Source organism: Spiroplasma endosymbiont of Polydrusus pterygomalis, assembly GCF_964030825.1.
GTDB lineage: Bacteria > Bacillota_I > Bacilli_A > Mycoplasmatales > VBWQ01 > Spiroplasma_E.
This window is the reverse complement of the sequence record NZ_OZ034964.1, coordinates 980,413-1,095,755: the sequence shown is the minus strand read 5'-3', so window position 1 is coordinate 1,095,755 and position 115,343 is coordinate 980,413. Positions and strand designations below refer to the sequence as shown.

100 protein-coding genes, 3 rRNA genes and 2 pseudogenes (2 of these 105 only partly in view) are annotated in these 115,343 nt (G+C 24.7%); 67 read left to right on the top strand and 38 right to left on the bottom strand.

Annotation, left to right across the window (positions count from 1 at the left end; genetic code table 4):
* The 14 genes from ACQH25_RS05435 to ACQH25_RS05370 all read right to left on the bottom strand — a co-directional run.
* Positions 1-680: the 5' portion of a hypothetical protein gene (locus tag ACQH25_RS05435; RefSeq protein WP_425381005.1), read on the bottom strand. It extends 568 nt beyond the left edge of the window; only the first 680 of its 1,248 coding nucleotides appear in the window; the start codon lies at positions 678-680; the stop codon falls past the left edge of the window.
* Positions 681-696: 16 nt separating this feature from the next.
* A complete protein-coding gene (locus ACQH25_RS05430; protein ID WP_425380902.1) occupies positions 697-819 on the bottom strand; it encodes a hypothetical protein in 123 nt (40 codons plus the stop codon).
* Positions 820-823: 4 nt separating this feature from the next.
* A complete protein-coding gene (locus ACQH25_RS05425) occupies positions 824-3,304 on the bottom strand; it encodes a hypothetical protein (RefSeq protein WP_425381004.1) in 2,481 nt (826 codons plus the stop codon).
* Positions 3,305-3,307: 3 nt separating this feature from the next.
* Positions 3,308-5,005 (bottom strand): hypothetical protein, encoded by a 1,698-nt coding sequence (locus ACQH25_RS05420; protein ID WP_425381003.1) that lies wholly within the window; start codon positions 5,003-5,005, stop codon positions 3,308-3,310.
* 14 nt (positions 5,006-5,019) lie between these two features.
* Positions 5,020-6,201, bottom strand: a complete 1,182-nt coding sequence (locus ACQH25_RS05415; RefSeq protein WP_425381002.1) for a hypothetical protein — start codon at positions 6,199-6,201, stop codon at positions 5,020-5,022.
* 18 nt (positions 6,202-6,219) lie between these two features.
* Complete coding sequence (locus ACQH25_RS05410; protein WP_425380725.1) at positions 6,220-6,597, bottom strand: hypothetical protein; 378 nt, start codon at positions 6,595-6,597, stop codon at positions 6,220-6,222.
* Between the two features lie 13 nt (positions 6,598-6,610).
* Positions 6,611-6,805 (bottom strand): hypothetical protein, encoded by a 195-nt coding sequence (locus tag ACQH25_RS05405; protein ID WP_425380726.1) that lies wholly within the window; start codon positions 6,803-6,805, stop codon positions 6,611-6,613.
* A 17-nt stretch (positions 6,806-6,822) separates the two neighbouring features.
* Positions 6,823-7,638, bottom strand: a complete 816-nt coding sequence (locus ACQH25_RS05400; RefSeq protein WP_425381001.1) for a hypothetical protein — start codon at positions 7,636-7,638, stop codon at positions 6,823-6,825.
* Positions 7,639-7,649: 11 nt separating this feature from the next.
* Positions 7,650-7,886, bottom strand: coding sequence for a hypothetical protein (locus ACQH25_RS05395; protein ID WP_425380728.1), 237 nt, complete (start codon positions 7,884-7,886; stop codon positions 7,650-7,652).
* Positions 7,886-8,140, bottom strand: coding sequence for a hypothetical protein (locus tag ACQH25_RS05390; protein ID WP_425380729.1), 255 nt, complete (start codon positions 8,138-8,140; stop codon positions 7,886-7,888). Before ACQH25_RS05390 ends, ACQH25_RS05395 begins: the two co-directional genes overlap by 1 nt.
* Positions 8,141-8,369: 229 nt before the next feature.
* The gene (locus ACQH25_RS05385) at positions 8,370-8,663 is read right to left on the bottom strand and encodes a hypothetical protein (protein WP_425380730.1); all 294 of its coding nucleotides are present in this window, start codon (positions 8,661-8,663) and stop codon (positions 8,370-8,372) included.
* Positions 8,653-9,090 carry a hypothetical protein gene (locus ACQH25_RS05380; RefSeq protein ID WP_425380731.1) on the bottom strand — a complete coding sequence of 146 codons (438 nt, stop codon included), beginning with the start codon at positions 9,088-9,090 and terminating at the stop codon, positions 8,653-8,655. The genes ACQH25_RS05385 and ACQH25_RS05380 overlap by 11 nt, the downstream gene beginning before the upstream one ends.
* Before the next feature lie 193 nt (positions 9,091-9,283).
* Positions 9,284-9,445: a hypothetical protein gene (locus ACQH25_RS05375; RefSeq protein ID WP_425380732.1), complete on the bottom strand. Its 162-nt coding sequence runs from the start codon at positions 9,443-9,445 to the stop codon at positions 9,284-9,286.
* A gap of 1,064 nt (positions 9,446-10,509) precedes the next feature.
* Positions 10,510-11,664 (bottom strand): Mbov_0401 family ICE element transposase-like protein, encoded by a 1,155-nt coding sequence (locus ACQH25_RS05370; protein ID WP_425381009.1) that lies wholly within the window; start codon positions 11,662-11,664, stop codon positions 10,510-10,512.
* Positions 11,665-11,732: 68 nt separating this feature from the next.
* Here ACQH25_RS05370 and ACQH25_RS05365 point away from each other — a divergent pair, with 68 nt between their 5' ends.
* Positions 11,733-13,439, top strand: a complete 1,707-nt coding sequence (locus ACQH25_RS05365) for a hypothetical protein (protein WP_425381008.1) — start codon at positions 11,733-11,735, stop codon at positions 13,437-13,439.
* 216 nt (positions 13,440-13,655) lie between these two features.
* Positions 13,656-14,144, top strand: a complete 489-nt coding sequence (locus ACQH25_RS05360) for a hypothetical protein (protein ID WP_425381007.1) — start codon at positions 13,656-13,658, stop codon at positions 14,142-14,144.
* Here the strand turns inward: ACQH25_RS05360 and ACQH25_RS05355 are convergent.
* From ACQH25_RS05355 to ACQH25_RS05290, 14 genes are all read right to left on the bottom strand, one after another.
* Positions 14,141-16,171: a hypothetical protein gene (locus tag ACQH25_RS05355; protein ID WP_425381006.1), complete on the bottom strand. Its 2,031-nt coding sequence runs from the start codon at positions 16,169-16,171 to the stop codon at positions 14,141-14,143. The two genes, ACQH25_RS05360 and ACQH25_RS05355, sit on opposite strands and share 4 nt — an antisense overlap.
* Entirely contained in the window at positions 16,116-17,363 is a 1,248-nt protein-coding gene (locus ACQH25_RS05350) for a hypothetical protein (RefSeq protein ID WP_425381005.1), read from the bottom strand. Before ACQH25_RS05350 ends, ACQH25_RS05355 begins: the two co-directional genes overlap by 56 nt.
* Positions 17,364-17,379: 16 nt before the next feature.
* On the bottom strand, positions 17,380-17,502 hold the full coding sequence (locus ACQH25_RS05345) for a hypothetical protein (RefSeq protein ID WP_425380902.1): 123 nt from the start codon (positions 17,500-17,502) through the stop codon (positions 17,380-17,382).
* A gap of 4 nt (positions 17,503-17,506) precedes the next feature.
* On the bottom strand, positions 17,507-19,987 hold the full coding sequence (locus ACQH25_RS05340; protein ID WP_425381004.1) for a hypothetical protein: 2,481 nt from the start codon (positions 19,985-19,987) through the stop codon (positions 17,507-17,509).
* Positions 19,988-19,990: 3 nt separating this feature from the next.
* Entirely contained in the window at positions 19,991-21,688 is a 1,698-nt protein-coding gene (locus ACQH25_RS05335) for a hypothetical protein (protein WP_425381003.1), read from the bottom strand.
* A gap of 14 nt (positions 21,689-21,702) precedes the next feature.
* On the bottom strand, positions 21,703-22,884 hold the full coding sequence (locus ACQH25_RS05330) for a hypothetical protein (protein ID WP_425381002.1): 1,182 nt from the start codon (positions 22,882-22,884) through the stop codon (positions 21,703-21,705).
* 18 nt (positions 22,885-22,902) lie between these two features.
* On the bottom strand, positions 22,903-23,280 hold the full coding sequence (locus tag ACQH25_RS05325) for a hypothetical protein (RefSeq protein WP_425380725.1): 378 nt from the start codon (positions 23,278-23,280) through the stop codon (positions 22,903-22,905).
* A gap of 13 nt (positions 23,281-23,293) precedes the next feature.
* The gene (locus ACQH25_RS05320) at positions 23,294-23,488 is read right to left on the bottom strand and encodes a hypothetical protein (protein ID WP_425380726.1); all 195 of its coding nucleotides are present in this window, start codon (positions 23,486-23,488) and stop codon (positions 23,294-23,296) included.
* A 17-nt stretch (positions 23,489-23,505) separates the two neighbouring features.
* Positions 23,506-24,321 (bottom strand): hypothetical protein, encoded by an 816-nt coding sequence (locus ACQH25_RS05315; RefSeq protein WP_425381001.1) that lies wholly within the window; start codon positions 24,319-24,321, stop codon positions 23,506-23,508.
* An 11-nt stretch (positions 24,322-24,332) separates the two neighbouring features.
* Complete coding sequence (locus tag ACQH25_RS05310) at positions 24,333-24,569, bottom strand: hypothetical protein (protein ID WP_425380728.1); 237 nt, start codon at positions 24,567-24,569, stop codon at positions 24,333-24,335.
* Positions 24,569-24,823, bottom strand: a complete 255-nt coding sequence (locus ACQH25_RS05305) for a hypothetical protein (protein ID WP_425380729.1) — start codon at positions 24,821-24,823, stop codon at positions 24,569-24,571. The genes ACQH25_RS05310 and ACQH25_RS05305 overlap by 1 nt, the downstream gene beginning before the upstream one ends.
* Positions 24,824-25,052: 229 nt before the next feature.
* Positions 25,053-25,346: a hypothetical protein gene (locus ACQH25_RS05300; RefSeq protein WP_425380730.1), complete on the bottom strand. Its 294-nt coding sequence runs from the start codon at positions 25,344-25,346 to the stop codon at positions 25,053-25,055.
* Positions 25,336-25,773, bottom strand: coding sequence for a hypothetical protein (locus ACQH25_RS05295; RefSeq protein ID WP_425380731.1), 438 nt, complete (start codon positions 25,771-25,773; stop codon positions 25,336-25,338). The genes ACQH25_RS05300 and ACQH25_RS05295 overlap by 11 nt, the downstream gene beginning before the upstream one ends.
* 193 nt (positions 25,774-25,966) lie before the next feature.
* Positions 25,967-26,128, bottom strand: coding sequence for a hypothetical protein (locus tag ACQH25_RS05290; protein ID WP_425380732.1), 162 nt, complete (start codon positions 26,126-26,128; stop codon positions 25,967-25,969).
* A gap of 798 nt (positions 26,129-26,926) precedes the next feature.
* On the opposite strand from ACQH25_RS05290, the gene ACQH25_RS05285 reads away from it, so the two are divergent.
* From ACQH25_RS05285 to ACQH25_RS05270, 4 genes are all read left to right on the top strand, one after another.
* On the top strand, positions 26,927-27,526 hold the full coding sequence (locus ACQH25_RS05285) for a hypothetical protein (protein ID WP_425381000.1): 600 nt from the start codon (positions 26,927-26,929) through the stop codon (positions 27,524-27,526).
* A gap of 335 nt (positions 27,527-27,861) precedes the next feature.
* Positions 27,862-28,257, top strand: coding sequence for a Spx/MgsR family RNA polymerase-binding regulatory protein (locus ACQH25_RS05280; RefSeq protein WP_174481244.1), 396 nt, complete (start codon positions 27,862-27,864; stop codon positions 28,255-28,257).
* 23 nt (positions 28,258-28,280) lie between these two features.
* Positions 28,281-29,096 carry an NAD(+)/NADH kinase gene (locus tag ACQH25_RS05275; protein ID WP_425380999.1) on the top strand — a complete coding sequence of 272 codons (816 nt, stop codon included), beginning with the start codon at positions 28,281-28,283 and terminating at the stop codon, positions 29,094-29,096.
* A gap of 37 nt (positions 29,097-29,133) precedes the next feature.
* On the top strand, positions 29,134-29,535 hold the full coding sequence (locus ACQH25_RS05270; protein ID WP_425380998.1) for a hypothetical protein: 402 nt from the start codon (positions 29,134-29,136) through the stop codon (positions 29,533-29,535).
* A 1-nt stretch (position 29,536) separates the two neighbouring features.
* On the opposite strand, the gene ACQH25_RS05265 is transcribed toward ACQH25_RS05270, so the two are convergent.
* The gene (locus ACQH25_RS05265; protein ID WP_425380997.1) at positions 29,537-29,872 is read right to left on the bottom strand and encodes a rhodanese-like domain-containing protein; all 336 of its coding nucleotides are present in this window, start codon (positions 29,870-29,872) and stop codon (positions 29,537-29,539) included.
* Positions 29,873-29,976: 104 nt separating this feature from the next.
* Between ACQH25_RS05265 and ACQH25_RS05260 the strand changes: the two genes are divergently transcribed.
* The 4 genes from ACQH25_RS05260 to uvrC all read left to right on the top strand — a co-directional run bounded on the left by ACQH25_RS05260 (position 29,977) and on the right by uvrC (position 37,506).
* The gene (locus ACQH25_RS05260) at positions 29,977-32,091 is read left to right on the top strand and encodes a polyribonucleotide nucleotidyltransferase (RefSeq protein WP_425380996.1); all 2,115 of its coding nucleotides are present in this window, start codon (positions 29,977-29,979) and stop codon (positions 32,089-32,091) included.
* A gap of 148 nt (positions 32,092-32,239) precedes the next feature.
* The gene (locus ACQH25_RS05255; RefSeq protein ID WP_425380995.1) at positions 32,240-34,006 is read left to right on the top strand and encodes a ribonuclease J; all 1,767 of its coding nucleotides are present in this window, start codon (positions 32,240-32,242) and stop codon (positions 34,004-34,006) included.
* A 555-nt stretch (positions 34,007-34,561) separates the two neighbouring features.
* Positions 34,562-35,650 carry a hypothetical protein gene (locus ACQH25_RS05250; RefSeq protein WP_425380994.1) on the top strand — a complete coding sequence of 363 codons (1,089 nt, stop codon included), beginning with the start codon at positions 34,562-34,564 and terminating at the stop codon, positions 35,648-35,650.
* Positions 35,651-35,736: 86 nt separating this feature from the next.
* Entirely contained in the window at positions 35,737-37,506 is a 1,770-nt protein-coding gene (uvrC, locus tag ACQH25_RS05245) for an excinuclease ABC subunit UvrC (RefSeq protein WP_425380993.1), read from the top strand.
* 34 nt (positions 37,507-37,540) lie between these two features.
* Here uvrC and ACQH25_RS05240 read toward each other — a convergent pair whose 3' ends face one another.
* Positions 37,541-38,215, bottom strand: a complete 675-nt coding sequence (locus ACQH25_RS05240) for a hypothetical protein (protein ID WP_425380992.1) — start codon at positions 38,213-38,215, stop codon at positions 37,541-37,543.
* Positions 38,216-38,464: 249 nt separating this feature from the next.
* Between ACQH25_RS05240 and parE the strand changes: the two genes are divergently transcribed.
* The 19 genes from parE (at position 38,465) to ACQH25_RS05145 (ending at position 60,400) form a co-directional block, all read left to right on the top strand.
* Entirely contained in the window at positions 38,465-40,390 is a 1,926-nt protein-coding gene (parE, locus tag ACQH25_RS05235) for a DNA topoisomerase IV subunit B (RefSeq protein ID WP_425380991.1), read from the top strand.
* A gap of 20 nt (positions 40,391-40,410) precedes the next feature.
* Complete coding sequence (gene parC / locus ACQH25_RS05230; protein WP_425380990.1) at positions 40,411-42,924, top strand: DNA topoisomerase IV subunit A; 2,514 nt, start codon at positions 40,411-40,413, stop codon at positions 42,922-42,924.
* Positions 42,925-43,337: 413 nt separating this feature from the next.
* Positions 43,338-44,660 carry a hypothetical protein gene (locus ACQH25_RS05225; RefSeq protein WP_425380989.1) on the top strand — a complete coding sequence of 441 codons (1,323 nt, stop codon included), beginning with the start codon at positions 43,338-43,340 and terminating at the stop codon, positions 44,658-44,660.
* Positions 44,661-45,599: 939 nt separating this feature from the next.
* Positions 45,600-47,153: a type I restriction-modification system subunit M gene (locus ACQH25_RS05220; RefSeq protein ID WP_425380988.1), complete on the top strand. Its 1,554-nt coding sequence runs from the start codon at positions 45,600-45,602 to the stop codon at positions 47,151-47,153.
* Positions 47,146-48,351 carry a restriction endonuclease subunit S gene (locus ACQH25_RS05215; RefSeq protein WP_425380987.1) on the top strand — a complete coding sequence of 402 codons (1,206 nt, stop codon included), beginning with the start codon at positions 47,146-47,148 and terminating at the stop codon, positions 48,349-48,351. The genes ACQH25_RS05220 and ACQH25_RS05215 overlap by 8 nt, the downstream gene beginning before the upstream one ends.
* A 273-nt stretch (positions 48,352-48,624) precedes the next feature.
* A complete protein-coding gene (locus ACQH25_RS05210; RefSeq protein WP_425380986.1) occupies positions 48,625-50,064 on the top strand; it encodes an NADP-dependent glyceraldehyde-3-phosphate dehydrogenase in 1,440 nt (479 codons plus the stop codon).
* Between the two features lie 151 nt (positions 50,065-50,215).
* Entirely contained in the window at positions 50,216-50,380 is a 165-nt protein-coding gene (locus ACQH25_RS05205) for a hypothetical protein (protein WP_425380985.1), read from the top strand.
* A gap of 399 nt (positions 50,381-50,779) precedes the next feature.
* Positions 50,780-51,214: a hypothetical protein gene (locus ACQH25_RS05200; protein ID WP_425380984.1), complete on the top strand. Its 435-nt coding sequence runs from the start codon at positions 50,780-50,782 to the stop codon at positions 51,212-51,214.
* A 360-nt stretch (positions 51,215-51,574) separates the two neighbouring features.
* Complete coding sequence (locus ACQH25_RS05195) at positions 51,575-52,522, top strand: L-lactate dehydrogenase (RefSeq protein ID WP_425380983.1); 948 nt, start codon at positions 51,575-51,577, stop codon at positions 52,520-52,522.
* Positions 52,523-52,552: 30 nt separating this feature from the next.
* Positions 52,553-53,380 (top strand): formate/nitrite transporter family protein, encoded by an 828-nt coding sequence (locus tag ACQH25_RS05190; protein ID WP_425380982.1) that lies wholly within the window; start codon positions 52,553-52,555, stop codon positions 53,378-53,380.
* Between the two features lie 196 nt (positions 53,381-53,576).
* Positions 53,577-53,726, top strand: a complete 150-nt coding sequence (rpmG, locus tag ACQH25_RS05185) for a 50S ribosomal protein L33 (RefSeq protein ID WP_425380981.1) — start codon at positions 53,577-53,579, stop codon at positions 53,724-53,726.
* An 87-nt stretch (positions 53,727-53,813) separates the two neighbouring features.
* The gene (locus ACQH25_RS05180) at positions 53,814-54,890 is read left to right on the top strand and encodes a M24 family metallopeptidase (RefSeq protein WP_425380980.1); all 1,077 of its coding nucleotides are present in this window, start codon (positions 53,814-53,816) and stop codon (positions 54,888-54,890) included.
* 2 nt (positions 54,891-54,892) lie between these two features.
* Positions 54,893-55,453: an elongation factor P gene (gene efp / locus ACQH25_RS05175; protein WP_425380979.1), complete on the top strand. Its 561-nt coding sequence runs from the start codon at positions 54,893-54,895 to the stop codon at positions 55,451-55,453.
* 14 nt (positions 55,454-55,467) lie between these two features.
* Entirely contained in the window at positions 55,468-55,836 is a 369-nt protein-coding gene (locus tag ACQH25_RS05170) for a hypothetical protein (RefSeq protein ID WP_425380978.1), read from the top strand.
* Entirely contained in the window at positions 55,802-56,206 is a 405-nt protein-coding gene (nusB, locus tag ACQH25_RS05165; RefSeq protein WP_425380977.1) for a transcription antitermination factor NusB, read from the top strand. Before ACQH25_RS05170 ends, nusB begins: the two co-directional genes overlap by 35 nt.
* A gap of 158 nt (positions 56,207-56,364) precedes the next feature.
* Entirely contained in the window at positions 56,365-57,747 is a 1,383-nt protein-coding gene (locus ACQH25_RS05160; RefSeq protein ID WP_425380976.1) for a hypothetical protein, read from the top strand.
* A gap of 424 nt (positions 57,748-58,171) precedes the next feature.
* On the top strand, positions 58,172-58,327 hold the full coding sequence (locus tag ACQH25_RS05155; RefSeq protein ID WP_425380975.1) for a hypothetical protein: 156 nt from the start codon (positions 58,172-58,174) through the stop codon (positions 58,325-58,327).
* Positions 58,328-58,868: 541 nt separating this feature from the next.
* Positions 58,869-59,612: a hypothetical protein gene (locus ACQH25_RS05150; protein WP_425380974.1), complete on the top strand. Its 744-nt coding sequence runs from the start codon at positions 58,869-58,871 to the stop codon at positions 59,610-59,612.
* 14 nt (positions 59,613-59,626) lie between these two features.
* A complete protein-coding gene (locus ACQH25_RS05145; protein ID WP_425380973.1) occupies positions 59,627-60,400 on the top strand; it encodes an alpha/beta hydrolase-fold protein in 774 nt (257 codons plus the stop codon).
* 1 nt (position 60,401) lies between these two features.
* On the opposite strand, the gene ACQH25_RS05140 is transcribed toward ACQH25_RS05145, so the two are convergent.
* Entirely contained in the window at positions 60,402-60,680 is a 279-nt protein-coding gene (locus ACQH25_RS05140; protein WP_425380972.1) for a SemiSWEET family sugar transporter, read from the bottom strand.
* A 539-nt stretch (positions 60,681-61,219) separates the two neighbouring features.
* Between ACQH25_RS05140 and ACQH25_RS05135 the strand changes: the two genes are divergently transcribed.
* Positions 61,220-61,972, top strand: coding sequence for a hypothetical protein (locus ACQH25_RS05135; protein WP_425380971.1), 753 nt, complete (start codon positions 61,220-61,222; stop codon positions 61,970-61,972).
* 78 nt (positions 61,973-62,050) lie between these two features.
* On the opposite strand, the gene ACQH25_RS05130 is transcribed toward ACQH25_RS05135, so the two are convergent.
* A complete protein-coding gene (locus ACQH25_RS05130) occupies positions 62,051-63,673 on the bottom strand; it encodes an ABC transporter ATP-binding protein/permease (protein WP_425380970.1) in 1,623 nt (540 codons plus the stop codon).
* A gap of 785 nt (positions 63,674-64,458) precedes the next feature.
* On the opposite strand from ACQH25_RS05130, the gene ACQH25_RS05125 reads away from it, so the two are divergent.
* Entirely contained in the window at positions 64,459-66,039 is a 1,581-nt protein-coding gene (locus ACQH25_RS05125) for an APC family permease (RefSeq protein WP_425380969.1), read from the top strand.
* Positions 66,040-66,942: 903 nt separating this feature from the next.
* Here the strand turns inward: ACQH25_RS05125 and ACQH25_RS05120 are convergent.
* A complete protein-coding gene (locus tag ACQH25_RS05120; RefSeq protein ID WP_425380968.1) occupies positions 66,943-67,851 on the bottom strand; it encodes an ABC transporter ATP-binding protein in 909 nt (302 codons plus the stop codon).
* A 12-nt stretch (positions 67,852-67,863) separates the two neighbouring features.
* A complete protein-coding gene (locus ACQH25_RS05115; RefSeq protein ID WP_425380967.1) occupies positions 67,864-69,591 on the bottom strand; it encodes a hypothetical protein in 1,728 nt (575 codons plus the stop codon).
* Positions 69,592-69,923: 332 nt separating this feature from the next.
* Here ACQH25_RS05115 and ACQH25_RS05110 point away from each other — a divergent pair, with 332 nt between their 5' ends.
* From ACQH25_RS05110 to ACQH25_RS05080, 7 genes are all read left to right on the top strand, one after another.
* Complete coding sequence (locus tag ACQH25_RS05110) at positions 69,924-70,349, top strand: hypothetical protein (protein WP_425380966.1); 426 nt, start codon at positions 69,924-69,926, stop codon at positions 70,347-70,349.
* Positions 70,350-71,970: 1,621 nt separating this feature from the next.
* Complete coding sequence (locus ACQH25_RS05105) at positions 71,971-73,035, top strand: restriction endonuclease subunit S (protein WP_425380965.1); 1,065 nt, start codon at positions 71,971-71,973, stop codon at positions 73,033-73,035.
* Between the two features lie 367 nt (positions 73,036-73,402).
* A complete protein-coding gene (locus ACQH25_RS05100; protein ID WP_425380964.1) occupies positions 73,403-73,795 on the top strand; it encodes a hypothetical protein in 393 nt (130 codons plus the stop codon).
* A gap of 21 nt (positions 73,796-73,816) precedes the next feature.
* Positions 73,817-74,095, top strand: coding sequence for a hypothetical protein (locus ACQH25_RS05095; RefSeq protein WP_425380963.1), 279 nt, complete (start codon positions 73,817-73,819; stop codon positions 74,093-74,095).
* A 310-nt stretch (positions 74,096-74,405) separates the two neighbouring features.
* Positions 74,406-74,708 (top strand): hypothetical protein, encoded by a 303-nt coding sequence (locus tag ACQH25_RS05090; RefSeq protein ID WP_425380962.1) that lies wholly within the window; start codon positions 74,406-74,408, stop codon positions 74,706-74,708.
* Positions 74,709-74,725: 17 nt separating this feature from the next.
* Positions 74,726-76,024, top strand: a complete 1,299-nt coding sequence (locus ACQH25_RS05085; RefSeq protein ID WP_425380961.1) for a hypothetical protein — start codon at positions 74,726-74,728, stop codon at positions 76,022-76,024.
* Between the two features lie 375 nt (positions 76,025-76,399).
* The gene (locus tag ACQH25_RS05080; RefSeq protein WP_425380960.1) at positions 76,400-77,638 is read left to right on the top strand and encodes a DEAD/DEAH box helicase; all 1,239 of its coding nucleotides are present in this window, start codon (positions 76,400-76,402) and stop codon (positions 77,636-77,638) included.
* Positions 77,639-77,817: 179 nt separating this feature from the next.
* Here ACQH25_RS05080 and ACQH25_RS05075 read toward each other — a convergent pair whose 3' ends face one another.
* Complete coding sequence (locus tag ACQH25_RS05075; protein WP_425380959.1) at positions 77,818-79,899, bottom strand: hypothetical protein; 2,082 nt, start codon at positions 79,897-79,899, stop codon at positions 77,818-77,820.
* Between the two features lie 543 nt (positions 79,900-80,442).
* On the opposite strand from ACQH25_RS05075, the pseudogene ACQH25_RS05070 reads away from it, so the two are divergent.
* The 4 genes and pseudogenes from ACQH25_RS05070 to ACQH25_RS05055 form a co-directional block, all read left to right on the top strand.
* Positions 80,443-81,983 (top strand): annotated as a pseudogene (locus tag ACQH25_RS05070) (type I restriction-modification system subunit M); the annotation flags it as partial.
* Positions 81,984-82,318: 335 nt separating this feature from the next.
* Positions 82,319-82,537 (top strand): annotated as a pseudogene (locus ACQH25_RS05065) (restriction endonuclease subunit S); the annotation flags it as partial.
* A 45-nt stretch (positions 82,538-82,582) separates the two neighbouring features.
* On the top strand, positions 82,583-83,140 hold the full coding sequence (locus ACQH25_RS05060) for a hypothetical protein (protein WP_425380958.1): 558 nt from the start codon (positions 82,583-82,585) through the stop codon (positions 83,138-83,140).
* A gap of 216 nt (positions 83,141-83,356) precedes the next feature.
* Positions 83,357-83,575: a hypothetical protein gene (locus ACQH25_RS05055; protein ID WP_425380957.1), complete on the top strand. Its 219-nt coding sequence runs from the start codon at positions 83,357-83,359 to the stop codon at positions 83,573-83,575.
* Between the two features lie 301 nt (positions 83,576-83,876).
* Here ACQH25_RS05055 and ACQH25_RS05050 read toward each other — a convergent pair whose 3' ends face one another.
* Entirely contained in the window at positions 83,877-84,737 is an 861-nt protein-coding gene (locus ACQH25_RS05050; protein WP_425380956.1) for a hypothetical protein, read from the bottom strand.
* Between the two features lie 130 nt (positions 84,738-84,867).
* Between ACQH25_RS05050 and acpS the strand changes: the two genes are divergently transcribed.
* The 21 genes from acpS (at position 84,868) to ACQH25_RS04945 (ending at position 109,120) form a co-directional block, all read left to right on the top strand.
* The gene (gene acpS, locus ACQH25_RS05045; protein ID WP_425380955.1) at positions 84,868-85,191 is read left to right on the top strand and encodes a holo-ACP synthase; all 324 of its coding nucleotides are present in this window, start codon (positions 84,868-84,870) and stop codon (positions 85,189-85,191) included.
* 31 nt (positions 85,192-85,222) lie between these two features.
* A complete protein-coding gene (locus ACQH25_RS05040; protein ID WP_425380954.1) occupies positions 85,223-86,530 on the top strand; it encodes a thymidine phosphorylase in 1,308 nt (435 codons plus the stop codon).
* A 67-nt stretch (positions 86,531-86,597) separates the two neighbouring features.
* Positions 86,598-87,899, top strand: a complete 1,302-nt coding sequence (locus tag ACQH25_RS05035; protein ID WP_425380953.1) for a hypothetical protein — start codon at positions 86,598-86,600, stop codon at positions 87,897-87,899.
* A gap of 145 nt (positions 87,900-88,044) precedes the next feature.
* Positions 88,045-88,800: a segregation/condensation protein A gene (locus ACQH25_RS05030; RefSeq protein ID WP_425380952.1), complete on the top strand. Its 756-nt coding sequence runs from the start codon at positions 88,045-88,047 to the stop codon at positions 88,798-88,800.
* Positions 88,793-89,374 carry an SMC-Scp complex subunit ScpB gene (gene scpB, locus ACQH25_RS05025; RefSeq protein ID WP_425380951.1) on the top strand — a complete coding sequence of 194 codons (582 nt, stop codon included), beginning with the start codon at positions 88,793-88,795 and terminating at the stop codon, positions 89,372-89,374. The genes ACQH25_RS05030 and scpB overlap by 8 nt, the downstream gene beginning before the upstream one ends.
* Entirely contained in the window at positions 89,367-90,104 is a 738-nt protein-coding gene (locus ACQH25_RS05020; RefSeq protein WP_425380950.1) for a pseudouridine synthase, read from the top strand. Before scpB ends, ACQH25_RS05020 begins: the two co-directional genes overlap by 8 nt.
* A gap of 164 nt (positions 90,105-90,268) precedes the next feature.
* Entirely contained in the window at positions 90,269-90,601 is a 333-nt protein-coding gene (locus ACQH25_RS05015; RefSeq protein WP_425380949.1) for a hypothetical protein, read from the top strand.
* Between the two features lie 300 nt (positions 90,602-90,901).
* Positions 90,902-92,812: a hypothetical protein gene (locus tag ACQH25_RS05010; RefSeq protein ID WP_425380948.1), complete on the top strand. Its 1,911-nt coding sequence runs from the start codon at positions 90,902-90,904 to the stop codon at positions 92,810-92,812.
* Between the two features lie 699 nt (positions 92,813-93,511).
* On the top strand, positions 93,512-93,934 hold the full coding sequence (locus tag ACQH25_RS05005; protein ID WP_425380947.1) for a hypothetical protein: 423 nt from the start codon (positions 93,512-93,514) through the stop codon (positions 93,932-93,934).
* A gap of 1,058 nt (positions 93,935-94,992) precedes the next feature.
* A complete protein-coding gene (locus tag ACQH25_RS05000) occupies positions 94,993-95,715 on the top strand; it encodes an RsmE family RNA methyltransferase (protein WP_425380946.1) in 723 nt (240 codons plus the stop codon).
* An 11-nt stretch (positions 95,716-95,726) separates the two neighbouring features.
* On the top strand, positions 95,727-96,710 hold the full coding sequence (locus ACQH25_RS04995) for a Gfo/Idh/MocA family protein (RefSeq protein WP_425380945.1): 984 nt from the start codon (positions 95,727-95,729) through the stop codon (positions 96,708-96,710).
* A 1-nt stretch (position 96,711) separates the two neighbouring features.
* Entirely contained in the window at positions 96,712-97,377 is a 666-nt protein-coding gene (deoC, locus tag ACQH25_RS04990; RefSeq protein ID WP_425381853.1) for a deoxyribose-phosphate aldolase, read from the top strand.
* 185 nt (positions 97,378-97,562) lie between these two features.
* Positions 97,563-97,715, top strand: a complete 153-nt coding sequence (locus tag ACQH25_RS04985; RefSeq protein ID WP_425380944.1) for a hypothetical protein — start codon at positions 97,563-97,565, stop codon at positions 97,713-97,715.
* Between the two features lie 131 nt (positions 97,716-97,846).
* Positions 97,847-97,984, top strand: coding sequence for a hypothetical protein (locus ACQH25_RS04980; RefSeq protein ID WP_425380943.1), 138 nt, complete (start codon positions 97,847-97,849; stop codon positions 97,982-97,984).
* 54 nt (positions 97,985-98,038) lie between these two features.
* On the top strand, positions 98,039-99,865 hold the full coding sequence (locus ACQH25_RS04975; RefSeq protein ID WP_425380942.1) for a M60 family metallopeptidase: 1,827 nt from the start codon (positions 98,039-98,041) through the stop codon (positions 99,863-99,865).
* Between the two features lie 117 nt (positions 99,866-99,982).
* Positions 99,983-100,192, top strand: coding sequence for a 50S ribosomal protein L32 (gene rpmF / locus ACQH25_RS04970; protein ID WP_425380941.1), 210 nt, complete (start codon positions 99,983-99,985; stop codon positions 100,190-100,192).
* 164 nt (positions 100,193-100,356) lie between these two features.
* Positions 100,357-103,377, top strand: coding sequence for a DEAD/DEAH box helicase family protein (locus ACQH25_RS04965; protein ID WP_425380940.1), 3,021 nt, complete (start codon positions 100,357-100,359; stop codon positions 103,375-103,377).
* A gap of 243 nt (positions 103,378-103,620) precedes the next feature.
* Positions 103,621-105,142, top strand: a 16S ribosomal RNA gene (locus tag ACQH25_RS04960).
* A 192-nt stretch (positions 105,143-105,334) separates the two neighbouring features.
* Positions 105,335-108,275 (top strand): 23S ribosomal RNA (locus ACQH25_RS04955).
* Between the two features lie 82 nt (positions 108,276-108,357).
* A 5S ribosomal RNA gene (gene rrf, locus ACQH25_RS04950) occupies positions 108,358-108,464 on the top strand.
* Together the 16S, 23S and 5S rRNA genes form the textbook arrangement of a ribosomal RNA operon.
* Positions 108,465-108,628: 164 nt before the next feature.
* Positions 108,629-109,120 (top strand): hypothetical protein, encoded by a 492-nt coding sequence (locus ACQH25_RS04945; protein ID WP_425380939.1) that lies wholly within the window; start codon positions 108,629-108,631, stop codon positions 109,118-109,120.
* A 41-nt stretch (positions 109,121-109,161) separates the two neighbouring features.
* Here the strand turns inward: ACQH25_RS04945 and ACQH25_RS04940 are convergent, their stop codons facing one another.
* The gene (locus ACQH25_RS04940; protein WP_425380938.1) at positions 109,162-109,962 is read right to left on the bottom strand and encodes a Pr6Pr family membrane protein; all 801 of its coding nucleotides are present in this window, start codon (positions 109,960-109,962) and stop codon (positions 109,162-109,164) included.
* Between the two features lie 442 nt (positions 109,963-110,404).
* On the opposite strand from ACQH25_RS04940, the gene ACQH25_RS04935 reads away from it, so the two are divergent.
* Positions 110,405-112,024 carry a hypothetical protein gene (locus tag ACQH25_RS04935; protein WP_425380937.1) on the top strand — a complete coding sequence of 540 codons (1,620 nt, stop codon included), beginning with the start codon at positions 110,405-110,407 and terminating at the stop codon, positions 112,022-112,024.
* 403 nt (positions 112,025-112,427) lie between these two features.
* Here ACQH25_RS04935 and ACQH25_RS04930 read toward each other — a convergent pair whose 3' ends face one another.
* Positions 112,428-113,231, bottom strand: a complete 804-nt coding sequence (locus ACQH25_RS04930; RefSeq protein ID WP_425380936.1) for a hypothetical protein — start codon at positions 113,229-113,231, stop codon at positions 112,428-112,430.
* Positions 113,232-113,354: 123 nt separating this feature from the next.
* On the opposite strand from ACQH25_RS04930, the gene tsaB reads away from it, so the two are divergent.
* The 3 genes from tsaB to ACQH25_RS04915 form a co-directional block, all read left to right on the top strand.
* Positions 113,355-113,936, top strand: a complete 582-nt coding sequence (gene tsaB / locus ACQH25_RS04925) for a tRNA (adenosine(37)-N6)-threonylcarbamoyltransferase complex dimerization subunit type 1 TsaB (RefSeq protein WP_425380935.1) — start codon at positions 113,355-113,357, stop codon at positions 113,934-113,936.
* 50 nt (positions 113,937-113,986) lie between these two features.
* Positions 113,987-114,829, top strand: a complete 843-nt coding sequence (locus ACQH25_RS04920) for a MurR/RpiR family transcriptional regulator (protein ID WP_425380934.1) — start codon at positions 113,987-113,989, stop codon at positions 114,827-114,829.
* An 82-nt stretch (positions 114,830-114,911) separates the two neighbouring features.
* Positions 114,912-115,343: the 5' portion of a PTS fructose transporter subunit IIABC gene (locus ACQH25_RS04915; protein WP_425380933.1), read on the top strand. It continues 1,356 nt past the right edge of the window; the window shows 432 of its 1,788 coding nt (coding positions 1-432); its start codon is at positions 114,912-114,914; its stop codon lies off the right edge, out of view.

Genomic DNA, 115,343 nt, shown 5'->3' with positions numbered 1-115,343 from the left:
AATATAACATCTAATGCTTTAATTTTATCCATTACTTTATTACAATCTGCTAATTCATTTGCTTTATTTCGCATAATTGTAATTGGTATATAGTTAATATTTAATGTTTGTTCTTGTGTTAAATTAGGATTATTAATATATGTTTTAAAATCTAATGGAAATTGTTTTTTATTATCACTAATACTATAAATTGCACGATTAATTGTTACTTGTTCATTATTTAATGTATAAACTTCAAATAATCTTACAGTTTGTGAATTTTGTTCATAACTATCATAAAAAATAGTACATTGAATTAATTTACCAGTAATATCATAAACTCTTTGTTGTATATCAACTACTTGAAAATATAAATTATCATTTGCAATATAAATTAAATAACCACTAATTCCTAATTTACTTAATTTAAAAATAGAATTTCAATTTTTTCTATAAAATTCTTGTTGAATTAAATATTGTTTAATAGTTTCATTATTAATATCTAATGGAGCATTATATAAATTAGCGTTATTTTCTGCTACAAAATCAGTAAAATAAGTTTCATGGTTAAAATTATTAAAACCAAAATAACTTAAAATAGAAGCATGAGTACTTTTATTTTTATTAGTTAAAAACTTTAATTTTTCACCTTGATTATCAGTAATATTTGTTTTTTCTTTTCTTTTAAAGAAACTTAACATAATATTCACCACCTTTCTAAAATATTTGATTAATTTTTAACATAATTTTGACAATAATAAATATAACTAAAATTGCTGTTGCTGCTGATAATAATAAACCAATTAAACCTAAAATAATTTTTAAAATTTTAAAAAACATAATCTTATTCCTGTAATTCTTGTAATTTTCATAAATAACCTTGATCAGTTATTAATTTTATTAATTTATTATTTACAATATTAATATATGAAATTCTTTTTAAACTTGGAAGAAAACATACTCAATTTGATGATGTTTGTGGTTGTCAAAATATTTCTATTGTTTGTGTTGGAGTTTTGCCAAATGTACTCGTACTAAAAGGATTCAAATCATAAAATATTTTATAAAATGTATTTGATTTTAATTGATAAGAATGAATAGAATTACCACTTAATGATATTGCTACATCTTTTCATTTTGGATAAGGTGTTGGTGTTGGACTTTCTTTTAAATTTATTTCTCATTCATTTTCTCTAATTTCTTTTGTTAATAAAGTTTTTGAATCAATTTTTATAGGCTTTTCAATATCTATTACTTCTGGTGATTTTATTTCTAATGTATTACTTTTAATTTCATATAAATCCTCTGCTTTTAATTCTTCAAGCCTATATATTGCTCCACCAGTATCGCCACCATCTAATTTTAAAGTTCATTTTGTATTATCATAAATCATATTTAAAACAGCATCACTATTACCTATTTTTCTAGAAGTAATACGATAAGCACCAGTTCCAATTGCTTGTGCAGGTGTAAAAAAGATAACTTCTTTATAACCATTTTGTAAAGGTATACTTGTTTCAGTAATTAAAAATACACGATAAAGAGCATTTAAACTAGGTGAAAAATTACTTCAAGTTCTATCATCAATTCGCTCACCTATTGTTTTTCATACAACAAGTTTTTTAATTAAATCTTTTATTTTTATAATTTCATCATCAACATATTTTTTATCTGGAATATCTTTATCATCTGTTACATTAGGATTATTTCTATAAATTAAAGTTTTACCACCAACATTTGTTTTAATAATTTCATTAACTAATCTTGTAGTACTATCTTTATCATCTTTATTATTGAAGATTCTATTTTCATCAATATTCCCACCATTTGCTTTAATTTCATTAATAGCACCAACAATAGTTTTATCAGTAGTTTCTAAATTAGGATTTTCAGTACCAAGAGCATTTACAGCAAAAGCATATGGAAATTGTTCTACATCCATTTTTTTATCTATATTTACTTTATTTTCATTAATTGCAGGAACAATTTGTTTAGCAACTGTTTGTAAATTATCGTCATTTATATTTTGTTTTTTATCTAATAATTCATTAGTTTCTTGTTTTGTATAATAATCATGTTCTGTACTATCTTCTGCTATAAATTCAGTTGGTGTCCCTTTTCCTATATATTGGTATAATTCAACAGAAATAGGTTGATAATTAGCATCATTAGAAGTTACAGTAATATCATTTCATTCCTGAGTAAATAATAATTGTATTTTAACATTATCATTTACAATTAATTCATCTAATTTAATACTTTTTTGTGTTGTTCTTTGAACTTCTCCACCTAAACTAAATATAGTTTTTTTATTACTATATATATAATTATCAGTTGGATTAGTAGTGGATTGGTAACTATAACCCCATATTGCTAAATATATTTTTCCAAATTCATTACTAGGAATAATAGAAGACATTTTTTTTCATAAAGGACTAGTTGCAATATTAAATCAATTATTTTTAATATCATCAATATTTTGTTTATTAATATCAACTTTATTTTCTAATAATTTAATATTATTTTCATTGGTAGTAATTCTTTTTTGTTGTTTAGCAGAAAAGTCAGCAGTTGCAGCATGAGTAAAATCACCAACTTGTGGATTATTTTGTAATGCTTCTGGTGGTAATGTACCAATTTCATCAGGTCAATCTAAAATCATTGTTTCAGTTTCTTTATCATATTCAGTTGCTACATAACCTTTATTAACAAACTTACTAACAGGACCCCTATATATTTCATTTTCATTATCATCAACTAAATCATCATATAATTTCATTTGCTTTGATAATGTAAATGCTTTTTGTTCTTTAATTAATTCATCAACTTGATTTCTAGTATAGAATGCTTTTAAATCAATTTTTTCAATATCTATTTCATCATTATTATAACTTGAAAATATTTGTTTTAATTCTGTTAATCTTGCTCATATTTTCATTCTACTAGGTGCTAAATCTCAAACATTAATACTAGGAATACTATTTGCACTAAATGATGTACCATTATTAAATTGAATAGTAGCATCAACATTAAACTCAATTGGTGTACGATTAAATACTCAATGTTCAACACAAACATAAACCATATCTCTTAATGTTTCTTTAATTAATTCATCTTTAAAACTATCAAAAGGAAATTTAGATAAAATAAAATTAAGATAAGCATTAATATCATTTTGAGCACGAATAGCAAAAGTTGTAAATCAATCCTTAACATTAGGTCATGTATTTATATATTGTTGTGGTGTTTCTATAATTTTTCCAGTTAATGGATATCAGTTATTATAGTTTTCTAAACTGACATCAGTTCAAAGTTTATTAATCATAATTTATCATTCCTTAAAAAATGCTTTTTTATAATGCTTAGTTTTTGTTTTAGTTTTCCTATGCACTATATGAATAACTTCTTTTTGTAATTTCTTTTTACCTTTTGCTACAACTTGACTATATACAAATTTTTCTAAATGATGTAATAATCCTGTACCAAATAATGTATTAACTGAAAATTTTAAACCAACACTTTTAAATGATTTATTAATATTTTCAATAGGATTATTAATAACATTAACTACTTTATGGTAAGTTCTTACTATTCTAAATATTTCTCTATAAACTTTAAAACTATCTCTAATTACTTGTTGAACAACTGGTGGAGCAAATGCAATTGCTTTTAATCATTTATTACGACTAACTCCATAACCAATGTATCAACCACTATATCAGCGATATCAATGGAATGGATGTATTTGAGTGATAAAAGTTTCTGCTTTAAGAATACTATCAATAACTATAATTGGTTTATATTTAGGATTACGATGATAAATAGTAATTGCACATTTACTTAATGATAAAGGTTGAATTTTGCAACCCATAAATACAGGTGAATTTAATGGGATTAATTGTGCATGTTTAATTGCTTTCTTTTCTGCACTAGTAAATAAATCTGTTGCTTTTTCTTTTAATTTATTAATTTTTTCAAATACTTGTTTTTCTAACTTTTCAAATTTTTCTTGTAATTTATATATACTTTCTCGTAATTTTTCAAAATATGGAGTATCTTTTCAAAATTTATTTAAACCTTTTTTTAAATAAAATCTAATATCAAAATACTTAAAAATTTTATTTGCTTTTAAAACAACCTTATGAATTGAACTCTTTTTAAAATTAAATTTAATAGCATTAGCACGAATTTTTTGTAAATCTAAAATTAAAGATTTACCATATCTATTATCTGTATGTATTGTATGAACTAAATTTAATCAATCATGTTGATTCATTTTTAATACTTCTTTTAAATCAGTATTATATTTTTTTAAAAAATTATTTGCTTTTTCAATATCTTTAATTTTAAACTTTGGAGTTAATTGTGGACTTAATTTTATTAATGTATTTTGTAATAATAAATAATCTTTTAACTCTTGTACTTCTAATTTTTGAAAATTATTTTTATATTGTCTTTCAGCAACATAACCTAAATTTTGGATTATTGTCTCACGATTAGGAGCAAAACTATAATTAAATAAATAACGTTTATTACCAATAATTTTATCTGTTAAAATTTCTTTACCACTTACTTGACTAATAATTTCTTGTAAGTTTTTTGCTTCTTTAATACCAATTTGTTCTAATGTTTTAGTTTTTTGTGCTAATTTAATAAATTTAGTTGTACGATAACCACGACTAATTTTATTAAGTCCAGCAAATGCAGGTAAGATATTAAAAAAAGTATTTAATGGTGTTACATTTCCTTTTAAATAATCATAAACTTGATTAATAGTAAAATCAGTTAAAAACTCTACACCAACAGCACTAATACTAGCAAGTAAATCACTTGCACCTAATCCAAGTGCTATACTTTCACTTAATCCACCAGTAAAAGGAGCAAGTGCTACTGCTATTACTTGTACACCAATCATTTCTAAAATTTCTCATCAAAAACTTTTATTTTCTTGTTGTTTACTTATTCTAGTATGTTTTGGTTTATTGATATTTAAAAGTATTGCTGTACTAGTTGTACCAATTGGCATGATATTAATTTCCTTTATTTAAGAGTTATTTTAATTGGATTTGTTGACCCTTTATAATTTATATCATTAACATTGGCAGTAATAGTTATATACAAGTCACCTACTTTTTGTTTTTGATTACTTACATTAGTTTTTCCTTGGACATCACTAAAATATTTAATATTTGGATTTATTAAATTTGGATTTAATGATTTAAGTTCATTAGTACTTTTTATTTCTGTATCTAATTCATTATTATTTTTATTAACATTTGCAGTAATATTTGTTGTTAAACTTGTAATTTTAGTTTTTAAATCAATTTTATCAGTATTAATAATTCCACATAACATTCAACGTGAAGTTTTTTCTTCATCTGTTATATAAGGTATTGCTTCACCAGTTAATTCTCCACCAACTAAATATCTTCTTCCAACTTTACCATCATTTATGTCTTGTACATATACAACTGTATTTTGTAACATATATCTTTTCATTGCTCTTGGTGTTGCTAAGACAAAAGACATAATTTTAGTTTCATTATTATCAGTAAAAGTCATATAGTCATCCATTACAATTTGACATAATACACCTTTGATATATAAATTTGTTCCATTTAATCTTAATTGTTGTGCTATTTGATTATCAGTAATTAAACCTTTATTATCAGCTAAATAAACTAAACTATCATATAAATTATTAGTAATAAAAAATTGACAATTATTACTATTTCTTAATTGAAATAAAGTATTTCAAGCAGATAACATTGATTTTAAATAGCCTACTGGTGTTGTATCAGTAATATCTAATCTAGTTGCATATTTTGCAATTACAGTTGTATCATTATTTGCTAAATAATCTGCTAAATCATTTGCTACTTCATATTGCATTGTATTTAATAAATTTTGTCCATTTTCAGCGTTTAAATCAACATTAGCAATTATTTCACCTGCAACTGCTTCTTGTTTAATTTCTTTTAAAATTTTAATAGTTTCAGCATAACTAACATCTAATCCTTTACTTTTATCATTTCATTTTAATACTTTAATTTCTGAATTTTTTGGTTTTTTAACTATAAATTCAATTTTTGTAGAATTAACCATTTCAATAGGAAAAAAACTTGCTCATGGTGAATTTGATTGTTTATAAAATTCTATAAACTCTGGTGCTTCTACTAATTTTTCGGTATTATCTAAATTTTGATTGAATGGTACTGACATTTTTTCATTTCCTTTCTGTTATAAATTATTTTTCTTTTTATAATCCAATAAAGTACTTTTTATTGAACTTGGTTGATTTGTTATTATTGTTTGTTGTTTACCACCTGTATTTATTATTTCTTTAAATACTGGTTGTTCTTTAATCATTTTTTTAATAGCTTCTTCTATTTTTGAATTTTCTATATTATTAGTTTTAAATTTTAAATAATCATAAAATTCACTTTTAACTTGATATTTTTTAAATATATTAATTATTTCTTTTTCCTTAATTTCGTTATTTAATTTATTTAACTTATTTTCTGCTTCATTAACTTTATTTTCTATTTCTTGTGAAGAATCATTATTTTTAATTAAAGGTTCAGTTGCTTGTTGAACATTATTTTCATTTTCTAACATTTACAGTACCCCATTATTTAATTTCTTTATTAATTTTTTCATTAAGTTTTGCTAATTTTTTTTGATGTTTTATAATTTTATTATTTGCTCTAACATGTTTTGGAGTTGTAATAAATCTTTTTAATAAAACAATAATTTCTCGACAAATTAATATACCTGTACTTATTCCAATTGTTTCAAGTGCTTTTAAAAATTCTTGCATTTCCATATTTTCCTTTCATTTTTTTATAAAGTAAGATTACTATTACTACGTTGTAAAGCATTATTAGCTGTATCATCTCAATCTAATGAAACATTAGAATTATGACTGCCATATTGACTACTTGTTTCACTATTAATAGTAAATCTATCATCATTAATTAATCTTGTTGTTTCATTTGTAAAGGAAGTTTCTTGCATTTCTATACTATGATTTGTTTCCATAGGTAATAAATTATGAATAATTTCACTTATTCCTGCAATAATAGTAGGTATTGCATAAGCATTATTAAAATCATTATTAATCCCCATCGCAACACCACTACTAATTAAACAACCACCAGTTGCCATATTTGCTATTTTTTGTATCATTGCAAATTTATTAGGTATTAACTCAGTTAAACCATTAATAACATTGGCGATACCATAAGCATTTAATGAAATATAAGTATCTCAATCAATTAATGACTGATTTTCTTGTTTATCTAATAATAATCATGGCGGTCCTTCCGTAGTAGTTGGAATTGGTGTTGTTGGAATAATAGGATTAATATTATTTTCAGTTCATTTACTATAATTTGCTAAACCCATTGTTCCTAATCCTAATAATATTTTTTTACTACTATTAATTAATTTAGTTTTAGTAGTTGGTTTTTGGTTCAAGTTTCAGATATCTAAACCTAATTTTTTACCAAATAATAAAGAATTAATACTTCCTAATATTGGATTTGCTATTACTTGCCCATAATATGCACTTGTACCAATCATTGCACAAATAGGACTAATTCCCGTTCTTATTAATTTAGTTAAAGTATAATTTGAATGATTTTCTATATTTGGCATTTTAATCTCCTTTAATTTTCTAATTTTTTAATTGTTACTTTAATTCAACCTTGATAAACATCATTATCACCAACTATTAATGCAACATCACTTTCAGGGTCAGAAACAATGATGTGTTTTGATTTAACATTAGGATATTGTCTTAAAATAATTGCTCTAATATCATTACTTGTATGAATTGCTTTGGGAAATGGTGATAATATTTCAATTTCATCTTTATCACCAAATAAAGTAGGTAATATAATCATTAATGAAATTCTCCATTTTCTATAAACTCAATTACTTTATAATAAGCAGTAAGTTTACCTGCTTCTTTTAATGAATCACATAAACAAATACTAATTTGTTTATTTAACCAAATAATTAATTTTTCATTATATTTATTGATTACTTTTTGTTTAAACTCTTCTCTTATTTTTTTTATATTATTCAAATGTTCTTCTGTTATCTCTTTATTACGTTTTTTATTATATTCATTAATAATTTTTTGGTCTTTATTCATTATCAAACTCACCACTTCTTATTTTTTGAACTAAAATATCTAATAATAAGTCTATTTATGTATTCTCATATTCTTTTTGTGATTTTTTAATATAGTTAATTAATTTTTCTTTATTCATTATTATTCTCCTTATTTTTAGTTAAATTATTAACTATTTTTTCTAAACATTTCAAACATCAATTTTTACTTAATCAAATTCTTTTATTACAATATTTACATTTCTTCATTTTTACTCTTTTCATTTTTTAAATCATTTAACATTAATTGAACAAAATGCACGATTTTTAGGAATATTTAAAGTATTAAAGATTTGACCACTTACTATAATTTCATCATTTTTGTTTAATAAAATACATCGTTTATAAAATTTTGGGTTATTAAAAATTAAAGTAACATAGTTTAATCCATTTCATTGTCCACGAACACTATAATATAATTCTTTATTACCTTTTTCATAATGTTTTGCTTCAATAGTGTTACTCAGTTTTACTGTTAATTTCACATAATTTGATTTATCTTTCATTTTTAAAATTCCTTAAACAATATTGAATATGTTTATATGCATCTTCTTCATGTTTTGTTAATTTTATATTTCCTTTATAATTTTCTATTTTGTTTTTATTTTTTGGATGGTTTTCTAAATAATCTCAATTCATAACATCTTGTACTAACACCATTAATGCACCAATAATTTTAGGAGTTGCTAATGGATTAGTTAATAATTGTTTTGCACTTAAAAAGAAATTTTCTACAATAACTAATATTTTTTTATTATTAAACTCTTGTTTAATCGTTAAAAAGTATTCTTTAAACAAATTTTTACTTTCTAAAACAGTTTCTGCTTTAAATGTTTCATTAAAAATAATATTATTAGTTTCATTTGAATATATAATAATTCCATTACTACCTATTCCTGCTGGGTCAATACCAATAATTAATTCATATTGCATTATTTTTTATATCCCCTACTTAATCTAATATTTAAAATACAGTCATAACAAATTGCTTTACCGTTTTTATCTCTTAAAAAATATTTTCTTGTTTTAATATCATTAGTATTAAAAAATAGATAATCTAATTTATATTGTTTACATGTTCAACAAAAATATTTTTTCATTATGAATTAAAATATTCTTAGTAATATTATTTTCATACAGTAAATGCAGCAATTAAAAGAGCAACAGTTATCATTAAAACTATTGTAGATATTACAACAATAGTAGTTAAAGCAAATTTATTATTATAAATTTTATCAATAAATTTTTCTTTCTTTATTTCATGAGTTTTAATATTTTTTGTTTTCATAATTAATTTTATCCTTTAAATATGCCCTGTTTGCTTTTAGCATAAATGGCATATATTTTTGTTTTTTTTATTTATTAATACTATTAATATTATTTTTCTTAGAAAAATGGGCTCAAAAATAAATTGTAAAATTTTAAAAAACATTAAGGCATTCGATTCAATATTTATTTAATTTGCGTTTAACAAATTAATATTTTAATTGAACCGGCACCGCTTAATTTTTTTTACAAGTTTTAAATTTATTTTCTCGCCCAAAAAATTTTAAAAAAAATAAAAAATAAAACCAACACTCGCTCACTAGGGGAGTGGCAAGGTTGGTTAAATAAAAAATAGAATTAATATAATAGGTCCCTACAACAGGTCTATATATACTAATTACTAATTCGCTCCCACCCCAAGAATTACCATTTAATGGTTAGTATAATTTATTAGGTATCACTCCACTTTTTATTTATCCATGCAAGTCCACATGTTTTAGCTACTATTTTTAACAACTGTGGTGTAGTTCACTGTTTTAGTTCCCTAACACGTGTTGATAATAGTGTTAAAGAAGGTTATTAATTATTAACTTTCTCCTACTTGGTCACTGCATGTAGTAGATATTTAAAGCGTGTTAATAATAAAAATTTTAAAATTTTACAATTACAAAAAAAGACAAGATTTTTATTCTCGTCTTTTGTCATTTATTTTAATTTAAGGATTTAAAAAGGAAAGGAGATATTTACACAAAAATATTAGTTATAGACATCTTCGCTAAGCTCCCAAAGAGGGAGCATAACGATGTTGTCTATAATATTCATTAATTGTCTTTAAATTATAAAGTTAGACGAGAATAATTTAGACTTTATATGCAATTGTATATTAATCTTAACACTTGTAAAACATAAGTCAACAATAATGCTTAGTTTTATAATTCAAAAATTCTTATTAAAATAATTTTTAATAAGTTTTTAAGTATGTTATAATAAATTAAAGTCCTTTAAGATAAACCGTATACCCTTTGATTACTAAGCGTATGTTAAGTACGTGGTCTCTTAGGCAAATCCCTTTAATTAGGGATTTTTTTATAATAACTGTATTTCTGTATTTATTTGATAGCATTTAAAATTAACCATTTTTGAATACATATCAATATTATAGGTTCTACTTCCAATCATATGTTTTAAAATTTGTTTAATATTAGTTTCAGTAAAACAACCAATATTTTCAACTAATGCTTGATTTAATACGCCATCTTTTGCATTAATGAAATAACCAACTTTTAATTTTGGATATTTTAATATTAATGAATTTAAAAAATCAATTAATTCATAATATTGACCTTTTGAAAATAAATTTTGTGCATATTCATAATGTAGTTTAGCAATTTTATTTTTTCTTCTTCCTGCCATAATTCCAAGAAATAAAACATGAAAAGCATGAAATTTATCTAAAATAAATTTAGCATTTAAAATTTCAGCAGTTTTTCTAATTCATTTTGCACTATCACCACAAATTATTAAATTTGCTTGGTCAAAATTTTCATAATATAATCTACCATATTTTTGAATTAATTGTGCAGTTTTATATGCACCAATTTTTGTTTTTGATAATCTTATTTTACATGCAGCTCTTTTATTAATTAATTTGCCATTTTTCTTTTTACCAATGCAAAATATTATTAATCTCATAGAACATTTTTTACATTTTTTACTATTATGGTTATCATTAAACTTAAATTTTCTATGTCCATCATCAATATTTATATATAAAGTTTGGTTTGGTTTTAATTTGATTTTAGGAATTTTTATTTTTTGTAATTGAAATTTTTGATATGTTCTAAAAACAGCACTATTACTTATTAAGTCTTCTATAAAAGTATCACAAACATCACGATACCTTTTTCCGTCAGTAAAATATTTTAAAATTTGTTTAATAACATCGGGTGCTAATTTACTATACTTTTTAACACCAAGATATATATCTAGTAATGACACATATTCAATTTTTTGTATTTTTTTGTTATAATATGTACAAATACGTCGCTTATAAGTTAATAGGCCTTTTTTTGTTTTTAATTTTCTTTTTCTAAATTTACATGGTTTATATATAGATTTATCACATTCATTTCATAATTTATCATCTATTTGTTTAAACAATTCTTGTGTTTGTTTTAAATTTAATTCATCTTGATTAAAATAATGTTGTTCTCAATTAAAATGATTTTGAAAAAATAACATTCTTTATTTCCTTTCTAAATTTATTAATAATTAAATTTTAACTTATATATGTTAACTAAGGAGTAAATATGCCATTCATTAGTAGTTATGCACAATTAAATAAAAAATATGACCTTAATTTTAGTGATAATAATTATGGTTTTAGTTGAGATATTTTTAAAGCATTTGTTGGTGATGAATGAGCAGAATATTTTACTACTAATTGTTTTTATCGTTTTATACCAACAGCACGGGGAACAAGAAAAACTTGAAACTGTTTAGCATTTGATTTATTTATATGCTGTAATTTTAATGATAGTAGTGTACAAGAAGTAAGACGATATGAAAATACTCATAGTGAAACCACTATTGGTGCTTTAATGAATGTTTGTCAAGTTTTATTAGATATATATGATATTAATTTATTACCTAATAATTCCCATGATATTAAATGAAAAATTACTAAGGATGGTGGGTGTATTATTTTTCCTAATAATCAACAAATTGATTTTATTGGTTATGCTAATGGTAATAAAATTTTTGGAAAAGAAGCAGGTGGGTCAAGTTTTTTAGGTTCACGTACAGATGAAATAATTATGGCAGAAGAAAAAGAAACGTTGACAGAAAAGCAATTAACATATCGCTATGAACGCTTACAAAATTCTATGTTTAGAAGTAATCGTATTAAAGTATCAAATGAACCAATTAAAGAATGAAGTTGAACATTTATTGATAAAAATATATATAGTTCTACTTTTGGACAAAAGATTACTCGTTATTTTTATAAAAGTTTTTTTATTACTTTTACATGTAATCCATACGATAAATATCACCCATTTTATTTAAAGTACTGTACACCATTTTTACCATTAAATGATAAAACTATGGATAATCTTAAAAAAGTTGGTAAAGTTTATTATGAAAATAAAGAAGTGTTTAGTGGTTTAGGTTTATTTATTTTAAGATTTACTATTCAACCGTTTTGAAATAAATTACCAGAAATTCAAAAAAGAACATTAATAGAAATGAAAAAAAGTAATCCCGATGAATTTAATACTGTTTTTTATGGTTTTGAATTTTTAGATAGTGATGCTACAATTTTCCCATTTCAAAAAACATTAAAATATTGACAAACATATGATTTAAAACAATTTTATAATCAAGAAAAAGATATATATAAATTTGATTTTTATAGTATTGGTATTGATTGAGCAACTGGTCATAAAGACCATACTGTATTTATGGTAGTTGGATTTAAAGAATATAATAATACTGGTTATTATGACGCTTATATTATTTGTGAATTAGTAGTTACACCAAATGACTTTATTAATGAAAATGAAAAGATTAATGCTTATGCTAATGAAATTTTAGGGTTAATTGATAATTTTGAAAATTTTGAACAAACGGTTTACTTTTATGATGATAAAGCACGAACAGCAATGGATTGATTAAATCAAAAATTAATAGATGAACATAATACTATTTTAATAACACAAACTGCTATTAAACATGCTTCAAATCTAAATCAAGAAGCAGGATTAACTAATCGCGTAGTTTGAATGAGAAATATTATGAGTTATGGAAACTTTTATGCAAATAAAGATGATTTACCAAAAACTACTCAATGTTTAGAAGAGTTAAGATATGACCAAACAAAAACTAACATTCCAGATAAAAATATGTACCAAGATCCTTATGATGCTCTGTTTTATGCACTATATCCATATAAAAACGTAATTCGTGGTAAAAATAATGCTACTGTGAAAAAAAGCATCTTCACATTTGCCATATAATAAACAAGTGACATAAAATTAATAGTATAGGTCTCACAAAATAAACACCTTTTATTTAGGCGTTATTTTGCGTTTAAAAGTATACTTGTAAAAATAATAAAAAATAAGTACAATTAAACAATAAGATGTTAAGAAATAAGGAGTAAATTATGATGAATAAAGAAAAAGAATTAAAAGTTATGAATAAATTAAAATCTTTAAAAGAGATTTTACAAAATGAACGTTATTTGCCAAAATAAAAATTGTAATAAAAAATGAACAAATATTATATTATTAGAATTAAAATCAACAACATTTAGTCTTTTTCTTTGTGAAAATCATACAATTAATTTAGAACATGAATTATTACCAAAATGATTAAAAACTTGTGAAAAATTAAGAAAAAATAACAAAATAAAAAAGGAGAAATTTATCATGAAAACATGAATAAAAACAAATTTAAGTAAAATAACATTAGCATTAGCACTAATTGGTGCAGTAAGTGGAGTAACAGGTTTAATAATTGGTTCAATATCACATCATAAAACTAATGATTTGAGTTATTTTTTAGACCACGATTATAATGCGCATTGGGGGGGGGCTTCTATATGACAAAGTCCGAGAAGTGACCATTATAAAATAGATTTATATTTTGCAATTAAACCAGCTAATAAGAATGATAAAAAATGAGATGGTAATTATCCCTATGGATATTTTGATAATTAAATTTCTAAATTAATATAAGAAATATTTTCATTATATTTATCAAATAAATTAATATTAGTTAGATTTATTTCTTGTTTATCAGTTATTAAAATTAAATCATAATTTCCAGAACCAAATATACCACTAATTTCAATCCGATTTAAGTTATTAATCGGATTTTTAATTTGTAATTCAAATTCACTATTATTATCAATTTGTGAAATTTCTTTATAAAATTCTAATTTAGAAAGTAATTGAGATTTATTTGAACCATATAAATTTAATGCATTTTCAATTTTATTATTACTAATAATTGCTTTTGTAAAGTATTTTCCATATTCACCATTACCTAATGTTCAATCAGCAGGAATTAATGACGGTATATTGTTACTTTCTAATTCATTTGTAATAGATAATCAGTTGAATTGATTATCATCAAGTTTAAATAATTCATTTTGACTAATATCATTATTTTTTAGTTTAATGTTATTCATATCTGTAAAGTCAAAATATGCTGATTTTAACATTACTTTTGCATCTTTAAATTCTCAAACTTCATCAGAATTACTATGTATAGGATTTGATTTTAATTCAAAATAATAGGGTAATAAAATTTTATTATCATCATTTAAACCTTTATTAATTGACATTGTTGAATAAATATTACTTGATAACATGATGACTAGTTGTTTAAAAATCTGAACTTGTGGTAAATTTATATAATTTGGATAATCTAATTTTCATTGTTTGAATAAATTAGTAATTACTTCATCAGGTTTTTGTCCTTCAAATTTTGCTCTTAATTTATCTAATTCATTTGGTTTTTTCGTTGGGTCTAAACTTGCCCCATCAAAGTTTCTATTATATGTATATGTATAAGTTAACATATCTAATAATACTTTTTGTAAACTATCAATTGGTGGTCTATCTTTTATTTCTATTTCAACATCATGAAATTTATTTGTTGTAGCAATATTTAAAACTCAATCAGCTGTTGTTCAAGGCAAATGCCATACTTCATTATCTTTTAATTCTTTTTCTTCATTTAATGGTCATAATTGTGCACTCTTAGTAACTTTATAACCTAATTTAGTATATGTAACTCTTGCATTATTAATAATTTCTTTTCTTGTTTCAGTTCCACCACCAATAGCAATTAAATCTAAAACTGATTTTTCTTGTCCTATAAATTGCTTTGCTAAATTTCAAGGTAATATTTGTTCGCTAAATCATTGTTGTAATATTCTAACTTTTGGTTGAGTTTCAATAGGCATTGATAACAGCGGAAATGCTATCTTATCTTTAACAAATAACTTTGGGTATACTTCCATATTGTCAACTTCACCAAGTACCTTTATATTGCCGAAAATCATGCTTCTAGGTGCTTTAATTTTTAAACCAATAACTTTGGTATCTTTATCTAATGGTTTTTGTAATTTAATAATGATTGGATAACCATCTCTTGTTTTAAAATCTTTAATTTTAATAATAGTAATACTTTTAGTACTTCTTGTTTTTGGATTTTGATAAGGCTGAGAATAATTATTAATGATATATAAATTATCAATATTATTTTCAGTTAATGGTTCATTTATACTAACTGCATATAACTTAAATTGATTTAATAAATTTATTTCTTGAAAAATTAAATTTTTAATATCAGTCATACTATATTCAATTGTATTATCATTAATATTAGTACTTGCTCTTTGATTTAATTGCATAGTAAAGTCAGATGTTTCAACAGCAGTAGTTTTTAAAACTTTTTCAATATCAATAAAACCAATTTTAATAGTATTTGCTGAAAATTTTAAACTATTATTTTCATTATTTTTAAATAAACGCTCAATTTCATAAATATAAATTGTTCTTTTTTTAAATTCATCATATGCTCTATTAATATCAGGGTCACTAGTAGCACGCATCATATTAGTAAAATCATAAGGAATATTATCAATTAAATAATCATTTTCTACATCTGCTTGATTAAGTTTAGTTTGCTTTTGTTTCTGTGGAAACTTGGTTTGTGGTTTGTTGTTGTTTTCCATTGTTATCTCCTATTAATTGGTTATTTTCAGGGTTAAATAATTTTAATTTAACAGTTAAATTATTAATTTCTTGTTCATCATCAATATTAAATGTTTGACTATTTAATAAATCTTTATCTAAATTTACTAACAATTTAATAAATTTAAGAATATCAATATTAAATTGTCATAATTTTTGTTCAATATAATTAATAGTTGAAATATTTACAGCTGTACTTTCAGGTACTGATTGTTGTGCAGATTTCTTTTGACTTGGTATATGAATACCACAGCGCTTAGATATTTCATTTACCAATCAGTCATATATATCAGTTAAATTTTTACCTTTAAAATTACTACTAGTCATATTGACACTTTCGTTTTGTTCGTTATTATCACCAGCACTTTTAAATATATAATTCTTAGTAACTAATGTTCTTACTGCTTCTTCCATTAAAGATTGAACATTACCATAAGTTTGACTAAAAATAAACTTCGGTGAGTTTAAAATAGTATCTAATACAATTTGTTCAAATATAACATCTAATGCTTTAATTTTATCCATTACTTTATTACAATCTGCTAATTCATTTGCTTTATTTCGCATAATTGTAATTGGTATATAGTTAATATTTAATGTTTGTTCTTGTGTTAAATTAGGATTATTAATATATGTTTTAAAATCTAATGGAAATTGTTTTTTATTATCACTAATACTATAAATTGCACGATTAATTGTTACTTGTTCATTATTTAATGTATAAACTTCAAATAATCTTACAGTTTGTGAATTTTGTTCATAACTATCATAAAAAATAGTACATTGAATTAATTTACCAGTAATATCATAAACTCTTTGTTGTATATCAACTACTTGAAAATATAAATTATCATTTGCAATATAAATTAAATAACCACTAATTCCTAATTTACTTAATTTAAAAATAGAATTTCAATTTTTTCTATAAAATTCTTGTTGAATTAAATATTGTTTAATAGTTTCATTATTAATATCTAATGGAGCATTATATAAATTAGCGTTATTTTCTGCTACAAAATCAGTAAAATAAGTTTCATGGTTAAAATTATTAAAACCAAAATAACTTAAAATAGAAGCATGAGTACTTTTATTTTTATTAGTTAAAAACTTTAATTTTTCACCTTGATTATCAGTAATATTTGTTTTTTCTTTTCTTTTAAAGAAACTTAACATAATATTCACCACCTTTCTAAAATATTTGATTAATTTTTAACATAATTTTGACAATAATAAATATAACTAAAATTGCTGTTGCTGCTGATAATAATAAACCAATTAAACCTAAAATAATTTTTAAAATTTTAAAAAACATAATCTTATTCCTGTAATTCTTGTAATTTTCATAAATAACCTTGATCAGTTATTAATTTTATTAATTTATTATTTACAATATTAATATATGAAATTCTTTTTAAACTTGGAAGAAAACATACTCAATTTGATGATGTTTGTGGTTGTCAAAATATTTCTATTGTTTGTGTTGGAGTTTTGCCAAATGTACTCGTACTAAAAGGATTCAAATCATAAAATATTTTATAAAATGTATTTGATTTTAATTGATAAGAATGAATAGAATTACCACTTAATGATATTGCTACATCTTTTCATTTTGGATAAGGTGTTGGTGTTGGACTTTCTTTTAAATTTATTTCTCATTCATTTTCTCTAATTTCTTTTGTTAATAAAGTTTTTGAATCAATTTTTATAGGCTTTTCAATATCTATTACTTCTGGTGATTTTATTTCTAATGTATTACTTTTAATTTCATATAAATCCTCTGCTTTTAATTCTTCAAGCCTATATATTGCTCCACCAGTATCGCCACCATCTAATTTTAAAGTTCATTTTGTATTATCATAAATCATATTTAAAACAGCATCACTATTACCTATTTTTCTAGAAGTAATACGATAAGCACCAGTTCCAATTGCTTGTGCAGGTGTAAAAAAGATAACTTCTTTATAACCATTTTGTAAAGGTATACTTGTTTCAGTAATTAAAAATACACGATAAAGAGCATTTAAACTAGGTGAAAAATTACTTCAAGTTCTATCATCAATTCGCTCACCTATTGTTTTTCATACAACAAGTTTTTTAATTAAATCTTTTATTTTTATAATTTCATCATCAACATATTTTTTATCTGGAATATCTTTATCATCTGTTACATTAGGATTATTTCTATAAATTAAAGTTTTACCACCAACATTTGTTTTAATAATTTCATTAACTAATCTTGTAGTACTATCTTTATCATCTTTATTATTGAAGATTCTATTTTCATCAATATTCCCACCATTTGCTTTAATTTCATTAATAGCACCAACAATAGTTTTATCAGTAGTTTCTAAATTAGGATTTTCAGTACCAAGAGCATTTACAGCAAAAGCATATGGAAATTGTTCTACATCCATTTTTTTATCTATATTTACTTTATTTTCATTAATTGCAGGAACAATTTGTTTAGCAACTGTTTGTAAATTATCGTCATTTATATTTTGTTTTTTATCTAATAATTCATTAGTTTCTTGTTTTGTATAATAATCATGTTCTGTACTATCTTCTGCTATAAATTCAGTTGGTGTCCCTTTTCCTATATATTGGTATAATTCAACAGAAATAGGTTGATAATTAGCATCATTAGAAGTTACAGTAATATCATTTCATTCCTGAGTAAATAATAATTGTATTTTAACATTATCATTTACAATTAATTCATCTAATTTAATACTTTTTTGTGTTGTTCTTTGAACTTCTCCACCTAAACTAAATATAGTTTTTTTATTACTATATATATAATTATCAGTTGGATTAGTAGTGGATTGGTAACTATAACCCCATATTGCTAAATATATTTTTCCAAATTCATTACTAGGAATAATAGAAGACATTTTTTTTCATAAAGGACTAGTTGCAATATTAAATCAATTATTTTTAATATCATCAATATTTTGTTTATTAATATCAACTTTATTTTCTAATAATTTAATATTATTTTCATTGGTAGTAATTCTTTTTTGTTGTTTAGCAGAAAAGTCAGCAGTTGCAGCATGAGTAAAATCACCAACTTGTGGATTATTTTGTAATGCTTCTGGTGGTAATGTACCAATTTCATCAGGTCAATCTAAAATCATTGTTTCAGTTTCTTTATCATATTCAGTTGCTACATAACCTTTATTAACAAACTTACTAACAGGACCCCTATATATTTCATTTTCATTATCATCAACTAAATCATCATATAATTTCATTTGCTTTGATAATGTAAATGCTTTTTGTTCTTTAATTAATTCATCAACTTGATTTCTAGTATAGAATGCTTTTAAATCAATTTTTTCAATATCTATTTCATCATTATTATAACTTGAAAATATTTGTTTTAATTCTGTTAATCTTGCTCATATTTTCATTCTACTAGGTGCTAAATCTCAAACATTAATACTAGGAATACTATTTGCACTAAATGATGTACCATTATTAAATTGAATAGTAGCATCAACATTAAACTCAATTGGTGTACGATTAAATACTCAATGTTCAACACAAACATAAACCATATCTCTTAATGTTTCTTTAATTAATTCATCTTTAAAACTATCAAAAGGAAATTTAGATAAAATAAAATTAAGATAAGCATTAATATCATTTTGAGCACGAATAGCAAAAGTTGTAAATCAATCCTTAACATTAGGTCATGTATTTATATATTGTTGTGGTGTTTCTATAATTTTTCCAGTTAATGGATATCAGTTATTATAGTTTTCTAAACTGACATCAGTTCAAAGTTTATTAATCATAATTTATCATTCCTTAAAAAATGCTTTTTTATAATGCTTAGTTTTTGTTTTAGTTTTCCTATGCACTATATGAATAACTTCTTTTTGTAATTTCTTTTTACCTTTTGCTACAACTTGACTATATACAAATTTTTCTAAATGATGTAATAATCCTGTACCAAATAATGTATTAACTGAAAATTTTAAACCAACACTTTTAAATGATTTATTAATATTTTCAATAGGATTATTAATAACATTAACTACTTTATGGTAAGTTCTTACTATTCTAAATATTTCTCTATAAACTTTAAAACTATCTCTAATTACTTGTTGAACAACTGGTGGAGCAAATGCAATTGCTTTTAATCATTTATTACGACTAACTCCATAACCAATGTATCAACCACTATATCAGCGATATCAATGGAATGGATGTATTTGAGTGATAAAAGTTTCTGCTTTAAGAATACTATCAATAACTATAATTGGTTTATATTTAGGATTACGATGATAAATAGTAATTGCACATTTACTTAATGATAAAGGTTGAATTTTGCAACCCATAAATACAGGTGAATTTAATGGGATTAATTGTGCATGTTTAATTGCTTTCTTTTCTGCACTAGTAAATAAATCTGTTGCTTTTTCTTTTAATTTATTAATTTTTTCAAATACTTGTTTTTCTAACTTTTCAAATTTTTCTTGTAATTTATATATACTTTCTCGTAATTTTTCAAAATATGGAGTATCTTTTCAAAATTTATTTAAACCTTTTTTTAAATAAAATCTAATATCAAAATACTTAAAAATTTTATTTGCTTTTAAAACAACCTTATGAATTGAACTCTTTTTAAAATTAAATTTAATAGCATTAGCACGAATTTTTTGTAAATCTAAAATTAAAGATTTACCATATCTATTATCTGTATGTATTGTATGAACTAAATTTAATCAATCATGTTGATTCATTTTTAATACTTCTTTTAAATCAGTATTATATTTTTTTAAAAAATTATTTGCTTTTTCAATATCTTTAATTTTAAACTTTGGAGTTAATTGTGGACTTAATTTTATTAATGTATTTTGTAATAATAAATAATCTTTTAACTCTTGTACTTCTAATTTTTGAAAATTATTTTTATATTGTCTTTCAGCAACATAACCTAAATTTTGGATTATTGTCTCACGATTAGGAGCAAAACTATAATTAAATAAATAACGTTTATTACCAATAATTTTATCTGTTAAAATTTCTTTACCACTTACTTGACTAATAATTTCTTGTAAGTTTTTTGCTTCTTTAATACCAATTTGTTCTAATGTTTTAGTTTTTTGTGCTAATTTAATAAATTTAGTTGTACGATAACCACGACTAATTTTATTAAGTCCAGCAAATGCAGGTAAGATATTAAAAAAAGTATTTAATGGTGTTACATTTCCTTTTAAATAATCATAAACTTGATTAATAGTAAAATCAGTTAAAAACTCTACACCAACAGCACTAATACTAGCAAGTAAATCACTTGCACCTAATCCAAGTGCTATACTTTCACTTAATCCACCAGTAAAAGGAGCAAGTGCTACTGCTATTACTTGTACACCAATCATTTCTAAAATTTCTCATCAAAAACTTTTATTTTCTTGTTGTTTACTTATTCTAGTATGTTTTGGTTTATTGATATTTAAAAGTATTGCTGTACTAGTTGTACCAATTGGCATGATATTAATTTCCTTTATTTAAGAGTTATTTTAATTGGATTTGTTGACCCTTTATAATTTATATCATTAACATTGGCAGTAATAGTTATATACAAGTCACCTACTTTTTGTTTTTGATTACTTACATTAGTTTTTCCTTGGACATCACTAAAATATTTAATATTTGGATTTATTAAATTTGGATTTAATGATTTAAGTTCATTAGTACTTTTTATTTCTGTATCTAATTCATTATTATTTTTATTAACATTTGCAGTAATATTTGTTGTTAAACTTGTAATTTTAGTTTTTAAATCAATTTTATCAGTATTAATAATTCCACATAACATTCAACGTGAAGTTTTTTCTTCATCTGTTATATAAGGTATTGCTTCACCAGTTAATTCTCCACCAACTAAATATCTTCTTCCAACTTTACCATCATTTATGTCTTGTACATATACAACTGTATTTTGTAACATATATCTTTTCATTGCTCTTGGTGTTGCTAAGACAAAAGACATAATTTTAGTTTCATTATTATCAGTAAAAGTCATATAGTCATCCATTACAATTTGACATAATACACCTTTGATATATAAATTTGTTCCATTTAATCTTAATTGTTGTGCTATTTGATTATCAGTAATTAAACCTTTATTATCAGCTAAATAAACTAAACTATCATATAAATTATTAGTAATAAAAAATTGACAATTATTACTATTTCTTAATTGAAATAAAGTATTTCAAGCAGATAACATTGATTTTAAATAGCCTACTGGTGTTGTATCAGTAATATCTAATCTAGTTGCATATTTTGCAATTACAGTTGTATCATTATTTGCTAAATAATCTGCTAAATCATTTGCTACTTCATATTGCATTGTATTTAATAAATTTTGTCCATTTTCAGCGTTTAAATCAACATTAGCAATTATTTCACCTGCAACTGCTTCTTGTTTAATTTCTTTTAAAATTTTAATAGTTTCAGCATAACTAACATCTAATCCTTTACTTTTATCATTTCATTTTAATACTTTAATTTCTGAATTTTTTGGTTTTTTAACTATAAATTCAATTTTTGTAGAATTAACCATTTCAATAGGAAAAAAACTTGCTCATGGTGAATTTGATTGTTTATAAAATTCTATAAACTCTGGTGCTTCTACTAATTTTTCGGTATTATCTAAATTTTGATTGAATGGTACTGACATTTTTTCATTTCCTTTCTGTTATAAATTATTTTTCTTTTTATAATCCAATAAAGTACTTTTTATTGAACTTGGTTGATTTGTTATTATTGTTTGTTGTTTACCACCTGTATTTATTATTTCTTTAAATACTGGTTGTTCTTTAATCATTTTTTTAATAGCTTCTTCTATTTTTGAATTTTCTATATTATTAGTTTTAAATTTTAAATAATCATAAAATTCACTTTTAACTTGATATTTTTTAAATATATTAATTATTTCTTTTTCCTTAATTTCGTTATTTAATTTATTTAACTTATTTTCTGCTTCATTAACTTTATTTTCTATTTCTTGTGAAGAATCATTATTTTTAATTAAAGGTTCAGTTGCTTGTTGAACATTATTTTCATTTTCTAACATTTACAGTACCCCATTATTTAATTTCTTTATTAATTTTTTCATTAAGTTTTGCTAATTTTTTTTGATGTTTTATAATTTTATTATTTGCTCTAACATGTTTTGGAGTTGTAATAAATCTTTTTAATAAAACAATAATTTCTCGACAAATTAATATACCTGTACTTATTCCAATTGTTTCAAGTGCTTTTAAAAATTCTTGCATTTCCATATTTTCCTTTCATTTTTTTATAAAGTAAGATTACTATTACTACGTTGTAAAGCATTATTAGCTGTATCATCTCAATCTAATGAAACATTAGAATTATGACTGCCATATTGACTACTTGTTTCACTATTAATAGTAAATCTATCATCATTAATTAATCTTGTTGTTTCATTTGTAAAGGAAGTTTCTTGCATTTCTATACTATGATTTGTTTCCATAGGTAATAAATTATGAATAATTTCACTTATTCCTGCAATAATAGTAGGTATTGCATAAGCATTATTAAAATCATTATTAATCCCCATCGCAACACCACTACTAATTAAACAACCACCAGTTGCCATATTTGCTATTTTTTGTATCATTGCAAATTTATTAGGTATTAACTCAGTTAAACCATTAATAACATTGGCGATACCATAAGCATTTAATGAAATATAAGTATCTCAATCAATTAATGACTGATTTTCTTGTTTATCTAATAATAATCATGGCGGTCCTTCCGTAGTAGTTGGAATTGGTGTTGTTGGAATAATAGGATTAATATTATTTTCAGTTCATTTACTATAATTTGCTAAACCCATTGTTCCTAATCCTAATAATATTTTTTTACTACTATTAATTAATTTAGTTTTAGTAGTTGGTTTTTGGTTCAAGTTTCAGATATCTAAACCTAATTTTTTACCAAATAATAAAGAATTAATACTTCCTAATATTGGATTTGCTATTACTTGCCCATAATATGCACTTGTACCAATCATTGCACAAATAGGACTAATTCCCGTTCTTATTAATTTAGTTAAAGTATAATTTGAATGATTTTCTATATTTGGCATTTTAATCTCCTTTAATTTTCTAATTTTTTAATTGTTACTTTAATTCAACCTTGATAAACATCATTATCACCAACTATTAATGCAACATCACTTTCAGGGTCAGAAACAATGATGTGTTTTGATTTAACATTAGGATATTGTCTTAAAATAATTGCTCTAATATCATTACTTGTATGAATTGCTTTGGGAAATGGTGATAATATTTCAATTTCATCTTTATCACCAAATAAAGTAGGTAATATAATCATTAATGAAATTCTCCATTTTCTATAAACTCAATTACTTTATAATAAGCAGTAAGTTTACCTGCTTCTTTTAATGAATCACATAAACAAATACTAATTTGTTTATTTAACCAAATAATTAATTTTTCATTATATTTATTGATTACTTTTTGTTTAAACTCTTCTCTTATTTTTTTTATATTATTCAAATGTTCTTCTGTTATCTCTTTATTACGTTTTTTATTATATTCATTAATAATTTTTTGGTCTTTATTCATTATCAAACTCACCACTTCTTATTTTTTGAACTAAAATATCTAATAATAAGTCTATTTATGTATTCTCATATTCTTTTTGTGATTTTTTAATATAGTTAATTAATTTTTCTTTATTCATTATTATTCTCCTTATTTTTAGTTAAATTATTAACTATTTTTTCTAAACATTTCAAACATCAATTTTTACTTAATCAAATTCTTTTATTACAATATTTACATTTCTTCATTTTTACTCTTTTCATTTTTTAAATCATTTAACATTAATTGAACAAAATGCACGATTTTTAGGAATATTTAAAGTATTAAAGATTTGACCACTTACTATAATTTCATCATTTTTGTTTAATAAAATACATCGTTTATAAAATTTTGGGTTATTAAAAATTAAAGTAACATAGTTTAATCCATTTCATTGTCCACGAACACTATAATATAATTCTTTATTACCTTTTTCATAATGTTTTGCTTCAATAGTGTTACTCAGTTTTACTGTTAATTTCACATAATTTGATTTATCTTTCATTTTTAAAATTCCTTAAACAATATTGAATATGTTTATATGCATCTTCTTCATGTTTTGTTAATTTTATATTTCCTTTATAATTTTCTATTTTGTTTTTATTTTTTGGATGGTTTTCTAAATAATCTCAATTCATAACATCTTGTACTAACACCATTAATGCACCAATAATTTTAGGAGTTGCTAATGGATTAGTTAATAATTGTTTTGCACTTAAAAAGAAATTTTCTACAATAACTAATATTTTTTTATTATTAAACTCTTGTTTAATCGTTAAAAAGTATTCTTTAAACAAATTTTTACTTTCTAAAACAGTTTCTGCTTTAAATGTTTCATTAAAAATAATATTATTAGTTTCATTTGAATATATAATAATTCCATTACTACCTATTCCTGCTGGGTCAATACCAATAATTAATTCATATTGCATTATTTTTTATATCCCCTACTTAATCTAATATTTAAAATACAGTCATAACAAATTGCTTTACCGTTTTTATCTCTTAAAAAATATTTTCTTGTTTTAATATCATTAGTATTAAAAAATAGATAATCTAATTTATATTGTTTACATGTTCAACAAAAATATTTTTTCATTATGAATTAAAATATTCTTAGTAATATTATTTTCATACAGTAAATGCAGCAATTAAAAGAGCAACAGTTATCATTAAAACTATTGTAGATATTACAACAATAGTAGTTAAAGCAAATTTATTATTATAAATTTTATCAATAAATTTTTCTTTCTTTATTTCATGAGTTTTAATATTTTTTGTTTTCATAATTAATTTTATCCTTTAAATATGCCCTGTTTGCTTTTAGCATAAATGGCATATATTTTTGTTTTTTTTATTTATTAATACTATTAATATTATTTTTCTTAGAAAAATGGGCTCAAAAATAAATTGTAAAATTTTAAAAAACATTAAGGCATTCGATTCAATATTTATTTAATTTGCGTTTAACAAATTAATATTTTAATTGAACCGGCACCGCTTAATTTTTTTTACAAGTTTTAAATTTATTTTCTCGCCCAAAAAATTTTAAAAAAAATAAAAAATAAAACCAACACTCGCTCACTAGGGGAGTGGCAAGGTTGGTTAAATAAAAAATAGAATTAATATAATAGGTCCCTACAACAGGTCTATATATACTAATTACTAATTCGCTCCCACCCCAAGAATTACCATTTAATGGTTAGTATAATTTATTAGGTATCACTCCACTTTTTATTTATCCATGCAAGTCCACATGTTTTAGCTACTATTTTTAACAACTGTGGTGTAGTTCACTGTTTTAGTTCCCTAACACGTGTTGATAATAGTGTTAAAGAAGGTTATTAATTATTAACTTTCTCCTACTTGGTCACTGCATGTAGTAGATATTTAAAGCGTGTTAATAATAAAAATTTTAAAATTTTACAATTACAAAAAAAGACAAGATTTTTATTCTCGTCTTTTGTCATTTATTTTAATTTAAGGATTTAAAAAGGAAAGGAGATATTTACACAAAAATATTAGTTATAGACATCTTCGCTAAGCTCCCATAAAAGAGAACAAGAATGTAAAAATCTTGAAAAAATGTTTATCAAAAAACAAAAATTAATGGTAGAACAAAAAGAAAAATTAGAACAAATAGATATATTAAATCAGCAAATAGAAAAGTTACAAAAAGAATATCAAAAATGTCAAGAAAAATTAAATAATAGTGAAAATGAATTAAATAGTTTTTATCAATCAAATAATAATCCTAAAAATAAAGAATTAGCAGCAACAAATAATAAAAAACAAATCTTATTATCAGAAACAAAAGAAAAAATTTCTAAACTCCAAAAAAAATTATTAGTTGTATCAAGGATAATTATTAAAAATGGTAAAACATTAAAAGAGTTAGCAATACTACAACGAGAAAAAATTACTAAATTAAATATTAACTTGGTTGATATTAATGGCAAAATTAAAATAACACAAGCAAAAAAAGAAGATTTAATATTAAAAATTAATAAAAAGCAATCATCTGTTTTAAATTCTTGTTCAGATGATTTTAAAATTGAAGTTCAAAGATTACCAGAAAGTGAAGATTTAATTTTATTTAATGAAAAAAAAATACCACTTTTAGAAGGAAGTGATTCTAGAGATTCTGGAATTGATATTGAGGAAATAACCAAAATGATAATGTAAGTTTACATTATCATTTTTATAAAAAAATAAAACTTAAAAATATCATTAAATGTTTGTAATAAATTTGATAGTAAATCATGATTCATTTTTTTGATAAAATTGAAAGAATAAAAGTATCTATTTTTGAAAAAATAATATGTTATAATATAATTATGAAGGATATAGTGGAAAAGGTCTTTCATGTACTTATTTTCTATTTTGGTCATAGATAAGTGTGGAAATATATATTGTAGTAGTGTAGAGTTTATTAATGTTATCTGTAGAAGATAGCAAATATTAATAATAAAAAAAGAGTATTTAAATTAAATGTAGTCTAAAAGTAAAGGGGTATTGTCATGATTAAAATATATGTTTCACCAAGTTGTTTATCTTCAAAAAAAGTTATTCAATTTTTTGATAAGCATAAAATTCCATATATTAAACGTAATATTATCCATAATCCATTGACCGATACTGAAATTAAATTATTATTAAGATTTGTACCAAATGGTGTTGGTGATATTATTTCAACAAGAGCAAAGTTTATTAAAACTCATGCTATTAACATTGAAAAATTAACAATGTTACAAGTTTTTGATTTAATTAAAACTTCACCAACAGTTTTAAAACGTCCAATCATTGTTCAAGAAAATAAACAACGTATTCAGATTGGTTATAATGAAGATGAAATTGAGTTATTTTTACGTGGTTCTATTGAAAATGAATTTGAAGACTCTTGTGAAATATTTTAATTCAAATATGGTTGGAATAAATGATGAAAAATTACAAATTTACAATTATTGCTAATAAGTATGAAAATTCTCAATCATTAGCAAAAGAATTAAGGGCCAAATTATTGGCCCTTAAAACAATTGAAGACACTTCTTCACCAGATATTGTTTTTGTTATTGGTGGTGATGGAACCTTTCTTAAAGCTGTTCATGATTATAATAATAAACTTAATACCATTAAGTTTGTTAGTTTTAAATGTGGTAATCTTGGTTTTTATGAAAATTTTTTAAGTACAGAAGTTAATCAAGTATTAATGTGAATTGATAAAAATGATCATAATTTAATAGTAAATAAATTTTCATTATTAGAGATAAATGTTAATAATAAAATTTTATATGCTATTAATGAAGTTAAGTTTATTAATTTAACAACAACTCTTTCATGTCAAGTATTAGTTAATAATGAATTATTTGAAAATTTTCGTGGTTCTGGTTTAGTTTTCGCAACGAGAACAGGTTCGACAGGTTTAATGAAAGCGCTTGGTGGTGCTGTTTTAATTTCAAAGCATAATTTAATGCAATTTCATGAGATTGCATCAGTAGCTAATAATAGTTATCGCAGCTTAAATTCACCTTTAATTTTAGATGAAAATCATGTAATTACTTTAAAAAATATTAAAAAAGATAGTAAATTAAGTGATTTTGGAAAATTAATTGTTGATACTTTTGATTTTAATGATAAACTAAATGATAAGATAACAATTAAATTATCGAAATTATCGTTACAAATTTTAGAATATCAACCTAATCATTGTTCTCTATTTGCTAGAGTAAAAAAAGCATTTATTCAAGAAGATTAGTAAAATATTTAAAGATATTAATTTAAGGAAGGTAAATATGCCAGTTTGAGAAATAGTATTATTAGTTATTGCATTATTGTTTGCTATGGTTAGTATTGGAATTTGAATATGAAATGTTAATGCTGCTAAAAAGTTACGTAATCAACAAGAAAATAGTTCAACAAGATTTAGTAATAAACCACAAAAATTTCCATTTAAATTGCAGAATTTTATTCTTGATTTAGGAGGAATTGATAATATCAAAGCAACAACCGCAACAGTTAATAAAATTAAAGTTGAGGTTAATGATCATTCAAAAATTAACTTTGATAATCTTAAAAAAATTAAAAATCGTGGTATTTTAGATCAAAATGATAGTGTCAGTTTGGTATTAGGAATTTATTGTAATAGTTTAAGTACTGCTATTAATGATCTTATTAAAATGAATAATGAAAAATAAGTTACTTTTTATAATAGCCATAAATACCATTACTTAAGACATAAGCATTACAATAGCCTGATTCTCTGAGTGTTAATGCTGCAGCAGTTGAACGGTTTCCTGCATTGCAAATTGTTACTATGATTTGCTTTTTATCTTTAATATATTGACTAGGATTTTTAATTAAATCATAATAAGGAATATTAATAATATTAAGTTTGCCATTAGGGTTTGCGATTTTTTTTAAAATTTGATATTCACTAGTGTCACGAACATCAATAATCAAAGCTTTACTTTTAATTTTATCAAACTCTTTATTTGAAATTAAAATTTCATTTTGTATTTTATGTTTAAACATAAATTGTAACCTCCCTAAATAAAATTACACTATAACTAATTTTAACATTTTATTATGCTATAATGCTGATAGTTGTGACAAAATGGAAGCTAAGGAGTAAAATAATGACAAAAGAAAAATTCCTTTTTAAAGAAGGAGAATATGAATTAGTTGTTGAATTAGGTACCATGGCTAATTTAGCAGAAAAATCAGTAAAAATTACTTATGGCAATACAGTTGTTTTAACAACAATAACTTATGATGGCAACATTAATAATCAAGATTTTTTTCCATTACAAATAGTTTTTCAAGAAAAATTATATTCAGTTGGTAAAATTCCTGGTGGTTTTTTAAAACGTGAGGGACGACCTAGTGAGTATGCAACATTGTGTGCTAGATTAATTGATCGTTCAATTCGTCCGTTATTTCCAAAAGGTTTTGTTAATGAAGTACAAATTGTAAATAATGTTTTTGCTTTAGATGATACTTGTCATGTCAGAGTAAATGCTGCTTTTGCCACTTCACTTGCTTTATCATTAAGTAGTTTACCATTTCAAGGTCCTAGTGCTACTGTTGTTGTTGGTAAAATAAATGATAAGTTTATTATTAATCCAACACAAGACCAATTATTAAATTCAGAAATGGAATTAATTGTTGGTGGCACAAAAAATGCTATCAATATGGTTGAAGCCGGATGTCATGATATTTTAGAAAAAGATATGATTAAAGCATTAAAGTTTGCTCATGAGCATATTATTAAATTAGTAATTTTTCAAGAAAGTATTATTAAAAAATTAAAACCAAATAAATTTGAACCACAATTAGCACTAATTCCTACTAATATTGAACAATTTGTAAAAACAAATTGTCAAAGTCAGATTAGTAAAATTAGTACTACTGCTGATAAAAAACAGCGAAGTAATTTACTTAAAACTTTAGTAGAAGAAACATATCAAAGTTTTAAAAGTCAATTTCAGCAGGAAATTTTAATGTTTGATGAAGAGACTATTATTCATAATTTACGTAAAAGTATTGATCAATTATTGCAAACAACAATGCGTGCTATGATTTTAGAAAATAATGTTAGAATTGATGGACGAAAAGCAGATGAGATTAGAAAATTAACAAGTATCATTGATGTACTACCTATTGTTCATGGCAGTGCAATGTTTAGTCGTGGTGAAACACAAGTTTTATCAGTTTTAACATTAGGTGCCCTTGCTGAACATCAGATTATTGATGGTTTAGGTAAAGAAGAATATAAACGTTTTATTCACCATTATAATTTTCCTCCGTTTTCTGTTGGTGAGACAGGGAGAATGGGTGTTCCTTCACGACGTGAGATTGGACATGGTGCTCTTGGTGAAAAAGCATTATTACAAGTTATTCCTCTTGAAAAAGATTTTCCTTATACAATTAGGTTGGTATCAGAAGTATTAGCATCGAATGGCTCTACTTCACAAGCAGCAATTTGTGCTTCATCAATGGCATTAATGGCTGGTGGTGTGCCAATTAGAGCAGCAATTGCTGGTATTGCCATGGGTTTAATTAAAGAAGGAAAAAAATTTACCGTTTTAACTGATATTCAGGGATTAGAAGATCATTTAGGTGATATGGATTTTAAAGTAGCAGGAACTGCTAATGGGATTTGTGCTTTACAAATGGATATTAAAATTACCGGTATTGATTTTAATATTATTACAGAAGCGTTAGAAAAAGCAAGAATTGCCAGACTACAAGTATTAACAAATATGAATGAAATAATTAAAAAACCAAGAATAGCATTAGCACCTAATGCACCAAAAATTATTCAAAAGTTAATTCCAATTGATAAAATTCGTGATATTATTGGTGTTGGTGGAAAAGTTATTAATAAAATTATTGCTGATTGTGATAATGTTAAAATTGATATTGAAGATGATGGTCGATTGCTGATTTATCATAATGATCAAGCTATCCTTGATAAGGCTTGACAAATTATTGAAAATATTATTAATCCCGTACCAATTGAAATTGGTAGTGAATTTGATGGTAAAGTTGTTAAAATCGTTAATTTTGGTGCATTTGTTAATTTACAAGATAAGCTTGATGGTTTAATTCACATTTCGCAATTCTCAAAAAAATTTAATAAACATATTGATAATTTAAACAATGTTGTTAAAATAAATGATATAATCAAGGTTCGAGTAATCAAAGTTGAAGATAATGGTAAGCTTAATTTAGAAATTATTGATAAATAATTTTAATGAAAATTAGTTACATTTTTATCATTAAATTAGTGTTAAAATACTAATAATAATGTAGTAAAATCTTGGAAATTTAAGTTAAAGTTTTAATTTTTATCTTCTTTGAAAATATTAATAAAGAAAGTTGAAAACTGGTGAAAACATGGCAAAGATAAAAGTATTTGCTCTTGGTGGATTAGATGAACGTGGTAAAAACTTATATGTTGTTGAAGTAAACGATAAGATATTTGTATTTGATGCTGGCATTAGACTACCTGAAAGAGAAATTTTAGGAATCGATATTATTATTCCTGACTATACATATTTAAAAGAAAATAAACAACGTATTGAAGGTATATTTATTTCAAAACCATCTGATGATGCTTTTGGAGCATTACCTTATATTTTAAAAGATTTTAATAAAATAAAACCAGAGTATAAAGTTCCAATCTTTACTAGTAAGCTAACCGATTTTATGATTAAACAAAAATTAGAACGCTTTCGTTTTATTAATCAAAATGAAATTTTAATTAAGACAATTGAACCTGAACAAAAAATATTATTTGATAATATTGTTGTTAAAACATTTAAAACGACTACTTCAATTCCCGGCAGTTTAGGTTTTGTTTTAACAGTAAATAATGGTGAAAATAATAAATTATATGAAACAATTGTTTATACTGGTGATTATATTTTTGATGGTGAACACCGTAATGATTTCACCACTGATATTCAACATTTAGCTAGTGTTTCTAAAAATGAAGTTTTATTATTAATTAGTGAAGCAGCATATGCTAATAGAAAATCTTTTACTGCTCCTAAGCATAAAATTCAAACTATTATTGAACCAGTATTAAAAGAAGCACCAGGAAGAGTTATTCTTGCTTGTTATGATCAAGATCTATATCGTGTTAGTGAAATTCTTAATGCGATTAAAGAAACTGACTCTAAACGTAAAATAGCAGTTTATGGTGCAACTTTATATGATATCTTATTAAAAGTTAATGATTTAAATGCTTTTAATATTGATAAGTCACAGATTATTAATTTAGCGCAAACGATTGGCACTAAAGATACAGTAATTATTGTCACTGGTAGTGGTGAACGTTTATTTACAAGAATGAATAAAATTGCTATCGGTAATGATGATTATTTGAAACTTGAGCCTGAAGATACAATAATTCTAGCGACACCACCAATTCCAGGTAATGAATTAGCACACGCTGCTTTATTAGATGACTTGGCACGTACTGATGTTAAAGTTGTTAATATATCAGAAAAGCAAGCTTGAAGTTTGAATGCTTCTTATGAAGATATTAAATTAATGGTTAATATTATTAAACCAAAGTATTTTTTACCTGTTAAAGGCTTATATAAAGATTTTGTTGCTGCACAGTCAGCAGCCATTGATGCTGGTGTCTTACATAATAATGCTTTAATTCATGATAATGGTGAAGTTATTACTTTTGAAAATGGTAAATTAGTTGATAATTTTGTTAAACCATATGCAACACGTTCACGCTTTAGTGATAAAAATACTACTACGAAAACAACTGATAATTTAATCAAAACTGGTGATGTCTATGTTGATGGTATTGGGGTTGGTGATATTGGTTCAATTGTTATTAGTGAAAGAAAACAATTACAACGTGATGGTATTTTAATTACTGGAGTAACAATAAATCGCAAGACTAAAGAAATAGTTTCTTTAATTGATGCACAAATGCGAGGAGTTGTTTATTTAACTAATAATGAAGAAATGCTGAAAAAATTACAAAATATTATTATTAATGTTATTGAGAAATATAAAACTAATACTGCTTTTAGTCTTAGTGAAGTTAAAACTAAGATGAAGAATGATTTACAAGATTATATTAAAAAAGAAACTGGTAAAATTCCAATGATTTTAACAGTTGTTAATGAAATTTAAATTTGTTAGAAAGTGTAAATTATTTTTTCTATATTGTAAATAGTCTAAAATTTAAAATTTTAATTAATTTTAATTTTTTAATTTAATTGTCTATAATTGTTGTTTTGTTATTTGTTGATTTAATTTTTCTTTACTTTCTTTTTCAATATTTTTTTACTTCTGATGAAAGTGGCATTTTACTTTCTTTCAATAAGTGCTATTATTTTGTCTGCTAATTCGCTTAATGATGATTAGTATGGTTTGGGTAGTAATAGTGGTGGTATTGGAAAAGAATTTGAGTTTACTGCTAAGGTTAAGTTGAGTGTTAATTTATTTGCTGTTCTTGTTGACATAATCTTTTAATGTATCCTTTCTGATTTTAATAAAATTTAATTTAATAAAAATTCTAATATCAAAAAAATTGATATTAGAATTAAACATTTATCAACTATATGAAAATAATTATTGAATTTTATTTTTAAAATTTAATTTTAGATAACTATCCAAAAAGATATTAGATATAGCAATTATGTTATACTTTTATAGTAAGTTACTTAAAATTAAGAGGTGATATTTATGATTAAAAATGGTATTAAAATATCAAAATCTCAATCTCGTGGTGATGAAGTTGGTTTACTTTTTTTCTTATTAGTAATTTTCTTCTTCTTACTAGTTAGTTTAATTAGACTTTCAATAATTGGTAAAGTACTTGATGACTTTCTTTTTTCTTTTTTATTTGGATGAATAAAATATATTGTATATTTTTTTCTTTTTTTATTAATTATTCCTTTAATTTTTAATTATCGTTTTAAATTTAAATTGAAATATATTTTTTATAGCTTTTTATTTTTAATTGTTAGTTGTTGAACAACACAAACTTTAAGTTTAATAGTATTAGCAAAAAATAATTTATGAACTAGTTATTATAACTTAAATTTATTAAATATTACTAAAGAATATTTTGTAACATGATGAAATAGTAGTGCTGTTAATAATTATTTTGGTTTTTTTGCCTCACCAATTTCTTTTAAAAATTTTAATGTTGAAACATTTTTCCCAGCAGATGCCACTGGTGGCATCATTAGTAATATCCTAGTAGGGATTTTTAATTATGGTTTTTTTGAAACTAATTTAGTTGTTAATTTTATTAGTATTTTTCTTTTATTTTTTTTATTTATTTTTGATAAACCTTTTATTTTTTTTATTAAAATTAAACAAATTATTATTAATAGTAAAAATAAAAAACAAAAAAATGACATCAGTGATGCTGCCAAACAAAAACATTTTAAGTTAAAAAAAGAAAAATTAGTAATTGATAAACAAGTTAAAAAAATGTTTAAAACAAAAAATGCTATTAATAAAACATCAAAAATGAAACCACTTTCAACACCAAGCAATAATTTAAAATCAAAACAAGATGAAATAAAAGAAGATAATAGTGCTGTTAGTAGTATATCTTCTTCGCCAATTGCTTATTTTAATGAAAATAGTTATTTAACTCCCTTTGGAAAAATTAATCCAGAAAAACAAAAAGATGTAATCAGTACTAGCAAAGGTACTTTGGTAGTTAAAAAAAGTTTAGAGGATAGTATTTTAAATCGTGAAATTATTAAGGAAAATGAGACTATCATTAATAATGAGTCACAATTAGATAATAGTAAATAAAATTAATCGTTTACATTAGCATAAAACATGATAGTGATGTTAAAATCAAAGTATCTTTTTAATTTATTAATAAATTAGGTGAAGCAATGACAGAAAAAAATTTACTACAATCAAAAATTAAACTTTTACCTAATATTGCTGGATGTTATTTATTTAAAGATAAATTTAATAATTTAATTTATGTTGGAAAAGCTAATTCATTAAAAAAACGAGTAACTTCATATTTAAATAAAGCAAGTAATTTTAAAACAATGTTATTAGTTAACGATATTTATGATGTTGAATATATTACCACAACTAATGAAAAAGAGGCTTTAATTTTAGAACAAACATTAATTAAAAAACACCATCCTAAGTATAATATTTTGTTAGCAGATGACAAAAAATATCCTTATATTCAAATTACTAATAGTCGCGATCCACAATATCGATATGTACGTAGTGCTACTAAAAAAGACGGTCATTATTATGGACCGTTTCCTGATGGTACTGGTGCTCGTGAAATTTTAAAATTACTAGAACGAATTTTTCCACTCCGTAAATGTGCAGGTAATCTTGGTAAACCTTGTTTATATTATCATTTACAACAATGTTCGGGAGCATGTTTTAAAATAGTACCTCCTGCTTATTATCAAGATATGATTAGTAAGATTGAACAATTTTTTAAAGGAAATGTTAGTACTATTAAAAAAATGTTAATTAATAATATGAATATTAGTGTTGAAAATTTACAATTTGAAAATGCTAATCGTATTAAAATTTTATTGTCAAAAATAGATTTATTTTTATCACAACAAGTTGTTGAATTTCAAGATTATGGTAACCGTGATTTTATTAATTTTTTAATGGAAGATGATATGGTTATTGTTATTACTTTGTTTTATCGTAATGGCAAATTACAAGCTAAAGATGAACAGATAGTGCAAAATAATTACTTAGAAATTCAAGATTTAATTCGTAATTATTGTCAACAGTTGTATAGTAAGAATACATTACCAAATGAAGTATATTTACCTGCAACTATTGATTTAAAACAATTAAAATTATTATTTCCACAGGTAAAATTTATTAGCCCAGTTAAAGGAACAAAAGAACATATTTTAACATTAGCAAAAACTAATGCTATTTATGCTTGAAATAATCATTTACAAACTAATCAATTTAATTCACCATTAAATATGATGAAAATATTATCACAATGATTAAAAATTTCTAATTTAAATCATTTAGAAGTGTTTGATGCTTCTAATCTTCAACAAAGTGCTAGTGTTGGTGGTATGATTGTTTATAAAAATGGTAGTCCTAGTTTTAATGATTATCGTAAATTTTTATTAGATCCAAAGATTGTTGATGATTATCATCGCTTTTGTGAAATGATTTATCGTCGCTATCATCATTTAATTATTAATAAATTACCAATGCCTGATTTAATTATTGTTGATGGTGGTAAGCCACAAATTAATGCTACCTTACAACAACTAACATTATTAAATTTAAGAATTCCTGTTATTGGATTAGTTAAAAATAAAAAACATCAAACTGATAAAGTTATCAATGATAAAATGCAAATTATTAATATTCCAAAAACTGATGCTTGTTTTTTATTTTTAAGTAAATTACAAGACCAAGTTCATAATTATACTATTAAATATCATCAAATAAAACGTAGTCAATCAATGTTAAATAGTGTTTTATCTTCAGTACCTGGCATTGGCTTACAATTACAAAATAAAATTTTACAACAATTTCCGACTTGAGAAGCATTGCAAAATGCTTCTCAAGCAGAGTTGTTGTTATTAGTTAAATCAAAAGTGATTTTAGAAAAATTATGAAAAGAATTACATAGTTTTCAGTAATTTTTTATTAATAAAACTATTTATTTATAATTTTTTAATTTAAGTCTGGTAAGAAATAGCAGTTAATTAATTGTTCCATAACAATTTTAATGGTATTTAATTCTTTTTCATTAGCAATTTTAAGATTATGTGTTTCATCGTTACCTAATTTTCTAATTAAGTCTAATTTTGGATTTCATTTTTTACCTAGTATCCCATCATTTTTAATTAAATCAACATAAAAAATAAAGTTTTTTCTTTCATCTGTACAACCAATAATATTGGCAAAATTCATTAGCATTTTTCTTGCTAATAATGTAGCAGATGAATTATGCTTTAAGATTAAAGCATAAAAATATTCTTTTAATAAGTTTTTTAAATTTTCTTGTTTTTGTTCTTTTAATAATTCTAATATATCGTTTTCTTTTTTACTTAATATTGCAAAGTTAAATTTTGTTTTTCCATTTAATGTATTAGTAGATATTTTTTGACAATTTTTATTATTACAAATGAAAGATATTTCATCGATGTGATCAATAATTTCAATACATTGTGAGATATAAGTATAAAGTTCATTATTATGAATTTTATTATTACAATAACCAACATATAAATAATTGCCATTAATAAGTTGAGTACTAAGACAATTAGAACATTTAAAATTTATGTCATTAAACTGATTTGTTTTGTATTTTTTAATTTTAATTGGGCATGAGTAAAAATTATTCATTATAAATTAATTCCTCTTTTCTAAAATATAATTATAATTAATTCAATTAATTAAAAACTTATAATGTTTATTTAATTTATTATAACTTCTTTTTCAAATGAAGTATAATATTAAGTTAAATTTTAACAATTTTTGAAATCATCATCTCAAAAAATATTAATAAAATTTTTTCTTTTATTTTCATTATTTTTAAATAAATAAATATATGATAAAATGAAAATGAGTAAATTGTAGTAAGGAGTTTTTTTCATGGCAAATAAACATAAAAGTGGTGTTTATAATGAATCATCAATTCAAATTTTAGAAGGACTAGAAGCAGTTAGAAAAAGACCTGGAATGTATATTGGTTCTACTGATAATCGTGGCCTTCATCATTTAGTTTGAGAAATAGTTGATAATGGTATTGATGAAGCATTAGCTGGTTTTTGTACTAATATTGTTGTTACAATTAATGTTGATAAGTCAGTTACTGTTGAAGATAATGGTCGTGGTGTACCAACTGGGATGCATGCTTCAAAAAAAAGCACTCCTGAAGTTATTTATACTGTTTTACATGCTGGTGGAAAATTTGACACTAATAGTTATAAAACTTCTGGTGGGTTACATGGTGTTGGTGCTTCGGTAGTTAATGCTTTAAGTAATTGAATGATTGTTACTATTCATCGTGATAAAAAAATTCATGAAATTAAATTTAAAAATGGTGGAAAGGTTGATCAAAGTTTAAAAATGATTGGTACTACTTATAAAACAGGAACTAGAGTTCAATTTTTACCTGATTTTCATCGTATTTTTTTAGGTTGTGATTGAAATACTCATTTATTTGAACAGCATTTACGTGAAAGTGCATTTTTAATTAATGATTTAAGTATTAAATTAATTGATAAACGAACAGCTACTGAAGAAACTTTTCATTATCAAAATGGGTTGCTTGCTTTTATGCAATATTTAAATAAAGATAAAAAACTATTATCACCAATTGTTAGTTTAAAAGGTAAACAAAATAATATTGAAGCTGAGATTGTTTTACAATATACCGAAGATTATAGTGAAACATTAGTTGGTTTTGCTAATAATGTTAAAACTATTGATGGAGGAACGCATTTAATTGGCTTTAAAAGTGGTTTAACAAAAGCTATTAATGAATATGCCAGAAAACAAGATTTATTAAAAGCAAAAGATAAAAATTTAGAAGGTAATGATTTACGAGAAGGTTTAGTTGCTATTGTTTCCTTGCGAATTCCAGAAAACTTAATTCAGTATGAAGGTCAAACAAAAGGTAAATTAGGAACATCCGAAGCAAGAATTGTTGTCGATAATATTGTTAATGAAAGATTTTCATTCTGACTTCATGAAAATAGTGATGATGCTAAAAAAATTATTGATAAAGCGATCAAAGCACGTGATATTCGTATCGCATTACGAAAAGAACGTGAATCATTACGTAATAAAAGCAAAGATACCCAAAAATTTTTAGTTGGTAAATTAGTACCTGCCCAAAGCAAAAACCCAAAAGTTAATGAATTATTTTTAGTAGAGGGTGATTCTGCTGGTGGCAGTGCCAAATCAGGACGTGATCGTAAATTCCAAGCAATATTACCATTAAAAGGAAAAGTAATCAATGCCGAGAAAACTAAAGTAAGTGACCTTTTTAATAATGAAGAAATTAGCATGATTATTAATGCTATTGGTGCTGGCGTTGGTAATGATTTCAATATTGAAACTTCTAATTATAATAAAGTTATTATTATGACTGATGCTGATACTGATGGTGCTCATATTCAAATTTTGCTACTAACTTTTTTCTATCGTTATATGCGTGATTTAATTACTTCTGGTAATATTTATCTTGCCTTACCACCATTATTTAAAATTTCTTTTAAAGAAGACGAACAAGAAAAATATGTTTATGTCTGAAATGAGTTAGAATTAAAAGATAAAGTTGAATCAATGAAAGGTAAATATGATTTACAACGTTATAAAGGTTTAGGGGAAATGAATGCTGAACAATTATGAGAAACAACAATGGATCCAAATGTTCGCCAGTTAATTAAAATTACTATTGAAGATGCACTATCAGCAGAAAATCAAATTCAGATCCTAATGGGTGATAAACCAGAAAAAAGACGACAGTGAATCGAAACTAATATTTCTTTTGACACTAATAATGATTATTAAGAAAAAGGAGTTTATAAATTATGAATAATAAAGCAGAAATTCAACAAAGTAATGAACAAATTTTATCCTATCCAATTGATGATATTCTCGCTGAACGTTTTGGTCGCTATGCAAAATATATTATTTTAGAACGAGCATTACCTGATGTTCGTGATGGTTTAAAACCAGTCCAACGTCGGATTTTACATGCTATGAATGATTTAGGTTTAACTAATGATAAAGCATATAAAAAAGCAGCTCGTGTTGTTGGAGAAGTAATTGGTAAATATCACCCTCATGGTGATACTGCTGTTTATGCTGCAATGTGTAGAATGGCACAAGAATGAAAAGTAACGTGACCATTAGTGCAAATGCATGGTAATAAAGGTTCGATTGATGGTGATAATCCAGCTGCCATGCGTTATACCGAAGCACGTTTATCATTAATTGCTGAATTATTATTGAAGGATATTAAAAAAAATACTATTCATTTTATTAAAAACTTTGATGAATCAGAAACAGAACCAACAGTTTTACCAGCTTATTTTCCCAATTTGTTAGTTAATGGTGCTACTGGCATTGCTGTCGGAATGGCAACTAATATTCCACCTCATAACTTACAAGAAGTAATTGCTGCTATTATCATGAGAATTAATAATCGACATTGTAATTTGTCTGATTTAATGCGCATCATTAAAGGACCTGATTTTCCTACTTGTGGTATTATTCAAGGTGTTAAAGGAATTAAAGAAGCATATCGTTCTGGTAAAGGACGAATTGCGATTCGTGCTAAAACTCATATTATTAATGATATCACAAATCCACAAATTATTATTACTGAAATTCCATTTGAAGTAATTAAACAAGATTTAATTAAAAAAATTGATGATGTTAAAACATTAGCAAAAATTAATGGTATTAAAGAAGTACGTGATGAAACTGATCGTTTTGGATTACGGATTGTTATTGATTTAACAATTGATAGTAAACCGCAAGAAATTTTAAATTATTTATTTAAAAATACAAATTTACAAATTTATTATAATTTTAATTTAGTAGCAATTGCTAATAAAAAACCAGTACAAATGAATTTGATTAATATGTTAGATTTTTATATTAATCATCAGGTTGATGTTGTTACTAAGCGTTCACAATATGATTTAGCGCAATTACAGCGAAGATTAGAAATTATTAATGGTTTAATTATGGCGTTGAGTGAAGTTGATAAAGTGATTAAAATTATTAGAATGTCAACTGACAGGATGCAAGCAAAATTAAATTTAATATCTGCTTTTAATTTTACTGATATTCAGGCAGAGGCAATTGTGCAATTACGTTTATATCGTTTAACTGCTACTGATATTCAATCATTAGTTTTAGAAAAAGCAGATATTGAAAATAAAATTATTATGTTAGAAGAAATTCTTAATAATGAAAGTTCATTACGTCAAATTATTGTTAATGGATTAGAAGAAATTAATTCTCATTTTCCTTTATCAAGACAATCACAAATTCAAGGTGAAATTTCGGAAATAACAATTAATGAAAAAGCAACATTACGACAAGAAAATGTATTTATTAGTATTAGTTATGATGGCTGAATTAAGGTAATTAGTAGTAAAGTATTTTCACAAAATCTTGATTATCAAGATTTTGGTCGTAAACCAAATGATACTATTATTGCTGGAGCAATGATGAACAATTTTAATAATTTATTATTTTTTACTAATAAAGGTAATTATTTTTTAATACCTATTTTTAAATTAGAAGAAAATAAATGAAAAGATAATGGGATTCATGTTAATACCCTATGTAAGCTTGAAGCAAATGAAAAAATTATTAATGTTGCAGAAGTTAATAGTTTTGAACAACGAAATATTAATATTGTTGTTGTTACTAAATACGGGTTAATAAAAAGAATGCCACTTTTAGAGTTAACAACTATTAGGTTTAATAAAACTTCTAAATATGTTAAATTAAAAGAAAATGATAGTGTTATTAGTGTTAATAAAACTACTGGTCATGATTTTATTGTTATTAGTACTCGTAAGGGTATGACATTAAAATATTTAGAATCAAAAGTTCCACTATTGAGTAAGATGGCAACAGGTGTCAAAGCATTAAAAATTAATCGTGAAGAAGACGAGGTAGTGGGAATGGCTTGTGGTAATAGTAATGATATTTATGCCATGCTAACATCAGTAGGTTCAATTAAACGAATATTATTTAATACAATTGAACAAACTTCACGCACAACAAAAGGTAATAAAATAATAAAAGTTCCTAAAAGCAAAAATATTAGTATCATTAAAGCTTTTTTATCACCCCCAGCATCTTTTATTAATGTGTTAACAAAGAAAGAAAAATGATTAGTAATTAAAGCAAGTAATATTAATCTTAGCAAAGTAAATGAGGGTATCGGTAAAGTTGTTGTTGAGGATATTATTGCTGGTGATAGTAATTTAGTTATTGATTTAAAAACTAATATTATTGATCCTGATCTATCATCAATATCAGAAAATTTTGATACCAAGGAAACTAATAATGGTATATAAAATAGTTTTAATATCATAATTAGTTTATTTGCTAATTTTAAGATAATATTCTATTTTTGTATTACTAAATTATCAGTTTTTATAATTATTTTTATTTTTTTCATCTACTATTTTTAAATTTATATCAAAAATTATTGTTAGAAAATTTGTTGTATATTATTTTTTTCAGATATAAACTTTAAATGGGATTTATTTCACAAATTACTAATCAAGTAATGGAATCATTTTATTTAGACATTAATATTAGTTATATCAATAACAAAAGTTGTAACTGTTTTATTATCTTATTAATAAATAATCAGTTTAATTATTTAACTAATATTTTAATTTTAATAAATAAAGTTATTTTTTTAATAAATCTCATCAATTAATAAATTATACAAAAGAGCCTTAATAAAAAGGGGGACTTACAAATGATTTATGAAGAAAATAATGGAGCAAGAGCAGCAGATGAAGATGAAACTTTTGATAATATTAATTGTGAAGACAGGATTGAAAATTTAAATAAAAAATTACAAGCAACAGCTGATGAATTAGAAGCAATAAGTGCTCTTTATGCAAAATCAGTAAAAGATGGATTAGATAAAGGAAAAAAAATTAAAGCATTAGAAGATAGAATTGCTGAATTAAAAGACCAATTAAAAAAATGTCAACAAAAAGGCAAAGAAACAGAAGAATTAGAAAAACAATTAACAGAATGTCAAGACAAACGACAAGAATTAGAAAATCAATTAAAAGATTGTCAAGAAGAAAAGAAAAAATTAGAAGATAAAATAAAAGAATTAGAAAAACAATTAACAAAATGTCAAGAAGAAAAGAAAAAATTAGAAGATAAAATAAAAGAGTTAGAAAAACAATTAATAGAATGTCAAGAAAAAGGTAAAAAAGTAGATGAACTAGAAAAACAATTAACAGAATGTCAAAAAGAAAAGAAAGAATTAGAAAATAAATTAGAAGCATGTAGCAAAGAAAAGAAAGAATTAGAAGAACAATTAAAAGAATGTCAAGAAAATAATAAAGGTGGAAGTAATGAAAAAATTCAAAATGCTCAACCAATTTTAAAAATACCTACTGAAGCATGGTCCTTTGCAACTGATAGCAAAGGTAATGCTTATTTAGGTACTAGATCTTTATATAACAAAGGTGCCATTTTTAGATGTTTAGCAGGAGAATCAGAATTTAAACCTATGTTAGGAGCAGAGGGTGAAGTTTGAACGATAGTTGTTGATGAAAAAGATAATATTTATATTGGTACTAAAAATGGAAATGGATTTGGTAATGTTTATCGATGTTTAGCAAATCAAAATTCTTTTAGAATAATGCCAGGATTAAATAAATGTGTTTCTTCTTTAACCTTTGATAATAAAGGTAATCTTTATGCTGGAGTTTTCACTGGTGATAGTCGAAAAGAAGCACGTAATGGTAATGTTTATAAATGTTTAGCAGGAGAAAAAGCGTTTAAACCAATGTGAGGAATAAAAGATGGAGATGGTGTAATATCATTAATATATGAAGAAAATAAAAATATTTTATATGCGACTACCTGAAATGGAAGAGACAAAATGGATGCTAGAGATGGTGCCCTTTATGAATATAGTTTAGCAGAAGAAGATGATGTTTTTGTTTTATTGAAAAGAGATTTAGCAACTATATGACATTTAGAAATTAGAGATGGTGCACCATTTATTGATGCTGAATATTATTTGGATATTAATAGAAAAATGAAATGAGTATAATTTTTATCATATTTTTAATGGTTAAATAAAATATTTAAAGTCAATATTAAATAAATTTTTATTATTTATAACTTTTTGTAATTAGAATTTTTATAGTTATTAACTAATGTGTGATTGTATGTAGTAGGAATATTATTTTTTTATGCTCAATATATTAATATTTTTATTAATTAACTTATATAAAATTATCCATAACTTGAATATAATCTAAATTTTATAATTACAATTGTAAATAATTTTTAAAAAAATAACATTTTATTTTGTAATCAATATCATCTTCATCGAGATAACTATTATTTACATTTGTGGTAAATTTGATTTAGCTAAATTTGAGCGCGTAAAATATTCGGTTGATGGATAATTTTCCAAAAACTAAGAAAAAGATAGAAATAAAATTCTATCTTTTTTAATTAAATTAAAATTATCGTTAACCTTGCTTAGTTTAAGAAAATAACAGCAAAAACAACCAATTAGAACTCTCCTACTTGGAATGTCGTAAAACCAAGCAAGTGACAATAAATAATATAGAGGTGGCTATATACCACTACGACACAACAAAAGCAGTTCTTTTAGACAATTATAAAAGAGTTATCATGGTTTGGGGATAAATCTTTAACCTGCCATGGTTAGGGTTAGTGTTTCACAATAAAAATAGTCAACTTGGAATACTAAAAATAAACGAAGTCAAAGGATATTTGTCAGGTTAATCAACTAATTAAATTAATACTACATGGTATTTCTCGTTTTTTCGCTAACAATTTTAAGATATTAAGGTTTTATTAAAATATTATTGCCTTGCTAAAAATTTAGTTTTTTATTATATAATTATATCGTAAAAATAATTAAATATTTATCAGTAAAATTACTAACAAGGTAAAACTAGTTAGCATTAAATATCATTGCTTTAATTAGTGAGTTTGAAACTTAGGAAAAGATATTATGACAACACATGAAAAACAAAATGTCCAACAACAACAATTATTTTCTAAATTATGAGATATTTCTAATACGCTACGGGGGACAATGGAACCATCCGAATATAAAGAGTATATCTTAGGATTAATATTTTATCGTTATTTATCAGATAATGTTCAATCGATAATAGCAAAAGATTTAACAATGGAAGGGATTGATTATTACACTGCTTTAACTAATGAAAAATATCGCAATCATTTTTTAGAAGTTTTATATGATAATGATAGTGTTGGATATTATATTGAACCAGAATATTTATGACAAGCAATAATTAAAAAAATTAATAGTGGAAAATTTGATATCTTCTTCTTAAGAAAAGCATTTAAAAAATTAATTGATTCAACAGTTGGTTATTCATCAGCAAAAGAATTCGAAAATTTATTTGATTCTGTTGATTTAGATTCTAGTAAATTGGGAAAAACAGAAACCGAGAAAAGTAACATCATTGCTAAAGTAATGTTAAAAATTAATGAAATTAATTTTGAAATTGACGACGCAGAAATTGATATTTTAGGTGATGCCTATGAATATTTAATTAGTAAATTTGCTTCTGAATCAGTAAAAGCAGCAGGTGAATTTTATACACCACAACCTGTTTCTAAATTATTAGCTAAATTAGTTAGTCAAGGAAAAACGGAAATTAAAACGGTTTATGATCCAACATGTGGTTCTGGTTCATTACTATTAAGAGTATATAAAGAATTAAAAATTGGTCATTTATATGGTCAAGAATTAAAAACCAATTCATATAATATTGCAAGAATGAATATGATGTTACATGGTTTAAAGTATAATAAATTTGATATTTATCATGGTGACACACTAGAAGATGATGGTTTTAAAGGACAAGAATTTGAGGTAATTGTCGCCAATCCACCATATAGTTTTCATTGAACGGCAAATCAAAAATTTTTAAGTGATGAAAGATTTAGTGCTTATGGCAAATTAGCACCAAAAACAAAAGCTGATTTTGCTTTTATTCAAAATATGATTTATAAATTAGCTGCTAATGGCGTTATGGCCGTTGTTATTCCTCATAGAGTTTTGTTTAGAGGTAATGCCGAATTAATTATTAGAAAATATATGATTGAAAAAAATTGAATTGATACTATTATTAGTTTACCAGCTAATATGTTTTATGGGACATCAATTCCAACTTGTATTATAGTGATGAAAAAATGTAAAATTGATAGTTCCATTTATTTTATTGATGCTTCGAAAGAATTTGCCAAGCAAGGAAATAAAAATACTTTAACTGATGAAAATATTATTAAAATTATTAATGTTTTTAATAACAGAAAAACTATTGCTAAATTTTCTAATTTAGTTGCGATTGAAATAATTAAAGCAAATGATTATAACTTAAATATTGCTCGTTATATTGATAATACAGTAGAAAAAGAAATAATTAATATTAAAGAATTGCAAGATAAATTAATTACTAATGAACAAGCAATGCAAAAATTAAATGAAGAATTTAAGTTAATGTTAAAAGATTTGGTGATTAATAATGAATAAATCTCTGCTTCCCAAAATTAGATTTAAAGGATTTAATGGTGAATGAGTTTTAAAACAAATAAAAGCATTAGGAAATATTAAAATTGGTAAAACACCTTCTACAAAAAATGAAAAAAATTGATTAAATGATGTTCTTTGGATTACTATTCCCGATATGACAAAAAAATATTTAACAAATTCCAAAAAGAAAATTTCTTTAATGGCAAGTAAAAAAAACCCTGTAGTAAAAGAAAAATCAATTTTATTTTCATGCATAGGTACAATTGGAAATATTGGTATTACAACAACTATAACATCATTCAATCAACAAATTAATTCCATTTCTTCAATAAAAGATGTTGTTGAATATGTATATTATTTATTTCAATATAATACTGAAAAAATAAAATCTTATTCTTTGACACAAACACTTCCTATGATTAATAAAAATTATTTTGAAAATATTGAGATTTTTGTTTCACTTAATTACAAAGAACAAAATAAAATTGCTGATTTTTTTACCATTATTGATAAAAAAATAGAATTAGTTAAAGAACAATTAACTTTATTAGCAAAACAAAAACAATATTACTTAAATAATATGTTTACAAATGAAAAAAGTTATCCCCAAATTAGATTTAGAGGGTTTATTAATGAAAATAATTTTCAAAAAGTAAAATTAAGAACAATAGCAACAATTTGAGGTGGTTCAACACCTTCAACAAAAAATAAAAAATTATGATTAAATGAAATTCCTTTTATAACTCCTAATTTTATTACAAAAAATAACAGTATGCTGCTTAATAAATATGATCGTTTTATTACAGATAAAAATTTTAATTTTTCTAACAAAAATGATATTCTTTTAACTTGCAGAGCTCCTGTTGGTGTAGTTACAATAAATAATTTAGAAAAATGTTGATTTAGTCAAGGAATAAAAAACATTAGAACAGGAAAATTAATAAACCATAAATACCTATATTATTGACTTTATAACAATAAAAATGTATTAATTACTAATTCATTTGGAACAACATTCTTAGAAATTTCTAATAAAGATTTAGAAAATATTCAAATTTATATTACTTGTAGTTTACAAGAACAAACTAAGATTGCACATTTTTTTAGTATTATTGATAGGAAAATTGAATTAGTCAAAGAACAGTTAAGTTTATTAGTAAAACAAAAACAATATTACTTAAATAATATGTTTATTTAATTTATGGTTTTTATTTGATTTTTAGATACAAATAAGAATTTTACATCGTTTTGTGGTTTTTGCAAATGTTTATATTTGATTATGGTAAAGGTATTAAATGCCATCAATTATTTTAACAAAATTAAAAGAGACCATTATAAAATTTATTATTAATTTGTTAGAATATTAATTTCTGACATCACAATCACGAATTAAAACATTTTCAGTTTCTTTCTTTTAGTTTGGAAGTCAAGTGCTATAATTATAGCATTAATGATAAGGAGAAGATTGCATATGACAAATAATATTATTAAATATCAAGCGCTAATTGATGGTGAATTATATGAAAATGGGAAATGAATATCAATTATCAATCCTACTACTAATAAGACAATAGGAGAGGTGCCAGCCTTGACTAAAGTTGAAATTGAAAAAGTTTATACAGCAGCAAAACAATCCCAAAAAAGTTGAGAACAAATGCCAATTTTAAAAAGAATTACCTTTTTAAATTCTTGAAAACAATTAATTATTCGTGACAAATTAATAATTGCACAATTAATGACTAATGAAATTGCTAAGGCTACAAAAGCAGCTTGTAGTGAAATTGATCGGACAATTGAATATATTGACTATACTTTACAAGAGGCATTACGTCTTCACCCACAATCTTATACTGGTGAAAGTTGAGGAATAATGAATAAATTGGGAATTTTTGAGTATGTACCAAAAGGAATTGTGCTTGCCATTTCACCTTTCAATTATCCAGTAAACTTATCAGTTTCAAAAATATTTCCAGCGCTTGTTACTGGTAATAGCGTTGTTTTTAAACCAGCAACCCAAGGATCATTATCAGGATTGCATTTAGCTAAATTGGCGAAAGAAGCTAAGCTTCCTAATGGTGTTTTTAATGCTGTCAGTGGTAAAGGTAGTGCTATTGGTGATAGTTTAGTGGAAAATGAAGTAATTAATGTTATTTCTTTTACTGGTAGTGCTACTGTTGGTAATCATATTTCACAGAAATCTTTAAAAGCAGATTTAATTTTGGAATTGGGTGGCAAAGATCCAGCAATTGTTCTTGATGATGCTGATCTTGAAGATACTGCAACAAAAATTATTAAAGGTGCTTTTAGTTATTCTGGTCAGCGTTGTACAGCGATTAAAAGAGTATTAGTACAAAAAGCAATTAGTAGTAAATTAATTTCAATATTAAAAGCAAAAGTTGAAAAATTATCTATTGGTTTACCAATAGATAATTGTGATATTACTCCTGTTATTGATCAGCCAACAATTGTTAATGCTAAAAAACTAATTAAAGATGCTTTAGATAAAGGTGCTAAATGTTTAATCGGTAATAAATTTAAAGAAAATTTAATGTGACCAACGATTATTATTGATGTGACAACAAAAATGGATTTAGCATGAGAAGAACCTTTTGCGCCATTGTTACCAATTATTATTTTTGAACAAGTGTCAGAAGCAATTAAGATTGCCAATGATTCGCAATATGGATTACAAGCTTCTATTTTCACGACAAATATTAATAGTGCCATGACTATTGCTAGTTTATTAGAAGCTGGAAGTATTAATATTAATGATCAATCACAACGTGGTCCTGATCACTTTCCTTTCATTGGTATTAAAGATTCAGGTCTTGGTGTGCAAGGTATTCGCTCATCTTTACTTGCTTTTACTAGGCCAAAGGGCATTATTATTAATTGAAAAACAAAAAATTAGCATTTTAAATTTATTTTTTATAATTTAACAAGATTAAAGATTATTTAATGTGACTCAAAAAAAATAAAAATAATAGTTTTACAAACTTTTCAAATCTATTTATTTTGTAATTATGAAAGTAAAAGTTATTTTTATTTTAGGCGGAGCAAATATGTGAAATTTATTTAATAAATTATCAAATAGACTTTTAATATATGGTGCAGAAAATTGTCATTTGTGAGTAGTTAATATTTTCAAAAAATATGCTAATGTTAATTATATAAATTGAACTGGTGATAGTGTTTTACTAGTTGCTATGATAAATAATCATGTTTAAATAGTTAGGAAATTACTAACAAAAGGTTACTGCTGTTAATCATAAAAATTACAATCATGATACTGCTTTATTAATATTTACTGTGCAAAATGATGATTTAGCAATAGTTAAATTTAGTGGCCAGTGCTGCTGATACTAATTATGTTAATAGTATTTGGTTTTAGTCCTTTATTAGTAGCTGCTAGAAATGGTAGTTAAAACATTATTGGTAAAAGGTGCCGATATCAATTATGCTAATTAAGTTGATAATACAGCATTAATGATAGCTGGTAAAAATCAATTTTCAAAAATAGTAGAATTAACGACTTTAAGAATGAAGAATTTATTTGATGTTAAGATATCACCAATAACATTATTAATATTCTAGCAAATGAAACAGTTTGAAATCATTCATCAGCAATGAAAAATAAAATTATTACACTACTTCAAAATTATGAAATTAATTTAAATATCAATTTTCCAATTTTTGGTTTAGCTTTATATCAATTGTTAAAAAGAGAATTTATTAATAACCTAATATTTGGTGAAGAAAATTATTCAATATTACATATTGCTGTTTTAAATGATTGATTAAATTTAGTCTTTTCTCTAATAAGTAATTGATTAATTGATGTTAATTATAAAGATAATTCAGGAAATACAGCGTGAAATTATGCTTGTATGTTATTACAACCAAAAATTGTTTTGCTAATTAAAACAAAGGATCAATTAATGAGAGCAGATAAACAATTTTTAAAGCAACTTTCTTCAATATCAACAAACTGAAAGCTACTTGTAGCACAAGAAAATAATAAACTAGCAAGTGTAAGGAGAAATGAAATTATTTCTTGATAAGAGATTTGTACTATTGATTTACAAAGTGAGTTAATATTAAATTATAATCATGGTGCAAAAATTTTAAAAATGTAAAAAATATAATTAATTTTATAATTTACTATCATTCTTGGTAGCAATAACGTTTATTAAAAAAGAAAAAAGAAAATTTAAAGTGAAATAAAAAATAGTGGTAAGATAAAAACATAATAGATTTTTATACTTGGTGATTAGAATTTTTATTTTTATTATAAGATTCATATATTAATAAAAAAAGCATAAAATAATATTGCATATTATATTGTCTTTATTATTTTAATAAAAATAGTTCTGAGCATAAAAAGTATATTATACAAGTTATAGAATATGGAGGAGGAAAATATGTCAAAACGAAAAATTGTGCTGATTGGATGTGGTGCTGTTGGTAGTAGTTTTATTTATAGTGCTATTAATCAAAGTTTAGCACAAGAATATGTATTAATTGATGCTTTTGAAGCAATAGCTGAAGGTAATGCCATTGATTTTGCTGATTGTCAAGCAGGATTAGATCATCCTTTTACTTCAATTAAATCTGGAAATTATAATGATTGTAAAGATGCTGATATTATTGTTATTACTGCTGGCAGACCACAAAAAGATGGTGAAACAAGATTAAATATGGTGATTGATAATGCCAAAATTATGAAAGATATTTCTTTACAAGTTAAAAAATCAGGATTTAAAGGTGTGACAATTATTGCATCTAATCCAGTAGATATTATGACAGCTGTTTATCAAAAAGTTACACAATTTGATTATCACAAAGTATTAGGAACAGGTACTATCTTAGATAGTTTACGTTTACAACATCTAATTGCTGAAAAAATTGAGGTTAATCCAAAATCAGTTGCTGCTTATGTAATTGGTGAACATGGTGATTCTTCAATGATTCCTTGAAGTTCAGTTTCAGTTGGTAATAAAAATATTTATCAACAAGTTGCTGAAGGTAGAATTAAAAAAGAAGAATTAAATCAATTAAGAGATGAGGTAGCACAACGAGCTTACAAAATTATTAAATTAAAGCGTGCAACTTTTTATGGTATTGGTGTTGCTTTAGCATTATTAGTAAGAAATATTCTTGAAGGACAAAATAATATTTTAGTAGCAGGTGCTTATTTGCAAGGTGAATATGGTCATCGTGGTTTTTATATTGGCGTGCCAACAATACTTAATGAAAAGGGTTGAAAAAAAATAGTAGAATTGCCATTAACTAAAGAAGAACAAATTGCTTTTGATAAATCTTGTGCAATTGTTAAAGATACTTTAGAAAAAACTTTTGTTACTATTTAATTAAAATAGAAGAAAAGGAGTTTTATTTTTGTGGGTTCAAACATAGAAAATATTAATTATGGAGAAACATTAACAAATATTGAAACTTATATTGCTGTTTATAAGTATGCATTAAAAAAAGCACAAAGTCCCTTGTTAAAAACCTTCTTAATGGGTATTGCCTCTGGTCTCTTTATTGGTATTGCTTATATTGGTGCTATTTTTGGTAGTAGAGGATTAATGGATAATGGTATTAAAAATTTAACATTTGGTTTTATTTTTACTTTAGCAATTACGATGATTGTTTTTATGGGAGGTGAACTATTTACTTCTAATTCCATGATATTTATGCCATTGATTAAAAAACAAGTTAAATTAACAACAATGTTAATGAATTTACTAGTAGTATTAATTGGTAACTTTGTTGGTTGTTTTATTCTGTCATTATTTACATGATGAGCAGGTTTTTTTGATAATAAAGCTTTTTTAGATAATGCTGTTAGTATTTTTGATCATAAATTAGCATTGTCATGATGGAAAGCATTGTTCAGTGGTATTTTATGTAACTTTTTAGTAGCAGGAAGTGTTTACATTTCACATGCTACTCGTTCATCTACTGCTAAATTTTTATTAATTAGTTTAGTAATTATGGTCTTTGCTTTATCTGGCTTTTCCCATGTCGTAGCAAATGCTTATGTTTGAGGATTAGAACCTTTGTTTAATATTTATGGAGTTCATAGAGACTTTAATGTTTTTTTACAATTTGGTTATCAAATCCAATTACCAACTTTAATTGGTAATTTTATCGGTGGTGTTGTTTTATTACCTGGTATGTATTATTTAATGTTTAGAAAAGATTTACCAAAAATAGAATTATAAATATAATATTTAACTTAATCCATTACTTTAATTTTAAAGTAATGGATTTTATTATTTTTTCTTTAGCAGCAGTTTTAAAAAAATATTATTATAATTGCATATTTGCTGAAAATAATTCCCTTATTTAATTGAACTAACTAGTTAATTATGTAATAATATTGTATTGTATATAACTCAATTATTAAGGAGGCGCCTAATGCGTGATGGAATAACTTTAAGATGTGATGTTTGCAAAGAAGAAAATTATATTGCTGATCGTAATAAAAAAACGAAACCTGAAAAATTAGAAACAAAAAAACATTGTTCTCGCTGTAATCAACATACACTACATAAAGAAAAGAAATAAGTAAAACCTTATTTCTTTTCTTTAATCTGCAGTACAATATAATTAGTTATTAATTAATAATAAATTATTAAAAGGATTGAATTACAAATGAAAAATTTAAATAAAAAAGAAATTATTGAACAGTTATTAGCCACAAATAAAATAGACGCTATTCTTCTTTATTCTCCTGAAAATCGTTTTTGATATAGTGATTTTTTTTCAACATTAGGTTATTTATTAATTAGTGAAAATGCTGCTAATCTATTATTAGATGGTAGATATATTACTGAAGGCATAGAAAAAACTAGAAATGTTAAATGTCTACAATTTAATAATGTTTTTCTTTCATTACAAACGCTATTATCATCACAAAACATTAAAAAAATTGGTTTTGAAGCAGAATATATTACTATTGCGCAATTAGCAACCTGAAAACAACAACTAAAAAATATTGAATTTGTTCCAATTTATGTTAACTCATTACGAATGATTAAAGATGAAATCGAAGTTGCGCGAATTGCCAAGGCATGTGCGATTGGTGATTTAGCTTTTAAGGAAGTTTTAAATTTTATTCGCCCAGGAGTTAGTGAAAAAGATGTTGAAGATGTAATATTACGTTCATTTACTAAAAATGGTGCAACTAAGGCATCATTTGATACTATTGTTGCTTCTGGTAACAGAGGAGCAATGCCTCATGGTAAAGCCAGTGATAAAAAAATTGCTAATAATGAATTAATTACTTGTGATTTTGGTTGTGTATATCAAGGTTTTTGTTCAGATATGACTAGAACTTTTGCTATTGGGCAAGTTGATCCGAAATTACTTGCAATTCATGAAATAGTTAAAGCAGCACAAATGGCAGGGATTAAAGCGATTAAACCTGGTATTGCCATTGGTGAAATTGATAAAATTTGTCGTGATTATATTAAAGAAAAAGGTTATGACCAATATTTTTCTCATGGTACGGGTCATGGTCTTGGTATTGAAATTCATGAAGCACCTTGAGTTATTAAAAATGAAACTACTATTTTAGTTCCAGGAATGGTTATTACTGTTGAACCAGGGATTTACATTCCTAATTTAGGTGGTGTCAGAATTGAAGATGATATTTTAGTTACCAAAGATGGTTATCAAATTTTAACAAAATCAGCTCGTGAAGTTGACATTTGAAAAGGAGAAAAATAAAAATGATTAATGTTAATGATTTTAAACCAGGAATTACTTTTTTACATAATGAGAATATTTTAGTAGTTATTGAATCAGCACATTCTAAAAGTGGTCGTGGTCAAGCTCATGTTAAAGTAAAAGCAAAAAATTTAAGAACACAAGCTATTATTACTATTACTTTTACTGGTGATAAGACTGTTTATCCAGCTATTATTGATAAACGACCAGTAATTTATAGTTATGATGATGGTATGTATTCAGTTTTTATGGACAATGAAGATTATAATGAAATTAGAATTGATCAATCACGTTTAGTATGAGAAAAAAAATTTTTAGTACCTGGTAATGAAGCATTATTAAGAGTTTATAAAAATTTAGAAATACTGGGTATTGATTTACCACCATCAGTTACCTTAACGGTAGTTAATACTCCACCTGGTGTAAAAGGTAATAGTGTTTCTAATACAACAAAAACAGCTATCTTAGAAACTGGTTTACAATTACAAGTACCAATGTTTATTAATAATGGTGATAAAATTATAGTAAGTACTGATGAGGGAAAATATAAAACTCGTGCTTAAGAGAGGTGAATATTATGGATCTTCTTATTGAAGAAAGTAAAGTTGGAACATTAAAATTATCTTTATTAGTTATTAAAAAATTTATTTATATGTTATTAGTTAATGAAAATTATCAATTAAATTTAAATGATGTTGATGTTTTAATGTTAGAAACAAATGATAGTTCTGCTATTAATAATAATATTATTGTCCGCATAAAATTAGTTGTAAATTCAAGTGAAGATTTAGTAAATTTAAAAGATAAAATTAATAATTTAATTTTGAAACGTACTGAATCAGTTTTAAATTTATTTTTACTAAATGTTCATATCGTATTTATTGCTTGAAATAAGGAAGTAGAAATTAATAATGTTAGAACAAAAAAAAATAACGCAACATCATAAAAGAATTGGAATGATGGAAGTATTGTATCAATACTTCGTTGCAGGTCAAACACAGCAAGCTTTTAGACAATTTCTTTTTGAAGAAGAAGGAAAAACTTTAATTAATGAACAATATGAAATATTAAACAAAATAATTGATTATGAATATGATTTAATTAATTTAATTAATGCTAATTTAAAACCAGGATGAGATTTTGAAAGTTTAAAACCAATTGAACAAGCAATTTTAATTTTAGCAGTATATGAAATTGTTCATACTAAAACCGATAAAAAAATTGTCATTAATGAAGCTATTATTATAACTAAGGCTTACTGTCCAAATGATGCTTATAAGTATATTAATGGTGTTTTAGATAAAATAAATAAATAACTAAATTAAATTTGCTTATAAATGCTATTTTTAGCAAAATTAATTATCAAAACTAAAAAATAAAGTATAATTTACTTTAATAAACTTAATATAAGTTTTTGTCTCATTGTTTTGTTAAAAACAAGTGAGTTTTTTGTTTTTCAAAGGAGAAAGTAAATATGGCATTAACAAAAGAACAAATTGAAAAATTAACACCAGAACAAATCCAAATATTTTGACCATGACAAATTTCTGAACTAACAACACAACAAATTTCATGGTTTATACCACAACAAATTTCATGATTGACAGCAGAACAAATCCAAAGTTTTTGATCAGATCAAATTACATGATTGACACCAGAACAAATCCAAACATTAACAACAGCACAAATCGAAGCATTTACACCAGAACAAATCGAAGCATTTACACCACAACAAATCGAAGCATTAACACCCCAACAAATTGAAACATTAACACCTGAACAAATCCAAGCATTCTGACCATGACAAATTTCTGAACTAACAACACAACAAGATTTAAAATGTGAAATTAAAAATTTAACAAAAAAAATTAAACTTTTAGAAAAACAAAAAGCAGAAAAGAGTTGAAAAATAACTTGTTTCAATATTATTACTTTTGGTATTTTTAAATATCATAGAAATAAAAAAATTAATGAACAAATTAGAGAAATGCAAATTAAATCAGAAGAGTTAAAAATAAAAATAACTGAAAATACTAAAGTTAAATCAGCACTTAAAAATAAAAGATTAAAAGTTGCAACAAAAATAATTAATATTTTTAATAATTTGCTAAGTGATAGTACAAAACAAATTATTAATGTTCAAACTGAAATCTATCAAGAAATTTCGCAAAAATTGGATGCTATTTTAGAACATCAAAAATTTAAAACAATAGATCATACTAATTCATCATCTTTATTAATGTCAGATTCTTCAGGATATAATAGTGATGATGAGCAACAACTTCCTAATACTAATTCAAGATTACAAAATGATAAAGATAGTCGTTTAAAACAATCACTAGCAGTTACTTGTGAAAAATCAAACCATAATGATGATGATGGCATTGAAGTGATTCCAGAACCAGAAGAAAATGATGATGATGGCATTGAAGTTCTTTCACGTAGTTGTTTTTTAGATTCACTTTCAATAAATGATTTAGATCAAAATTTAGTAAATAATTCAGTAGATTGTTCATTATTAGTTCAAAATACTTTTAGTGATAATAGTGATAATAAACAACTATCTAATTCTAGTTGACAATTATTTTCAAGAAAAAATAGTGTTTTTAGTTTTCAAAACAAATTATCAAATATAATAGAGGAAGATGATGATGGCATTGAAGTAATTTCTGAATCAGAGGAAGATGATAACATGTCTGAACAAAAGAATATCTTATTAGAAAGAGAAGATAGTCCCCATGATAGTGAAGTAGAGCAATCAGTATTTGAACAAAAATCAGTAAATAGTGATGAATTAGTAGAATTATTTAATTGTATTAATAAATCTAATAAATTTTATCAACAAAATAAAATTTAACTTTTTATTTTTAAATAAGATAATAGACTACTAAAATAGTCTATTATTTTTACGATATCTTCAAAAACAGTATAATAATGTTATAAAACTAAATATAAGTTTTTGTTCATTACTTAATTTTAAAATAAATAGGTTTTTAATTTCTATATAAGGAACAAAATATGTTAACTAAAAAAATTGTTTCTTTTAAAAGTAAAACTAAAGAAGAATTAGATTAAAAGATATGTAAGTTTAATCAAGATATATATGAAGTTGATATCAAAATAATAGAAATAAGTACCAAAATTAAGTGTTTTAAAGATATACTTCAATATTTTAAAAGATGAAGAATTTTATGATAGGGAAATAGAAACAAATAAAAATTTAAGAGAACAAAAAAAGAATTCGATGATGAAATTATTTTTTTGAAGAAGAAAGTAACAAAATGACTAATCAAATGCAAATTCTTGAAAAAGATATTGTTGATTTAAGAAAACAACAAGCAGTAAAAAGTTGACAAATAACTTGTTTCAATATTATTACTTTTGGTATTTTTAAGTATTATAAAAACAAAAAAATAATAAGCAAATTAAAATATTAAAAAGCAAAATAAGAGATTTAAGTAAAAAAATAGCGAAAAATGAAAAAAATATTCAACGATTAAAAAAATTAAAGTTAAATCATCTTGAAGAAATTAAAACTTTACAAGATAATATATTTATTAAAATTGATGTTAATAATCTTAAAGAAATTAATCAAATTTTAACTACTATTATCGATAAACAAGTAGTAGCAGAGCTTGACGAAAGTAATCCTTTTCTAGTAAAGAAGTTATCGAAAGACAAAATGAAGATAGTGTTGTTGCTAGTGAAACTAAACAATCAAATAATAGTAAAGATAGTTTAAAGCTTTCTATCGAAGAGAATGATAGAGATTATTTTCGAATTGATGTAACTAATTATAATGAAAATAATCATAAAAAAGATAAGTTATCGTGAAGTGCTACTTTATCAAAAATGTCATCAATTAATTAAAAAGTAAAATAATTCATATTTTCTTTTAAGTATTATTTACTTATTTATTTCAATGTTATAATTATTTTAAGATTAAATTAAAATTTATAATTAGATTGGAAGTAAAAAATGATTCCTGAATATCGAATAGTTAACCATCTTTTGCTTTTAAAAAGTAATTATTTTTTTAAACGTGAAATTAAAAAACGCTTAGGATATTTAAAAGCAAAAGATTATCGTAATTGTTATAATTTACTATTTAATAGTAATAAAAATTTAATGTTCATGAAAGTAATAAGTGTTTATTTATATTTTAATAAAATTTCTTATAAAGAACATTTAAGATTAGTTGCTAATTTTATGTTAACTATTTCGGCTTTAATTCCTACCTTTAAGTGTCAAGAAAAGCAATTAGATAATTATCAAAATACTAAAAATCTTTTATTATTACTTGGTTGTAAGGATCAAATCAAAGATTGATTTGATGATGTGTCAAAAGTAGTAGTACCTGATTTTTTAACAAATAATTCTAAATTAAAAAAAGAAAATTTGTTATTAATTAAGAGATTAATCCATATTAGTGGTAATATTTTTATTAGTTTAAGTAAAAATAAGGCAAATATCAAAATTAATTATCAATTTGGTAGTTTATTAATGTTGTTTTACTTATTAGATTTAGAGACAAGAAAAACATTATTAGCAAAAGATAGTACTGATTTAAATTTAAAAGCTGTTTTTTCTTATGAAATATTATTTACTAATAAATTATTAATTTTAGATAAATTAGTTAATTGTACTATGTTATTAGAGCAAACTAATTTTAATTTTTATATTAGAATAATGAATTATTCATTATTAGGAAATTATGAATAAGTTAGGAGTAAAAAATGAATAATTATCATGTAATGATTAACAACATTAATAGTAAATTTTTAAGTATTAAGAAAGATATAATTATTGCTTTACCTATTACTTTTAATCGAAGTATTAATTATGAAGTTTATTTAGTTTTTGATAGTAAAGATATGTTACTAAATAGTAATAATATTTTAGAAAATAACAATAATTGTATTTTTATTGGTATTAATAGTCCTAATAATATGATCCGTTTTAATGATTTAGCAACGTATACTAATGATGATGTAAAAATATTGATGACAAAATATTTTCCGGAATTAAGTAAAAGTAATACTACTTTTCTTGGTGGCAATGCTAAAAACTACTTAGCATTTATTACGAATGAAGTGCTACCCTTTGTTATTAATAATTACCAGTTACAAATTAAAAATTTGAATGCTATTGGTTGTTCATTAGCAGCCTACTTTTGTTTGCAAATGCTATATTTATCAAAGTTACAATTTAATAAATTGTTGTTATTTTCACCAGCAATTTGATTTAATCCACTGATTATTAATGATTTAACAACTAAAGTTTTAAATAATAATCAACCATTAACAGTGCAATTATGAGTAGGTAAAAAAGAACCTAAATTTTTTGAGGGAAAAGTAATAACAAATTATGAAAAAAATACTATTGAATTACAAAAAATATTAACTAATAGAAAAATTATTAGTAATCTAGTAATTGATGAAAATGGTGCTCATGGTTTTAAGTGATGAATTAAATATATTAATGAAAATCCTTTTTTACTAAGTAATTAGATTAGGGTTTTTCCTTTTTTTTAAAAATATTGGTAATTTTTAGCGTTAAAATAATAAATGCAAAAAATAAGACAATAGTGTTAGTGGTAATAATGGCAGGTTGATGAGCCAAGATTGCAAAAGTAATTCATGTTATTGCTGATAGGACAAAAAGAATATACATATATAGTGATAATGATTTTGTATCTCTGGTACGAATTATTTTATAGCTTTGAGGAATTAAAACAATACTAGTTAAGACTGCTCCCATTCAAGATAAAATATTAATTGCAATTTCCATATCTTTCACTCCTAAATATTATTGAATTTTAACATGCTAAATATTATTATAAGCTATTAATCATTAAGTTGATAGTAAAAAAAATTAATATTTTACTATATAGGTGGAAAAATAAATAGAAATAATATCATTGTTAAATTTAATATTTAAAAATAAAAATTGTAACCAATAATATAGGTTACAACTCAATACTTTCAATTTTCTTTTACATAAAGAAAATTGAAAATAAAAAAACTAGTTAGGTCTAAATTTTGATCGATCGGCATCAGTAACTAGATAATTGTATCGTAAATTAAATAATTTTTAAATTATAAATATAAAAAATCATAAAGATTTATTTAACAATATTTTGAAGATAAACCTAAACATTAATTTTATATAGTCTTAAAAACTTTAGTTTTTTTTACTTTTTATGTAAGAACTTTTTTATTTTTTTGTATAATATTTTATATAAATTTATTAAATTTATATAAAATATTAATCCATTGTTTGCTTTGTCAAATAAATGGATTTATTATATTTTGAAAGGAATGTAAAAAATGATAGATAAAAACCAAGAAAATATTTTTAATGGTTGTGTTAACAATTTTATTAATATAAATGGATTAAAGATAAAAATAAATCAGCAATTAGCAATAATAAAAGAAGAATTTAAAAATAAAAATGAAATTAAAGAAAATGCTTCTAAAATTTTATTCAATTTAAAAGATAATAATTTTGAAATCAAAGAAAATCTTAGATTACTCGATTATATATATAGTCAAATAGAAAATATTTATAAAACACCAATTAATAATATTGAAAATAAAAATAAAAATTTAATTTTTACAAACAAATATATAAAAGTTAAATTAATAGAAGAGAAAAATGAGATAATATCAAAAAATAATCAAAATATTACATTATTAAATTATAAAAAAATTAGCAAATGAAAAAATAATTTAATTATAATTTTTACACTAGGTTTTTATAATAAAAATAAGAAACTAAATAAAAAAATTCAAAAATATAAAGAGGAAAACAAAAGATGAGAAAAATATTTATTAAAGTTAAATTGTAAAAAAAATGATAATGAAAGTGTTATTAACAATAACATGAAAACATTACAAAGAAAAGAAAAAGAATTTAATTTAGTAAAACAAGTTTTAGATAATTGTGTATTTTGTTTTACTGAAATTCAAAAAATTCAAGCACAAAGTAATTGAAAGCCAATAGATATAATAGAAACTATAAATTCATTCCCAGAACAAATTTTAACAAATAACTATAAACCAAACTCACCAAAAATGTAAAATTAATTATGAACACTAAGATAAATTAAAAATTAAAAGTGTTTGGAAATTCCCCAAACACTTTTAATTTTTATATTATTAATCTTGTCATTTTAATTTTTTACCAGCAATGCCCATAAAAGCTGCTAGGATTATTAAGCTGATTCCTCCATATAAATACATTTCTCATGTCATCGTGAATGTTCCTTCTCAACATTGAAAGTAGGGGAAAGTAGAATACTTAAATGGTGAGAAATAACTAATAATATTTAATATTTTACTACTTGTAATTCAATCAATTGGCATAATTGAACCACTTAAGTAAGCAATTGGTAAATATAAGACGTTAGCAACAGCAAAGTATGCAGTCATCGTTTTAAATAATGAGGCTAACATTATCCCTAAAGCAATTGAACTAATAAAAATAATGAAAATTCATGGCATAGTAGCTGCAATTTGGCTAGGCAGTGCAATATTATTTCAACCATAAGCATCACCAAAATAAATACCACCTCATAGTAATGTTCATAAGAAAGAAATGATGGAAGCAAATACACCAATAATGATGACAGCAGTAACAAAGAATAATGGATGAATATTAGTAGCACCAATTCTTTTTAGTAAGACAGAAGTTTTAAATTCAATAATCGTTTGTGGAATAATAAATATTCCAACTGAAATAATATTAACAATGGTAATTCCAGCAATCATTTGTTTAACAGCAGAAATCGTACCTGCGATATCGGCTCCAGTGTGTCTGATTGATTCACCTTGAATTCCCAAAATTAAAATTGGATAAATAACTAGAAAAAATGGGACAAAAAATCCTTTTATATAATATTTAAGCATTAATTTTAGCAAAGGTATTTGTTTAGCTGGATGTGCTTTTGTGACATTAACAATTTTATTTGGATCTTGTTGTCCTTTCTTTTTCGCTAATGCTTCTTTTTCAGCAGCAATTGTAGGTTTTTTATATTTTTGAAATTGTTGGAATGTATAGTCATGAACTGATCCATATTCTTTAACAACATCTTTAACAGTACGTTTTTCAATAATGTTTCCATCGTGCATATAAATAATACGGTTACAGAAATGTTCAATTTCACTCATATTATGAGAAACTAATACCATCGCTACATTTTTTTCAACAATATTTTTTTGTAAGAAATCAAAAATTTCTTCTCTAACTTCAATGTCTAAACCAGTTGACACTTCATCTAAGATAACCAAATCAGGTTTGTGAATGACACTTAATAAGATATTAAGTCGTTGCTGTTGGCCACCAGATAAAAACATAACATTTTTATTTTTCGCCGCTGATAATTGATAGGTATTTAATAGTTCATTTAATTGACCAATGTTCATTTCAATATTAAATGTTTCTAAATAGTAGATAAGCATGTCCATAACAGTAATGCCAGGTGGATATTTTGATTCTTGAAATTGGAAACCAATAACAGTACCTTCTTTTTTTTCAACAAGTCCAGATGTTGGTTTTCTAATGCCAGCAATAATTTCTGTTATTGTTGATTTACCACTACCATTAGCACCAATAATTCCAATTCGTTCACCAGGTTTAATTTTAATATTTAACTTGTTTAAAACAGTTTTATCGCCATATACTTTAATGATGTCAGTAGCATTAATCAGAAAGTCATTATTTTTCACAATTTTTTCATGTGTTGTTGCTGTTAGATTTGTGTTTATTTCTTTTGTTAACATTTGTTATTTCCTTTCTTTTCTCAAATTAATTATTTACTATTTTCACCTTTCAAGTTTGCTTCTAAGATATCATTATATACGATATGATTATAATTAACAATTAAAGTATGATTAAATTTTTTATGTATTAAATAGTGTTGTAATTAAAAATAATAATCAAGAAAAATAGAAGTAGTGATAAAATGTTTGTGATCAAAGCAGATGTATTATTAATATTACTGTAGATAGATATATCAAGAATGATTAAAGGTAATATAAAATATAATATATAATTAATTATTATTACTGTATAATTTGAAAAGAGATCTAATATGTTAGCGATTTTAAAATTAATGTTAGTTATTATTGCATTACCAGTTTTTTATCATTAATTTATAATAGTAGTATAGTTGAATGTAAATTAATAATATTTTTGGAATATTATTAATTAATTATTTTTCTTAAATATTATTGGTACATTTATTGATTGCATATTCTTATATGTAAAAAACAAAATTCAGAATTTAAATTTTGAAAAAAAGTATTCACAATAAGTTAAAGATGAAAAGGGAAATAAAACTGACAAAATTAATAATTGGGTTATTAGCGCTAGTTTTTAATATTAGTGATAATAATTCTAGATTAGAGACAGTCAATAATTATATAAAAAAGAATAATATTGCTATTTTTTATTATCAGTTATTTCATTTTCCACCAACCTTATAGCCTCCATAGCAAAAAATATTTTGTCATTATTGTTATTTAATGTTACAATTAACTTTAAAATATACTAAAGGAGGAAAATAATGACAAATAGTGAGTCCCATAAGCGATTATCATTAAAAGAATTTGTTTGATTAGGTTTTAATTATGCAGTAGGAATTGGTTTTATTGGTAACTTTGCAATTTTATCAAATATTGGCATGCCTAATTCAATTGGTATTAATGCAATATGAGTATATTTATTAATTGGTTTTGTCGCTGGTAATTGTGCATGAGCTTTTGCAAAATTATCAAGAATTCACAATTCTGATAATAATGGTGGTGCATATATTTATATTCGAACAACCTTTGGCAGATTTTGAGGTTGATTAGTAGGATTTATGCAATATGTTTGTTTGCCATTTATTGTTACGATTCAAGTAATGATGTTAATTAGAGGAACTTTTTCACCAGAATTTATTAGTAATGGTCAACCACAATGATATAGTGCTAATTGAGGGCCATTTTCTGATTTATTTTTAGATTTAATTGGTATTTTGATTTATATGATTTCTGCTTCTGCTGTTTTTGCTGGAATTAAAATATATAAAAAAATGGCACATACCACATCAATTATTAAATGATTAACAGCAGCATTTTTAATTATTGCTGGTATTAGTTTAGCAGTAACTAATAGTTCATCAAATTGAAGTTACTGAACTACTAATAGTAGCCTTTCTTTTGCTGGTTTTATGAATACTTTTACTTCATGTTTCTTTTTCTTTGCTGGTTTTGAAATTTTTTCAACAGCTGGTAAAAATGTTAATAATCCTGAAAAAAATATTGGTAAAGGTATTACTTTGATTATGATAATTATGACAGTTTTCTATATTATTATCTCGCTTGTTTTCTTTTTAGGATACCAAGTTTTTGTTCAAAATATGAATATGGGTGCTTGAAGTGCTTTTAATAGTAAAGTAATTCTGTACGGTGGTCCAATATTGATGATTATTAGTGGTTTAGCTTTAAAAATTAATATTGCCATGCAAAATGCTTTATATGGTGGTACAACATTACAACCACTTTCAAAAGAAGGATATATTTCTAATAAATTATTTAATTTAAATAAAGATGGAATACCTGTTAAAGCAGCGATTGTTAATTTAATGGTAACAGCTATTATGTTAATTTTATGATTAGTGATTCCTGATTTAATTAAAGGAATTTGGTTAGTCTCTCATCCTGGTCAAAAGTATTCATCAGCTTTTAATGTTGCTAACCTATCATCATCTTTCTCTGTGATTACCATGTTTGTTTATATCATGGTTTTAATTACAGTGCTAAAATTAGCATTAGATAAAAAATTAAAACTAAATTGATATGAAAAAATTGTTTTTCCATTTAGTTTGCTAACTTTAGGTTTAATGTTTGTTTGACATTATTATTCTATTATTCATGATGCAGTTGTTGCAACTGATTCAAGTGCGATTGTTGCCATGGTTATTGAGTTAATATTTATTTTGAGTAATGTTATTTTTGCTATCACTTGATACTTTACTTATTATTCTAAAAAATATCAACTTCGTTTAAAAACAAATCCTAGTTTACAAACAGAATTAAATAGTGAATTTGCTTTTAATTTAGAACATCAAGCAACATTAGAAAAAATTAATACTAATAATTAAAATAAAAAATAAGTTATCTGTAAAAAGATAACTTATTTTTATAAACTAGATATCTAAAGTTATTTGCTAAAAACATCATATTCATCCCCCCTTGGTTTTTTAAGTTGAATAAAATAATTTATAACTCTAAGAACAAACCTACTTATTAAACATGTTATTCATCATATTATATTTTTTTTCAATGTTTGCCTCTATAAATGATAGTTGAACAAATCTAATTTTTTCATTTAAATTATCAATGTTTTTTAATACACTAGCACAATTTTTAATAAATTTAATAAATAATTTTTTTAACTTTCTTTTAGAAATTTTAGGGTATTTTTGGTCAATAACTCATCAATAATTAAAAATAGGAAACCTAGGCAGGGCAAAAAAACCTATACTAAAATAATGATAAAAAGTAAATTTATTTATAAAAATATTCGTAAACTTAAAGGATAAAAATTCAATAATTAATTTTTCATTTTCATTAAATCTATTTTTCCCTCAAAGACTTGGACCAACTGTGGTATACATTTTTGATGTCATATTTATTTATCCCTTTTTCATTTAATTTTTTCTTGATGGTTATTTATTCATTTTGTAACTTTTTGCATTTTTTCTCTTTCTAAGATGAAAAGTTATTTTTAAAACAATAAGTATCTAACAATTATGCTGCTTGAGATGATGTCGTTCATCTATAAATTATAGTCATAATAGGTTATAACTATTCTATATTCTCTAGTAGATTCTGCTATTTTTTGATATTGATTTATTTCAGTTTTAGCTTGTAAAATAAAAACTCATTTCCTTTGAAATTAAGGTAATAAGTTAATTAAACTTATCTTAAGTTTATAATTAATTGTACTATAAAAAATCATAACCTGTTAACAGGTTATGAATTAATTGTTTTTTATTTTTATTTTACAAAAAATTTTTTAAATACAATAAATCCAATTCTTTTTCATAAAGATTTTGAATACTAATTTTATACTTATTCAAAATGTGATTAAGATTATCAATTTTAGCTTGGGTATCTAAACGAATTAAAATTTCATTTAAATCTTTAAAATATTTAAATTGATATTGATATCTTGTGAGAATATTAATTGTTGCTAATAAATCATTAGTAGTTAAAATAAAAATTTTACCAACATCAAATTTTGCTACTGGTCCACTGTAAAGCAATTTTCCTAAATCAATAATAGTACAATCATCAATAATAGCTTTAACTTCGTTAATCATATGAGTAGTTAAAAAAATGGTTTTCCCTGCTGCTTTTAAGTTCATTAAGACATTAGTAAAATATTTTCGTGATTCTGAATCTAAGTTAGCACCAGGTTCATCAAGGATTATTAATTCAGGATCATGGGCTAAAGCTTGAATTAACATAATTCTATTTTTCATTCCTGAAGAAAAAGAATTTAAAGTTTTATTACGATGTTCTCATAAGTTAAAATTTTTTAATAATTTTTGCAGATTAATTTCTAATGCACTGTCAGTAATAGTTGTTGCTTGTCCTAAATATTTTAAAAAATTATAGGCTGTTAAACCTTGTGGAAAGTTTTCCAAATTTAAAGAATAACCTAAACTTAATTTTGATTTAGCACTTCCTGCTTTATAATCATTAACAGTGATAATACCTTTGTATCTATTGCTAGGCATTGCGCCAATAATAGATTTTAATAAAACAGATTTACCACTACCAGATTGTCCAACTAAGGCATGAATTGTTCCTTTAAATACGGTAAAATTTATGTTAGTAATAGTAAATTTTTTAAATTTTTTATTGTAGTTTCTAACACTAATCATAATTTCTTTTGTATTTGCCATAGTAGTTTTCTCCTAACTAACAATTTTTCGATTATACAAAACATAAGAAAATAAAAATAAGAAGCAAGAAATTGCAAGATATATTTCAAGAACTGATTTATTATTTTGAAAATAGTCAAGATTATCAGTCTTGATTAATTTATTATTTAAACTAACTTTAAAGTCGGGATAACTAAATAAAGTATTTTTTTGCGTATCAAAATTGATATTAGATGATGCATATGGTTCAAATCAAAAATCACCATAATATCCCATAAAATAAGTTCATATTTGATTTCAATGTTCAATAAAGTTAAAGGTATTAATATATTGATAGCTATTAGCAACATTAATGTAATTTTTATAATTTTCATCTTTTTTAATGTCATTAGTAGTAATTTGACGATAAGTATGAATTTGGTGGTAAATATATTCTTCGGTCGTTCTAATTAAAAAATAGACAGGATTATAAAACATTTTATTAAATTCACTACGAAAACTAAAACGATACTCATATGTTGAAAGAAATATGTTTTTAATTTCATCAAGCGGTAATGCTACCGGTGGTGTTGCTATTGGTTCTGTCATTTTGATATAAATGTCATCAATATTATTATTAATTGTTAATAATCATGGTACTTTTGTATTTTGGACACTCATGAAGTGATTAATATGATATTGCTTATCATAATCATTAATGATATTAATTAAGTCTTGTGTAATTTTATTATTAACAACATTGGCTTTTAATTCATCGAAACTTTTAAAGTAACTAGTAAAAGTAATTTGTATTGTTATACTTTTATTTTGAAATTCGGGTGGTTGTCAAGAGTTTGTTGTACCATGAAAGATTTTAACAATAGGGTTTGTTGCAATAAATCCTAATTCTCGATAAAAAGCAATTCGCTTATTAATAACATTATCATCTCTAATATTATTTAATTCATTATTATTAAGATTAGAATAAAAGTCAAAAATAGCCTTTGTTAAATTAGGGTATTTAATTAATCCTTTTTCTAAGTTTTGTTTGAATAAAATTGCTTCTTTAATTTCGCTAATATTATATTGACTACCATTCTCAAAATTAATTTTAATAATATCACTATTCAATTTAGTTAAGGAATAAGGTAAACCACCTAATAAAAATAAACTACAAAAAATAATAAAAAGTAAAAAAACTGTTTGTGAAGGAGTAAAAGCTAACATTGTAACAACGCCGACGGTAACTAAAATGGCAAATAATGAGCAAAAAGCAAATAATTTTATAATAGTTAACACATAAAAAGTTAAATAATGAGCCTTTATAATAATGCCACAAATCCCACCAAAAATTAATAAAATAATAGTGTTTATGAGGATAAAGATTAAACTCATAAAAAATAAAGCAGCATATTGTGTTAAGATAATTATTGTTCTTGTGTAAGGTTTAGTAAGCAATAATAAAAAAGAGCTATCTTCAAATTGAGTACCAAAAATTTTTATGGTATTTAATAAAATAAAGATAAATAAAAATATACTATAAAAAATCATAATGAAATACTGTAAATTAATAGTAAAAGTTGCTACTGATAAATTTAAAAAAAATAAAATACTAATAGTTAATGCTGAAACTATTATTGAAAATAAAAATAAAAATGCGGTAATAAAAGAATAACTAATTTTAATTATAATTAGTCTAAATAGTTTGAATCAAGTTGCTTGATTATTTTTAGTTTTTGTTTCATCTATAGTTTTAGTTGTGCTTTCTAGTAATCTTGCCATTATTTTTTTCTCCTTCTTTTATAGTCAATTATAGTTAATTATTTTTATTAGTTAAAAAATATAATTAAAAGCCAGCAGTAATATTATCTAAAAAAATTAAAAAGTGGTGAAATGTTGTTAAATGTTTGCAACATTTGAGAGTAATAAAATATTTTTATGTTTATGAATATCAATTTCGTAGCACCATTCATTTTCATATAATTTTTATTAAAAAAAATAGATTTTAATCAAGCAGCTTTACATTAAAATATTATTTTATTTATTTTGTGATATATATTATAATTTTACTAGGATTAATGTGAGTTAAATTTATTAAGGAGATAAATATAAATATGAAAGCATTATTAACTATTTTAACAACTACAACAATGGCAATCGTTTCGGGGATAAATTTATTTCAATTAAATAATTCTAAAATAAATGTGATAAATATTGATGGCAAAGATTACATTGGTGATAAAATATATGATATTAAATTTTATGATTATATTAATCATAAAACTTTTTTAGAGATTGAAAATATTTATTTACAAAATTTACCATTGAAAGCAATTGAACAATTTAATAATTTATTTAAAACTTTTTATAAAGAAAAAGATTTCTTATTTAAAGAAGCGGATTATGAAAAATTATCAACTGCTATTTATAGTAATTTTTCAAAAATTTATATGGTAAATAAACAATCTATTAGAGGTGTAAAAATTGAAATTGGTTTTAATCAAGCAGATTTTTTAGTTACTAATGTAGTTAAACAATAATTTTAATATTTTTTTATAATTTCACTTGTATATATAAAATGCTTAATGAACATTAGTAATTACTGCAATTCTTATTAATGTTCATTTTTTATTTTTTTTATGATATATTATTTGTATTAAAATTAATTTAATTTAATGGGAAAGTTAACATATTTTTATATTTTTAAATACCACGCCACGATGAGATTTAAATTTTTCAGTAACTGATATTAGAGCAGTAGGATTAGATAAGTTGGATAATATCTTGCAGACTGAAAAGCAAGAAATTGCAAATACTGAATGCCGTACTTGTTATTATAGAAATAAATATGCTAAAAAATAAGAGAGATGTTAAAGATAAAATAGCGTAAACCTATATTATTGGTCGCGGGTGCCAACCAGACCCTTAGGGTGGTTGGCCGTGGGGAGAGTTTACCCCACTGGGGTGAGTTGCGAAGCAACGAGGGGCAAAGTCCCTCTATTTTAAATTAAATTGTTATTTTTTTTATAATAATTTGATGAAAATATAATTATTATTTGACATATCATGCTTCGCATGATATAAACTTGAATTAAATTAAGTATTAAAGTATTAGTATTAATATAAAAAATATTAGTTATTGTACCTTTTATAAGGTTAAAATACGATAATAATTTTTAGTTTATTTTGAATTTGATATTTTATAGAGTATAACTTCAGTAAAAAATAGTATTTTAAACAATAATTGATTTTTTTGCTTAATTTCATGAATTTTTTGATATGTTTGTATTATTAATAATGGTTAGTTCTCTTTTATCGATCGTATCAAAAATTTTCCTAAAGATTTTGGAATTTGAATGTTTTGCATTTTTAATTATTTTTTTATTTTTTAAAAATCTTAAATATGATTTTATTACTTCTATTCGTAAACAAATTGAATTGACATCAATATTATGCTTAATTTGAGATTCAATATATTTTTTAATATTATTTACACTATTTTTTTTATTATTTAACTTAAGAAGTGTTTTCTGTTATAAATATAAGTTTTAACTGTACAGTCCTGAATAATTGTACTCATTTAATCATAATTGATAATTATCAGTATTTCTCATAATTTATTACCACTTACAAAATTTTATTATTAATTGTAATAACTAATAATAATGTACTATAATTAATTATGACATTAAAATGTCAATTATATGTTGCTGATCTATTACATTTTTAGAAATAAGTTTAAAATTTTCTATAATATTTATTGTTAAATATTTTGTGCTTGTTTCTTTGGAGTTTTTAGTAAAATATTGTTTATTTTTATAAAACTGATAATAAAGATATTTGTTTAAATATAAGGAACTTTTACTTTGAATTAAATAAGTTCTTTGATATATATCAATTTTCTACTAGAAAAATTAGCATGAAAATTTCCAATATCATTATTCCCTGCTAGAGTAATATATTTTCCATCAAAATTTCATATATTGTACTTACTAGCAACGGGATTACAAGTTCAAAATATATATTTAGCTTTTTATTTTCATGATTAGAATTTTTATTTCCAGTATAAATGGAAAAATAGTTTTTAATATCATAATAACCTCATTTTTAATATTTTTTATTAATTGATTAGGCATAAAAATAATAGTTAGGAATAAATATATGCAATTAAAAAATATCTTAAACTTACAGCAAGGTTTACAAATAAAGATAAAAAATAGATTAAAAAATAAAGTACCAAATTCTCTTCCTTATATAACTATTGGTTTTTTGAAAAAGGAATCATTTGAATATTATATAAAAAACCCTAAAAAAAATCATATAGTTTATCCTAATGAATTATTAATAGTTAGAACTGGATTAACAGGTAAACCTATTATAGGAATTAAGGGTGTATATCATAATAATTTTTTTAAGGTTATAAATGATCAAAATAAATTATTGAATAAATATTTATATTTTTGGGTTTTAAAAAATGAAAAAAATATAAATAATTTAGGTTCAGGTACCACAATTAAAGATTTATCTCATAAAATCTTTTTAAATATAAATATTATAATTCCTAAAATATCTTGTCAACAGCGCATAATTGACATTATAGAACCTTTTGAAAAGTTAGCAGAAATATATGAAAAATTAATAAAATTAATAAATAACTTATTTTCTTTAATTACAAAACTCTATTCTTTACAGACAAAAGAAAAATTATTATCATATTTTAACTTTATAAAAGGTACAGAAATATCAAGTTCAAAACGAACTAAAAATATTGAAAATAAATTAGTAAAATATATTAGAGTAGAAGATTTAACTTTTAATAGTGAAAGACAATCTTTATATTGTACTAAAGATAATAATTTTTTTTTTGATTATCAAGACATTTTATTAGCTACCGATGGTGATCCTGGTAGAATTATGACTGGTTTGAATGGAGTTTTTTCAAGTTCAATTAGAAAAGTTATTCCTAAAACTACTAATCAACATTTATCAATAGCATTATTAAATTTACTTAATCCAATCAATAAAGAAATATTTAATGCATATACAACAGGAACTACTATTAAACATGGAGGTAATAATGCTATAAAAAATTTAAAATATTTTGAATATGATAAACATATTAAGATATTAGTTAAATCTTTATATGAAAATTTAACAACTTTGCAAAATAATTTAACAAAAGTCATTTTTATTAAAAAGCTTTTAATTAATAAATTAATAGAATAACTAATATTTTCTTTAATGTATTAGTTATTTTTTATATAATTATGTTATCTTTATACACTATAAGTATAGTAGGAGGATTTTAATGAAAAATCATTACAAATTCATTTTGGAAAACAATTAATAACATTATTAAATAAGATTGAAATAACAATTATTCAGACAAATACTTTAATAACAAATTTAATAAATAAACTAATAAATTAGAAGTTAAGAGGGAATGTATTTTATTTAAAATATAATTATTATTTAACATATCATTCGAGGCATGATATAAACTTGATGGATTATTAAGACGTATTTTTGATGATACTATAAGTTCGGTTTTAAATGTTGATTTTACTAGTGGTTTAGAACAAATTTTAACATTATGAGTATTTTTAAAAGCAGTTGGCTTTTTAGTCGGTTAGGAGTTTTATTATTAATAATACTTTATCCGTTTTTAATAACTAGCAAAAATATAAAGATATTACAACGGATAGGTAGTTATATTATTACAACACCACTATGTACTGGTAAATCTGCGCTTGCTTGTTGTTTAGCACAAAAACATAAAGGTAGGGTAGTAAGTCCGATTCCTATTAAAGTTCGTCATGAATATAGTTATCGTTGTTCTTATAATGAGCAGTTAAATAGTAATTATGCTTTTAAAGAAAATGATATGCTTGTTTTTGATGAATTAGCTTTAAAAATTAATAGTAATGATTTATCATCTGAATTTAAAGCAACACAAGAAAGTTTAGGTATGTTTTGTAAGTATTAATAGGTCATAATTAATGGAATTATGTATATGATTGAACAACACCCCCGATATAGAATACCAAAACAAGCAGGTGCTAATAAAGTGAAATATATTGTGCAAGTTAAGAGCATGCGTATTTTATTATTTTTAGTTAAGTTTAAACTTAATATTTATACTAATGTTGATGATTATAATAAAGTTGTTTTATCTAAAAGACAAACGAAGCGAATAATTAAACGTGGTGGCTTACCACCGAGTTATAGTGGTGAAACTATGACTTTTAGTTTATGATTTCCGCGGTTCTTATTTACAACGATATAATAGTCGTGCCTTAAATTATATTCATTCGTTAAAGAGTGAATTAAGTAGTATTAACGACTATCAACAGTTACAAGCTTTGAATTTTTCAGTAACTGATATTAGAACAGTAGGATTAGATAAATTGGATAATATCTTGCAAACTGAAAAGAAAAAAATGAAAGTAGGGTATGAGGTAGTTGTTCTGCTAAAAATAAATATTCGAAGAAAAATAAGAATGGCATATTTCAACATTTCAATTTTAAATATTATAAAATGTACTAAACTAAACTTTAATAAAAGATATTACAAGAAATTTTAGGAGGGTACTAGTGTGAAAGCATTATTAAAAATATTGGCAGTTTTCGGTTTAACAACACCATTAGCAGTAAATGTAGTAGCGTGTGATGATGATAAATCTAATTCTGATACCGATGAAGTAACAGAAAATACTAATGTCGGAGAATTATTAAAAAAAGCTAAAGATCAAGTTAATTTAGAACTTGGTCATTTAATAGAAGAATATAAAAATCTAACTTTTGAAGATCAATTTACTAACTTAGGATCAAATATTACCAGTTATTTGAATAGTTTACCTAGAATAGCGATAGTGATATTAAAAATGATAAGACAATAAAAATAAAAGATATTTTTTTGAATCGATTGCAACAAGATATTAATGATTTTTTAGTTGATAAGTACTTAATGCAGGTCACAGCATTAAAACCATTATTTGGTAATATCCCTATTAATGAACTTTTAACAATTGATATTAGTCAAACAACGTTAAAAAAAATATTTTTTCAATGAAAAGGTGTTGATTTTGGTGTTGCTGGTTATGAACCAAGCAATCCTGAATATAATATAACAATGTGACATAAAATTAAGGCACAATTAAAATTAAAATTAGCATATAAAAATGAAAGTAACATTAAGTCAACACATGAATTTGATAGTGATTTTAATTATAATTATGCTAATCCTGGTGCTAATTTAAGAAAATTAATTGATGCTTCGACTGCTAAAGTAGAAGAAAAATTAAGGAATTTTACTATAGAAGCACCAGCAAATACTAGTGATAGTAGTTTAAATAGTAAAGTAAAAACAATAATATTTGATAAAATTGGTAATGATAAAGTAAAGCTTGATATGTTTGAAATGGTATCAATTGGTGTTCTTAAGAGATATGATAGATATGATAGTGATGATCATATGTTTCAAGCAATTACTAAACCAACAATTGAAGAATCAATCGCTTCTTTAAAAGCTTACTTAGCACCATCAGTAAGTGAATTTACAAATAAGTTAAATAATTGAATTGGATCAGGTTCTGATGCAAAGAAAATTACAGAGGATCGATCTAAGATTAATAATTTTGGGACATGTACTATTAGCAACTGAACAGTTTCAGGTTTAACATTAAAACCAATGAGTTTAGATTTTGTTACTAGTCGTAATGAAACCCAAAATCAATGAGCAGACAGAGTAGCAGTAGCATTAGGTACAATATTTTGTACAAAAGGCTCATTTGCGCAAGGACGTATTGATTTAACTACCGATAACAATTTAACAATATATATGAATCCTAGTGATTTTGATAATTTTGTTAGTGAAGATAAAAATATGAATGATATTAGCGAATATCTTAATCAGCAAGTTAATGATAAAGCAAAAAGAGAAAATATTATTGACAATAATATTTCGCTTCGTTTAAATGGTCTTTGACCACCTAAAAAAAATCCTAACTTAAGTGATAGCAGTGTTGTGAAAAAAGTAGATGATAAGACTTTTATCATTAAAAGAAGTGAAGGTGGCATGCATGGTTATAATTACTTATCGATTGGTTATGATAATGTTCACTTTTTAAGTGGTTGTGTTAATAATCATAAAGGTCATCGTATTTTGTTTAATAATTGAATTATTAAAAAGGCAGATAGTGATATTTGAAATTAAGATAAATTTTTATGCTATTTTAATTTATATTTTTATATTCTGATTTCGCTAATTTTTCTTTACATTTAATTAAAAATAGTGTAATATATGTAAGTTGTTGATTAATTCACAATTTTCTTTTAAGATATGATTGATAAAAAACATCAAAAAAAGTTGTTAATGATGTCAAGGAAATAAATAATATCATGAAATTATTTGACAACTTTTGATTTTAGAAAAATTAGATGAATTAATACTTTTAAAATATAAGTATATTATAATAATAGATTAAAATTAATAATTTTTATAATAATCCTCTTTTAGAGGTTATTTTTAAAGTTATGTTTGTCATGTTTTTTCTAAATTTATTCAAATTTATTTTTTAAGGAGAAAGATATGAGTTTTACAGAGTTAAAATTAAAACAAGAATTAAATGCTGCTATTGCTAAATGGGGTTATATAACTCCTACACCAATTCAAAAAAAGACAATTCCAGTTTCTTTACAAAAAAAAGATATTATTGGAAAAAGTCATACTGGAACTGGAAAAACTGCTGCTTTTGTATTACCTATTTTACATGATTTAGATATAAAATTATATCGTAATCAAGCAATTATTGTTTGTCCAACTAGAGAATTAGCAATTCAAGTGGCAAAACAAGTAAAAAAGTATGCTTATTTTTTAAATGGTGTTAATGTTGCTTTATTATGTGGTGGTGTTAATATTAAAAACCAATTGTATGACTTAAGAACTAGTAACATTGTTGTTGGAACACCAGGAAGAATTACTGATCATATTAATCGTGGTAGTTTAAGATTAAATTCAATTAAAACATTAGTTTTAGATGAAGCAGATGAAATGTTAAAAATGGGATTTAAAAAAGATATTGATTTTTTATTTGAAAATTCACCACAAAATATGCAAACTGTTCTTTTTTCAGCGACAATGTCAAAACCAGTTTTAAAAATTGCTGATGATTATCAAAATAATCCAGTTAGCATTAGTGTTGAAGATGAAAGTCAAAAATTACAACAAGCAAATATTAAACAATATTATTTTGATTGTCATAATGTTTCTAAAGAAACAGCATTAGTTACTTTATATCAGAAATTACAACCACAGTTAAGTATTGTTTTTTCAAATACAAAAGCTTTTACTAGCAAAATTGCGCAATTATTAGAACAAAATAATATTAGATGTGCTGTTATTAATGGTGATAAAAGTCAAAGAGAACGTATCGAAGCAATGAGAAAATTTAAAAATGGTAAGGTGAAAGTATTAATTGCTACTGATGTTGTTGCTCGAGGAATTGATATTAATGGTATTGATTATATTTTTAATTATGATATTCCACGTGAACATGACTATTATACCCATCGTATTGGTAGAACAGCTCGTGCCGGAGCGCAAGGAACTGCTATTACTTTAGTAAGCAATCGAGCTCAATATAATGAGATTAAAGAAATCGAATATTATCAAAATCATGAAATTACTTTATTAGATACTGTTGGTTGAGATTTACCTAAAAATATTGTTAAAGTAGCAACTAAAGCAAATTATTCAGCACGCAGTAAAAATAATTTCCAACACCATAATGATAGTAATTTAAAATGAAAAAGAAAAACAAAATATTAGATTACTAACTTTATCAAAAATTCACTTAATTATTAAGTGAATTTTTTAATATTATATATTATAATGTTTTTTTATAAAATCAAAATTAGGTCAAATAAAATTTAGAGATAATGTATAGCAAAAAATAATAATTATTAGTATAAAAAATCACTCTTTTCAAAAGAGTGATTAGATTTAGTTTAAACGTTGTTAAATTGTGAATTAAACTGATAATTACTTGTAGATGGTTGAGGTTGCTGATTGATAGTATCGCGATCAAAATAATGATCATTAAGAGAATCTTCAATGGTGGTGTCACTACCAGTTTCTTCTTTTGCTGAGTTATCAGATTTTGTTCTTTGTGATAAGGTTGCAATACCAGAATCTTCTAATTTTTGTTCCTCATGTTTTGCAAATTCTTCATCAAAAGTGGCAAGTTTTCCATTTTTTACTAATTTTGCTAATGCAGATTTTGATACTAAAATTTCAAATTCTTTTTGTTGATTAAAGACATTCTTATAAAAATCTGAAATGGCAAAAGTAATCATATCACTTGCAGTGACACCGATTGAAAAACCTAATGTTGTTCATCTAAAAAACTTTTCATAAAATAATTCTATTGCTTTTTCAAATCCATATTCAGTAACTAATGCCGCTTCTGTTTTAACAGTATTGACAATAAAAGTAACTATTAGAAATAAAGGAATTGCCATTAGTAATTTTTTATATCGAGGTTGTTTTTCAATTCATCTTGCAAGTTTTTTAGGAGTAATATTAGTTGGAATACCTAATTTTGTTAGACCTGATTTAAAGATGTTATTAATTGGTCGCATGACAAAATAACGACTGATGTTGGCAACGAAAGCACCTTCACTAAAAATATCTTTAGTGATTCAATCTTGTAAATTAAAATTTTCTTTAGCAGTATTTTCTGATGAACCAGTTAAAATAATGTGACTACCTGCTCATGTTAATGTTTCTAACACTAAATTAATGAAAAGATTGTATCCTCAGTTTTCTGTTAGTGTTAATGGTTTTTTAAATTCCGTTTTTAATGTTTTAATTGATTTATTTGTTACAGATACTAATTGTTTAATTTCACTATTACTATCAATGTTTGCTTCTCTTGTTGCTATTATTGCTTTAATTTGTTTAATTTCTTCTGTGAACTGGGGATGATATTGAAATTCTGATACATCGCAATTTGTAGCTTCATTAAATTGTTGTATTAAGTTATTAATTGCTGAAATATTTGAAAAATATTTTATTAACTGTTGATGATTTTCTTCATATAAAAGTAATTGCAAGTTTTCTTGGTATTGTTCAAGTCATTGCGAATTAAATTTGGTAATTTGATAGGGATCAGTTTCTTTATTAAAAAATACATCTCGTGCTCAACTAGAAGCCGCAGAAGTACAAAATGTACCAAGAGCAGTATCGATTAATACCATAATATAATTTGCTGGATTTAAGAATATGGCATTAATATAATCTTCAATTGTATGTTCTTTGCCATCAATTGGATAGTTAGAAATTACTCGTTGTAGGTTTTTACCAGTAAGTCCAATATAAATTTCTAAAGCACCCAAAGTTAAATTACCTACTTTTTGTAAAATATTTTTAAATTTTGAGGTAGCAATAGGTTTTGAATCATCAATAAAATTTTGGATTACTGTTAAATATTTATAAATATTTAATAAAGTATTTAAATTACTATTGGTTTGTTTTTCCTGAAAAAGTTTTATTTCTTCATTAAGAAGATCAGTATTGATTATTAGGTCATCAATACCCTTAATTGCTTTGATGGTAATAGCTTCCAAGAATTTTTTTTCGGGACTTAAATTTCTTTCTTTTTTGTGAAAAGTTTCTAAATTTAAAGTATTTCTTTCATAATCATTATCATTTGTGTATTCTTTTTGATATATTTCTAATTTTTTGTTAGTAAAATTTATTTTTAATAACTCAATAACTTCTGGATTATTTACTAAAGTTGTTACTTTTTCTCAATATTGATTACTATCAATTTTAATTAGTTTTTCATTAATAGAAGTTGAATTACCGCCATTATTTATAATTTTAGTTTGATATTGTCAATTGTTATTTTCATCTTTTTTTTTAGATGTTTCTCCCCCATAACGACTAGTACATTTTATTCATTCATTTTCAATATTAACAATTATATTTCCGTAGTTGTTAGTATTTATTGCTGGTTGTTGTTCAGTGACTCCATAATTAGCATTTCTATCGTTAGTTAATAAAGGTGTCTTTTCTTCTTTTGTCATCTTTTATCTCCTTTAAGTATAAAAGTCCTATTTTGTTTAGCTAAACAAAATAGGACTTGAAAATATATTTAAACATATATCTAATTTCGATTATATCACTTCTTTAATACCTTTTAAAAGATATTAAAATTTTTAAAATAAAATGTAAGTTAAATTATTAGGTGGCAATGTTTTTAATTGAGTGCATAAAAATATTTTGTTGGTCGGGAATTTTCCAAAAACTAAAAAAAGATAGAAATAAAATTCTATCTTTTTTAATTAGGTTAAAATTGTCGTTAACCTTGCTTAGTTTAAGAAAATAACAGCAAAAACAACCAATTAAATTAAATACTACATGGGATTTCTTAATTTTTCGCTAACAATTTTAAGATATTAAGGTTTTATTAAAATATTATTGCCTTGCTAAAAATTTAGTTTTTTATTATATAATTGTATCGTAAAAATAATTAAATATTTATCAGCAAAATTACTAACAAGGTAAAACTAGTTAACATTAAATATCATTGCTTTAATTAATAAGTTTGAAAGTTAGGAAAAGATATTATGACAACACATGAAAAACAAAATATCCAACAACAACAGTTGTTTTCTAAGTTATGAGATATTTCTAATACGTTACGTGGGACAATGGAACCATCCGAATATAAAGAGTATATCTTAGGATTAATATTTTATCGTTATTTATCAGATAATGTCCAATCGATAATAGCAAAAGATTTAACAATGGAAGGGATTGATTATTACACTGCTTTAACTAATGAAAAATATCGCAGTGATTTTTTAGAAGTTTTATATGATAATGATAGTGTTGGATATTATATTGAACCAGAATATTTATGACAAGCAATAATCAAAAAATTAATAGTGGAAAATTTGATATCTTCTTCTTAAGAAAAGCGTTTAACAAATTAATTGAATCAACAGTTGGTCATGCATCAGCAAAAGAATTTGAAAATTTATTTGATTCTGTTGATTTAGATTCTAGTAAATTGGGAAAAACAGAAACCGAGAAAAGTAACATCATTGCTAAAGTAATGTTAAAAATTAATGAAATTAATTTTGAAATTGACGACGCAGAAATTGATATTTTAGGTGATGCCTATGAATATTTAATTAGTAAATTTGCTTCTGAATCAGTAAAAGCAGCAGGTGAATTTTATACACCACAACCTGTTTCTAAATTATTAGCTAAATTAGTTAGTCAAGGAAAAACGGAAATTAAAACGGTTTATGATCCAACATGTGGTTCTGGTTCATTACTATTAAGAGTATATAAAGAATTAAAAATTGGTCATTTATATGGTCAAGAATTAAAAACCAATTCATATAATATTGCAAGAATGAATATGATGTTACATGGTTTAAAGTATAATAAATTTGATATTTATCATGGTGACACACTAGAAGATGATGGTTTTAAAGGACAAGAATTTGAGGTAATTGTCGCCAATCCACCATATAGTTTTCATTGAACGGCAAATCAAAAATTTTTAAGTGATGAAAGATTTAGTGCTTATGGCAAATTAGCACCAAAAACAAAAGCTGATTTTGCTTTTATTCAAAATATGATTTATAAATTAGCTGCTAATGGCGTTATGGCCGTTGTTATTCCTCATAGAGTTTTGTTTAGAGGTAATGCCGAATTAATTATTAGAAAATATATGATTGAAAAAAATTGAATTGATACTATTATTAGTTTACCAGCTAATATGTTTTATGGGACATCAATTCCAACTTGTATTATAGTGATGAAAAAATGTAAAATTGATAGTTCCATTTATTTTATTGATGCTTCGAAAGAATTTGCCAAGCAAGGAAATAAAAATACTTTAACTGATGAAAATATTATTAAAATTATTAATGTTTTTAATAACAGAAAAACTATTGCTAAATTTTCTAATTTAGTTGCGATTGAAATAATTAAAGCAAATGATTATAACTTAAATATTGCTCGTTATATTGATAATACAGCAGAAAAAGAAATAATTAATATTAAAAATATGCAAGATAAATTAATTACTAATGAACAAGCAATGCAAAAATTAAATGGAGAATTTAAGTTAATGTTTAAAGATTTGGTGATTAATAATGAAAAAGGCTATCCCCAAATTAGATTTAAAGAGTTTATTAATGAAAATAATTTTCAAAAAGTAAAATTAAGAACAATAACAACAATTTGAGGTGGTTCAACACCTTCAACAAAAAATAAAAAATTATGATTAAATGAATTTCCTTTTATAACCCCTAATTTTATTACAAAAAATAACAGTATGCTGCTTAATAAATATGATCGTTTTATTACAGATAAAAATTTTAATTTTTCTAAGAAAAATGATATTCTTTTAACTTGCAGAGCTCCTGTTGGTGTAGTTACAATAAATAATTTAGAAAAATGTTGATTTAGTCAAGGAATAAAAACATTAGAACAGGAAAATTAATAAACCATAAATACCTATATTATTGACTTTATAACAATAAAAATGTATTAATTACTAATTCATTTGGAACAACATTCTTAGAAATTTCTAATAAAGATTTAGAAAATATTCAAATTTATATTACTTGTAGTTTACAAGAACAAAATAAAATTGGTAATTTTTTTACTATTATTGATAAAAAAATAGAATTAGTTAAAGAACAATTAAGTTTATTAACAAAACAAAAACAATATTACTTAAATAATATGTTTGCAAATGAAAAAGGTTATCCCCAAATTAGATTTAAAGGATTTAATGATGAATGAGTTTTAAAACAAGTTCAAGAAGTATTAACAACAATAAAATCTTTAAAAATTAAAAAAAATTTTGAATCAAATACAAAATTACCTTTAATATCGCAAAAAAAAGATTTTATTGATTCATATATTAAAAAAGGAAATTTAGTGGAACAATTACCAATTATTCTTTTTGGTGATCATACAACTATTTTAAAATATCTTGATAAGTATTTTTTTGTTGCAGATGATGGTATAAAACTTTTAGAATTAAGTAATAGTTTTAGAAATTTTAATTTAAAATTTATTTATTATTCAGTATTATTAAATAATGTTTCACAAAGTGGATATAAAAGGCATTTTTTAATGTTAAAAAATGTTTTTATTTCTTTGACAAATAATATTAATGAACAAACTAAGATTGCACATTTTTTTACTATTATTGATAGAAAAATTGAATTAGTTAAAGAACAATTAAGTTTATTAGCAAAACAAAAACAATATTACTTAAATAATATGTTTATTTAATTTATGGTTTCTATCTGATTTTTACATACAAATAAAACTTTTACATAATTTTGTGGTTTTTACAAATGTTTATATTTGATAATGGTAAAAGTATTTAATGCTATTAATTATTTTCTATAAAAATTAAAAGAGACAACTACTGACATCTATTTAAAATCATTATATAATTTCAATAATTAAGTTATTAACACTTAAAAGGAGTAAATTTATATCACTTTGAATAGTTTTAAAACTATAAATTTTGTTGAAGAAGTAAATATTAATGTTAACATGATAGAAAAACAAAAAATAAAAGAAAAATGAATTACAAAAATTGATAAAGAATTAAGAGAACAAAATCGTAATGGCAAAAATGGTTATATTTTATGAGAGAAAAAGAATAAAAAATCTCCTTTTGATGATATTAAAATTAAAACATCAAGTTTTTGTTTTTAAAATATTCTAAAACATTTATTCCTTGTTATACTATTTTCATTATTTTATGTTTAAAGTAATTAATTAAAAACTAATATTAATAAAAAAATAAATTATTTTGGGAAATTTTCACTCGATAACTAATAAGAAATTATCACTAAATAATGACAAATTTTGTGTTGTAAATTATTAATTTTATGATATGTTTAGTTAATTAAAAAAGATAATCTTGTTTTTTTTCTTAGAGATTCTATTTTAATAGATAAATATTTATTAGAATAAGATATTACCAACCGAATAATTTACGCCATTTTTTAATTGATTACTTAAAAAATTCAGTAAATGATTTTTTACTATGACGATCAAGAAATTTGTTAAATTCAATATGTTTTTCATTTTTAATTTTTGCTAAAAATAGGTTTACTTCTTGACCAGCACCCAAGGGAATGAAATTAGGATCGATGCCCTTTATTTTTTTAATTTCTTCTAAAAATAAATAATGACTTATAATAGTACTACAAGTAACAGCTAAATATTTACTTTCAGCATTTGTCAAAAATTCAACTTTATCTTTAATAATTTTATTACGATTATCTTTCATATTTTCAATATATTGATAATAAGTAGTTTCATTAATATATTTTTCAATTATTATTTTGTCATATTGAATTCGATGTTGTAACATACGAACTAATGCTTGATTTTGTCCTCAAGTTTTAATAGTATTAGGATGATAACCAGCATCAATTCATTGATTATATTTACGATTATTAATGATTACTGATTCAAAAATAATAGTTTTCATAATATCTTGTGCTAATTCAATAAATTTACTTTCTGATAATTCTTTATAATCACGAATATTAAGTAAACGTAATTTTTCTAAATTACCTGAACCAATATAAGAACTAATAATAACAATCGGTCCAAAAAAGTTATTAATACCAAATTCAGCATTACCAATAATTGGTGATTGATTTTTGTCAAGTTGATTTCAATTGCTACGATATTCCTCAACAATTTCTTCTTTATTACCTTTAAAAATAACTTTATTTTTATAAATTTCAATTGTAATGTTATGGTATTGAAATGATTCATAACTGTTATCGTTATTATCAATTTTATAGTTTTGATAGTGTTGTTTAATTAATGCTTTTTGTTTTTCATTTATATAAAATGTCATTAATACATCACCATCTTTTCAAAATTTATGCTATTTATTAAAATTAATATTACACTTTCTTTACTATTAATTATATAATAAAATCAAGGATTTAGTGGTTTAACCTTTTATTTGATCTAAGGAGTTAATAATGCATAGTGTAGGTATAGATATTATTGAAATAAAGCGAGTAAAAAATATTACAGAATTTGTGGAAAGAATTTTAAGTAAAAACGAAATTATGCTTTTTAATGAGTATTCTTTGCAACGTCAACAAGAATTTTTGGCAGGTCGCTGAGCATTAAAAGAAGCAATTTTTAAAGCATTACCACAAGAAAATTTAACATTTAAAGATATTGATATTAGTTATAATAAATTTCTTCAACCAGTAACTAATATTAACAATTATCAATTATTGTTATCTTTATCGCATAGTCAAACGAATGCAATAGCAATAGCAATAGTTGTTTCATAAATATCATCAAAAAGTAAGGAGCTTTGCTAGAATGTTAATGATTGATTTAATTACAAAAAAGAAATTAGGACAAAGTTTAAATGAAGATGAGCTAAAGTTTTTAACAGAAGGTATTGCTAATCAATTGATACCAGACTATCAAATTACAGCATGAGCAATGGCTGTTTATTTTCGTGGCATGAATAAGGATGAATTAGTAGCATATACAAAAGCTATTATTGCTACTGGTGAAACTATTGACTTATCGCAAATCAATGGGTTTAGTGTCGACAAACATTCAACAGGTGGTGTTGGTGATAAAACTAGTTTGGTTTTTGGACCAATAGCTGCTGCTTGTGGTTTAAAAGTTGCTAAGATTTCTGGCAGAGGGTTAGGAATTACTGGTGGTACTATTGATAAATTAGATACTATTCCAAATTTTAAATCTGATTTAGCGATAATAGATTTTATTAAAATTGTTAATAAAGTTGGGATGAGTATTATTTCACAAACTACTAACTTAGTACCTGCTGATAAAAAATTATATGCATTACGTGATGTTTCAGCAACAGTTGATTCCTTACCTTTAATTGCTGCTAGTGTTATGTCTAAAAAAATAGCAATGGGTGCTGACTTAATTTTACTTGATATTAAATGTGGTAAAGGTGCTTTTGTGCAAAATATAGTAATGGCACGCAAATTAGCAAGATTAATGATTAATATTGGTAAAGCTTTTAATAAAAAAATTTATGCTATTATTAGCGATATGAATAAACCACTTGGCCAAGCAGTTGGTAATGCTTTAGAATTACAAGAAGTTATTTTAAGTTTAAAAAATAAAGGACCATCAGATTTAAAAACTCTTGTTAGTAATTTAGTAGGTTTAGCTTTATTAGGGGCGAAAGAAGTAACAACCTTAGTGGCAGGTATTAATAAAGCTAATAAGATGTTTACTAGTGAAAAACCATTAGAAATATTTTATCAATTTGTTAAAAATCAAGGTGGTGATACTCAATATCTTGATAAAATTGATAAATTACCAACAGCTAATTATATTATTAAAGTTAAGGCTCCAGCAACAGGATATCTAATTTTTACTAATAATTATGCTTTAGGTGAATTATCAGTAATATTAGGAGCTGGTAGAACTACTAAAACTGATATTATTGATCCAATTGCTGGTATCTATTTAAAACAAGTTCATGGTCAAAAAGTTGAGAAAGATAGTATAATTATGGAACTTCATACTAATAAAGATCAATACTTTCATCAACAATTTTTAGAATTAGCATTTACCACATTTCAGATTACTAATAAAAAACAAAATATTAAACCAATAATTTTAGAAATAATAATGTAATTTAATGCAAAATTGTTTATAATGTTACAGTATTTTAATAATATCAATTAATTTAAGGAGTGTTTTTGTGAAAACTTTATTAAAATTATTAGGTACATTTACTTTAGCAACATCACCAGCAATGGCACTTGTTGCTTGTAATAGTGAAAATAAAGAAATGACTCCCAGAGATATTCTTAATTCTGCGGCTGCTTTTATTACTGATAGTGATTTGGGAGTTAAATTTGATTTGCAGTTACCTGATAATACTGATATCAAAATTATGAAAGGAAAAACTTTTAGTCAATTTGCTGATCCTGTTAAAACAGCCATTGCTGATTTTTTTGCAAATAAACTTAAAAAAAGCACTGATCAACATCCAACAAATTGATATCACCCTGATGCTGGAGTCAAAATTATGGATATTGATAATGAACCCAAAAATCCTGATGCTGGAAAGTTTGTCTTACCAGTAAAAGTAGCAGCTGATAAACCGGCAGTTAATGGTCATTTGTTAGTAAAAGCAGAAATCTCTTATTCAAATTTACCACCAATTACTAAAAATATTAAGTTAACACTTAATAATGATACAAAAAATAGTAATGATCAAGCTAAAGCCGATGCTATTAGGGAATTTATTAAAAATGATATTGCTAACTTAAATGTTAATGTTGAAAATTTACCAATAAATGGCATAATTAATGGATCCTCAACAGAGGAAAAAGCAGCAATTGCTAAAACGCAACTTTCATATATTCAACAAAATTTAAATGTTGCCATTAAAGATAAAGTGCAGTACAGTGGTTTACGCTTAAGTTTTGCTTTCACAGGTGATTTTACTACTGATAAATCATCAACTTTATTTACAATGCAAGCTGGAACTCTTGATGCTAATGATTCAGTTATATTTAATGGTGATATTAATAATATTACTATTAGTTTCTTAGTTGGCGCTGCTGCTAAAGCTGATTTTAATACTGGTGAACTTGATAGTGGTACTGCTATTAAGATTAATCAAACTTTTGTTGATGCTACGACGCAAATTGAAAAAGTATTTTCTGACTGAACAGTTAAGCCAGTAACAACATTACCAACGGCTACTGAAAAATATGATGACTATAATAAAAATTCTCCAATTGAAGATCAATTTATAAGAGATGGTTATTTTGCTGCTATTAATAAAGTTTATGCTAATCTTGGTAGTGAATGACTTAAACAAATAACCATTACTAATCGTGATAGTCACTTTAATCTTGAACCTAGTGGTAATAATGGTTATTTTAGTTTAAATTTTAAATTAGAATATGATTTAAAACCAATAGTTACAAATACAACTTCAAAATTTAATATTAATGTTGAAGATATTCATATTAAATTACATAAAATTTAGTTTTTATCAAAATTTTTAAAACTTACTTTTAATTTCTTAGTGATTAAAAGTAAGTTTTTTCTTTATTAATCTTTAATAAAGAAAAAATAAATTAAGTTATAATTAAATTAATGAATATAAAAATTGATGCTAAGGAATGAAAATAATGCAACAACCAGTAATTACAATTAAATCTTTTCAAGGACCAATGGACTTACTTTTACATCTAATTAAAGAAAAAAATCTTGATATTTTGGAATTAAATTTAAATGAGGTTACTAATCAATATCTTAATTTTATTAATGAACAATTAATGCAAAATATTGATTTAATAAGTGAGTATTTACCAATTGCTGCTTATTTATTAGAATTACAATCAAAACAATTATTACCAAAACAAGAATTAATTATTGATAGTGCTTATGAACAAGAAATTAATCGCCAAAAATTAATTAATAGATTATTAGAATATAAAAAATTTAAAGAAATAAGTAGTTATTTTAAAGAACAAGCTGCTCATCGAACACAATTATTAACAAAAGCTCCTAGTGATTTAAAAGCATATTTAGTTGATGAAATTTCACCACCGGTACTATTAAAAAATAATGTTAATAAATTAACGCAGGCAATGTTAAATTTATTTAATAGATTACAAAGTGAGAATAAATTACCAGTTAATTTAGCGTTAAACTTAATTTCAGCTGAAGATCGTGCTAAAGAAATTAAACAATTACTACAAAAAAATCCACAAACTCATTTTAAATTAGAACAATTATTTTTTACTAAAACATTAACATTACATTATTTTATTATTACTTTTATTGCGATTTTAGATCTGGCAAATCATCAAATTTTACATATTATGCAGACTAATACTTTTACTGAGATTACAGTAATTTATCGAGGTGATAATTATGAATAACAACAATTGAAAAGCAAATGAAAGATTAGCTGTTTTGCAAGGATTATTATTTATTGCTGGTAATGAAGGGCTTGATTTATTAACACTTGCTCAATATTTAGAATTAGTAAAAAAACCACAAAGTGTTGAAAATTTAATTACAATTTTACAAAACAAACTAAATGATGATGATAGTTGTGGTTTAACTTTAATTAAAGTTGGTAATCTTTATAAATTAACAACGAAACCTATTCACTATAATCGCTATCAAGTGTTAACAAAACAACCATTAATTCGTTTATCACAAGCAGCATTAGAAACACTAGCTATTATTGCCTATAATCATCCTGTTACTAAACCACAAATTGAAGATATTCGTGGTGTCAATTGTGAGGCAATTATTTTTAAATTAAAGAGTTTAAACTTAATTACTGAAATTGGTCGTAGTGAATTACCAGGTAAACCAATTTTATATGATTTAACTGATGAATTTATGGATCATTTTAATATTGAATCTTTAACACAATTACCAACTTTGCCACAATTTAATCATGAAAATGATGAACAAGAAATCTATAATTTTACTAATGAATAATAAATTAGAACGTTTGCAAAAAGTTATTGCAAGTGCTGGTGTCTGTTCACGACGAAAAGCAGAATTATTAATTACTAATGGGCAAGTGGCAGTTAATGATAAAATTATTACTACTTTAGGTTTTAAAGTAACAAGCAATGATATTATTAAAGTTAATAATCAAATTATTAATACGGTTAATCATATTTATTTAGCATTTTATAAACCACCTAATTGTTTAACAACAGTTAGTGATCCTAAAAATCGACCAACAGTAATGAAATATTTTACTAATATTAATACTAGAATTTATCCGATCGGTCGTTTAGATTTTGATACTTCAGGTTTATTGTTAATGACTAATGATGGTGAATTTACTAATGCTGTTATTCATCCTCGTTATAAAATAGATAAGGTTTATGAAGTATTAGCAAGTGGTATTTTATCGTCAAGTGCCATTAAACAATTAGCAACGGGTATTATGCTTTCGACAACGTTTACTTCTTCACCAGCGCTTGTAAAAATAATTACTGAGAACGTTAAAGCAAAAACTACTTTGTTGCATTTAACTATTCATGAAGGACAAAATCAACAAGTTAAACGGATGATGAAGGCCATAGGAAGTAAAGTAATAACATTAAAACGTTTACAAATTGCTAATATTACTTTAAAAGGTTTAACAATCGGTAACTATCGTCATTTGACAAAAGCAGAAGTAACAACATTAATTAATTTAAGTCAAAAAAGTTAAATATTTATTCATTATCTTCTCGATATCAGAAATTATTATTTAGAAAATAATTAATAATACTATTGTTCTATGATTTTATTTTTTACTAAAAAATACAAAAATATTAAGACAAGACAATATTAAAAAATTTTTATTAGAGAGAAGCAATATGATAGAAAATAAATTTGAAACAGCATGAAGATACCTTAAAACAAATATCAAATTATAAATATAATAATGAACTTTTGGATAAAATTATTGTTAATAAACATCTTTGTGAACATGGAGAAATAGAACTTATCAGAGATTTAATCTTAAGTAATAACTTGAATTTTCATACAACAAAAATTAAACTTGCAAATGATCAAAAATGATTAATGAATAAAAATATCAGCAGTGTTTTTTTGGCTAATAATTTTCAATTAGAATTAACAATAAAAAATTTTGCTATAAATTTTATAGTAAAAGTTTTCAAAATGAAAAAGAAATGATTAATTATTGAAGAAATAAATTTTTAGATTGTTTTAAAAAACTGTTTTTTAAAAGCAAAAAATTGAGAAAATAAAAGTAAGTTTTAGAAAATGATATTAGTGAAATCAATCAAGATTTAAAAAGTAATTTGCTTTTATCTTTTTCATCAAAATCAAAAACTTTAAAATGATAAACTTAAAAATAATAGTATTTGTATTACGCAAAATTTATTTTTATTACTATTTTTGAGTGGGTTATAATATTTTAATTTTTTGTAATTGTGATATAATCACTTTACAATAATTACTTTAATTATCTATTAATTTTATTTAGTGAGGTCGGTCTATATGAAAAAGCAATTATCTTTTCTTGGCGCATTACTGTTATCAAGTGCAGTTACTGCTAGTACAACGGCATGTAATAATCCAATAGTAGTTGCCAAAGATTTAAAAGATGTTTTAACAAAAACAGATTTAGGTGTTGTGTCAGAAAATCATCCAGGAACGATCCCAACAGATTTTGAGTTAAAAAAGAAATTAAATAACTTCAATCTTAATCTTGAAATTAAGGGTATTAATATTGTTAATATCGATAAAGATTTTGCCTTTGTTGTTGGTGATGGTATTTTTTATAAAAACGATCAAATTAAAATTACTTATCAAATTGCCACAATTGATATTAGAACACGAATTGTTGAAGGAGCATATATTGATCGTTTTGCCACTACTGGTCAACAACCGACAAGAGAAGCTGTTTCTGCTCGCATTCATGAATATTATCATTTAGATATGAGTCATCTTATTATTGAAAATATTACTACTGAATCAGCAATAATTAAAGGTGATAATATTCTTTATACACATCAAGTAACAGTTAAATTTAGTACTAATGATAGTGTTGATTTAAGTGCTATCATTATTGATAAAGATTTAACAGTTAAAACTAATGGTAAAGATATCCCATCAAATGATGATATAATAACAGCATTGCATGATACTTACCAAGAAAAATTAAATACTGATGTTATTGCTATTGAAATTATTGGTGCTACTAATGCTATTATTACTAGTACAAATCAAAAAATATATACTGGTAAAGTAGTTGTTAATCTGAATCTTGATATTAGAATTCCTTTGCAAGATGTTATTAATAAGGGATTGGATAAAATTGTAATTAGAAGTAGCAAAATAACTGTTGCTGATGTTAATCAGGCCTTAGCAAAGCAATATCCAATGTTAAAGATGAAAGAAATTGAAGTAACATTACAAGATAATAATGCTATTATCAAGTCTCTTAATAACAATGTATATACTGGTTCTTATGTTGTAATTAATAATTTACTTGTTGATTTAAGTAGTGTTTTAACTAATAAATTACCAACTTTTGAGATTCCTGGTAAAAATCAACCAAGTCAAAAACAAATAATGCAAGCACTTGACACAACTAATATTAATCTTGATGTTACTAAAATTACAATTGATAACATTACTGATAGTAGTGCCACTATTATTGGTGATGGTAAATTTTATAGTAAAGATGCCATTGTTGTAACTTATAACTGTGATAAGGCAGAACTTTTAAGCAATGTTTTAAAAAATAAAGATTTAGGACCAATTACAACTAATGGTTTGGATATTCCAAATATAGAACAAATAATGCAAGCAGTTAAAACAAAAAATACTAGTGTTGATGTTACTAAAATTACAATTGATAAAATTACTGATAGTAGTGCCATTATTATTGGTGATGGTATTACTTATAAGGGAACGGTAGCTGTTAGTTTTACTGTTAACGGTAATACTATTAACATTAAATGTTTAAGTTATAATCATCGTGAAACTAACAGTGTCGGTTCAATAAAGACCACTTGAACTAGTCCTGATATTACACTATTATCTAACTGAAGCGATTATGCACCAGATTGAGATAGTTTTACTAATAAATTTAATAAATTAAGTTTTGGTGAGCAGTCATATTTTCATGTTTATTGTAATACATATACTGATCAAAAATTATCTGGTTCAAAATTAAGTGTTGCTACTAATGATATTAGTAGTGATAGAAATAAAAATACATTGCAACTAAATTATTATTATGATAAAGGATTTTGGGGAGCATTTCTTCAATTAGATGGTTATATTCATATTTGACATGATGAAAAAAATGTTTATTTAAGTATTAATTGAAGTATTGACACCATTAAATGTTTTCGTGATCGAGTATGAGATATTAACTTGCAAGGTGCAATTTTTAGTTAAAATTTGTTAAAAATTAAATAATAACAATAAGGATAAAAAATGACATTATTTATCCTTATTTAGCATTTATAGAAAAAATAAAATTATTCTGCAGGTGGTATATCACAATCAATTCTAAAAATTCTTATATTATCAAAGTGAATTTCTAAATAAACTTTTATATTTGAAAAAATATTAATTTTTGATATATCATTATTAGGAATAGTGAAGCATTGGGTAGAAATAATTACATTTAATAATTACTGATTAATTTTCATTATCATAATTTAGTTAAACTTGTTGTATTTTCTTCTTTGTATTATCCTAATACTGTTGCAAATTTCCAATTTTAATCAGGTACTTTTGTTGAATTATAATTACAAGCAACGATTATCTTTGTTGTAAGTTAAAGAATTGTACTTATTATTCTTAATATTATTTTCTTATTTCTCCTCAGTAATCTTAGTTATTTTAATTGGTAATTAATGAACAACTAAATATAGTCATTAAGATATAGGGGATTACATCCCTTCCACTGCGTGGCTCACCTAAGTTATAGTCGCAGTGAACTTACTGCGACTATAACTATTTTATTTTTTTTATTAATTAAAAATTTTATGTTAAAATTAAAATATAAACTTAATATAAGTTTTTAAACCATTATTTTAATTTTAAAATAATAGTTTTTTGAATTTTGATTTATTTTGAGAGGAGAAAAAAATGAATAAAATTCAAAAATACTTTAAATATACAGGTGGAACATTAGGTGCTAGTGCAGCACTAAGCGGCATAACTTATTATTTTTATAAGTTAATTTCAAATGCAGGTGGTATGAAAGCTTTTGATCAACCAGAAGGATCATTAGCAATGTTTGCAGTAATGTGTTCTGAAACATTTTCACCTTTAATTGGATACGTATTAGGTTCTAAATTAGGTTATGGCATTGGCACTGCTGTTTCAAAAATTTCTGATAAATGTTTTCCAACAAATATTACTGATATTAATGTTGAAAGTAATAATCAGCAACAACAAATTTCTGAAACAACTCCATTATTAGCAAGCGCGATAGTAAGTATTAATAATAACAGTGATGAGCAATTATTAATAAGCAATCAACCTCAAAATCAACTAATTTTTTCATAAAACTACTAAAAATAAATGTTAATAAACTATTAACATTTATTTTTTTTGTAAAATATTATCTAATTTGTCTAAAGCAGCAAATTTAATATCATTATAAGGCAGATACTATTTGCTAACTTGCACAATATACTCTACTTTTTCACGAGCTTGTTTTGGTATTCTATCGGGGCATTTTTTATTTTTTTTGTTCACATTTAATTATTTCAAGTAAAGTATTAATTTGTTGTAATGAGGTATCTTTTTTCTTAAATTTTGGTACTTAAATTTTTAGTATTAAAAGTTTTCTTTTTATTTTATATAAATCATTATGATTTATTTTTTTAGATAAGCTAAGGTTATCATCTGCCTTTTTATTTAGAATATTTATAAGTGTTTGAGTATATTTATTAGTAAATAAGTTAATTAATGCTAAGGTGCTAGTAATAGTACCAAAACTGCAAAATATTTTATTGTAAAATTCACTTCAATTACTAAAGTTAATTAAATTTTTTATTAATTGTTCTTGAAGTTGTTTATTTGTATTTTTTTATAAATTATTAATTAGTTTATCTAATTCTTCTTTATTTCATTTCTTAATTATTCAAGTTAGGATAATGGTTAATATCTATTAATATTAATAGATATTTAATTTTTTTATTAACTTGTTTCATTGTTACCCCCAAAAAATAAAATACACTCCTTATTAAAATAAAAAAGTTTAAGAAAGAGTGTTTAACACTGATTTTTAATTAATATAAAATAATTGTAACACTTAAAAAATACTGTTATCAAATTTTATTTTTGGACAAAAAAGTAAAATCTAAAGAAATATTTCTTTAGATTTTATCATTTATTGCAAATTTTAATTTTCTTTAAAGTAAAAACTGACTTATTTTTTAAAATAAAGCATTTGATTAAAATTATATTAGTTTGTATTTTTTTAATAAATTATAATATTTTTTCAACTTTTTTTACTAATATGATGACTAATCAAACTAAAAGTTTACTTTTAGTTTCTTCTTAAAAAAATGATAAATAAAACTTATTACCTTATGTTATAATCAAAGCAGAGGTGGATTATGGAATGCTACTTTACTAATGATAAAAATGATAATATTTTAATATTAGATGAAGAAGATAGTAAGCATATAATTAAAGTATTACGTCACAAAATTAATGATGAAATAATTATTATTTATCAACAACAAAAATATTTAGCAAAAATTATTACAATTACAACAGTTGTTAAATGTGAGATTAGTAAAATACTAGCAAATAGTAGTTCGGAGTTATCATGTAAAATCACATTAGTGATGGCGTTACTAAAAGAACAAAAATTTGATTTAGTGATTCAAAAAGCAGTAGAATTAGGTGTTTATCAAATTGTACCATTGCAATTAAAACGATGTGTTAGTGTTTTAACAAAAACAAAAGCGCAACAGAAAGTTTTACGTTGACAAAGTATTGCCAAAGCTGCTGCTAAACAATCAAATCGTAATCTAATTCCAATTATAACACCTGTTGTTTTTGAATTAAAACAATTAGTGTCATATCATTCAAAGCTAAATTTGGTTGCAGATGAAAATTCATCAGATATTAATTGAGTTAATGAAATAAATAATGAATTATCATCAATAACAATTATTATTGGTCCTGAAGGAGGTATTACTAGTGAAGAAATTACAATTTTAAAAAAATTTAATTTTAGTAGCATTAGTTTAGGAAAATTAATTTTACGAGCTGAAACTGCACCTTTATTTTTAATGTCAATCATTAATTATGAAACAAATTTAAAAAATTAGAGGAGTACAAAATGATCAGAATTGGTATTATTGGAACTGGAAACATTGTGCCAAAATTTATAAAACAAGCAGCAACTAATAAAAAAGTTACGATAACTTGTATTTATTTAAGAAGTTTAGATAAAGCAGCAGCATGAACAAAAAAGTATAAGATTGCTAATAGTACTGATGATTTAAATGAAATGATGAAACATATTGAAGCTGTTTATATCGCTTCACCGAATGGCTTACATTACCAGCAAAGTAAATTATTTTTAAATAATAATATTCATGTTTTGGTAGAAAAAACTATTACTTTTACTAGTAAAGAAGTTAAAGATTTAATTAATTTGGCAAGAAGTAAACAATTAATTTTATTAGAGGCTTATATTAGTGTTCACTTACCTATTTTTTCTAAATTAAAAAAACTAGTTCATGAGGTACATCCAGAAATAGTTAATCTTAATTTTAATCGTACTTCATCAAGAATGCCATTAGTAGAAAAAGGGATTTATGATTCAGTATTTGATCAGAAGCTAGCAAAAGGTTCAACTTATGATAGTTTAGTATATCCATTACAATTAGCATTGTATTTACTAGGTAAAGTAAAAACAGTGAAAGCAATGGCAATTAAACTCCCTAATGGTGTTAATTTAAGTAATCATGTTATTTTAAAACATGAAAACGAAATAATTACTACTATTACTTGCAGTAAAGCGATAACTTCTTATACACCAAGTGAGTTTATTGGTCATCATAGTAGTCTTGTATTGACACAAGTTCATCCGTTAACTGGAATTAAAGTTTATAATAAAAATGGGATAAAAACTATTAGTGATGATACTAATGAACAATCTTTAATGACATATGAATTAAATGATTTTATTAAAATGATTAAAAGTAAAGATTATTTAAGTCGCGATTATTGATTAAATCATAGTTTAATGAACATTGAAGTAATTGAAGCAATTATTAAAAGTGAAAATGAATTAGGAGTTGATGTTTATGCAAAGTAATATTAATTTAAATCAATATATTGATCATACTTTATTAAAACCAGAAACGACATTAGCAATGATTGAAAAATTATGTCATGAAGCTAAAAGTTATTATTTTAAGGCAGTTTGTGTTAACCCATTTTATGTTAATCGTGCATTTGTTTTATTAAAAGATAGTAACGTTAAGGTTTGTACGGTAGTAGGTTTTCCATTAGGTGCTAATACGACAGAAACGAAAGTGCAAGAAACGATTAATGCCATTAATGATGGTGCCAAAGAAATTGATGTTGTTATTAATATTGGCTTATTAAAGGATAATAATCAAAAACTTGTCTTGCAAGAGTTACAGGTAATCCGCAGTGTATGTCCAAAACATATTATTTTAAAAGTGATTATTGAATGTAGTTTATTAACAACAGAGCAAAAAATTATTGCTTGTCAATTAGTAACTAAAGCAAAAGCAGATTTTATTAAAACATCAACTGGTTTTGCCAATGGTGGGGCCACAGTTGCTGATATTAAATTAATGAAAGCAAATATTGGTTCACATGTTGCGATTAAAGCTGCAGGAGGAATTAAAAGTCAAGATGATGCGATGGCAATGATTAATGCTGGGGCCACGAGAATTGGTACTAGTAATGGTGTTGCTATTATTTTAGGGAAGACAGTTAACAATAGTTATTAAGACAAAAAAATAAAGAAAAGTTATTATGAGGTAACTTTTTTTAAATTAACTAATTAATTTAATTAATAACAAATATAAAAATAAAACTCAATGTCCCATTTATGTCCCATTATTATTACCATTATTTATATATGTTATAATGAAGCGTACAATTTGATAAAGATTTTTTAAAAGGAGTAGTAGAAATGTTTCGCAAACTTAAAAATTTATTTTGTAGAAAAAAAACAGAAAATAAAAATGTGAGTTGTCGTAATTGTCGGATAAATTATCCTAATAAATGTCCTAGTTGTTCTTTAAAAAAAGAAGGCGAAAAAAATCAATTTACAGATAAAAAGTAAAACTATTAAATTGTCAAATTTTAATTTTAGTTATCAAAATTATTAATAAATTAAGTAGATAAATATTTAATCCATTACTTTACTTTTAAAGTAAATGGTTTTTTTATGTTACGAGGAGTTAGATAAATAATATGAAAAAATTATTAGGAATAGTAGCATTAGCCAGTACATTAATTAGTAATAGTTTGATTGCTACATCAAATATATTAAATCATAGTATTTTCCAAAATACAGATACCATAGCAAAAACAATTATTGCTAATGCATAAGGTAATGTTGAAAAACATTGTATTGATGAAGAAAGAGGATATTATCATTCACAATTGACACCAACTGGAATTTTTGTCACAAAAGGGGCAAAAATAACAATCCAATTACCAGAAAATGTTGATAATTCATTTAGTATTTTTATTGGGCAATGAGGAATTTATCAAAATTTAAATAATGGACAAGATTTAGCACCAAAAGAATATGTTATTACTCATCAAAGTGAAAGTTTAGTTTCTGATTTAGAAGGTATGCTTTATGTTACCAATAAAAGTGAAAGTAATGATTATCAAGTATTGATTATTGCTGAAAGAGCAATAACAGTACCTACTTTTATTGTTGGTAAAACAACAAATGAACAATTTGCTAATGTTTTAAATAACAACCAACAATCACCATTTGTTGAAATAATCAGTAATTATGTGTTTGGAACATTTCAAATGCAAATTGCAAGAGAACTATGATTAAATAAGGATCCTAATAGTTATACTATTAAGGAAACGTTTATTCGTTTAGATAAAATTTATCAATTGTCAAATACAGTTAGTGGACTCAATATAAACTATGATGGCATTGCTCATAAGTTTAATAATAAAATTCAAATTGCTACTCCTGATACTGGTCCTGGTTACGCTGCTGCTAGCAATTATCATCTTATTTTTGAAAAAAACACAGGTGCTAGTGAGGCATTATTTAATGAAACAAGTAATAAGGATTGATATTTATGACATGAAATTGGACATACTTATCAAAATCAAAATTATAAGTGAGATGGATTAGGTGAAGTTACTGTTAATATTAATGCGCTTTGAATTGAAAGAGAATTAGAATTTAAAAATCGTTTAATTACCGATAATATTGATAAAGAAATAAAAAAATTCATTATTAATTCAGATCAAAATAAAAATTTTGATAAACAATCAGTTTGAGTTAAATTGGGTTTGTTTTGACAACTAGATCAAGCATATGGGCAATGATTTTTTCCAACTTTAAATCAAACTTATCGTTTATTAAGTGATAAGTTATTGCCAACTAGTGATTTTGAGAAGCAACAATTATTTATTGAAATGACTTCAAAGTTAGTAGGTCAAAATTTAATTCCATTTTTTGAAAAATGAGGAATTAAAGTTAATAAAAATACTAAACAAATTGTTAGTAAATATCCAAACTTAACAAAAAAAATTTGAAATAATATTATTGATGGTCATTATGATAAAAACGCTATTATTGGACAGCAGTTACCAACTTATCAACCAGTACAAGGAGTAAAAATTACTGGATTTGTAAAGAAAAACATTGGTGATAAAATTTTAAGTAATGAAATTAAACAACACATTATTATGCAAGACAATTTATTAATTAATAATGTCAATAGCATTTCTTATCAAGAACCTTATTTTCTTGATAGTAAAAGTATTGCTGCTAATTTTATCGTTATTGATAATAATAAAACATTAATTGCTAATAAATATCAAATTGAAGTAAAACTAAATTTAGAAAACAGTATTTTATTAGAAGGAATTGGCTATGATTGAAAACAATATCGAGCAATTATTAATTTAAATCAAACAAGAAAAACATTTTTTATTGGTTATAATAATAAAAAAATTCATGACTATTTTCAAAATCAATCTTATATAAAAATTACTATTAAAGATGATAATAATGTAATTTATAAAAAAGTAGCAGTAGGACAAGATACCATGGCAATTTTTCAAGATATTAATAACATTAAATACAAAAATAATTATCAAATACTATTCTATTTTGCTGAACCAAAAAGAGGGCTTTATTTTGAACCAGTTAGTAATTGTTGAATACCGTCAACAAAAAATGATGTAAAGTTTATTATTATTAATAATAAATTAATAAAAAAAGAGTAAAAAAATAAGTTGCTATTAATATTTATTTAAAAAACAAAAAAACTTATAAAAAAAATAGATTTTTCTGATAATTCAATATATAATTTATGAGATACGAAAGTAAGGAGGCAACAGACTATGGCAGTACCAGCAAGAAGAACATCAAAAATGCGTAAAAATACACGTCGTGCCCATGATAGTTTATCAACAGTAACGACAACTAACTGTTTAAGTTGTGGAGCAATTACTAGACCACATCATGCCTGTATGAAATGCAAGACATACAAAGGTGTAAGTATTACTAACCCATTACCAGCAGCAAAAAAATCATCAACAGAAAAGAAATAAGATATGTTGATATCTGAAAAAACTTCCTCTTATTTATTTAAAGTTTTTTTTAAGTATTAGAGGTTTTTTATTTTATAAAAAATATTTTATTATAATTAATAATTTATTAAATATAGATTATAATTTATTAAAACAGACATTATTTAATTTGGAAGTTGTAGCGTATGAAAAAAAATGGTTATTATGATTTATTATTAAAAGTTAGTGATGATATTACAAATAATTTTCAAATATCACATATCAATGATGAACAAAACTTAATTAAAGATATTGATCGCTATTTAATTAAACAATTAAATAATACTTTAATTGAACAATTAAAAACAATTAAAACATCAACAGCAAAGATCAATTTTTTAAATCAAATCATTAGTAATTTTACTACTAATCAATTTAGTGATAATGTATTATTACAAGTAAATAATAATATTATCGATAACCCATTAATTTCTAATATTAGATTAAGTGAAAATTATTTATTTACTAATGAAAATCAACAAGCATTAATTAATCATTTACATCAAGAAATTAGAACTTGTGATGAAGTGTACTTTATTTATCCTTTTATTTCTAATGCCATTCTTAATAAGTTACGATCATCATTTACTTATGCTTTAAATCATAATATCGTTATTCATTTTATTACCACTACTTTTGATGATATGGCTTTATTTGTTAATTTATATGCTTTAGTTAAAATAATAAAAAAATATCCTAATATTAAAATTAAAGTTGAAAATAATTTAGAAAAGCGTAGTGAGAGAATTCATATCAAAGCTGCTATTTTTAGACGAAATTCAGGTTTTTCTTCGGCAATTATTGGTTCTTCAAATTTAACACAAAAAGGCTTAGCAAGTGGTCGTGAGTGAAATATTAAAATTAATGAATTTGATAATGAACAGTTATATCAAAGTATTTTGCAGCAGTATTATAAATTGTGAAATGAAAATTTAGTTGATTTAAGTGATGAGCAACAACGATTGCAATTAATGTCACGCCTTGAATATAATCGTTTGCTTACTAATAGCAATGTTCAACAATCATTAGCAAGTAATTATTTTCTTTACGATTTTCAAAATGAATTAATTAATAAATTAAAATTAAGAAGAAAACTTAAGAAAACAAAACATTTAATTGTCATGGCAACAGGTGTTGGTAAAACAGTAGTATCTGCTTTTGATTATTTAAATCAAGTCACAGAAAATAATCATCAAAAACTTTCAATTTTATTTTTAGCACATCAACGCGAAATTATTGAGCAAGCAATTATTACTTTTCGCAAAGTAATAAATGATAAAAATTTTGCTACTGTTTTAAACAGTAAGAAAAATAATTTTCAAGAACGGCATTTATTTGCAACAGTACAAACTGTTCATCGCCATCTTAAAAAATTTAAACCACAACAATTTGATATTATCATTTTTGATGAAGCTCATCATTTAGGAGCTAAAACTTTTCATACAATTTTACAATATTTTCAACCACAACAAATTATTGGTTTAACAGCAACCCCAGAACGTGAAGATAATAAAAATATTATTAATTATTTTGATAATGAGTTTGCTCATGAATTACGATTATGAGATGCCATTAATGAAAAACTTTTATCACCATTTGATTATTATTGTATTGATGATATTACTGCTGATTTAACTGGAATTGATTTAAATAATGAGCAACAACTATTTAAAAAATTAAATACTGACTCAAGAAATAAATTATTATTGGATGTCATTAATGATTATATTGGTTTTTATAGTAATCGCATTTGTTTAATTTTTTGTATTAATATTACTCATGCCCAAATTGTTGCTAGATTTTTGCAAAATCAAGGTTTAAAAGCAGATTTTTTAACAAGTAAAAATCAAAGTAATCGTAGTAAAATTATTAACAATTTTAAAAAGAAAATTATTAATTATTTATGTGTTGTTAATATTTTTAATGAGGGAGTTGATATTCCTGAAATTGATACTATTATTTTATTACGACCAACTAATTCAAAGACAGTATATTTACAGCAATTAGGAAGAGGATTACGAAAAACAGAAAATAAATATTGTTTAGAAGTTTATGATTTAATTGCTAATATTGATAAAAAATATGATATTACTGTTGGTATTAAAAATCTTTCAAATTCACATATTATTAACGTTAATAAACAATTAATTAACAGTTTTAATTTGCCTTATGGATGTACGATTACTTTAGAACCACGAAGTCAAAACATAATTTTAGCTAATTTAAAACAATGATATCAGTCACGAAATCAGATTTATTTAGTAATTCAATCATATTATCAACTTCATAATGAAGCAGGTATTTTAAAAATATTAGTTGATTATGATTTAACAATTCAAGAGTTTTATAATTTTTTAAATGATTTTTATTTACGAGTTGCTAAAAATATTAGAGATTATCAAGCTGGTGATAATGATAGTAATCGTAATCAAAATATTTTAAAGCAATTTTTATTTTTGAATGATTATCAAATCATCAAGTATTTTTATTTACGATTAAGTCAAAAATTAGACATTAAAGCAATTGACTATCATTATGATAATTTGTTATTAGCATCATTATTATATGAGGTAACAAGTATTAAAGTGTTTACTAATATCTTCCCTAATATTAATGAGATACCATGTTTAGTTAGTTACTTTATTGCAAAAAATCAATTAATTGTTAGTGAGCTAAAAATTATTCTTAAATACAAATTAGATCACGAAATATTATTAATTAATGACCATCTTCATCAACAGTATCCTTTGTTATCATATCAATCAACATTTACCGTTCGCCAAGCATTATGTGCAATTAATCGTGTTAATTTTAATAAAGCACTTGGACCATTAAAAATTATTGCTTTTCAAGCAGGCCATTTAACATTTAATGAAAATAAATCAGTAATTTTTGCTGATATTGATGGCACAAATTATGGAAAATTAACTAGTTATCATGAACTAACAAAAGAATATTATTGATCAATACCAGAAAATAAAAATATTAACTCAAAATTAGTAAAAGATTTACAAGATGTTAATATTGAAAAACTATTATTTTTGAATAATGGTCTTAATAAGAAATTTAAAAACCTTAGTTTAAAACTATATAATTTTATTGGTATTGGTCAATATCAAACATTAATTGCAAGTGATTACATAACTATTAAATTTTTAGTAAAATAAACAATATTTTACTATTTAATTTCATAAAAAACTTAATGATTTTAATTTTGAAAAAATAATGTTTTTTTATGATAATTAGGTTGACAATAATTATGGCATGTTGTACTATTGATATTGTCCCAAAAAATAAATGGGTTACAATTGGAAAAAACGATCTTTGAAAACTAAATAGAACAAGAATTAATCCGTCAATTTTTATTTAAAATTAAATAAGTCAGACATTATCTTTTAACAAAAAACAATTTTATTGAGAGTTTGATCCTGGCTCAGGATTAACGCTGGCGGCATGCCTAATACATGCAAGTCGAACGAAAGTAGCAATACTTTAGTGGCGAACGGGTGAGTAACACGTATCTAACCTACCATTTAGTGGGGAATAACTGTTGGAAACGGCAGCTAATACCGCATATGTTATTTATTTGCAATAATAAGTAATAAAAGGAGCATTTGCTTCGCTAATTGATGGGGATGCGGCGCATTAACTAGTTGGTAAGGTAATGGCTTACCAAGGTAATGATGCGTAGCCGATCTGAGAGGATGAACGGCCACATTGGGACTGAGACACGGCCCAAACTTCTACGGAAGGCAGCAGTAGGGAATTTTTCACAATGGGCGAAAGCCTGATGGAGCAATGCCGCGTGACTGATGAAGGTCTTCGGATTGTAAAGGTCTGTTGTAAGGGAAGAAGTGCTAGCAAAGGAAATGATGTTAGTATCGACCATACCTTATCAGAAAGCCACGGCTAACTATGTGCCAGCAGCCGCGGTAATACATAGGTGGCAAGCGTTATCCGGATTTATTGGGCGTAAAGCGTGCGTAGACGGTTTTGCAAGTCTGAGGTTAAATTTAGGGGCTCAACCCCTAACCGCCTTGGAAACTACATTACTAGAGTATAGGAGAGGTTAGTGGAATTTCATGTGTAGCGGTGGAATGCGTAGATATATGAAGGAACACCAGTGGCGAAGGCGGCTAACTGGCCTATTACTGACGTTGTGGCACGAAAGCGTGGGGAGCAAATAGGATTAGATACCCTAGTAGTCCACGCCGTAAACGATGAGTACTAAGTGTTGCCATGAGGCAGTGCTGTAGCTAACGCATTAAGTACTCCGCCTGAGTAGTATGCTCGCAAGAGTGAAACTCAAAGGAATTGACGGGGACCCGCACAAGCGGTGGAGCATGTGGTTTAATTCGAAGCAACGCGAAGAACCTTACCAGGTCTTGACATACCTTGCAAAGCTATCGAGATATAGTAGAGGTTAACAAGGATACAGGTGGTGCATGGTTGTCGTCAGTTCGTGTCGTGAGATGTTTGGTTAAGTTCAGCAACGAACGCAACCCTTGTCCTTAGTTGCCAGCATTAAGTTGGGGACTCTAAGGAGACTGCTAGTGTAAGCTAGAGGAAGGTGGGGATGACGTCAAATCATCATGCCCCTTATGACCTGGGCTACACACGTGCTACAATGGCTGATACAAAGAGTCGCTAAACCGCAAGGTCAAGCAAATCTCAAAAAGTCAGTCTCAGTCCGGATTGAAGTCTGCAACTCGACTTCATGAAGTCGGAATCGCTAGTAATCGCGAATCAGCAATGTCGCGGTGAATACGTTCTCGGGTCTTGTACACACCGCCCGTCAAACCACGAGAGTTGGCAATGCCAGAAGTCGGTGTCCTAACCGTAAGGAGGGAGCTGCCAAAGGCAGGGTTGATGATTGGGGTTAAGTCGTAACAAGGTATCCCTACCGGAAGGTGGGGATGGATCACCTCCTTTCTATGGAGTTTAGTTTCAATTAAGAAACCAAGACAACAAGAAAAATCAGGTCGATGACTTATTGGAATAGTTCTTTTGTTCTGTTTAGTTTTCAGGGATTGTTTTCTCTGAGCAATTGTTCTTTAAAAACTGGATAATAGACATCTTTTAAAAAAAATAAGATAATTTTTATCTTGCAATAGGATATTCTAAAAATAAATTATTAAGAGCGTATGGTGGATGCCTTGGAATTGGAAGACGATGAAGGACGCGATTACCTGCGATAAGCTTCGGGGAGCTGGAAATAAGCTTTGATCCGGAGATGTCCGAATGGGGAAACCCACTATCTTTAATCAGATAGTACTGTCCAATGAATTCATAGTTGTGCAGAGTGATACCTAGAGAATTGAAACATCTTAGTACCTAGAGGAAAAGAAAGCGAATGCGATTCCCTTAGTAGCGGCGAGCGAAAAGGGAGCAGCCTAAACCAGTCATCAGATTGGGGTTAGAGGACTGTCTTGTAGGTTTGGCCTATAAAGAGTTACAAAATTTATATATAGCAGAAGTTGTTGGGAAGCAACGCCATAGATGGTGATAGCCCAGTATGTGAAATGTATAAATCTCTTGACAGCATCCTGAGTACGGCGAGGCACGTGGAACCTTGTCGGAATTTGCGCAGACCACTGCGTAAGGCTAAATACTAACCAATTACCGATAGTGAACCAGTACCGTGAGGGAAAGGTGAAAAGTACCCCGAGAGGGGAGTGAAATAGTTTCTGAAACCATATGCTTACAACAAGTCGGAGCCCGTTAATGGGTGACGGCGTGCCTTTTGTAGAATGAGCCGGCGAGTTACGATTACATGCAAGGTTAAGTTGAAAAGACGGAGCCGAAGTGAAAGCGAGCCTGAATAGGGCGTTTAGTATGTGGTTGTAGACCCGAAACCAGGTGATCTAGCCATGAGCAGGTTGAAGTTAATGTAACAGTTAATGGAGGACCGAACCAACGTTCGTTGAAAAGACCGTGGATGACTTGTGGCTAGCGGTGAAATTCCAATCGAACCTGGAGATAGCTGGTTCTCCCCGATATAGTTTTAGGACTAGCGTCAGAATTAGTGCAATGGAGGTAAAGCTCTGAATGTATGATGGCCCCACCTCGGGGTACTGAATGCAATTAAACTGCGAATGCCATTGTTATATGTCTGGCAGTCAGTCTATGGGTGATAAGGTCCATGGACGTGAGGGAAACAGCCCAGATCATCAGCTAAGGTCCCCAAATCAATGCTAAGTGGAAAACGATGTGGAATTGTTCAGACAGCTAGGAGGTTGGCTTAGAAGCAGCCATCCTTTAAAGAGTGCGTAACAGCTCACTAGTCGAATGATTCTGCGCGGAAAATGTACCGGGGCTAAGCATTGTACCGAAGCTATGGGTCTATATATATGTTGTTTACATATATTGTGGGCGGTAGGGGAGCGTTCTAATCGGCGACGAAGTTAGACCGGAAGGACTAGTGGAGCGTTTAGAAGTGAGAATGCCGGCGTGAGTAACGATTGAAGGTGAGAATCCTTCATGCCGATTGACCAAGGTTTCCTGGGCTAGGTTCGTCCACCCAGGGTTAGTCAGGGCCTAAGGCGAGGCCGAAAGGCGTAGTCGATGGATAACAGGTTGATATTCCTGTACCACCATGGTGACTGATGGAATGACGGAGAAGGCTAAAATGTCCCAGTGGTTGGTAGTGCTGGGCTAAGTACAAAGAGGGTTGTGTAGGCAAATCCGCACAGCGTTAACCTTGAAGTATAATGGGGAGTGAACGGTTCGCTTAGTAACGAAGCATTTGATGCCAAACTTCCAAGAAAAGTTTCTAAAGACATCATCATGGTGCCTGTACCGAGAACGGACACACGTGGTCAAGGAGAATATCCTAAGGCAAGCGAGATAACTATAGCTAAGGAACTCTGCAAAATAACCCCGTAAGTTAGCGAGAAGGGGAACTCATATTACTATGAGTCGCAGTGAAGAGGTCCGGGCGACTGTTTAGCAAAAACACAGCTCTCTGCTAAGTCGTAAGACGATGTATAGGGGGTGACGCCTGCCCAGTGCTGGAAGGTTAAAGCGATTTGTTAGCGTCAGCGAAGCTTTGAACTGAAGCCCCAGTGAACGGCGGCCGTAACTATAACGGTCCTAAGGTAGCGAAATTCCTTGTCAGGTAAGTTCTGACCCGCACGAAAGGCGTAACGATCCGGACGCTGTCTCGGCTATAGACTCGGTGAAATCTTAGTACCTGTGAAGATGCAGGTTACCCGCGATTAGACGGAAAGACCCCGTGGAGCTTTACTACAACTTGATATTGAATTTTGGTGTAGTTTGTACAGCATAGGTGGGAGACGGTGATATGCAGACGCTAGTAGGCATGGAGTCACCATTGGGATACCACCCTTGCTATATTGAAATTCTAACTTGAGACCATAATCTGGTCTAAGGACAGTGTCTGGTGGGTAGTTTGACTGGGGCGGTCGCCTCCTAAAAAGTAACGGAGGCGCCCAAAGGTACCCTCAATATGAATGGAAATCATATGTAGAGCGCAAAGGTAAAAGGGTGCTTGACTGCGAGACATACAAGTCGAGCAGGAACGAAAGTTGGGCTTAGTGATCCGGCGGTGCTGTGTGGAAAGGCCGTCGCTCAACGGATAAAAGTTACCCCGGGGATAACAGGCTAATCTCTCCCAATAGTTCATATAGACGGGGAGGTTTGGCACCTCGATGTCGGCTCATCGCATCCTGGAGGTGTAGTCGCTTCCAAGGGTTGGGCTGTTCGCCCATTAAAGCGGTACGCGAGCTGGGTTCAGAACGTCGTGAGACAGTTTGGTCCCTATCTGTCGTGGGCGTAAGAAATTTGAGGAAAGCTGTTCCTAGTACGAGAGGACCGGAATGGACCTACCTCTGGTGCACCAGTTGTCACGCCAGTGGCACAGCTGGGTAGCTATGTAGGGCATGAATAAGCGCTGAAAGCATCTAAGCGCGAAATCAGTTCCAAGATGAGATTTCTCATTCGAAAGAAGTAAGATCCCTTGAATACTACAAGGTTGATAGGTCAGGTGTGTAAGCATAGTGATATGTTCAGCTAACTGATACTAATAGATCGAGGATTTATTGAAGAATACATTCGCTATTGCAAATCAAAAGTAATCAAATTTAAAGATGTCTGTTTCTAGTTTTTAGGGAGCAATTGCTAAACTATTTGGTGTCCATGGCGGAGTGGTCACACCTGTTCCCATCTCGAACACAGCAGTTAAGCACTCCAGCGGCGAAAATACCAGTACTGGGAAAATAGCACGATGCCAAATTTTTTTATTTTTTTACTAATCTTAATTTAAATATTAAGATTTTTTTTTTATTTTGATTTTAATACTAAAATAAGTTTATAAAATAATTTAAACAGTTAGTTTTTAATGATTTTATATATTTTTATGTTAAAATGTAACAGAATTTTAAGAAAAAGGAGAAGTAAATGGATAACTTTAAGAAAAATCCAGATAAAAAGTTATATTTTGGCGCCAAGATGGGGTTAATAACAAATATTATAAACATTATTTGAAGTATAATTATTGCACTTATTTTAATTGTAGGACATAGTATTATTCTTGATTTTATAAAAAAGAATGATTTAACCACAGATACTTTATTATCAAAGGCAAGCACATTATTTATTATTATAATAGTTATTGCTGGTTTAGTTGAAATTGGTTTTTCAATTGCAATAATTATTTTGTGTAATAATGTATTACAAGGAAAAGCTGATAGTGGATTAGTTGTTAGCATTTTGACATTAGTTTTAGCAGCTATTTCTTTAATCAGTATTTGCTTCTTCAATTTTACTTTTATTACTATTATTAATTTTCTTTTTTTAGGATTTAATATTGCATCAGGTGTTTTATTGATTGTTGGTAAGTACCTTCCTGTTATTAAGCCAGAAGCAGAAGTTTCAATAATAAATAAATAAAGCATTAAAAAATAGATAATTAATATATAAAATCAGGTTTTTTATAATTTAAAACCATAAGGATAAGTAATAATGGGAAATGTTGGGTCATTATCATGTTTACTTTTGTATTGAATATTATTAATTCATAAATAAAAATACTGCAAACCAATAGAAATTATTAACAGACAAATAATAGCAGTAACTAATATACCAATACCATATTTTTGGTAATTAAAAAAAAAGTAAGGATAACAAGTATCAGGATTTTCTCCTTGTCTAGTTCGTAATACACCACGAACCATTACCATTATTATATAAAAACAAGGATAAAATAAAATGAATCATAAATAAAGTTTATGGTGTTCTTTAAGTGAATGAAAATCATGACCACATGTTAATACAAAATTTAAAATCATAATAATTGGTACAATTATATTTAAAATTATAGTTCTAAATCATAAATAAATATCAGTTCCATATTTACTTCGTTCTTCACTATTACTAATAATACCTGTTCAAAATACTAACATAGTAATTGTAATATAAACAGTAATAGCTAGTAACGTATAAAAACTTGGTTTAGAATAATTTTTTTTAAATTTATTTTCAAATAAAAAAGCAAATAAATAAATAAGTACTAAATAATTAGTTTGAGTTGTAAAATAAAAATAGTAAATTGCTAATCTTTCTGTTGCTTTATTAACATTAGGTACAATAAAAGCATCAGGGTAATTAATAGTAATAATTAAATCAAAAATTAAAAATAAAGCAACAGTAATTAAGCCAAATAGATGTCAAAGAAATTTCAAAAGATTTTGTTTTTTTAATGAGCATTGATATTTATTATCTCTTGCAAACATAATTTATTCTCCTATTTTGTATAAAAATCATATTTAATTAATTTTGATAAGAACTTTATTTGATTAATTTTATTTTATTATTTATTATCGTTAAATTTATCTCTTATTTAGTATATCAACTTTTTTTACATCGTTATTATATTTACAATCTAATTATTTAAAACACTTAATTAGTTAAAAAAAATAACTAATTAATTATTTTTTCTTGATTTTTTCTTAATAAAGTTTATTATTAATGCTAAGGATATAGTTTTTATCCTTATAATTTTAATGGATATATAAACTATTATATAAGTATTAAAATTATAAATGTTTATCTATTTAATAAATAGTTTAATTAATTGGTTTTATAGCCTTAGTTTTATTTTATTAAAACTAAGATTTTAAGCATTTCATAAAAATATTTAATTTAAATACAAAATAAATGAAAGGAGTAATTTTAATGACAAATCTTTTATCTTTTAATTTTTTTAAAACTAAAAGTTTTAAAGCAATAAGTTTAGCATTGTCATTGTCGCTTACTGGTAGTTTAATGGCAATTACTAATTATCAATCTAGTATTAATACTGTTAATGATAGTAATAAACTTTCTGGTTTCCACATTACTGTTAAAGAAAATAATAAAAATTTAATTAACGAAGCTAATACTTGAAATTTAATTAATAATAATTATCAAGATTTTATTAGGATTCAAAAACAATTAATAACAGCACAATTTAATGATTGATCAGATATCATTAACGAAGTTAATATTAAGCCAAATGATGATAATCTTAGTAAAGATGTTAATAAACATTTTATTGAACAAATAGAAAATAAAGAAAATCATATTTTACCAGGTAACAGTGAACAATATTTTACTAATATTGTTGGTCGTAGTGTTGCTGAACAAAGTTTTAATGGTACTGTTAGTTTTGGTAATGTTTATGTTAATTATTATGATGATAGTTTACCAGCCAAAATTAGTGATGGTCTTTTTGCAACAATAAATCCAAAAGCAGATTTTAATAATTATTTTAGTATTCCTTATATGATTAAGCCAAGTGCTAAATTTTTAAAAAATCATCAAAGTATTCAAGAGCGGGTAGCAATTTTACCACTTAATAATAGTAATCCTAATGATACTAATCAACCAATGGTTGTTATTTTAGCAAAAAAAAGTAGTGACGAACAATTATTAATAACAGTTGGTAATAAGAATGTTGAAACTATCAATAGTAATGCAGTTAGTTATGCGATATTAAATCATAATCCAAGTGATGGTTTAAAGGCTACTACTTTTCATATTAGCGTTAAAGATAATGATTATAGTAAAACTATTAATTTAACAAATAATAGTTCAAATCTGCAGTTTGTTACTGCTAATGCCGAACATTCTGCAGCAGTTACTACTCAATATTTAATTCAAAATAATCAACAAACTAATCAAAGTACATTAGTAATTATGAACAAAGTTGCCGACAAAGCCATAATAAATATTAATAATCAACAACAACAATGATTAAAATGAAGAGTTGATCCACAAACTTTACAGAAGACAAAAGGTGATTCTGGTACATCAATTAAAAATGGTGATGTGGTATCTCTTAGTCAAGAAAGTGATTTTCAAGTTTATTGTATCAGTTTAGATACAACCGATGTCGAACGTCAAGCCGCTTCTGAACAATATATTGTTGTTTATAGAAATGCAACAAAAGTACCTGATTTTGCAAATTGTACTGATTTTTTTCAAAACAATAAAGATAATACTTTATTAAGAGGTTTTCAACAATATTTAACAAGTGCCACTAATAATAGTATTAAAGTTGAAGATTTAAAAAATAATGCTGGTGAATTTTTATCATGATTTATTCAATATCAAGGTGCTATTACTAAACAAAGTTATGTTAATTATTTACAAAGTGATAATCCAGATAAACCTTGAGATGTTAATATACCTTTATCGACTAGAACAGTAGTTAATAATTGAAATGTTATTATTATTTGTGGTTTTATTTTTAGTTTATTAATTATTGCTCCGATAGTTGTAGTTATTATTCGTAAAAAGAAATATTTAAAATAAAATTTATTATTTAAAGTTGTAAAAATTAAATTAAGTAATATCATATAAGTGTAAAAAGGTTATTACTTGTTTTTACTTTTTAGTAAGTTATAATTATATTGGCAATTATAAATATTTATATAATATTTTGGTAGTGCCAATTTTAATTTTATATTTGACTTTAAGTCCTTGTATATATAAGTATATAAGGATTTTTTTATATAATTTTAAAATAATTTCTAATAAAAGGAGGGAAAATAATAAATTAATTTAAATTTAAAATAATTTCAAATTTTTACTTTTCACAAACAAATATAATATATATTCCTCCCTACAATTATGTTTCAATATTTTTTAAATAATAAATAATAATAGTAATAAAGTGTACTAATTAACTGTACACTTTATTTATTTTAATTAATGATTAGAAATTTGTATCTTTTAAAATTGTTATTGGTTTATTATTTTTTTTATAAAGCATATTATTGTAAAACGTAAAAAGTAACATCAAGATTATATAGAGAACTAAAATTGCAGCAATGTAGATAAAGAATGTACCTAAATCTTTATGAAAATTTAAAAATGGATATGGAAATGAGTAATCAATTTCTTTTGCTCCACGTTTTAAATGACCAACAAAATTTCCTTTAAGTAGGGCATAAGCTAAATATACAAACATGTAAATAGAAATGATTGGTATTCAAAGATATGTTTGTTTACCAAACTTTCAATAATATTTACCAGAAGAAAACATAAAATATAAAATTACAATTACAGGAACTATTAAATGTAATAAAAATGTGTTGATAAAGTTTAATATACTAATACTATCACTAGGATCTAATTCATTTAACATCGGTTTAAATAATATGGCAAAAAATACAATAAGTGTTACACTAATATAAACAGTTATCGCTAATGAAAAACGGCCAAAGACAAATTGTGCACGATTTTCATAAAAGCGATTTGTTAAGACAAAACAAAAGAACAGAAAAACTAAAAAATTTGATTGAATAGTAAAAGTAGAAATCATTGTTCAAATACCAACTCATGCTGAATCAGGAGTTCATAAATCATGGGGATTAAGTGTTGCTGGTGGTATTGGTTTATATTCAATTAAAATTACTGCAAATGCAAGTATTAAAGCAATAATGCTAATAATTAGTCCAGATCAAAGTAAAAAATCAGAGAATTTACTTTTAAATCCTATATTTTTTTCTATACCCATATTGATCAACTCACAATTCTATATTTTATCTATTTTAATTACATTATACATGATATTATAATAAGTATGTAAGATATTAAAAATTATTAATAGTAATTTAAATGAAATAATTAGGGTGATATTATGTATCAATTATATTTAGATACAACAAATGAAAAATTAACTGTCTTGATTTTACAAGATAATAAAATGTTATTAAGTTCATCATTTAATGCTTGACAAAAACAAACAGAATTAGCTATTTCTACAATTACTGATTTACTTGAAAAGTGTGAGATAAAATTAAAAGATATTGCAAAAGTAGTTATTGCTAATGGTCCTGGTAGTTATACTGGAATTAGAGTAGCAATTACTTTTGTTAAAACACTTAAAGTTTTGAATCATTTTTTAACAGTTTTCACTATTAATAGTTTATTATTACAAGTAGGATTAATGAGATCAGTAAGTATTTTGCCAGCATATAATAATAAGAGTTATTTGGCAGTATGTGATAAGGGAAAAATAATTATTCAACCGCAATTAGTAGATGAAAATGCTAAAATTGGTATTATTAATGATTTACTTGATTATAAAGTAATTGAAAATTTTCAACAATCTAACATTATAGAAAATTTTCAAAAGTTATCACCATATTTTACTAAAGTAAAAAAGATAGAAGATTTGCAACCATATTATATTAATGATCCATTTTCATCACATAATTAATAAAATAATAAAAATTAAAATATTTTACATTATTTTAAGAAGGAGTTTACATGCTTATCAATGATAATTTTTGATCAAGAGTATCAAAAGAGGAGAATAATTTAACTAAAAAAGAAAAAATTCTTATTAATTACATTAATAAGAATAGTCAAAAAATGGAACAAATTACTATTAGTGCTTTTGCTAAGGCAAATACTGTTGGATATAGTGTTGTTTATAATTTAATTAAAAAATTAGGATTTAATGGTTATCGTGAATTTATTATTAGTTTAGCTGCGCAAGAAACTACTTTCAAGGCTTTAAATCGTGAATTTTTTGGTAATCGTAGTATTTTAAAAGAGCATTATAAAAAGCTGATGGATTTAAATGATGCAACAATTAATTATGAAGAATTACAAAGATTTACTAATTGAATAAATGATAATCGAAAAACTTGTATTTATTTAGCTGGCATTGGTAATTCTGGCTTGGGTGCTGAAGATTTAGCAAATAAATTATATCGTTTTGGTTTACGGTCAATTTGTTTAAATAAAGATGATGATAGTATTTTAATGCATGCTTCATTAATTCTTCCTGAAGATATAATAATTCTTTTTTCATTATCAGGTAAAACTACCACTATTGTTGAAGCCGCTAGGCTTGCTAAACAAAATAATGCTAAAATTGCAGTTATTACATCACAAGCTAAAACTGAATTATTAACTTATGCTGATTGAACATTTAATATTGTTTCCTCAGGGCTTTATGAAGCACAAGAAATATTTATTTCTCCGTTATTTGCTATTACTTATTTTAATGATTTGGTAACGACTTATTTATTAAAATCAGAACATAAAGATTGATATTTAGAAAATAGATTTAAGACTAATAAAGTAATTAAGAAATTTAATTAATTTTTTAAGTAAAAAACTGTATTTTTTTTAGTAAATAATTTAATATTATTATGATGTTATTGAAGTAAGGAGATGAAGTAAGTTGTCTAAAAAGGATAATATTTTGACAGAGGAACAAGTTTTTCTTGAATCTATTTGCAAGACACAAGTAGAAGTTTTTCAAAAAATTGCAGCAGCAGCAAAAAATTTAGGTTTTTTAAAAAAAGATGCTAGTGAAAAATTTTTAGTTAGTAGTTTTCTCAATCGAGAAGAAGAAGGAACTACTGCTTTTGGTGGTGGTGTTGCTGTACCGCATGCTCGTAATGAAGATATTATTAAACCAGGAATTTTCATTATGCGTTTTAAACAACCAGTATCATGACAAGCACTAGATGAACAACCTGTTAAAGCAATTATTGCTTTAATTGTACCATTAAAAAGTGCTGAGAATCAACATTTAGAAATTTTATCAAAGGTAGCTCAAAAGTTAACAAAACCAGAATTTCAATCAGTATTATTAACATCAAAAGATAAA